The organism is Cellulomonas telluris (genome assembly GCF_004886325.1).
Lineage (GTDB): Bacteria > Actinomycetota > Actinomycetes > Actinomycetales > Cellulomonadaceae > Cellulomonas > Cellulomonas telluris.
In genome coordinates this window covers 1-114,404 of record NZ_QXFN01000004.1, presented here as the reverse complement: position 1 = coordinate 114,404, position 114,404 = coordinate 1, and the positions used below count along the sequence as shown (strand labels likewise).

The 114,404-nt window shown below is 75.6% G+C and carries 104 protein-coding genes, 3 tRNA genes, 1 other RNA gene, 2 pseudogenes and 1 riboswitch (1 of these 111 running past the window's edge); of the genes and pseudogenes, 41 read left to right on the top strand and 69 right to left on the bottom strand.

Going from position 1 to position 114,404, the window contains the following annotated elements:
* Positions 1–1,418 carry the 5' portion of an MMPL family transporter gene (locus FB586_RS12800; protein WP_136519732.1) on the bottom strand. 835 nt of this gene lie to the left of the window's left edge, so only the first 1,418 of its 2,253 coding nucleotides appear in the window; the start codon lies at positions 1,416–1,418; its stop codon lies beyond the left edge, outside the window.
* A 41-nt stretch (positions 1,419–1,459) separates the two neighbouring features.
* On the opposite strand from FB586_RS12800, the gene FB586_RS12795 reads away from it, so the two are divergent.
* Positions 1,460–1,960 (top strand): MarR family winged helix-turn-helix transcriptional regulator, encoded by a 501-nt coding sequence (locus FB586_RS12795; protein ID WP_246036746.1) that lies wholly within the window; start codon positions 1,460–1,462, stop codon positions 1,958–1,960.
* A 10-nt stretch (positions 1,961–1,970) separates the two neighbouring features.
* Complete coding sequence (gene lipB / locus FB586_RS12790; RefSeq protein WP_136519731.1) at positions 1,971–2,660, top strand: lipoyl(octanoyl) transferase LipB; 690 nt, start codon at positions 1,971–1,973, stop codon at positions 2,658–2,660.
* An 18-nt stretch (positions 2,661–2,678) separates the two neighbouring features.
* On the opposite strand, the gene FB586_RS12785 is transcribed toward lipB, so the two are convergent.
* The gene (locus FB586_RS12785; RefSeq protein WP_136519730.1) at positions 2,679–3,182 is read right to left on the bottom strand and encodes a flavodoxin domain-containing protein; all 504 of its coding nucleotides are present in this window, start codon (positions 3,180–3,182) and stop codon (positions 2,679–2,681) included.
* A 184-nt stretch (positions 3,183–3,366) separates the two neighbouring features.
* Between FB586_RS12785 and lipA the strand changes: the two genes are divergently transcribed.
* From lipA to FB586_RS12770, 3 genes are read left to right on the top strand one after another with little or no spacing between them, the layout of a single operon-like run.
* Complete coding sequence (lipA, locus tag FB586_RS12780) at positions 3,367–4,380, top strand: lipoyl synthase (RefSeq protein WP_136519729.1); 1,014 nt, start codon at positions 3,367–3,369, stop codon at positions 4,378–4,380.
* A gap of 52 nt (positions 4,381–4,432) precedes the next feature.
* The gene (locus tag FB586_RS12775; protein WP_136519728.1) at positions 4,433–5,182 is read left to right on the top strand and encodes a DUF4191 domain-containing protein; all 750 of its coding nucleotides are present in this window, start codon (positions 4,433–4,435) and stop codon (positions 5,180–5,182) included.
* A gap of 44 nt (positions 5,183–5,226) precedes the next feature.
* Entirely contained in the window at positions 5,227–5,985 is a 759-nt protein-coding gene (locus FB586_RS12770) for an alpha/beta fold hydrolase (RefSeq protein ID WP_246036745.1), read from the top strand.
* Positions 5,986–6,005: 20 nt separating this feature from the next.
* Here the strand turns inward: FB586_RS12770 and FB586_RS12765 are convergent, their stop codons facing one another.
* Positions 6,006–6,500: an RDD family protein gene (locus FB586_RS12765; RefSeq protein ID WP_136519726.1), complete on the bottom strand. Its 495-nt coding sequence runs from the start codon at positions 6,498–6,500 to the stop codon at positions 6,006–6,008.
* 178 nt (positions 6,501–6,678) lie between these two features.
* On the opposite strand from FB586_RS12765, the gene glnA reads away from it, so the two are divergent.
* Complete coding sequence (gene glnA, locus FB586_RS12760) at positions 6,679–8,103, top strand: type I glutamate--ammonia ligase (protein WP_136519725.1); 1,425 nt, start codon at positions 6,679–6,681, stop codon at positions 8,101–8,103.
* Positions 8,104–8,284: 181 nt separating this feature from the next.
* Positions 8,285–8,650, top strand: a complete 366-nt coding sequence (locus tag FB586_RS12750; protein ID WP_168800557.1) for a hypothetical protein — start codon at positions 8,285–8,287, stop codon at positions 8,648–8,650.
* Between the two features lie 75 nt (positions 8,651–8,725).
* Here the strand turns inward: FB586_RS12750 and FB586_RS12745 are convergent, their stop codons facing one another.
* The 4 genes from FB586_RS12745 to FB586_RS12730 form a co-directional block, all read right to left on the bottom strand.
* Positions 8,726–9,961, bottom strand: a complete 1,236-nt coding sequence (locus FB586_RS12745; protein WP_136519722.1) for a cytochrome P450 — start codon at positions 9,959–9,961, stop codon at positions 8,726–8,728.
* 103 nt (positions 9,962–10,064) lie between these two features.
* A complete protein-coding gene (locus FB586_RS12740) occupies positions 10,065–14,045 on the bottom strand; it encodes a tandem-95 repeat protein (protein WP_136519721.1) in 3,981 nt (1,326 codons plus the stop codon).
* Between the two features lie 141 nt (positions 14,046–14,186).
* Positions 14,187–17,234, bottom strand: coding sequence for a bifunctional [glutamine synthetase] adenylyltransferase/[glutamine synthetase]-adenylyl-L-tyrosine phosphorylase (locus FB586_RS12735; protein WP_136519720.1), 3,048 nt, complete (start codon positions 17,232–17,234; stop codon positions 14,187–14,189).
* A 5-nt stretch (positions 17,235–17,239) separates the two neighbouring features.
* Entirely contained in the window at positions 17,240–18,577 is a 1,338-nt protein-coding gene (locus tag FB586_RS12730) for a glutamine synthetase family protein (protein ID WP_136519719.1), read from the bottom strand.
* Positions 18,578–18,682: 105 nt separating this feature from the next.
* On the opposite strand from FB586_RS12730, the gene panB reads away from it, so the two are divergent.
* Both panB and FB586_RS12720 read left to right on the top strand, forming a co-directional pair.
* The gene (gene panB / locus FB586_RS12725) at positions 18,683–19,552 is read left to right on the top strand and encodes a 3-methyl-2-oxobutanoate hydroxymethyltransferase (protein ID WP_136519718.1); all 870 of its coding nucleotides are present in this window, start codon (positions 18,683–18,685) and stop codon (positions 19,550–19,552) included.
* Positions 19,549–20,538: an endonuclease/exonuclease/phosphatase family protein gene (locus FB586_RS12720; RefSeq protein WP_136519717.1), complete on the top strand. Its 990-nt coding sequence runs from the start codon at positions 19,549–19,551 to the stop codon at positions 20,536–20,538. The genes panB and FB586_RS12720 overlap by 4 nt, the downstream gene beginning before the upstream one ends.
* Before the next feature lie 23 nt (positions 20,539–20,561).
* On the opposite strand, the gene FB586_RS12715 is transcribed toward FB586_RS12720, so the two are convergent.
* Positions 20,562–20,732 (bottom strand): SPOR domain-containing protein, encoded by a 171-nt coding sequence (locus tag FB586_RS12715; protein ID WP_136519716.1) that lies wholly within the window; start codon positions 20,730–20,732, stop codon positions 20,562–20,564.
* 73 nt (positions 20,733–20,805) lie between these two features.
* On the opposite strand from FB586_RS12715, the gene map reads away from it, so the two are divergent.
* The 6 genes and pseudogenes from map to rnpB all read left to right on the top strand — a co-directional run bounded on the left by map (position 20,806) and on the right by rnpB (position 25,900).
* A complete protein-coding gene (gene map, locus FB586_RS12710) occupies positions 20,806–21,678 on the top strand; it encodes a type I methionyl aminopeptidase (protein WP_136519715.1) in 873 nt (290 codons plus the stop codon).
* Complete coding sequence (gene ppgK / locus FB586_RS12705) at positions 21,675–22,457, top strand: polyphosphate--glucose phosphotransferase (RefSeq protein ID WP_136519714.1); 783 nt, start codon at positions 21,675–21,677, stop codon at positions 22,455–22,457. The genes map and ppgK overlap by 4 nt, the downstream gene beginning before the upstream one ends.
* 141 nt (positions 22,458–22,598) lie before the next feature.
* On the top strand, positions 22,599–23,684 hold the full coding sequence (locus FB586_RS12700) for a fatty acid desaturase family protein (RefSeq protein WP_136519713.1): 1,086 nt from the start codon (positions 22,599–22,601) through the stop codon (positions 23,682–23,684).
* Positions 23,685–23,711: 27 nt separating this feature from the next.
* Positions 23,712–24,464 (top strand): VOC family protein, encoded by a 753-nt coding sequence (locus tag FB586_RS20265; protein WP_306419163.1) that lies wholly within the window; start codon positions 23,712–23,714, stop codon positions 24,462–24,464.
* A 292-nt stretch (positions 24,465–24,756) separates the two neighbouring features.
* Positions 24,757–25,353, top strand: a pseudogene (locus FB586_RS12690) (DUF817 family protein); the annotation flags it as partial.
* A 152-nt stretch (positions 25,354–25,505) separates the two neighbouring features.
* Positions 25,506–25,900, top strand: an RNA gene (gene rnpB, locus FB586_RS12685) — RNase P RNA component class A.
* Here rnpB and FB586_RS12680 read toward each other — a convergent pair.
* The 4 genes from FB586_RS12680 to FB586_RS12665 form a co-directional block, all read right to left on the bottom strand.
* Entirely contained in the window at positions 25,894–26,700 is an 807-nt protein-coding gene (locus FB586_RS12680) for an alpha/beta fold hydrolase (protein ID WP_136519712.1), read from the bottom strand. The two genes, rnpB and FB586_RS12680, sit on opposite strands and share 7 nt — an antisense overlap.
* Positions 26,701–26,761: 61 nt before the next feature.
* Complete coding sequence (locus FB586_RS12675; RefSeq protein ID WP_136519711.1) at positions 26,762–27,163, bottom strand: VOC family protein; 402 nt, start codon at positions 27,161–27,163, stop codon at positions 26,762–26,764.
* A complete protein-coding gene (locus FB586_RS12670; RefSeq protein ID WP_187697875.1) occupies positions 27,160–27,444 on the bottom strand; it encodes an ArsR/SmtB family transcription factor in 285 nt (94 codons plus the stop codon). The genes FB586_RS12675 and FB586_RS12670 overlap by 4 nt, the downstream gene beginning before the upstream one ends.
* Positions 27,445–27,491: 47 nt before the next feature.
* Positions 27,492–27,875, bottom strand: a complete 384-nt coding sequence (locus tag FB586_RS12665) for a tautomerase family protein (RefSeq protein ID WP_136519710.1) — start codon at positions 27,873–27,875, stop codon at positions 27,492–27,494.
* Between the two features lie 62 nt (positions 27,876–27,937).
* Here FB586_RS12665 and FB586_RS12660 point away from each other — a divergent pair, with 62 nt between their 5' ends.
* Positions 27,938–28,717, top strand: a complete 780-nt coding sequence (locus FB586_RS12660; protein ID WP_136519709.1) for a YaaA family protein — start codon at positions 27,938–27,940, stop codon at positions 28,715–28,717.
* Positions 28,718–28,731: 14 nt separating this feature from the next.
* On the opposite strand, the gene FB586_RS12655 is transcribed toward FB586_RS12660, so the two are convergent.
* Genes FB586_RS12655 through FB586_RS12640 form a run of 4 tightly spaced genes read right to left on the bottom strand, consistent with a single transcriptional unit; the run spans position 28,732 to position 32,520 of the window.
* Positions 28,732–29,538: a histidine phosphatase family protein gene (locus FB586_RS12655; RefSeq protein WP_136519708.1), complete on the bottom strand. Its 807-nt coding sequence runs from the start codon at positions 29,536–29,538 to the stop codon at positions 28,732–28,734.
* Positions 29,539–29,540: 2 nt separating this feature from the next.
* The gene (locus FB586_RS12650; protein ID WP_136519707.1) at positions 29,541–30,281 is read right to left on the bottom strand and encodes a zinc ribbon domain-containing protein; all 741 of its coding nucleotides are present in this window, start codon (positions 30,279–30,281) and stop codon (positions 29,541–29,543) included.
* Positions 30,278–31,474, bottom strand: a complete 1,197-nt coding sequence (locus FB586_RS12645) for a Nif3-like dinuclear metal center hexameric protein (RefSeq protein WP_136519706.1) — start codon at positions 31,472–31,474, stop codon at positions 30,278–30,280. The genes FB586_RS12650 and FB586_RS12645 overlap by 4 nt, the downstream gene beginning before the upstream one ends.
* Positions 31,471–32,520 (bottom strand): zinc-dependent alcohol dehydrogenase family protein, encoded by a 1,050-nt coding sequence (locus FB586_RS12640; protein ID WP_136519705.1) that lies wholly within the window; start codon positions 32,518–32,520, stop codon positions 31,471–31,473. The genes FB586_RS12645 and FB586_RS12640 overlap by 4 nt, the downstream gene beginning before the upstream one ends.
* 41 nt (positions 32,521–32,561) lie before the next feature.
* Here FB586_RS12640 and FB586_RS12635 point away from each other — a divergent pair.
* Positions 32,562–32,635, top strand: a tRNA-Val gene (locus FB586_RS12635).
* A gap of 111 nt (positions 32,636–32,746) precedes the next feature.
* Here FB586_RS12635 and FB586_RS12630 read toward each other — a convergent pair.
* The 4 genes from FB586_RS12630 to FB586_RS12615 form a co-directional block, all read right to left on the bottom strand.
* The gene (locus FB586_RS12630; RefSeq protein WP_136519704.1) at positions 32,747–33,508 is read right to left on the bottom strand and encodes a hypothetical protein; all 762 of its coding nucleotides are present in this window, start codon (positions 33,506–33,508) and stop codon (positions 32,747–32,749) included.
* Positions 33,505–34,125, bottom strand: coding sequence for a hypothetical protein (locus tag FB586_RS12625; protein ID WP_136519703.1), 621 nt, complete (start codon positions 34,123–34,125; stop codon positions 33,505–33,507). The genes FB586_RS12630 and FB586_RS12625 overlap by 4 nt, the downstream gene beginning before the upstream one ends.
* Positions 34,126–34,419: 294 nt before the next feature.
* Positions 34,420–34,884 (bottom strand): peroxiredoxin, encoded by a 465-nt coding sequence (locus FB586_RS12620; protein WP_136519702.1) that lies wholly within the window; start codon positions 34,882–34,884, stop codon positions 34,420–34,422.
* A 7-nt stretch (positions 34,885–34,891) separates the two neighbouring features.
* Positions 34,892–35,314, bottom strand: a complete 423-nt coding sequence (locus FB586_RS12615) for a DUF3052 domain-containing protein (RefSeq protein WP_136519701.1) — start codon at positions 35,312–35,314, stop codon at positions 34,892–34,894.
* Between the two features lie 330 nt (positions 35,315–35,644).
* On the opposite strand from FB586_RS12615, the gene aceE reads away from it, so the two are divergent.
* Positions 35,645–38,392: a pyruvate dehydrogenase (acetyl-transferring), homodimeric type gene (gene aceE / locus FB586_RS12610; protein WP_136519700.1), complete on the top strand. Its 2,748-nt coding sequence runs from the start codon at positions 35,645–35,647 to the stop codon at positions 38,390–38,392.
* 106 nt (positions 38,393–38,498) lie between these two features.
* On the opposite strand, the gene FB586_RS12605 is transcribed toward aceE, so the two are convergent.
* On the bottom strand, positions 38,499–39,185 hold the full coding sequence (locus FB586_RS12605; RefSeq protein WP_168800556.1) for a hypothetical protein: 687 nt from the start codon (positions 39,183–39,185) through the stop codon (positions 38,499–38,501).
* A 116-nt stretch (positions 39,186–39,301) separates the two neighbouring features.
* On the opposite strand from FB586_RS12605, the gene FB586_RS12600 reads away from it, so the two are divergent.
* The 5 genes from FB586_RS12600 (at position 39,302) to fabF (ending at position 44,375) form a co-directional block, all read left to right on the top strand.
* Entirely contained in the window at positions 39,302–40,624 is a 1,323-nt protein-coding gene (locus FB586_RS12600) for a PucR family transcriptional regulator (protein WP_246036744.1), read from the top strand.
* 107 nt (positions 40,625–40,731) lie between these two features.
* The gene (locus tag FB586_RS12595; protein WP_136519699.1) at positions 40,732–41,721 is read left to right on the top strand and encodes an ACP S-malonyltransferase; all 990 of its coding nucleotides are present in this window, start codon (positions 40,732–40,734) and stop codon (positions 41,719–41,721) included.
* Positions 41,718–42,722 carry a beta-ketoacyl-ACP synthase III gene (locus FB586_RS12590; protein ID WP_136519698.1) on the top strand — a complete coding sequence of 335 codons (1,005 nt, stop codon included), beginning with the start codon at positions 41,718–41,720 and terminating at the stop codon, positions 42,720–42,722. The genes FB586_RS12595 and FB586_RS12590 overlap by 4 nt, the downstream gene beginning before the upstream one ends.
* An 86-nt stretch (positions 42,723–42,808) precedes the next feature.
* On the top strand, positions 42,809–43,060 hold the full coding sequence (locus FB586_RS12585) for an acyl carrier protein (RefSeq protein WP_136519697.1): 252 nt from the start codon (positions 42,809–42,811) through the stop codon (positions 43,058–43,060).
* 70 nt (positions 43,061–43,130) lie between these two features.
* Entirely contained in the window at positions 43,131–44,375 is a 1,245-nt protein-coding gene (fabF, locus tag FB586_RS12580; protein ID WP_136519696.1) for a beta-ketoacyl-ACP synthase II, read from the top strand.
* A gap of 12 nt (positions 44,376–44,387) precedes the next feature.
* On the opposite strand, the gene FB586_RS20200 is transcribed toward fabF, so the two are convergent.
* From FB586_RS20200 to FB586_RS12540, 9 genes and pseudogenes are all read right to left on the bottom strand, one after another.
* Positions 44,388–44,930 carry an FAD:protein FMN transferase gene (locus FB586_RS20200; protein ID WP_281276675.1) on the bottom strand — a complete coding sequence of 181 codons (543 nt, stop codon included), beginning with the start codon at positions 44,928–44,930 and terminating at the stop codon, positions 44,388–44,390.
* Between the two features lie 52 nt (positions 44,931–44,982).
* Positions 44,983–45,258 (bottom strand): annotated as a pseudogene (locus FB586_RS20195) (FAD:protein FMN transferase); the annotation flags it as partial.
* Positions 45,248–46,891 (bottom strand): FAD-dependent oxidoreductase, encoded by a 1,644-nt coding sequence (locus tag FB586_RS12570; RefSeq protein ID WP_136519695.1) that lies wholly within the window; start codon positions 46,889–46,891, stop codon positions 45,248–45,250. The pseudogene FB586_RS20195 and the gene FB586_RS12570, both read right to left, overlap by 11 nt.
* A 7-nt stretch (positions 46,892–46,898) precedes the next feature.
* The gene (locus FB586_RS12565; RefSeq protein ID WP_136519694.1) at positions 46,899–47,267 is read right to left on the bottom strand and encodes a hypothetical protein; all 369 of its coding nucleotides are present in this window, start codon (positions 47,265–47,267) and stop codon (positions 46,899–46,901) included.
* Positions 47,268–47,555: 288 nt separating this feature from the next.
* Positions 47,556–48,056, bottom strand: a complete 501-nt coding sequence (locus FB586_RS12560; RefSeq protein ID WP_136519693.1) for a DUF3145 domain-containing protein — start codon at positions 48,054–48,056, stop codon at positions 47,556–47,558.
* 185 nt (positions 48,057–48,241) lie between these two features.
* Positions 48,242–48,730, bottom strand: coding sequence for a peptide deformylase (gene def, locus FB586_RS12555; RefSeq protein WP_136519692.1), 489 nt, complete (start codon positions 48,728–48,730; stop codon positions 48,242–48,244).
* A gap of 158 nt (positions 48,731–48,888) precedes the next feature.
* The gene (locus FB586_RS12550) at positions 48,889–49,113 is read right to left on the bottom strand and encodes a BldC family transcriptional regulator (RefSeq protein ID WP_136519691.1); all 225 of its coding nucleotides are present in this window, start codon (positions 49,111–49,113) and stop codon (positions 48,889–48,891) included.
* Between the two features lie 17 nt (positions 49,114–49,130).
* Positions 49,131–49,205, bottom strand: a riboswitch (cyclic di-GMP riboswitch).
* A gap of 80 nt (positions 49,206–49,285) precedes the next feature.
* Positions 49,286–50,068 carry a DUF1206 domain-containing protein gene (locus tag FB586_RS12545; protein ID WP_136519690.1) on the bottom strand — a complete coding sequence of 261 codons (783 nt, stop codon included), beginning with the start codon at positions 50,066–50,068 and terminating at the stop codon, positions 49,286–49,288.
* A gap of 116 nt (positions 50,069–50,184) precedes the next feature.
* On the bottom strand, positions 50,185–50,985 hold the full coding sequence (locus FB586_RS12540; RefSeq protein WP_136519689.1) for a CPBP family glutamic-type intramembrane protease: 801 nt from the start codon (positions 50,983–50,985) through the stop codon (positions 50,185–50,187).
* 58 nt (positions 50,986–51,043) lie between these two features.
* Here FB586_RS12540 and FB586_RS12535 point away from each other — a divergent pair.
* The 4 genes from FB586_RS12535 (at position 51,044) to FB586_RS12520 (ending at position 54,190) form a co-directional block, all read left to right on the top strand.
* Positions 51,044–51,117 (top strand) — tRNA-Ile (locus tag FB586_RS12535).
* Between the two features lie 61 nt (positions 51,118–51,178).
* Positions 51,179–51,700: a hypothetical protein gene (locus tag FB586_RS12530; RefSeq protein ID WP_136519688.1), complete on the top strand. Its 522-nt coding sequence runs from the start codon at positions 51,179–51,181 to the stop codon at positions 51,698–51,700.
* 93 nt (positions 51,701–51,793) lie between these two features.
* A tRNA-Asn gene (locus FB586_RS12525) sits at positions 51,794–51,866 on the top strand.
* A gap of 182 nt (positions 51,867–52,048) precedes the next feature.
* Entirely contained in the window at positions 52,049–54,190 is a 2,142-nt protein-coding gene (locus FB586_RS12520; protein WP_136519687.1) for an alpha-galactosidase, read from the top strand.
* 93 nt (positions 54,191–54,283) lie between these two features.
* On the opposite strand, the gene FB586_RS19440 is transcribed toward FB586_RS12520, so the two are convergent.
* From FB586_RS19440 to FB586_RS12495, 5 genes are all read right to left on the bottom strand, one after another.
* The gene (locus tag FB586_RS19440) at positions 54,284–55,726 is read right to left on the bottom strand and encodes an MFS transporter (RefSeq protein ID WP_168800555.1); all 1,443 of its coding nucleotides are present in this window, start codon (positions 55,724–55,726) and stop codon (positions 54,284–54,286) included.
* Positions 55,723–56,241 carry a GNAT family N-acetyltransferase gene (locus FB586_RS12510; protein ID WP_222928362.1) on the bottom strand — a complete coding sequence of 173 codons (519 nt, stop codon included), beginning with the start codon at positions 56,239–56,241 and terminating at the stop codon, positions 55,723–55,725. Before FB586_RS12510 ends, FB586_RS19440 begins: the two co-directional genes overlap by 4 nt.
* Before the next feature lie 124 nt (positions 56,242–56,365).
* Positions 56,366–58,906, bottom strand: coding sequence for an ABC transporter permease (locus FB586_RS12505; RefSeq protein WP_136519686.1), 2,541 nt, complete (start codon positions 58,904–58,906; stop codon positions 56,366–56,368).
* 5 nt (positions 58,907–58,911) lie between these two features.
* Positions 58,912–59,706: an ABC transporter ATP-binding protein gene (locus FB586_RS12500; RefSeq protein ID WP_136519685.1), complete on the bottom strand. Its 795-nt coding sequence runs from the start codon at positions 59,704–59,706 to the stop codon at positions 58,912–58,914.
* Between the two features lie 19 nt (positions 59,707–59,725).
* Entirely contained in the window at positions 59,726–59,965 is a 240-nt protein-coding gene (locus FB586_RS12495) for a heavy-metal-associated domain-containing protein (RefSeq protein ID WP_136519684.1), read from the bottom strand.
* A 135-nt stretch (positions 59,966–60,100) separates the two neighbouring features.
* Between FB586_RS12495 and FB586_RS12490 the strand changes: the two genes are divergently transcribed.
* Positions 60,101–62,812, top strand: coding sequence for a helix-turn-helix transcriptional regulator (locus FB586_RS12490; RefSeq protein ID WP_136519683.1), 2,712 nt, complete (start codon positions 60,101–60,103; stop codon positions 62,810–62,812).
* An 82-nt stretch (positions 62,813–62,894) separates the two neighbouring features.
* On the opposite strand, the gene FB586_RS12485 is transcribed toward FB586_RS12490, so the two are convergent.
* From FB586_RS12485 to FB586_RS12475, 3 genes are read right to left on the bottom strand one after another with little or no spacing between them, the layout of a single operon-like run.
* Complete coding sequence (locus tag FB586_RS12485; RefSeq protein ID WP_136519682.1) at positions 62,895–64,598, bottom strand: DUF885 domain-containing protein; 1,704 nt, start codon at positions 64,596–64,598, stop codon at positions 62,895–62,897.
* A 9-nt stretch (positions 64,599–64,607) separates the two neighbouring features.
* The gene (locus tag FB586_RS12480; RefSeq protein ID WP_136519681.1) at positions 64,608–66,152 is read right to left on the bottom strand and encodes a SpoIIE family protein phosphatase; all 1,545 of its coding nucleotides are present in this window, start codon (positions 66,150–66,152) and stop codon (positions 64,608–64,610) included.
* Positions 66,153–66,156: 4 nt separating this feature from the next.
* Positions 66,157–66,972 carry an alpha/beta fold hydrolase gene (locus FB586_RS12475; protein ID WP_136519680.1) on the bottom strand — a complete coding sequence of 272 codons (816 nt, stop codon included), beginning with the start codon at positions 66,970–66,972 and terminating at the stop codon, positions 66,157–66,159.
* A gap of 89 nt (positions 66,973–67,061) precedes the next feature.
* Between FB586_RS12475 and yidD the strand changes: the two genes are divergently transcribed.
* Positions 67,062–67,340: a membrane protein insertion efficiency factor YidD gene (yidD, locus tag FB586_RS12470; protein ID WP_136519679.1), complete on the top strand. Its 279-nt coding sequence runs from the start codon at positions 67,062–67,064 to the stop codon at positions 67,338–67,340.
* Positions 67,341–67,352: 12 nt separating this feature from the next.
* Here the strand turns inward: yidD and FB586_RS12465 are convergent, their stop codons facing one another.
* From FB586_RS12465 to FB586_RS12455, 3 genes are all read right to left on the bottom strand, one after another.
* Positions 67,353–67,853: a metallophosphoesterase family protein gene (locus FB586_RS12465; protein ID WP_222928377.1), complete on the bottom strand. Its 501-nt coding sequence runs from the start codon at positions 67,851–67,853 to the stop codon at positions 67,353–67,355.
* A 44-nt stretch (positions 67,854–67,897) separates the two neighbouring features.
* A complete protein-coding gene (locus tag FB586_RS12460) occupies positions 67,898–68,194 on the bottom strand; it encodes a hypothetical protein (protein WP_136519678.1) in 297 nt (98 codons plus the stop codon).
* A 108-nt stretch (positions 68,195–68,302) separates the two neighbouring features.
* Entirely contained in the window at positions 68,303–69,316 is a 1,014-nt protein-coding gene (locus FB586_RS12455; protein WP_136519677.1) for a pirin family protein, read from the bottom strand.
* Between the two features lie 322 nt (positions 69,317–69,638).
* Here FB586_RS12455 and FB586_RS12450 point away from each other — a divergent pair, with 322 nt between their 5' ends.
* Positions 69,639–70,433, top strand: a complete 795-nt coding sequence (locus FB586_RS12450; protein WP_187697874.1) for a transglutaminase-like domain-containing protein — start codon at positions 69,639–69,641, stop codon at positions 70,431–70,433.
* Positions 70,434–70,491: 58 nt separating this feature from the next.
* On the opposite strand, the gene dnaG is transcribed toward FB586_RS12450, so the two are convergent.
* Positions 70,492–72,480, bottom strand: coding sequence for a DNA primase (gene dnaG, locus FB586_RS12445; RefSeq protein WP_136519676.1), 1,989 nt, complete (start codon positions 72,478–72,480; stop codon positions 70,492–70,494).
* An 86-nt stretch (positions 72,481–72,566) separates the two neighbouring features.
* Between dnaG and FB586_RS12440 the strand changes: the two genes are divergently transcribed.
* Both FB586_RS12440 and FB586_RS12435 read left to right on the top strand, forming a co-directional pair.
* Positions 72,567–72,980 (top strand): hypothetical protein, encoded by a 414-nt coding sequence (locus FB586_RS12440; RefSeq protein WP_136519675.1) that lies wholly within the window; start codon positions 72,567–72,569, stop codon positions 72,978–72,980.
* A 94-nt stretch (positions 72,981–73,074) separates the two neighbouring features.
* Entirely contained in the window at positions 73,075–73,416 is a 342-nt protein-coding gene (locus FB586_RS12435) for a YciI family protein (RefSeq protein WP_136519674.1), read from the top strand.
* 28 nt (positions 73,417–73,444) lie between these two features.
* On the opposite strand, the gene FB586_RS12430 is transcribed toward FB586_RS12435, so the two are convergent.
* The 5 genes from FB586_RS12430 to FB586_RS12410 all read right to left on the bottom strand — a co-directional run bounded on the left by FB586_RS12430 (position 73,445) and on the right by FB586_RS12410 (position 80,601).
* Positions 73,445–74,743, bottom strand: a complete 1,299-nt coding sequence (locus tag FB586_RS12430; RefSeq protein WP_136519673.1) for a deoxyguanosinetriphosphate triphosphohydrolase — start codon at positions 74,741–74,743, stop codon at positions 73,445–73,447.
* A gap of 61 nt (positions 74,744–74,804) precedes the next feature.
* Positions 74,805–76,679 carry a glycoside hydrolase family 13 protein gene (locus tag FB586_RS12425; protein ID WP_136519672.1) on the bottom strand — a complete coding sequence of 625 codons (1,875 nt, stop codon included), beginning with the start codon at positions 76,677–76,679 and terminating at the stop codon, positions 74,805–74,807.
* A complete protein-coding gene (locus FB586_RS12420) occupies positions 76,676–77,587 on the bottom strand; it encodes a sugar ABC transporter permease (RefSeq protein ID WP_136519671.1) in 912 nt (303 codons plus the stop codon). Before FB586_RS12420 ends, FB586_RS12425 begins: the two co-directional genes overlap by 4 nt.
* A complete protein-coding gene (locus FB586_RS12415; protein ID WP_136519670.1) occupies positions 77,587–79,227 on the bottom strand; it encodes an ABC transporter permease subunit in 1,641 nt (546 codons plus the stop codon). The genes FB586_RS12420 and FB586_RS12415 overlap by 1 nt, the downstream gene beginning before the upstream one ends.
* 138 nt (positions 79,228–79,365) lie before the next feature.
* Entirely contained in the window at positions 79,366–80,601 is a 1,236-nt protein-coding gene (locus tag FB586_RS12410) for a sugar ABC transporter substrate-binding protein (protein ID WP_136519669.1), read from the bottom strand.
* Positions 80,602–80,799: 198 nt separating this feature from the next.
* Between FB586_RS12410 and FB586_RS12405 the strand changes: the two genes are divergently transcribed.
* Together FB586_RS12405 and FB586_RS12400 are read left to right on the top strand one after the other, a co-directional pair.
* Positions 80,800–81,852: a LacI family DNA-binding transcriptional regulator gene (locus tag FB586_RS12405; protein WP_246036743.1), complete on the top strand. Its 1,053-nt coding sequence runs from the start codon at positions 80,800–80,802 to the stop codon at positions 81,850–81,852.
* Between the two features lie 151 nt (positions 81,853–82,003).
* Complete coding sequence (locus FB586_RS12400) at positions 82,004–83,722, top strand: glycoside hydrolase family 13 protein (protein ID WP_136519667.1); 1,719 nt, start codon at positions 82,004–82,006, stop codon at positions 83,720–83,722.
* A 37-nt stretch (positions 83,723–83,759) separates the two neighbouring features.
* On the opposite strand, the gene FB586_RS12395 is transcribed toward FB586_RS12400, so the two are convergent.
* Positions 83,760–84,863, bottom strand: a complete 1,104-nt coding sequence (locus FB586_RS12395; RefSeq protein ID WP_136519666.1) for a carboxylate-amine ligase — start codon at positions 84,861–84,863, stop codon at positions 83,760–83,762.
* 79 nt (positions 84,864–84,942) lie between these two features.
* Here FB586_RS12395 and FB586_RS12390 point away from each other — a divergent pair, with 79 nt between their 5' ends.
* Positions 84,943–85,866 (top strand): carbohydrate kinase family protein, encoded by a 924-nt coding sequence (locus FB586_RS12390; protein WP_246036742.1) that lies wholly within the window; start codon positions 84,943–84,945, stop codon positions 85,864–85,866.
* Positions 85,867–85,884: 18 nt separating this feature from the next.
* On the opposite strand, the gene dusB is transcribed toward FB586_RS12390, so the two are convergent.
* The 3 genes from dusB to FB586_RS12375 are packed head-to-tail and all read right to left on the bottom strand — an operon-like array spanning position 85,885 to position 89,343.
* A complete protein-coding gene (dusB, locus tag FB586_RS12385) occupies positions 85,885–87,078 on the bottom strand; it encodes a tRNA dihydrouridine synthase DusB (RefSeq protein ID WP_281276674.1) in 1,194 nt (397 codons plus the stop codon).
* A gap of 38 nt (positions 87,079–87,116) precedes the next feature.
* Complete coding sequence (locus FB586_RS12380) at positions 87,117–87,950, bottom strand: nucleotidyltransferase domain-containing protein (RefSeq protein ID WP_246036741.1); 834 nt, start codon at positions 87,948–87,950, stop codon at positions 87,117–87,119.
* A 4-nt stretch (positions 87,951–87,954) separates the two neighbouring features.
* The gene (locus FB586_RS12375; protein WP_136519664.1) at positions 87,955–89,343 is read right to left on the bottom strand and encodes a glycine--tRNA ligase; all 1,389 of its coding nucleotides are present in this window, start codon (positions 89,341–89,343) and stop codon (positions 87,955–87,957) included.
* 132 nt (positions 89,344–89,475) lie between these two features.
* On the opposite strand from FB586_RS12375, the gene FB586_RS12370 reads away from it, so the two are divergent.
* From FB586_RS12370 to FB586_RS12355, 4 genes are all read left to right on the top strand, one after another.
* Complete coding sequence (locus tag FB586_RS12370; RefSeq protein ID WP_136519663.1) at positions 89,476–90,444, top strand: metal ABC transporter substrate-binding protein; 969 nt, start codon at positions 89,476–89,478, stop codon at positions 90,442–90,444.
* Positions 90,441–91,268, top strand: a complete 828-nt coding sequence (locus FB586_RS12365; RefSeq protein ID WP_136519662.1) for a metal ABC transporter ATP-binding protein — start codon at positions 90,441–90,443, stop codon at positions 91,266–91,268. Before FB586_RS12370 ends, FB586_RS12365 begins: the two co-directional genes overlap by 4 nt.
* Positions 91,265–92,218: a metal ABC transporter permease gene (locus tag FB586_RS12360; RefSeq protein ID WP_136519661.1), complete on the top strand. Its 954-nt coding sequence runs from the start codon at positions 91,265–91,267 to the stop codon at positions 92,216–92,218. Before FB586_RS12365 ends, FB586_RS12360 begins: the two co-directional genes overlap by 4 nt.
* A 73-nt stretch (positions 92,219–92,291) precedes the next feature.
* The gene (locus FB586_RS12355) at positions 92,292–92,855 is read left to right on the top strand and encodes a DedA family protein (protein ID WP_136519660.1); all 564 of its coding nucleotides are present in this window, start codon (positions 92,292–92,294) and stop codon (positions 92,853–92,855) included.
* 7 nt (positions 92,856–92,862) lie between these two features.
* On the opposite strand, the gene FB586_RS12350 is transcribed toward FB586_RS12355, so the two are convergent.
* The 17 genes from FB586_RS12350 to hrcA all read right to left on the bottom strand — a co-directional run bounded on the left by FB586_RS12350 (position 92,863) and on the right by hrcA (position 111,149).
* The gene (locus FB586_RS12350) at positions 92,863–93,120 is read right to left on the bottom strand and encodes a DUF3072 domain-containing protein (protein WP_136519659.1); all 258 of its coding nucleotides are present in this window, start codon (positions 93,118–93,120) and stop codon (positions 92,863–92,865) included.
* 55 nt (positions 93,121–93,175) lie between these two features.
* Entirely contained in the window at positions 93,176–93,619 is a 444-nt protein-coding gene (locus tag FB586_RS12345) for a VOC family protein (RefSeq protein ID WP_168800554.1), read from the bottom strand.
* A gap of 56 nt (positions 93,620–93,675) precedes the next feature.
* Entirely contained in the window at positions 93,676–94,473 is a 798-nt protein-coding gene (locus tag FB586_RS12340) for an isoprenyl transferase (protein WP_136519658.1), read from the bottom strand.
* Positions 94,473–95,204, bottom strand: coding sequence for a DNA repair protein RecO (recO, locus tag FB586_RS12335; protein ID WP_136519657.1), 732 nt, complete (start codon positions 95,202–95,204; stop codon positions 94,473–94,475). Before recO ends, FB586_RS12340 begins: the two co-directional genes overlap by 1 nt.
* Before the next feature lie 163 nt (positions 95,205–95,367).
* Positions 95,368–97,134, bottom strand: coding sequence for a 2-isopropylmalate synthase (gene leuA, locus FB586_RS12330; RefSeq protein WP_136519656.1), 1,767 nt, complete (start codon positions 97,132–97,134; stop codon positions 95,368–95,370).
* A 216-nt stretch (positions 97,135–97,350) separates the two neighbouring features.
* On the bottom strand, positions 97,351–98,811 hold the full coding sequence (locus FB586_RS12325) for an outer membrane protein assembly factor BamB family protein (protein WP_136519655.1): 1,461 nt from the start codon (positions 98,809–98,811) through the stop codon (positions 97,351–97,353).
* A 9-nt stretch (positions 98,812–98,820) separates the two neighbouring features.
* Positions 98,821–100,161, bottom strand: coding sequence for an RDD family protein (locus tag FB586_RS12320; RefSeq protein WP_168800553.1), 1,341 nt, complete (start codon positions 100,159–100,161; stop codon positions 98,821–98,823).
* A gap of 49 nt (positions 100,162–100,210) precedes the next feature.
* Complete coding sequence (locus FB586_RS12315; protein ID WP_136519653.1) at positions 100,211–101,707, bottom strand: FHA domain-containing protein; 1,497 nt, start codon at positions 101,705–101,707, stop codon at positions 100,211–100,213.
* Positions 101,704–102,603: a PP2C family protein-serine/threonine phosphatase gene (locus FB586_RS12310; protein WP_136519652.1), complete on the bottom strand. Its 900-nt coding sequence runs from the start codon at positions 102,601–102,603 to the stop codon at positions 101,704–101,706. The genes FB586_RS12315 and FB586_RS12310 overlap by 4 nt, the downstream gene beginning before the upstream one ends.
* 85 nt (positions 102,604–102,688) lie before the next feature.
* Complete coding sequence (locus FB586_RS12305; RefSeq protein WP_168800552.1) at positions 102,689–104,356, bottom strand: alpha/beta hydrolase family protein; 1,668 nt, start codon at positions 104,354–104,356, stop codon at positions 102,689–102,691.
* Position 104,357: 1 nt separating this feature from the next.
* The gene (era, locus tag FB586_RS12300) at positions 104,358–105,275 is read right to left on the bottom strand and encodes a GTPase Era (protein ID WP_136519651.1); all 918 of its coding nucleotides are present in this window, start codon (positions 105,273–105,275) and stop codon (positions 104,358–104,360) included.
* Positions 105,272–106,609: a hemolysin family protein gene (locus FB586_RS12295; RefSeq protein WP_136519650.1), complete on the bottom strand. Its 1,338-nt coding sequence runs from the start codon at positions 106,607–106,609 to the stop codon at positions 105,272–105,274. Before FB586_RS12295 ends, era begins: the two co-directional genes overlap by 4 nt.
* Positions 106,606–107,058 carry an rRNA maturation RNase YbeY gene (gene ybeY, locus FB586_RS12290; protein ID WP_136519649.1) on the bottom strand — a complete coding sequence of 151 codons (453 nt, stop codon included), beginning with the start codon at positions 107,056–107,058 and terminating at the stop codon, positions 106,606–106,608. The genes FB586_RS12295 and ybeY overlap by 4 nt, the downstream gene beginning before the upstream one ends.
* Positions 107,055–108,056, bottom strand: a complete 1,002-nt coding sequence (locus tag FB586_RS12285; protein WP_136519648.1) for a PhoH family protein — start codon at positions 108,054–108,056, stop codon at positions 107,055–107,057. Before FB586_RS12285 ends, ybeY begins: the two co-directional genes overlap by 4 nt.
* Positions 108,057–108,197: 141 nt before the next feature.
* The gene (locus FB586_RS12280; RefSeq protein ID WP_136519647.1) at positions 108,198–108,956 is read right to left on the bottom strand and encodes a 16S rRNA (uracil(1498)-N(3))-methyltransferase; all 759 of its coding nucleotides are present in this window, start codon (positions 108,954–108,956) and stop codon (positions 108,198–108,200) included.
* Positions 108,953–110,080, bottom strand: a complete 1,128-nt coding sequence (dnaJ, locus tag FB586_RS12275; RefSeq protein ID WP_136519646.1) for a molecular chaperone DnaJ — start codon at positions 110,078–110,080, stop codon at positions 108,953–108,955. The genes FB586_RS12280 and dnaJ overlap by 4 nt, the downstream gene beginning before the upstream one ends.
* Before the next feature lie 49 nt (positions 110,081–110,129).
* Complete coding sequence (gene hrcA / locus FB586_RS12270) at positions 110,130–111,149, bottom strand: heat-inducible transcriptional repressor HrcA (protein ID WP_136519645.1); 1,020 nt, start codon at positions 111,147–111,149, stop codon at positions 110,130–110,132.
* Positions 111,150–111,358: 209 nt separating this feature from the next.
* Between hrcA and FB586_RS12265 the strand changes: the two genes are divergently transcribed.
* The gene (locus tag FB586_RS12265; protein WP_136519644.1) at positions 111,359–112,216 is read left to right on the top strand and encodes a DUF3097 domain-containing protein; all 858 of its coding nucleotides are present in this window, start codon (positions 111,359–111,361) and stop codon (positions 112,214–112,216) included.
* Positions 112,217–112,269: 53 nt separating this feature from the next.
* On the opposite strand, the gene FB586_RS12260 is transcribed toward FB586_RS12265, so the two are convergent.
* The gene (locus FB586_RS12260; protein ID WP_136519643.1) at positions 112,270–113,394 is read right to left on the bottom strand and encodes a hypothetical protein; all 1,125 of its coding nucleotides are present in this window, start codon (positions 113,392–113,394) and stop codon (positions 112,270–112,272) included.
* Positions 113,395–113,615: 221 nt separating this feature from the next.
* On the opposite strand from FB586_RS12260, the gene FB586_RS12255 reads away from it, so the two are divergent.
* Positions 113,616–113,993, top strand: coding sequence for a DUF4870 domain-containing protein (locus FB586_RS12255; protein ID WP_136519642.1), 378 nt, complete (start codon positions 113,616–113,618; stop codon positions 113,991–113,993).
* Positions 113,994–114,404 lie beyond the last annotated feature (411 nt).

Sequence of the window (114,404 nt, the reverse complement as noted above, 5' to 3'; positions counted from 1 at the left end):
TCGTCGACGACCACGGTGGCGGGCTGCACCGCCCCCGCGGGGAAGTGCTCCGCGAGCACCTCCTCGCCGGCGACGGAGTCCACGGGCGTGAGGAACACGTCGGTCTGGCTGGTCCCGGTCGCGCGCAGCGTCGGCACGAAGGCCGCGAGCCCGAGCAGCAGCACGGCGGTGCCGACCCACACCGGCCGGGCGTGCCGGGCGACCCACCGCGCCCAGCGGGCCCACAGCCGGGAGGCGTCCGCCAGGTCGTCCCCCGGGGCGGCGTGCGCCCCGTGGGTCGTCGGCGCGACGGCCTGCTCGGGACGCGGCACGCGCGGCCAGAACAGGACGCGGGACCGGCGGCCCGCGACCAGCAGCAGCGCGGGCAGCAGCGTGAGGGCGGACAGGACGGCCGCGCCGATGCCGATGGCGGCGACCGGGCCGAGGCTGCGGTTGGAGGCCAGCTGCGACAGCAGCAGGCAGAGCAGCCCGGCGACGACCGTCCCCGCGCTCGCCAGGATCGGCTCGAGGGACCGCCGCCAGGCGCGCCGCAGCGCGTCCGCCGGGTGGTCGTGGCGGCGCAGCTCCTCCCGGTGCCGCGCGACGAGCAGCAGCGCGTAGTCGACGCTCGCGCCCACGACGAGGATCGAGAGGATGCCCTGCGACTGCCCGTTGAGCACGAGGACGCCCGCGTCGGCGAGGTGGTAGACGACGAGGCCCGCGAGCGCGAGCGCGAAGACGGCGGTGACGATGACGACGAGCGGCAGGAACGGCGAGCGGTAGACCACGACGAGGATGAGCAGGACCGCGCCGAGAGCGACGAGCAGCAGGATGCCGTCGATGCCGGCGAAGGCACCGCTGAGGTCGGTGACGAAGCCCGCGGGCCCGGTCACCCAGGCGTTCAGCCCGAGGTCGCCGGCCTCGTCGGCGGTGGCGCCGAGGTCCTGGGCGAGCAGCTCGCGGAGGTCCTCGACGAGCAGCGCGGACACGCGCTCCTCGCCGATGCGCTCCTCGCCGCGGTCGGCGTCGAGGGGCACGGCCAGCAGGACGGCCTCCCCGTCCTCGGCGGGCACGGGCACGACGTCGCCGGTGAGCAGGTCGCCCCAGGTCCCGTCGCCGCCGGGGACCGGCCGGTCCGGGACGGCCGCGGCGACCTCCTGCGCGGCCGCGAGCTGCGCACGGGTGACGCTGCCGCCCTCGGCGGGGGCCAGCACGACGAGCGCGGGTAGGGTCTGGCTGTCGACCAGCTCGCGCGACGCCTCGGCGGCCCGCGTGGACTCGGCCGACGACGGCAGGAACGCCGCCGCGTCGTTCGTCTGCACCTGCGCCAGCCGGCCCTGGGCCATGCCTCCCACGCCGCCGACGGCGAGCCAGACGAGCAGCGCGACGGTCACCGCCAGGGCGCGCGCCCACGATTTCCTCAGCATGCTGAGAATCATGGGTCGTCCCCCGCGCCCGGGCAAACGGAAGGCGGAACACGGTGAGCGACACCACGCAGGGCCCGATCGACCACTGGCCCGTGGGCCGGCTCCTCTCCGCCGCGGCCCGCCGCATGGAGCGCGAGTGGAACGCCCACCTCGCGGCGTGGGACCTCAACCACGCCAGCCACCCGGTGCTCGTGCACCTCACGGCCCGCGACATGTCCCAGCGGGAGCTCGCCGAGGCGTGCGGCGTCACCGAGCAGACGATGAGCCGCGTCCTCGCCCGCCTGGAGCGCACGGGCTACGTGAGCCGCCGGCCCGACCCCGACGACCGGCGCCGGCACGTCATCGCGATCACCGCGGCCGGGACAGCGGCCTTCCTCGCGTCCGCGGACCCCGAGCCGGCGCAGGAGCGCGTCCTGGAGCCCCTGGACGACCGGCAGCGCGCGCAGCTGCGCGACCTGCTGCTGCTCGTCGTCCGGCCGGACCGGTCCGTCCCCGCGCCGGGCGGCCGGCCCGGCGCGGGAGAGGACGGCGACGACGCCTCCGCGAGGGCTTAGCCTGGCGGGCATGCGCGTCGAACCGCTCGACCTCAGCACCCGGCTGCAGCCGTACGAGCCGACGTGGGCGCTGCAGCGCGAGGTCCACGCCGCCGTCGAGGCCGGCACGCGCGAGGACGTCGTGCTGCTCCTCGAGCACGAGCCGGTGTACACCGCGGGCAAGCGCACGGCGCGCAGCGACCGACCGACCGACGGCACCCCGGTCGTCGACGTCGACCGCGGCGGCCGCATCACGTGGCACGGTCCCGGCCAGCTCGTCGGCTACCCGATCGTGCGCCTGGCCGAGCCCGTGGACGTCGTCCGCTACGTGCGCGCGCTGGAGGAGGCGCTCATCCGCACGTGCGCCGACCTCGGCGTGGCCACCGAGCGCGTCGAGGGACGCAGCGGCGTCTGGCTCCCGGCCGACGACCCCGAGGCCACGCCGGCACCGCGCCGGGCGCGCAAGGTGGCCGCCATCGGGGCCCGCGTGGCCCGCGGGGTCACCATGCACGGCTTCGCCCTCAACTGCTCCCCGGACCTCACGTGGTACGAGCGCATCGTGCCGTGCGGCATCGACGACGCCGACGTGACGTCGCTGTCCGCCGAGGCGGGCCGTCCCGTCACCGTCACCGAGGTGGCGCCCGTCGTCGAGCGGCACCTGCGCGAGGTGCTCACGCCCCTGCTGGCCGCGAGCACCCCCACGCACGCCGCGGCGGTCTGAGCCGCCGGTGGGGCGCCGTCAGGAACGGGCGCGCGCGGGCCCGAGCGCCTCCGCCACCTCGCGTCCCCACGCCTGGACCGCGTCGAGGTCCCGGAAGTCGCCCGCCTCGGCGCGCGTGAGCGCGACGAGGGCACGCTCGGACAGGTCGAGGCCCGTCCGCTCCAGACGGCCGGGGAACATGGCGACGCCGCGCGCCTCCACCGCCCGGGCCAGGGCCGTGACGTCGTCCGGCACGGTCATCGGCACCGGCGGGTCGCCGATGGGGCCGGACCAGAACAGCCACGTGGGCCGCGCCCGCAGCTGCCCGCCCTGCCGGTCCACGAGGGCCCGCAGACCCAGCGCGAGCCGGCCGACGTACACCGCGGACCCGAGCACGACGGCGTCGTACCCGTCGACGCGCTCGACGTCCTCCGGCTCCACCTCGGCCACCTCGTGGCCGGCGGCACGCAGCTCCTGCGCCACCAGCGCGCCCATCTCCCGCGTCGCCCCGTGCCGCGACGCCACACTCACGAGCACCTGCATCTCGCACCTCGTCCCCTGGGTCCACCGGTGCGGGCGCGTCCTCGGGCCGACCGGCTCCTCCCAGCGTGCGCCGCGGCGAGGGCGACCTCCCGGGACGGAGGTCCTCGTCGCCGGGCTCGCGAGGGAGGCGGCCGTCACACCGCCGCCCCCGCTGCCGCCGCGCGGGCCGGGTTAGTCTGACCACGTGACGATCGCCCCCGAGGGACGCCGGATGCTCCGGGTGGAGGCGCGCAACGCCGCCACCCCGATCGAGAAGAAGCCCGAGTGGATCCGCACGCGCGCCACGACGGGCCCCGAGTACAGCGAGCTCAAGGGCCTGGTGCGCCGCGAGGGGCTGCACACGGTCTGCGAGGAGGCGGGCTGCCCCAACATCTTCGAGTGCTGGGAGGACCGCGAGGCGACGTTCCTCATCGGCGGCGACCAGTGCACGCGGCGCTGCGACTTCTGCCAGATCGACACGGGCAAGCCGGCGGACTTCGACGCGGACGAGCCGCGCCGCGTCGCGGAGTCGGTGCAGGCGATGGGCCTGAAGTACTCGACGGTCACCGGCGTCGCGCGCGACGACCTCCCCGACGGCGGGGCGTGGCTGTACGCGGAGACGGTCCGCCAGATCCACGCGCTCAACCCGGGCACGGGCGTCGAGCTGCTCATCCCGGACTTCAACGCCGTCCCCGAGCTGCTGGACGTCGTCAACGAGTCCCGCCCCGAGGTCCTCGCGCACAACCTCGAGACGGTGCCGCGCATCTTCAAGCAGATCCGTCCCGGCTTCCGCTACGAGCGGTCGCTGTCGGTGATCACGCGAGCACGCGAGGCCGGCCTGGTCACGAAGTCGAACCTCATCCTCGGCATGGGCGAGACGACCCAGGAGGCCGCGGACGCGCTGCGGGACCTGCACGAGGCCGGCTGCGACCTCGTGACGATCACGCAGTACCTGCGCCCGTCGGTGCGGCACCACCCGGTCGACCGCTGGGTGCGCCCCGAGGAGTTCGTCGAGCTCTCCGCCGAGGCGGAGCGCCTCGGCTTCCTCGGCGTCATGTCCGGCCCGCTGGTCCGCTCGTCGTACCGGGCGGGACGCCTGTGGGGCCAGGCGATGCGCCGTCGCGGCCTGCCGATCCCGGACGCCCTCGCGCACCTCGGCGAGCCGACGACCTCGCGCCAGGAGGCCTCGGCGCTGCTGGCGCGCACGCCCGCCCGCTGAGGCCGGCTCCGGCGGGCCGGGTGCGGCCCGGCCGCCGGTAGACTCACGGCCCATGGCACGCGAGCGCTCCACCTCCCCGCAGGGCTCCCCCGCCGGCGCCGGCGCGGGGACGGGCAAGACGGGCAAGGTCAAGAAGACCCGCTGGTACCACCAGGTCTGGCAGGCCTACCAGATGACCCGCACGGTCGACCCGGCGGTCACCTGGATCGTGCTCGCGGTGTTCGTCGGCGTCGTCGCCCTCGGCCTCGTCATCGGCCTGCTGACCGACAGCGTCGTCTACGTGCTGCTGCTCAGCATCCCGTTCGCCGTGCTCGGCGCGCTGTTCGTGCTGGCCCGCCGCGCGGAGACCGCCGCCTACTCGCGCATCGAGGGGCAGCCCGGCGCGGCCCTGGCGGCGCTCGGCACGCTGCGCCGTGGCTGGACGTTCGGCGACGAGCCCGTCGCGGTCGACCCTCGCACGCAGGACATGGTGTTCCGCGGCGTCGGCCGGCCCGGTGTCGTGCTCGTCGGCGAGGGCCCCGCGCACCGCATCGGCAAGCTCCTCGAGTCCGAGCGCAAGCGGACCGCGCGCGTCGTCTCCGGAGCCCCCGTGCACGTCATCCAGGCGGGCAGCGGCGAGGGCCAGGTGCCGCTGCGCAAGCTGCCGCGCACGGTGCAGAAGCTCAAGCCGCAGCTGACCAAGCAGGAGGTGGCCGAGGTCCTGCGCCGGCTCACGGCGCTCGGCGCGGTCCGCCTGCCGGTTCCCAAGGGCATCGACCCGACGCGCGCGCGTCCCGACCGCAAGGGCATGCGCGGCCGCTGACCGTCGTCCGCGGAGGGCGCACGTGCCTCGGTAGCCTGCTCGTCGTGCAGCCCCTGACGGTCCACCGGTACGGCAGTCCCGCTGCTCCCCCGCTCGTGCTCGTGCACGGGCTGACCGACGCCGGGACGGCCTGGCCGGACCTCGTGCAGCACTGGGGCGACCGCTGGGACGTGCACGCCCCGGACCTGCGCGGGAACGGCCGGTCGCCGCGGTTCACGACGGAGGAGCTGGCCGCGCCGCCGGACGTCCTGCTCGACGACGTCGTCGGGCTCGTGGAGGCGCTGCCCGCGCCGGCCGTGCTCGTCGGTCACTCGCTCGGCGGGCTGCTCGCGCTTCGCGCGGCGCTCGCGCGCCCCGACCGGGTCACGGCGCTCGTGCTGGAGGACCCGGCCCGGCCGTCCGGCGACGTCCCGGACCCGGCGTTCGTCGCGGCGCAGGAGCGGTTCCTCGACTCCCTGACCGACCTCCCCGCCTCGGTCCGGCGGATGGTGGCCGAGTCCGGCTGGAGCCGTGCCGAGGCTGAGGCGTGGGCCGCGTGCAAGCCGCTCGTCGACCGCGCGTACGTGCGGCAGGGGCTGTGGCTCGGCGACCCCGCGTGGGAGGAGCTGTTCGACGCCCTCCGGGTGCCGACCCTGCTGGTCGTGCCGCCGGACGCACCGATGGCGCCGGCCGTCGTCGGCAACGACCGGGTACGCCGCGTCGTCGTCCCGAGGGCCGGTCACTGCGTGCGGCGCGACCAGCCAGACCTGTTCCACGAGGCCGTCGACGCGTTCCTCGCGGAGGTCGCGCCCGCTGCCGCGTGAGCTGACCGGGCAGCGCCTCGTCAGCGACGGACGATCGCCGTCCCGGCCGCACGGTCGTGCAGCCCGCGCCCGTCGGCGTCCCAGACCACCGCGGGGATGACGACGCAGAGCAGCACCGTGCGCGCGAGCGCCCGCACGAGCCCCGGGGCGCCCGGCAGCGCACCGCTCCCCCGCGCCGGCGCGAGGGGCACGACGCGCAGGCCGAGCAGCCGGTGCCCCAGGGTGTTGCCGAGGGTGCCGACGAGCACGAGGTTCTCGACGGCGAACACGGCGAGCGTGGCCAGCGGGTCGCCGCGCAGCAGCGCGACGCCGTCCGCCACGGAGGGGAACAGCACCGCCGACACGGCGAGGCACGCGACCCAGTCGACCGCCAGCGCCGCGAGCCGGCGGGGCAGGCGCGCGAGCGACCCGGGGCCCTCGGCCGGCAGGCCCAGCCCCGACCCGCGCTCGCCGCGCCCCTGGTGACCGCCGCTCCCACCGTCCAGCCAGGAGCCCATGGAGTCGCGCGTCGCCATGCCCTCAGCCTAGGTCGCGTCCACGGGTCGGACGCCCGACCAGGAGTTCGACCGATCGTTACACGGCGGCGGCCTGCGTAACCTGGCGGAAACAAGCGCGGCACGGCCGGGAAACCCTGCGCTCCTAGCCTCGGGGACGCCCGGGGCGACCGGGCACCCCCCACCCGAGGAGCAGCGGATGTTCACCAAGCCGGAGGAAGTCCTGGCGTTCATCAAGAACGAGGACGTCAAGTTCGTCGACGTGCGGTTCTGCGACCTGCCCGGCGTGATGCAGCACTTCAACGTGCCGGCCGCCTCGCTCGACGCCGACTTCTTCACCGACGGCCAGATGTTCGACGGCTCGTCGATCCGCGGCTTCCAGGCCATCCACGAGTCGGACATGAAGCTCGTGCCCGACGTGACGACGGCCTACGTCGACCCGTTCCGCACGGAGAAGACGCTCAACATCAACTTCCACATCGTGGACCCGTACACCGACGAGCCCTACAGCCGCGACCCCCGCCAGGTCGCCGCGAAGGCCGAGGCGTACCTGAAGTCGACCGGCATCGCGGACACCGCGTTCTTCGCGCCCGAGGCCGAGTTCTACATCTTCGACGACGTCCGCTTCGAGACGAAGCAGAACGCGTCGTACTACTACATCGACTCCATCGAGGCCGCCTGGAACACGGGCCGCGTCGAGGAGGGTGGCAACCTCGGCCACAAGACGCCCTACAAGGGCGGCTACTTCCCGGTCCCGCCGGTCGACCACTTCGCCGACCTGCGCGACCAGATCTCGCTGCAGCTCGACGCCCTCGGCCTGCAGGTCGAGCGCGCGCACCACGAGGTCGGCACGGCCGGCCAGGCGGAGATCAACTACCGCTTCGACACGCTCGCCAAGTCGGCCGACAAGGTCCAGCTGTTCAAGTACGTCGTGAAGAACGTCGCGCACGAGAACGGCCGCACGGCGACCTTCATGCCGAAGCCGCTCTTCGGGGACAACGGCTCGGGCATGCACGTGCACCAGTCGCTGTGGAAGGACGGCGAGCCGCTGTTCTTCGACGAGAAGGGCTACGGCGGCCTGTCCGACCTCGCCCGCTGGTACATCGGCGGCCTGCTCAAGCACGCGCCCGCGCTGCTCGCGTTCACGAACCCGACGGTGAACTCCTACCACCGCCTGGTCCCGGGCTTCGAGGCGCCGGTCAACCTCGTGTACTCGGCCCGCAACCGCTCCGCGTGCATCCGCATCCCCGTCACGGGCTCGAACCCGAAGGCCAAGCGCATCGAGTTCCGCGTGCCGGACCCGTCGAGCAACCCGTACCTCGCCTTCGCGGCGATGCTCATGGCCGGCCTCGACGGCATCCAGAACCGCATCGAGCCGCCGGAGCCGGTCGACAAGGACCTGTACGAGCTGCCCCCCGAGGAGCACGCGCTCATCCAGCAGGTCCCCGGCACCCTCGCCGAGGTGCTGGACAACCTCGAGGCCGACCACGACTGGCTGACGGCGGGCAACGTGTTCACGCCCGACCTGATCCAGACGTGGATCGACTACAAGCGCTCCGCCGAGGTGGACCCGATCCGTCTGCGGCCGCACCCGCACGAGTTCGAGCTCTACTTCGACGTGTGATCGTCCGCGGCCCCTGGCTGCTCCCAGGGGCCGTGGGCCCGCAGTACCGGCACCCCCGTCGCCCGCGTGGCGGCGGGGGTGCCGTGCTGCGCGCGCGGGGCGACCGGCGTCGTGGCTGCCCCCGGCGCGTACGCTCGGCGCGGCCGGCTCCCCCCGGCCGCCCGGCGGACCGAGGAGTGACGTGGAGCAGATCGAGACCATCGTGCGCGAGCAGTGCGTCGACCTCCTCGCCTCCGGCCGTCTGCGCGTGGTCGGGGTGCACCGCGGCACCGCCGACGTCCCGGTGTGCACCGTGGCGAGCGACCGACTCACGCTGACGACCTGGATCTACCACGGCGAGCTCGACGGCAGCCTCCGGCCCGTGCGCGAAGGCGCGGACTCCCTCGACCTGCGTCGCGCGCTGCGCCACCTCGGCGCCGAGTGGGCGTCGACCTGGGACCGCGAGGCGATCATGGCGGCCTTCGCGACCCATGCGGCACGGCTGGACGAGGAGGCGGCCGACCCCGAGCGGTGGGACGCGCTCTGCACGGCGCCGCGGCGCGCCTGACGGCCGCGCGGTGACGGGTCGGATGCGTCGGGGGCACGACCGGTCGAGCAGCCCGGGTGCCGGGACCGGCGAAGGTCAGGCCCGGGCCCGGTCCGGGAGCCGGCGCACCCGCAGCGCCGACAGGTCGTAGCCCTGCGTCACCTCGTTCCAGCGCACCCGCGGCGGCCCGGCCGAGGCGACCTCGTGGCGCAGCAGGGCCGAGACGAAGATCTCGGCCTCCATCAGCGCGATCGGCGCGCCCGGGCACTTGTGGTGGCCGTCGCCGAAGGCCAGCAGCGCCGGGGGCACCGCGCGCGGGAGCGGGCGCGCCGGGCACAGCGCGAGCGGGTCGGCGCCCGTGACGCGGGCGTCCGCGTTGACGGCGCGGACGTCGATGTCGACCAGGGAGCCCGCCGGCACGTCCACCGGGCCGTCGGGACCGTCCAGGGTCAGGTCGGCGGTCGTGCGCCGCAGCAGGTGACCGACGACCGGCTCGAGCCGCAGGACCTCGTCGAGCACCGCCACGCGCTCGTCCCGGTCGCCCGCGCGGTACCGGGCGAGCAGGGCGTCGTCCTCGAGCAGGTGCCACACCGCGACGGTGATGAGCTCCCGCGTCGTCACCATGCCGGCAGCCGCGTAGGTCACGCACTCCGTGAGGATCTCGACGTCGCTGAAGCCGTCGTCCAGCAGGCGGCTGATCAGGTCGTCACGGCGCCGGCGGCGGCGGGCGCGGATCGCGGGCGTGACGTCGAGGAGGAAGAACCGCGTCAGCGCCGAGCCGCGCTCCACCGCCCGCCAGCGCGCCCGCGGCGAGCGGCCGGGTCGCTCCGGCTCGAAGAACTGGTCGAGACGCCGGTGCATCGCGCGGGACGAGCCGTGGTCCAGGCCGATCACGCGGGACGCGACCTGCACCGCCATCTGCATCGACAGCCTGGTCAGGTCCGTCCACCCGTCCGTGCGCACCGTCGCGACGAGCCCGTCCGCCGTCTCCTCCATCCAGCCGCGGTACCCCTCGACGGTCCGCGGCGCGAAGAACCGGGCCGCGGCGCGGCGCTGCGCGTGGTGGGCCTCGCCCTCGAGGTAGAGGACGGGCGGTCGCATGGACGGGCCCGCGCCGCCGGCCTCCTCCGCGCCGAAACCTGCCTGCCGGGTGCCGTCGGCGTGGCGCAGCAGCGCCCGGGCCACCTCGAAGGAGCGGATGCGCCACCGGGGCTCGGGCCCGTCGAGTACCTCGACGTCCGGCGCGAGCGCGTCGTCCGGCTGCGTCAGCCTGCGCACGGGGCAGCCCCCGGCAGCCGTGCCGTGCGTCTGCCCGTCCGCCGTGGCCGTCACCCGATCGAGCGTAGGTCGGGGCTCTCGCCGGCACCACCCGACGCCGCCCGGGCAGCACGACGGCGGGCGACCACCGCGAGGTCGCCCGCCGTCGTCCGGCCGGTCAGGCCCGGCGCCTCCGGACGGAGAGCACCGCGACCGTGCCGCCCGCGAGCAGGAGCAGGGCCAGGCCCACCGGTGCGAGCAGGCCCGCACCGGTCACCGCGAGGGCCGCACGGACCTCGATGCCCGCCGACAGCACCTCGCTGCGCACGCCGTCGGCGTCCGTCACGGTGTACGTGAACCGCACCGTCCCGGTGTACCCGCGTGCCGCCACGAACGTCAGGCGGCCGGTCGCCGGGTCGAGCGTCACGCTGCCCTGGTCCGGGCTCGGCCCGTCGACGAGCGTCCACGTGAACGGGCCGCGTCCCACCGGGGTGGGCAGCGTGACCGTTGTGCTCTCCCCCGGCGCGACCGTCCCGGTCGCCGGAGCCGAGGCCACCGCGGGGGCCACGTCGATCCGCACGGTCTGCGGCGCGCTGGCCAGGCCCTGCGCGTCGACCACCCGGTACCGCACCGTCACCTTCCCGCTGAACCCGCGCGCCGGGACGAACGCCAGCTCACCCGTGCGCGGGTCGAGCGTCACGGTGCCCTGGCCGGGCGCCGGGCCGTCGACGAGCTCGTAGGTGAACGGCGCCGTACCCACCGGCGCCGGCAGCCGCACGGTCGTGGGCACGCCGGCCCGCGTCGTCGCCGGACGGCCGGGCGAGCCCGGCGAGGTGTCCCCCTTCGGCGCGGCCAGCGGGGAGATGCGGAACGTGACGGTCGCCGGGTCCGACGTCACCCCGTTCGCGTCCGTCGCGGCGTACACGACGTCGGCCTCACCGCTGAAGCCCGGTGCCGGCACGAACGTCACGACACCCGTGTCGGGGTCGATCGTCGCGGTGCCCTGCTCGGGCGCCGGCGGCGTGACGATGGTGAACCGGAACGGACCCGTGCCCGACGGGTGCGGCGTCGGCCCGGCGACCGGGCTGCCCGCCGTGCCCGGCTGCTGCGCCGTGCCCGGCGCGCCCTCGTCGGGTGCGGTCGGGTCCACCGTCACGGCGAGGACCGCCTCCGCGCTGACGAGCCCGGAACCGTCGGTCACCGTGTACCGCACCTCGCACGGGCCGGAGTAGGCCGCGGAGGCGCGGATGATGGCCACGCCGTCGACGACCTCCACCGTCCCGGCCTCGGTGGGGCCGGCCGACGTGACGGTCCACGTGAACGGCCCCGTGCCCGTCGGCGCGGGCAGCGGCACCTCGGTCCGCGCGCCCGACGGGACGCGCGCGCTCGCGCCGTCCACGACGGGTCGCACCCGCAGCTCCACGCGCACGGGCTCGCTGGTCAGGCCGGAAGCGTCGGTGACGACGTAGGTGGCCGACAGCGTCCCCGAGACGCCCGGGGCGGGCGTGACCTCCAGGCCGGTGCCGGCCGCGTCCACCGCGACCGTCCCCAGCGCGGCCGGCAGACCCGCGGCGACGGACAGCGTGAACGGGCCGGTGCCCGTCGGGGCCGCCGGCGTGAGGACGGTCGCCGTCGGGGTCGCGGAGGCCGTCGCCTCGCCGTCGACCGCCACCGCGACGGGGTCGACGACGAACCGGACGACCTGCGTCGCGCTCGGCTGCCCGTCCGCGTCCCGGGCGAGCAGCGCGACGTCGAACGTGCCGCTGCGGCCCCGCGGGTCGAGCGTGACGGCGCCGTCCGCCGCCACGGTGACCGCCGTCCCCGCGGGCCCGGTGCTCTCCCACGTGACGGGGCCGGTGCCGTGCAGCGTCGGGGCGTCGGCGGTGAGCGGTGCGTCTGTGGTGCCCGCGACGGGCGCGACCGGGCCGAGGTACGGACGGACCGTGACGACCACGGACGCCTCGTCGCTCGTGCTGGTGCCGTCGCCGACCGTGTAGCGCACCGTGCGGGAGCCGCTGACGCCGTGGTCCGCGACGACCGTGAGCTCCCCGGACGGCGTCACGGTGGCGTGCGCCCCGCCGAGGTCGCCGTCCCCGACGAGCGCGTAGGTGAAGGGGCCCGTGCCCGTACCGGCGGGCAGGGTCGTCGTGACCGTCGCCCGGCCGTCGGCGTCGAGGAAGCCCTCCGCCGTCGTGTCACCCGCGACGGGGCGCACGACCACCGTGACCGTCGCCGGCGCGCTGGGGACGCCCGTGCGGTCGAGCACGCGGTACGTCACCGTCTCGGTGCCGCTCCACCCCGCGGCGGGGGTCGCGACGACGACGGGACGGCCGGCGTCGTCGACGGACACCGACGCGGCGGACAGGTGCGCGCCCCGCGCGACGACCTCGGCGGTGAACGGACCGGAGCCGGCCGGCGCGTCGAGCGCGACCGAGGCCGTCCGTCCGGCCGTCGTCGTGGCCGTGCCCGCGGCGGCGACGGGCGACACCCGCATCGACACGGTGGCGGTGTTGCTGACGCCGCCCGCGGCGTCCGTCACGCGGTAGGTCGAGCGCAGGTCACCGCTGGCACCCGCGACGGGCTGCAGCACGAGCCGGCCGTCGACGACGGCGACGGTCCCGACCGTCGGGGTCTGGTCCTGCACGACCTCGACCGTGAACGGCGCCGTGCCGACGACGACCGGGTCGACCATGGCCGGGGCCGGCGTCGCGGACGCGACGGTGGCGGGCGCCTCGACGGCGGACACCACCGGGTTCCACCGGACCTCGGCCGACGCCGTGTTGTCGGCGGCGAGCGTGGTGTCGTCGGAGGCGGCGGTGACGGTCGCGGTCACGGTCGAGCGGCCGCTCGACCCGACGCTGGTCCGCGTCAGCGGCACCGTCACCGTCGGCAGCGTGGTGCCCGGGTCGACCGCGGTCGTCGACGTGCGCGCGCAGCTGACGCGCGTCGGCGTGCTCGCGGAGCAGTCCCAGCCCGTCCCGCTCGGCGTCCCGTAGGCGGTGCCGGCGGGCGCGTCGGACGTCAGGACGACCGGCTCGCCGGCCGGCACGGGCCCGGAGGCGGCGTCGGTGCGCGCGGTGAGCGCGACCGTGGCGGTGTCGCCGCTCGCGACCGCCGTGGTCGACGCGGTCAGAGCGAGGTCGGAGCGGATCGGGTCGACGGACTCGACCTGCAGGAAGTTGATCTCGTGGAAGTCGTTCTGGCCACCCGTCGACGCGCCCCACCCGAACTTGAACGTGGGCGTCGCGGCGAGCTCGGCCGGCTGGTCGACCGACGTGATCAGGTCGCCGTCGAGGTACACGGCGACCTTCGGGTCCGGCGTCGTGGTCGGCGGGTCGACGACGATCCGGACCTGCACGGGCGCGGGACGTGTGCGCCCGTCACCCCGCTGGTTCAGCTTCGACGTCGGCACGGCGGGACCGAGGAGGCAGTACCCGGACTTGCCGTTGCCCGGGCCGCGCACGGCGACGGAGTTCTTGACCAGCGTGCGCGACACGTGCGCGCTGGTGCACCGGGCGGTGTCGTTCGTCTCGACGGTGTAGTTGCCGTACACGTCGAGACCGATGCCGAGCAGCGCGTGCGCCACGCCGTCCGCCCCGGTCGCCTGGTGGTGGTAGCCCAGCGACCCGCCGAACGCCCCCGCGCGGCTCAGCGTGTAGCGGCCGTCGGTGAGGAAGAACGTGATGCCGTCGGCGAGCGTCCCGCCCCACTGGTACTGGTTGAACGTGATGTCGAGGCCGGCCTTGGTGGGCAGCGCCTTGTCGTACAGCAGGAAGCCGGCCTGGTTGTTCAGGTTGGCGGTCAGCCGCAGCGCGCCCTGCCCGTTCGGGTCGGGGGTCCCGGCGCAGCCCGGCACCGGCGTGCTGGTGACGCTGGTCCCCGCCGTGAGGCAGGGCGTGAAGTTCGTGCCCCCGACGACGTAGCTCGACGCGACGGTGGTCGCGGAACGGAAGTCGTCGGTCAGCAGGACCGTGCCGGTGCCGGCCGCCGCGGCCGCGTCCGGACGGGTCACGCCCACCGCCGCCACGGCGACGGTGAGCACGGCGGTCACGGCAGCGAGCGCCTGCCAGCGGCGGTCGGGGGCGCCGCGGTGGCGCGCGCCGGCATCGCCTGCCGGGCGGGTCCGTGCACGCAGCGCCTGCGGGAGGAGGGAGCGCATGGGAGTCCTTGCCTCGGGGGTCAGGCGGAGGGCGGCATGGCCCTCCTCGTCCTGCCCATCGCCCACCGACCCCCGGACCTGAACGTTCGTCCGGGTGATCCACGTCGCACACCGGGTGAAGTCCCGGTACGCGCGACGCGCTCAGCCGTAGAAGACGCGCTCGACGACGGCGCGGGCGCGCCGGGCCGTCCGCAGGTAGTCCTCCTCCAGCGCGCTGCCGGACCCCGACGGGTAGCCGACGACCTGCGCCACGCCCGCGAGTGCCTGCCGGTCGTGCGGCAGGACGTCGGCGTGCGCGCCCTCCGCCCGTCCGGTCCACAGCACGTTCGCGTCCCGCAGCCGGGACGCGAGCTCCCACGCCTCGCGCAGCACCCGCGCGTCGTCCTCGTCGAGCAGCCCCGCCTCGGCGGCCGCCGCGAGCGCGTCGAGCGTCGACGTGGTGCGCAGCGCCGGTACGGCGTGCGCGTGCTGCAGCTGGAGCAGCTGCGCCGTCCACTCGACGTCGGCGATGCCGCCGCGCCCGAGCTTCAGGTGCCGGGTCGGGTCGACGCCCCGCGGCAGCCGCTCCGCCTCGACGCGGGCCTTGATGCGCCGCACCTCGCGCACGACCGCCGGGTCGAGGCCGCCGTCGGGGTAGCGCAGCGGGTCGACGAGCGCGACGAACCGCTCCCCCAGCGCCGGGTCGCCGGCGACCGGCCGCGCGCGCAGGAGCGCCTGGCTCTCCCACGGCGAGGACCAGCGGGCGTAGTACTCGACGTGTGCGTCGAACGAGCGGGTGAGCGGGCCGTTGCGGCCCTCGGGCCGTAGGTCGGCGTCGACCGCGAGCGTCGGCTCGGGACCGACCGCCCCGAGGAGCTGGCGCACACGCGTCGCCGTGGAGACCGCGAACTCCTGCGCCAGGCGACCGTCCGCACCCGGGCAGGGGTCGTGCACGAAGAGCACGTCCGCGTCGGAGGAGTAGCCCATCTCCCGCCCTCCGAGGCGGCCCATCGCGACGACCAGCATGCGCGTCGGCGCGGTGCCGAGCCCGCGCTCGGCGCGGGCCTCCGCCTCCGCGACCCGCAGCGCACCGGCGAGCACCGTGTCCGCGGCGTCGGTCAGGCTCTGCGACGCCCGGATCCCGGTGACGACGCCCAGCACGTCCGCGGCGGCCGTGCGCGCGAGCTCCCGCCGGCGCAGCGCGCGCAGCGCCGTCACCGCGGGGACCGGCTCGTCGGCCCGCCGCAGGACGGCGTCGGCCTCGGCGGCCAGCCGCTCCCCCGTGCGCGGCTCGAGCTCCGCGTCGTCGGCCAGCCAGACGACCGACTCCGGGGACCGGCTCAGCGCGTTCGCGACGTACCGCGACGTCGACAGCACCCGCGCGAGCCGCTGCGCCGCGGTACCGGAGTCCCGCAGCAGCTTGAGGTACCAGTGGGTCGTGCCGAGCTGGTCGGACAGGCGCCGGAACGCGAGCAGGCCCCCGTCGGGGTCCGGCCCGTCGGCGAACCACCCGAGCATGACCGGCAGCAGCTGCCGCTGGATCGCCGCGCGCCGGGACACGCCCTCGGTCAGCGCGCCGATGTGCCGCACCGCGCCGGCGGGGTCGCGGTACCCGATCGCGGCCAGCCGCGCACGCGCCGCGTCGGGTGCCAGCGCCGCCTCCTCGGTCGACAGCCGCGCCGTCGCCGGCAGCAGGGGCCGGTAGAACAGCTCCTCGTGCAGGCGGCGCACCTCGCGGCGCGTCTGCCGCCAGCGCTCGAGGAGGCCGTCGGGCCCGTCGGCGCGCAGGCCCATGGTGCGGGCCAGCCGGCGCAGGTCCGCGTCCGCGGTCGGCACCAGGTGCGTGCGCTGGAGGCGGTGGAGCTGGATCCGGTGCTCCATCGCCCGCATCCACCGGTAGCAGACGGCGAGCTGGGCGGCGTGCTCGCGGCCCACGTACCCGCCGGCGGCCAGGGCCGCGAGCGCGGTGAGCGTGTTGCCGCTGCGGATCGACTCGTCCGCGCGGCCGTGCACGAGCTGCAGCAGCTGCACGGTGAACTCGACGTCGCGCAGGCCGCCGACGCCGAGCTTGAGCTGACGGTCCGCCTCCGCACGGGGCACGTGCTGCTCGACGCGCCGGCGCATGGCCTGCGAGTCCTCGACGAAGTTGGCGCGCGTGACCGCCTGCCACACCATCGGGTTCGTCGTCTCGACGTACGCCTGCCCGAGCGCCGCGTCGCCCGCGAGCGGACGCGCCTTGAGCAGCGCCTGGAACTCCCAGGTCTTGGCCCACCGCTCGTAGTAGGCGCGGTGGCTCGCGAGCGTGCGGACGAGCGGACCGTCCTTGCCCTCGGGACGCAGCGCGGCGTCGACGGGCCACAGCGCCGGCTCGGTGCCGCTCGGGCTCGCGAGCGCCCGCGCGAGCCCTGCCGCCAGCCGCGCACCGGTCGCGAGGGCGGCGTCCTCGTCGGCCCCCTCGACCGGCTCCGCGACGTACACGACGTCCACGTCGGAGACGTAGTTGAGCTCCCGGCCGCCGGCCTTGCCCATGCCGATGACCGCCAGCCGCACCTCGCGGCCGTGGTCCTCCAGGTCGGCCCGCGCCACCGCGAGCGCGGCCTCGAGCGCGGCACCGGCGAGGTCCGCGAGCGCGGCCGCCACGCCGGGCAGCCGGTTCAGGGGGTCCTCGGCGGTGAGGTCGGTGGCGGCGATGCGCAGCAGGCGCGCGCGGTAGGCGCGACGCAGGGCGTCCGTCGCCTCCCCGCCCGTGAGGCCCGCGACGGGCACGGCCGCGTCGGGGTCGGCGGCGACGGACTGCAGCAGCTCGGCGCGCACCTGCGCGACCGGGACGCCGGTGCCGGGCGCGACGTCCGCGACGACCCGCAGCGTGCCCGGGTGCGCGGCGAGCGTGTTGCCGAGGGCGGAGGACGCCCCGGCGACCGCCAGGAGCCGCGAGCGCGCCGGCCCCTCCTCGGCCAGGACGTCGCGCAGCAGCGCACGCAGCGCGTCGTCCCGCTGCACGGCACCGGCGACCTTGGCCAGCGCGAGCAGCGCCTCGTCCGGGTCCCCCACCTCCCGCAGCGCGCCGACGAGCGTGCCGGCCGCGTCGGGGGCGACGTCGACCAGCGCGGCGTCGGCGAGGAGGCGCTCGGCCCGCGGGACGTCGGCGACGCCCGCACGGGTCAGCCGTCCGGCCAGGGAGGACCCGCGGCCGGTCGACGCGCTGCTCATCACGCTCAGATCAGCGGCAGGAACCGCTGCAGCTCGTACGGCGTCACCTGGGCGCGGTACTCCGCCCACTCCTGCCGCTTGTTGCGCAGGAAGTAGTCGAAGACGTGCTCCCCGAGCGTCTCGGCGACGAGCTCGGAGCGCTCCATGACCTGGATCGCCGCCTCCAGCGACGTCGGCAGCGGCTCGATGCCCAAGGCCCGACGCTCGGCGTCGGTCAGCTCCCACACGTCGTCGTCGGCCCCCTCGGGGAGCTCGTAGCCCTCCTCGATGCCCTTGAGCCCGGCGGCGAGCATGACGGCGAACGCGAGGTACGGGTTCACGGCGGAGTCGATCGCGCGGTACTCGACGCGGCTGGAGTTGCCCTTGCCCGGCTTGTACATCGGGACCCGCACGAGCGCCGAGCGGTTGTTGTGGCCCCAGCAGACGAAGCTCGGCGCCTCGGCACCGCCCCACAGGCGCTTGTAGGAGTTGACGAACTGGTTGGTGACGGCGGTGATCTCCGCGGCGTGCGTGAGCAGGCCGGCGATGAACTGCCGCGCCACCTTGGACAGCTGGAACTCCGCGCCCGGCTCGTGGAACGCGTTGCGGTCGCCCTCGAAGAGCGACACGTGCGTGTGCATGCCGGAGCCGGGCTGCTCCGCGAGCGGCTTGGGCATGAAGGACGCGAACACGCCCTGCTCGAGGGCGACCTCCTTGACGACCGTGCGGAACGTCATGATGTTGTCCGCGGTCGTCAGCGCGTCGGCGTAGCGCAGGTCGATCTCGTTCTGGCCCGGGCCGGCCTCGTGGTGCGAGAACTCGACCGAGATGCCCATGGACTCGAGCATCGTGATCGCTGCACGCCGGAAGTCGTGGGCGGTGCCGCGCGGCACGTGGTCGAAGTAGCCGCCCTGGTCGACCGGCACGAGCGGCTGGCCCGGGTCGGCCGGCGCGTCGAACAGGTAGAACTCGACCTCGGGGTGCGTGTAGAAGGTGAAGCCCCGGTCGCTGGCGCGGTTGAGCGCGCGCTTGAGCACGTGCCGCGAGTCCGCGAGCGACGGCTCCCCGTCGGGCGTCAGCAGGTCGCAGAACATGCGCGCGGTGCCGTGCCGCTCCCCCCGCCACGGCAGGATCTGGAACGTCGTGGGGTCCGGCTTGGCGATCATGTCGGCCTCGAACACCCGCGTGAGGCCCTCGATCGAGCTGCCGTCGAAGCCGATGCCCTCGGCGAACGCCGACTCGAGCTCGGCGGGCGCCACCGCTACCGACTTCAGGATCCCGAGCACGTCGGTGAACCACAGACGGATGAAGCGGATGTCCCGCTCCTCGACGGTCCGGAGCACGAACTCCTGCTGCCTGTCCATGGTGCACATCCTGCCTGATGGCGGGCCCGCCGCGGGCGCACGCGACGGGTGTGGCGAGACGCACCTCACCGGAGCGGCGCCGGTGCCCCGCACTAGGCTCCACGCATGGCCACGAGCGAGCTGCCCGGCGCCGGCACCACCGGCGCACCCACGACCGCCGCGGGTGCCCCGGCCCGCCCCGCGCGGGTGCGGGTCCACCACCTGCAGGCCGCCAAGCAGCGCGGCGAGCGCCTGACGATGCTCACCGCGTACGACGCGGTCACCGCCCGGCTCTTCGACGACGCCGGCATCGACATGCTGCTCGTGGGCGACTCGATCGGGAACACCATGCACGGGTACGCCACGACGCTGCCCGTGACCCTCGACGAGCTCGTCGTCGCCGCACGGGCGGTCGCGGGTGCGGCCCGCCGGGCGTTCGTCGTCGCGGACCTGCCCTTCGGCTCCTACGAGGGCGGACCGGAGCAGGCGCTCGCGAGCGGGGTCCGGATGATGAAGGAGTCCGGCGTCGCGGCGGTGAAGATCGAGGGCGGCCAGCGGTCGGTGCCGCAGATCCGTGCCCTGACCGCCGCCGGCATCCCGGTCGTCGCGCACCTGGGCTACACCCCCCAGTCGGAGAACCTCCTGGGCGGACCCCGCGTGCAGGGCCGCGGCGACGCCGCGCAGCGCATCAGCGACGACGCCGTCGCGGTGGTGGAGGCCGGTGCCGTCGCGGTGGTGCTGGAGATGGTGCCCGCCGAGGTCGCGGCACGCGTCACGGAGGTCGTTGCGGTGCCCACGATCGGCATCGGTGCCGGCCCGCACTGCGACGGGCAGGTGCTCGTCTGGGTGGACATGGCGGGGATGACCGACTGGTCGCCGCGGTTCGCGAAGCGCTTCGGGGAGGTCGGCGCGGCGCTGACCTCCGCCGCCCGTGCCTACGCCGACGAGGTCCGGTCGGGCGCCTTCCCCGGACCGCCGCACTCGTTCGAGGCGTGAGCGCGGGCCGGCTCGTCGCGGGGGTCGCCACCGCGGGGGTCCTGGCCGCCGGCCTGGCCACCGTCGTCCCCCTCGGCGCCGGGGCCTGGCCGCTCGCGCAGGTGGTCGCGCTGCGCGGTCTCGTCGCACTGCTCGCGGCTCTCGCGGCCGCCGCGCTGCTGGTCGTCCTCGCGCTGGTCCGGCGCGCCCGTCGGGCGCTGCTCCCCCTGGCGGTCGCCTGCGCCGCCGTCGCGGTCGCGCAGGTCGCCGTGCTGGCCGTCCGGTCCGTGCCGACGACGGGGACCGGTCCGACGGCGGCGAGCGCCGCGTCCGGGCCCGGCGCGGACCTCGTCGTGCTCACGTTCAACACGCTCGACGCGGTGCCCGCGGCGACGCTGGCCACGCTCGTCACCGACGTGGACGCGGACGTCGTCGCGCTGCCGGAGACGTCGGCGTCCACGGCCGAGGCGCTCGCCGACCTGCTGCCCGCCGACGGGTGGCAGGTGCACCACGCGGCGAGCACCGTGCCGGGGATCGCGGGGACGTCGCTCCTCGTCGCGCACCACGTGGGCACCTATCCGCAGGCGCAGAGCCTGGACAACCGGCTCGGCACGCTCCTGGCCCGGCCGGACGGTGACGGCCCGGTGCTCGTGGCCGCGCACCCGCTCGCGCCGACGGTCCGCGGGGCGATGCCTGCGTGGCGGGCCGAGGGCCGGGTGGTCGCGGACGCGTGCCGGTCGACGCCCGACGTCGTCGTGGCGGGCGACCTGAACGCCACCCTCGACCACCCGGCCCTGCGCGACACGGCGCCGTGCGTCGACGCCGCGCGCGCGGCCGGCGAGGCGGCGCAGGGGACGTGGCCGGCGGCGGCGCCGACGCTCCTGTCCGCACCCATCGACCACGTGCTCGTCGACGACCGCGCCTGGCGGGTCGTGGACGCCGAGGTCCTGCCGGCGGTCGGGGCGAGCGACCACCGCCCGCTCGTCGCCGTGCTCGCTCGGCGCTGACGGGGCGGCCGCCTCCTGCGCGGTCAGCGGTCCTCGGCGTCCTCCGCGTCCCACGCCTCGTTGCGGCGCCGGGCCCGGTCGAGAGCCTGCTCGGCCTCCTCGCGGGTCTTGTACGGACCCATGCGCTGGGACCACGCGCTGCGCGGGCCCTCCTCCACCTGGCCGGTGCTGATGTTGTACCAGTAGTCCGCCACGGTCCCTCCGTCCTGCCGGTGGCCCGCCGCTCCCCGGCGGGTGGCCGGCCGTACCTTCCGTAGACTGCCAGGCATGCCGCCGGTCCACGCGTCGCGCGCCGCACTCGTCCCCGGGCGCGTCAGCCCGCGGCGACCGGTGCCCGCGAGCATCCCCCGCCCCGAGTACGTCGACCGTCCCGCCCCTGCCCCCTGGCGCGGGCCCGACGTGTTCGACCCCGACACGGTCGCCCGCATCCGCGTCGCCGCCCGGCTCGCCGCGCAGGCGCTGCAGGAGGTCGGCCGCCACGTGCGGCCCGGGGTGACGACCGACGAGCTCGACGCGATCGGTCACCAGTTCCTCGTCGACCGGGGCGCCTACCCCTCGACGCTCGGCTACCGCGGGTTCCCGAAGTCGATCTGCACGTCCGTCAACGAGGTCATCTGCCACGGCATCCCGGACTCGACCGTCGTGCAGGACGGCGACATCGTCAACGTCGACATCACCGCGTTCGTCGACGGCGTCCACGGCGACACGAACGCGACGTTCCTCGCGGGGGACGTCGACGAGGAGTCGCGGCTGCTCGTCGAGCGGACGCGCGAGGCGCTCGAGCGCGGCATCCGGGCGGTGCGGCCCGGCCGCGAGATCAACGTCGTCGGCCGGGTGATCGAGAAGTACGCGCACCGCTTCGGGTACGGCGTCGTGCGGGACTTCACGGGGCACGGCGTCGGGCCGGCGTTCCACACCGGGCTGGTCGTCCCGCACTACGACGCCGCCCCCGCCTACGACACCGTCATCCAGCCCGGCATGGTGTTCACGATCGAGCCGATGCTCGACCTCGGGACGGCCGACTGGGAGATGTGGGACGACGGCTGGACGGTCGTCACCGCCGACCGCAGCCGGTCGGCGCAGTTCGAGCACACCCTGCTGGTCACCGACGACGGGGCGGAGGTCCTGACGCTGCCATGAGCAACGACGCCAAGCACAAGAAGCACAAGGTCTCGACCGCGTTCGGCATCGACATCGGCGGGTCCGGCATCAAGGGCGCACCCGTCGACCTCGAGACCGGCGAGTTCGCGGCCGAGCGCGTGCGCATCCCGACGCCGCAGCCGGCGACGCCCGCCGCCGTCGCGCAGACCGTCGCCGAGGTGGTCGACTCGTTCGACCTCGCCAAGGACGTCCCGATCGGCGTGACGTTCCCGGCCGTGATCCTGCACGGCGTCGCGCAGTCCGCGGCGAACGTCGACAAGTCGTGGATCGGCACGGACGTCGAGAAGACGATCGGGGCGGCGACGGGCCGCCGGGTCCTCGCCGTCAACGACGCCGACGCCGCGGGGTACGCCGAGGTCCAGTACGGCGCCGCGAAGGGCGTGCCGGGCGTGGTGCTGGTCGTGACCCTCGGCACCGGCATCGGGTCCTGCCTGGTGGTGGACGGCGTCCTGGTGCCGAACACCGAGCTCGGGCACCTCGAGGTCGACGGCCACGACGCCGAGACGCGCGCCTCCGACGCCGCCCGCGACCGCGAGGGACTGACGTTCCCGCAGTGGGCGGAGCGCCTGCAGCGCTACTTCACCGTCGTCGAGAACCTGTTCTGGCCGGACCTCATCGTGGTCGGCGGCGGGGTCAGCAAGAAGCACCAGGAGTTCCTCCCGCTGCTCGACCTGCGCACGCCCGTCGTGCCCGCGGGCCTGCGCAACGCGGCGGGGATCGTCGGTGCGGCGCGCCTCGCCGCCCAGGGCGCGCACTGACGCCGTCCCTCCTCCGCCGGCCGGGTTGGTGGGTTAGCCACCGCGCGTTCCCTGCGCGGCCCACGTACTGTCGATCGCATCCGCACGACGAGCATCCGCTCCCCCAACGGCTGGGAAGTCGAACCGCGCCCTGGAGGTCATGTGGCTCCTGCACCCGTCAGCACCGCGTCCGCACCCCGCACGACCTCACCCCGTGAGGCGGCGGCCGGCACCTACCACGAGCTGTCGGCGGAGGTGAAGGCGGAGGGGCTGCTGGGCAGGACCGTCGGCTTCTACGTCGCGCTGCTCTCCGGCCTCACCGCGGCGCTCGTCGCGCTGGCCGTCGCGTTCGTGCTGCTCGGCCACTCGTGGTGGCAGCTGCTCGTCGCAGGCCTGCTCGGCCTCCTGCTCACGCAGTTCGCGTTCGTCGCGCACGAGGCCTCGCACCGGCAGGTGCTGCGCTCGGGGCCGGCGAACGACCGCCTGGGACGGGTGCTCGCCAACGGGGTCGTCGGGATCAGCCACCAGTGGTGGATGAGCAAGCACACGCGCCACCACGCCAACCCCAACCGGGTCGGCAAGGACCCGGACATCGCGCCGGACACGATCGTGTTCCTCGAGGAGCACGCCCGCGAGACCCGCGGCTTCGTCCGCCACATCGTCAAGCGGCAGGGTTGGCTCTTCTTCCCGCTGCTCACGCTCGAGGGCCTGAACCTGCACGTCGTCGCGATCAAGAGCCTCGCGGCCGCCCCTCCCAGCCGGACGCGCACGCTGGAGCTGGTCGTCATCGGCCTGCGCCTGTCGCTGTACGTGGCGCTGATCCTGTGGGCGCTGCCGCTCGGCATGGCCGCCGCGTTCCTCGCGGTGCAGCTCGCCGTGTTCGGCGTGTACATGGGTGCGTCGTTCGCGCCCAACCACAAGGGGATGCTGATGGTCCCCGAGAACAGCCGCCTGGACTTCCTCTCGAAGCAGGTGCTCACGTCGCGCAACATCGGCGGCGGGCGCTTCGTGACCATGCTCATGGGCGGCCTGGACGCGCAGATCGAGCACCACCTCTTCCCGAGCATGCCGCGGCCGCACCTGGCCCGGGCCCGGCAGATCGTCCGGGCGCACTGCGAGCGCACCGGCGTCCCCTACACCGAGACGTCGCTGGTGCAGTCGTACGCGATCGTCGTGCGCTACCTGAACCAGGTCGGGCTCGGGGCTCGTGACCCCTTCGACTGCCCGGTGCGCGCGCAGTACCGCTGACGCCCCGCCCCTGGTATCCAGGGGTGCATGGCTGCGCTCGGCTGGGTGCTCGTGGTCGCCGGTGCGGCGGTCGTCCTCGTCCTGCTCGACCGGGCCGTCGCCCGCGGGTGGTTCGACCGGTTCCGCCTGTCCGTGCGGTCCGGCTCCGGGGTCACGGGCGGGGGCGGGCTGCTGCCGGACTTCGTCGAGGTCTTCCAGCCGGCGCACAAGCACCTCGTCGAGGAGCAGGAGCGTCAGCGCCTCGACGTCGTCCGCGAGGGTGACGCCGCACCGCCGTTCGACCTCGACGCCGGGCCGGTCGTGCTGCGGCACGAGGAGGACGCGCGACGAGGCGCGCCCTCCCCTAGCGTGAGGCGCATGCCCGTGGTCGTGTCCCAGATCTGCATCGACGCCGCCGACCCCGCCGCGCTCGCCCGCTGGTGGTCGCAGGTGCTCGGCTGGCCGGTGACGGAGGAGGACGACGAGGAGGTCGAGATCGCGCCTCCGGACGGGTCCGCGACGCCGTGGCTCTTCCTGCGCGTGCCCGACGAGCGGCGCGTGAAGAACCGCCTCCACCCCGACATCCGGCCCGCCGACGGCTCGGACCAGGAGACGGAGCTGGCCCGCCTGCTGGAGCTCGGCGCGACCCGCGTCGACGTCGGGCAGGGCGACGTCGCCTGGCAGGTGCTCGCCGACCCGGAGGGCAACGAGTTCTGCCTGCTGCGCAGCACCCCGGCACAGCTCGCCGCCGCGGAGGCGTCCGCCTCGGAGCCGGACACCCCCGCCGGCGCGAGCTTCTGAGCAGGCGCGAGCTTCTGAGCACAGGACGTCCACCCAACCCGCCCGGGGCTCTCGCGCGGTCTGCGAGCGCCCCGCCCGGCGCTGGTGCTGAGGTGGGAGCGTGCTGCGCCGCCGCTCCCCCGCCCCCGTGGTCCCGCCCGCCGAGCGTGGCTTCACGGGCGTCGAGGAGCGCATCGACCGGTGGGCGCACCGCCGCCTGCGCGCCCTGGGCGAGCGGGGCTGGCGCACCGGGGCGCTCGAGCTCGTGGTGTTCGTCCTCAAGCAGGCCTGGGCGTGCCTGTTCGGCGCGCTCATGCTCGCGCTGCTGCTCGCCGCGCGGTTCTGGTACCCCGACGGCGCCGCTCTCGCGCGTGACGACGCGCTGACGCTCGCCGCCGTCGCGCTGCAGGTGCTCATGCTCGTCACGCGCCTGGAGACGGCGCGGGAGATGCGCGTCGTGGGTCTGTTCCACGTCGTCGGGACCGTGATGGAGGTCTTCAAGACCCACGTCGGGTCGTGGGCCTACGCCGCCGACGGCGTCCTGCGGATCGGTGACGTGCCGCTCTACTCGGGGTTCATGTACGCGGCCGTCGGCTCCTACCTGGTGCGCACGTTCCGCATCTTCGACCTGCGGTTCGACCGGTGGCCGCGCCGGTGGCTCACCGCCCTGGTCGCCGCCGCGGTGTACGCGAACTTCTTCACCCACCACTGGGTGGCGGACGCGCGCTGGCTGCTCGTGGCGGCGGTCCTGCTGGTGTTCGGCCGGACCGTCATGCACTACCGCGTCCACGCGAGCACCTGGCGCATGCCGGTGGTCGTCGCGTTCCTGCTGGTCGCGACCGCGATCTGGGTCGCCGAGAACGTCGCCACGTACGCCGACGCCTGGCTCTACCCGTCGCAGGCCGACGGCTGGCACCTGGTGTCGCTGAGCAAGCTCGGCTCCTGGTTCCTGCTCATGCTCATCTCGGTCGTGCTCGTCGCGTGGGTGTACCCGCCGCAGCCGCCCGGCACGCCGGCGGCGTCCGGGGAACCCGCCCCGGCCGGTAGGCTGTCCGGTGCGGATGAGTCAGCCAGGCGGCCGCGTCGGCCCCTCCCCGGAGGGACCGCCGAGGAACGTCCGGGCTCCGCAGGGCAGGGTGGTGGGTAACACCCACCCGGGGTGACCCGCGGGACAGTGCCACAGAGAACAGACCGCCACGCACGACCGGTCCGCCGGACGTGCGGGGTAAGGGTGAAACGGTGGTGCAAGAGACCACCAGCGTGCCGGGTGACCGGTGCGGCTAGGTAAACCCCACCCGGAGCAAGGCCAGACAGGGAGCGTCCGAGGGCTGCCCGCCCGAGCTCCCGGGTAGGCCGCTGGAGGCGTGCGGCAACGTACGTCGTAGATGGATGGCCGCCACCCGCGCGCGGGCGACCGCGCACGGGGACAGAACCCGGCGTACCGGCTGACTCATCCGCCCTGCGGGCCGCCGCCGGGCACCGCTCGCTGCGTGGCATCGACACGCTCGAGCCACTCCCCGAGGAGCGCGCCCAGGACCTCCGGCCGCTCGTGCGGCAGGGCGTGACCTGCACCGTCGACCACCGCGAGCGAGGCGCGCGGGTGGACGCCGAGGAGGTCGACCGCGGCGGCGTACCCGACCGTCGAGTCGAGCCGTCCGGCGACGACCAGCGTCGGACCCGGGTACGCGGGCCCCTCGGTGAGCAGCCACCGCTCGCCGATCCGGGCCTCCGCCGCTGCGTCCTGGAGGGCCGCGCCGGGGGCGACGTACCGCTCGTACCGGTCGAGCATCGCGCGCGTGTGCACGACGAAGTAGTCGCGGAAGCCGTCGTCCCCGATCGGCTCCGGCGCCGGCACGAGCACCCGGTGCGCCGGCACGTCCCGGACGTCTGCCAGCAGCGGGCAGACGAGCGCCAGACCGGCCACGCGCTCCGGGCGGCGCGACGCCATGCCGCGGGCGAGGTAGGCGCCGGCGGAGTGCCCGACCAGCAGGTAGCGCTGCCTGTCGACGACAGCGTCGGCCCACGAGAGCAGCGCGTCCACGACGTCGTCGGCGCTGCGCAGCCCGTCCGGCGCCGGCGTGCGACCCGACCCCGGCAGGTCCGGGTAGAGCCGCCGCAGCCCGGCGCGGTCCAGCGCCGGGTCGAAGCACGCCTCCGCCTCGCGGTGGTCGACGCCCCCGCCGTGCAGCACCAGCACGGGGCGACCCGTGCCGTGCTCGGCGTGGTGGAACCGGGCCGGCTCGGCGGCGTCCCCCATCCCCGCGACGCTAGACCCGCGTGGACGCGCCGGACAACGGCCCCGCAGGGCCGCGCGCGGGCTACTGCGCGGCGGCCGGCTTCATCGCGACGATCTGCACGAGGTTGCCGCACGTGTCGTCGAAGACGGCGACGTGCGCGGTGCCGATGTCGGTGGGCGGCTGCGTGAACACGACGCCCCGGGCGGTGAGCCGCTGGTGCTCGGCGTGCACGTCGTCGACCGCGAGCTGGATCAGCGGGATGCCGTCCTCGACGAGCGCGTCGCGGTACGGCTTCACGGCCGGGTGGCCGGCGGGCTCGAGCAGCAGCTCCGGGCCGTCGGGCCGCTCGGGCGACACGACCGTGAGCCAGGCGGCGTCGCCGAGCGGCACGTCGTGCCGCTTCACGAAGCCCAGGACGTCGGTGTAGAAGGCCAGCGCCTTGCGCTGGTCGTCCACGAACACGCTGGTCAGCTCGATCCTCATGGTGCACTCCTGGCGTCGGGGGGCCACCGCCGCGTGATCTCGGCGAGCGGCTCGGGGTGGAAGTGGTGGAACTTGGACCGGCCGCGGCGCTCCGTCGACACCAGACCGGCCGACTCGAGCACCGCGAGGTGCTGGGAGACGGCCTGACGGCTCATGCTCACGCCGTGGCGCGTCACGAGGGCGGTGCAGATGTCGAACAGCGTCAGCCCGTCCCGCGCGGCGAGCTCGTCGAGCACCAGCCTGCGGGTCTCGTCGTCCAGCGCGTGGAAGATGTCGGCCACGGACCCACCATAGGCAAGTGCCCGCTTGCCTATCAACCCCCCGGGAGTCAGACGTCGACGCGGTAGTCCAGCGTCAGCTCGTCACCGGCGCGGCCACGGATCCCCCAGTGCGTGGGCGGGGCCTCGACGACGATCACCTCGAGGTCGTCGGGCCCGAGCCCGAGCGCCGGTGCGACGTCGTCGAAGAACGCGGCGATCAGCGCGCGGACGGCCGCCGGGCTGCGGCCGGTGAAGCACAGCACCTCGACGACCAGGTAGGCGTGACCGCGCGGCGCGACCAGGTCCTCGTCGTCGAGCCAGAGGAAGCGGTGGAACCGCTTCTCCTCCGGCAGTCCCCAGACGGACGTCACGGCGCGGTGGATCGCATCGGAGACCTCGCCCCGACGCGCGGCCCAGACCGATCGACGCCCGTGCACCTTCACGTGAGCCATCGCACGCCCCTCCTCGCCCTGCGCGCCGCAGCCGCCGCGCCCCGGCACCGTACAGTCGGCCGGTGCTCGTGATGCTCCCGCCCTCGGAGGGCAAGACGGCGGCCACGACCGGCGCGCCCGTCGACCTGGACGCCCTCTCCCACGCCGACCTGACGCCGCTGCGCGCGAAGGTCCTCGACGCGCTGGCCGAGGTGAGCGCCCGCGCCGACGCCACGGCCGTGCTGGGCGTCTCCGCGGGCCTGGCGGGCGAGGTCGCCCGCAACACCTCCCTGCGCGAGGCTCCGGCGGCCCCGGCGGCGCGTGTCTACACGGGAGTCCTGTACGCCGCCGCCGGGCTCGCCGGCCTGACACCGGCCGCCCGCGCCCGTGCGGCCGAGCACGTGCGGATCGTCTCCGCGCTGTGGGGCGTCGTGACGCCCGCCGACCGCATCCCGGCGTACCGCCTGTCCATGGGCACGGACCTGCCGGGGGTCGGCCCTCTCGCACCCGCGTGGCGCGATCCCCTCGGCGCCGCGCTGGACGGCGAGGCCGCCGGCGCGCTCGTCGTCGACTGCCGCTCCGCGGCCTACCTGGCGGCCTGGACGCCGCCGGCCGGTGCCGACTGGGTCACCGTGCGGGTCCTGCGCGAGGTCGACGGACGCCGGTCCGTCGTCTCGCACCACGCCAAGCACACGCGCGGCGTCCTCACCCGGCACCTGCTCACGCGGCGAGGCCGTGCCCCCCGCGACGCGGACGAGCTCGCGCACGCAGCATCCGCGCTGGTCGGGGACGCGCTGCTCGCCGTCGAGCTCGACGCTCCCCCGCGGCGAGGCGCCCGCACGCTGTCCCTCGTGGTGGCCTGAGGCCGACCGGGCCGTCAGGCCCGGCCCCACCCCTCGCTCGGCGCACCGGCGACGGCGATCTCGTCGCGCTTGTCCTCGTAGAGCCGGATGATGCTCACGGATGCGGGTGCGACGCGCAGCTGGCTCCACGTGCCGGGGTCGGCACCCATGGTGACGCCCAGGGCCGCGCGGATCGCGACGGCGTGCGACACCACGACCACCGTGCGCGGGCCGCCGGTCTGCAGCGAGTCCAGCCCCGCACGCAGCCGCACGCCGACGTCCTCGATCGACTCGCCGCCGCCCGGCGGGCGCAGCCGGCCGGACGTGTGCCACGGCTCGAGCTGCCCGGGCCAGCGCTCCTCGATCTCCTCGGCCGTCAGGCCCTGCCAGTCGCCGAAGTCCGCCTCCTGGAACGCCGCGTCCGTGCGCACGGGCAGGCCCAGCACGTCCGCGATCACGGCGGCCGTCTCCTGCGTGCGGACCATCGGCGACGCCACGAGCTCGGAGGGGTAGGCGATGTCGCCCCACAGGTCCCGCCCGACGCGGTGCACCAGGGCTCCGGCGGCGGCCGCCTGCGCGCGCCCCGTCTCGTCGAGCGGCGGCCCGGGCTCGGACGACCCGGAGTACCCCCGCGACACGGTCATGGTCGTCTGCCCGTGGCGGACGAGCACGACCGTGACGGGCTCCGCCGCGTCGAACCGGACCGGCGCGCCGTGCGCGCGCGGCGCGGCGGGCGCGCGGCGGGCGTCCTCCGCCGCCGCGGTGCCGGTGCCTGCCGGGTCGGTGGCGGTGGCGTGGTCGAGCGCGTCCGCGCCGTCCCCGCCGTGCGGCCGCTCGCTCATGGTCAGCCCCCCTCGGTCCCGCGGACGAGGATCCGTCCGCACTCCTCGCAGCGCACCACGGCGTCCGCGGGCTTCGCGCGGATCCCCTCGAGGTCCAGCGGGTTGAGCTCCAGGCGGCAGCCCTCGCACCGGTTGCCGCGCAGCGGCGCCGCGCCGCGGCCCTGGTGCTGGCCGCGCAGGCGCTCGTACAGCGCGAGGAGACCGGCGTCGATCCCGTCGGCCGCCGTCACGCGCACGGAGCGCAGGCGCTCGACCTCGGCGTCGATCTCGGCGTACCCGGCGTCGCGCTCGGCGGCGACCTTCTCGTGCTCGGTGACCAGCGCGCCGTGCGCCTGCTCGAGCTCCGCGAGGGTGCTCTCGTGCGCCTCGAGCCGCTCCATGACCTCGAGCTCGACCTCCTCGAGGTCGGACTGGCGGCGGGCGAGGCTCTCGAGCTCGCTCGACAGCGCCTGCATGTCCTTCGCGGAGCCCTGCCCCGCGTCGAGCCGCTGCCGGTTGCGCGCGGCGCGCGAGCGCACCTGCTCGACGTCCGCCTCCGCCTTCGCGAGCTCGCTGCGCAGGTCCGAGGCCGCCGTGCGGGAGGTCACCAACGCGGTGTCGAGGTCGGCGAGCTGCGCGTCGAGCTCGATCAGGCGGGCCAGCGCCGGCAGCGTGCGCCGCTTGTGCGCGAGCTGGTCGAGGCGGGTGTCGAGCTCCTGGACGTCCAGGAGGCGGCGCTGGTCGACTGCGGGTGCGCTCGTCACGGGGTTCCTTCCGGCTGGGTGCTGGCCGTCTGCGCCACGTGACCCGTCCACGGGTCGGTGGGCAGCGTGCTCACGCGGGTCTCCACCGTAGTGCCCTGCGCCTGCAGGTCCGCGACCAGGTCGGCCGCTGCGCGCGCGAGCCACGGCCACTCGGAGGCCGAGTGCGCGAGGTCGACGAGCGCCGGGCGGGGCGCGCCTCCCGCGGCCTCGAACGCCGCCCGCTCCTGCTGCTCGGACGCGGGGTGGTGGCGCAGGTCGGCGGTGACGTAGACGTCGACGTCCGCGGCGCGCACGGCGTCGAAGAGCGAGTCGCCCGACCCGCCGAGCACCGCGACGCGCCGCACGGGCATCTGCGGGTCGCCGGCCCAGCGGACCCCCTGCACCGTGGCCGGCACCGCCCGGGCGACGCCCGCCGCGAACGCGACGAGGCTCACCGGCTCGGGCAGCGTGCCCACCCGGCCGAGGCCGGTGGAGCCCGGCTCGGCCGCGAGCTCGAGCACGTCGAAGGCGGGCTCCTCGTAGGGGTGCGCGGCGCGCAGCGCGGCGAGGACCCGCGAGCGGGCGGACCGCGGCGCGACCATCTCGACCCGCGTCTCGCGCACGTGCTCCCGCCTGCCGACCGTGCCGATCGCCGGCTGCGCGCCGTCCTGCGGGGTGAAGGTCCCCTCCCCGGTCGTCGTCCACGCGCACCGCTCGTAGTCCCCGAGGGCGCCGGCGCCGGCGTCGGCGAGCGCGTCGACGAGCGCCTCGGCCTGCTCCTCCGGGACGAACACCACGACCTTGTCGAGCGCCGGCGACGGCACGGGCACGAGCGGCACGGTGTCGACGAGCCCCACGGCCTCCGCCAGCGCCTCCGCGACGCCACCGCGCGCGGCGTCCGCGTTCGTGTGCGCGGCGTACAGCGCGCAGCCGCCGCGCACGAGCCGGTGCACGAGCGCACCCTTGTAGGTGGTCGCCGCGACCGAGTGCACGCCGCGCAGGAACAGCGGGTGGTGCGTCAGGAGCAGGTCGGCGCCCCACTCCAGCGCCTCGTCCACGACGGCCGTCACCGGGTCGACCGCGAGCAGCACCCGCCGCACCGGCTCGGCGGGGTCGCCCGCGACGAGGCCGACCGCGTCCCACGACTCGGCCGTCCCGGGCGGGTACCGCTTCTCGAGCGCCGCGACGACGTCGCGCAGCGTCGGCGCGGTCACGGCAGCACCAGGGACTTCGTCACCGTCCGCTCGTCCATCGCGCGGTACGCGTCGGCCATGTCGTCCAGCGCGAACGTCCCGTCGAACACCAGGCCCGGCTCGATCGTGCCCGCCCACACGTCGGGCAGCAGGCCCTCGACGTACGCGCGCACCGGCGCGACACCGCCGAGCACGCCGATGTTCGCGCCGAACATCTGGCCGATCGGCAGCTCCGGGCCGCCCGCCGGCACGCCGACGTAGCCGACCCGGCCGCCGGGACGCACGGTGTCGAGCGACTGCTGCATCGACTCCTTCGTCCCCACGCACTCCAGCACCGCGTCCGGTCCGACGCCCCCGAGCAGGTCGCGCACGGCGGCGGCCCCCTCGTCGCCGCGCTCCGCGACCACGTCCGTGGCACCGAAGTGCACCGCGAGCGCCGCGCGCGCCTCGTGCCGCGACATCGCGACCACGCGTTCGGCGCCCAGCCGGCGCGCCGCGATGACGGCGCACAGGCCGACCGCCCCGTCGCCGACGACCGCCACCGTGGAGCCCGCCCGCACGCCGCCCGCCAGCGCGGCGTGATGGCCCGTCCCCATGACGTCGGTGAGGGTCAGCACGTGCGGCAGCAGCGCCTCGTCCGGGTGCTCGGGCGTGACCACGAGCGTGCCGTCCGCGAACGGCACGCGCACGTACTCGCCCTGGCCGCCGTCGACCATGTCGCCGTGGCGGTCCGGGCCGCCCCAGCCCGCGCCGTTGACGCAGGACGTGTGCACGCCGTTGCGGCAGTGCACGCACGTGTCGTCGCTGACGACGAACGGCGCGACGACGAAGTCGCCGACCTTCACGCGAGCGACGTCGGCCCCGACCTCCTCGACGACGCCGACGAACTCGTGCCCCATCCGGCGCGGCTCGCGCACCTCGCGCACGCCGCGGTACGGCCACAGGTCGGAGCCGCACACGCAGCTCGCGACGACGCGCAACACGGCATCGGTGGGACGGCGGACCTCGGGGTCGGGCACCTGCTCGACGCGGACGTCGCGGGGCCCGTGCAGGACGGTGGCTCGCACGGGCCGAGCCTACGTCGCCGGTAGGCTGTGCGACGCTTCAGGGGCCTGTAGCTCAGTTGGTCAGAGCGCCGCGCTTACACCGCGGAGGTCGTCGGTTCGAGACCGGCCGGGCCCACCTCGTCGCAGTCCTCCACCCCAGTAGTACACGCGTCTCCCACACGTTCACGACGCCCTTCACCACCTCCTGTGGCGCGTCGTGTCCCACATGCCGCGCCGTGGGACGATCTTAGGCGTCGAAAACGATCGTCAGGACATCTTCAACGAAGGCGCTGGCACGCTTCGAACCGGGTGCGAATCGCGTCGGATGCCCACACTGGTTCCGTAAGTCCAGATCCTGCTGAAGGACTGTCCATTCACTCTTGTCGAGCAGGGCCAACTCCCGAGCCGCGAGCAAGAATGTAGCGTCCTTAACGGCAGCAAAGTCCTCAATCTTCGTTAGGACCTTCGCTCGCGGATCATGCTTTTGCACTGCTGCTGTCACCTGCTGCCACCCCATGGCGCCAGCTCTGGACCAGAGCTCTCGGACGGCTCCCGACCAGAGGAACACAATCGCCGCCCGCAGCGCCGAGACCTCTAGACAACGAATAGCCTCTTCTACGAAACCGCGGACGATGTCGTCTTTAATACCTGCCGCGTGCTTGCGAAGTTGCGACACGTCATGCGCGATCTCAGGAACCTCGACTGGCAGGTTGAGGCGGTCTCGCACCGCTGCGATCCCGGTCATCGTGAGGTGCCACCGCCGACGTCCCTTTTGATCGAGGTCGCTCGCATCGACAAGAGCACCTGCATCTGCCATGACTTGCGCCACGTTCATTGACTTCGCGTTAGGGAGGCGGGCCGAGACGAGGGCGTTCCTGATATCGCCAACCGTCATGGCGTCGACCGACTTGTATGCGTGGTAGTAGTACAGGACCGCGAGGCACTTGTCCCGCTGCTGACCAGCCTTGAGCGGTTGAAGAAACTCGACGAGAGTCGGGGCGGGCGTCAACCCTTACCACCGACGTCGGATCGCTTCAACATCTCGTGGATGACTCGGTCTTCACCACCAACCGAGAGCGACACTCTTTCGCGGGTGGTCTCCTTGAGCCAACCCTTCGAGCCCGTCTGCGAGACCTTGGCCGCGAAAGACCCAGGCACCTTCAACTCGGCGAGTCGAAAACCGGTAAAGACAGTGTCAAGCGTGATGGTGTCTACTTCTGCGATGTTGTCCAGCCAATAGACGATTGCCAGCACTTGCTCGTTCTGGTTCGCGGGCTTCGCCCGATCCAGAAAGTCCCTCAGTGATTCCTTACCCTCAGGGCGGCCGGAAATAGACTTGTCGAAGACAAGATCACCCCCCGAACGGCGACCACCGGCGCGTCGCGCGGCCCGCTTACGCCCTCCGTTCGAAGGCGGCGTGACGTCGTTATCGCCTGCGTCGGCGGCCAGGTCAACGATGGCGTCATCGGCGTTGACGCCTGTGGCCACTGCTACGGGGCGCACCCCGAACGCGGACAGGAGGGAGTCGAGCGCGCGCTCCCGCAGGGCATCGGATTCGAACGCGTTGACGGCGGCCGCGATACGCGGCATCGCGTCGATCAGGCGCTCGAACTGGTCGTTGCTCATGTCCGCTCCCCGCATCGCTCCGTGTCGCAGCAGCATGCTCGATGCTCGATGGGAATTCCAGGACGGCATGAGCGGAGCGGCTGAAGTTCACCCACACGGCGTCTGTACTCTGAGTTGGCGAACCGGGATCTGTGTGTGCAGGTTGCTCCGACGGTGAAGGAGCGGCGGACGAACCAGTAGGTCCCATCAAGGGGGGCACGGCGGCGAAAGGGCGATTCGGGTGACTCGCCAGTCCAGTGCGCGGCGGCCCCTCAGAGCGGAAGTACCCGTCGGCCTCGCCTTGGCTAGCGCCACTCAGGCGGTGAGCGCCTCGAGCGCCTCGCGGTAGGCCGCGATCGGGCGCGCCTCGCCGCGGGGGTTGACCACCGACCAGCGCACCACGCCCTCGGCGTCGAGCAGGAAGCTGCCCCGCAGCGCGAGTCCGTGCTCCTCGTCGAACACGCCGTAGGCGCGGGCGGCGGCGCCGTGCGGCCAGAAGTCGGACAGCAGCTCGAACCCGTGCCGCTCCTGCTCCGACCACGCCCGCAGGGCGAACATCGGGTCGCAGGAGACCCCGAGGAGCGTCACGCCGGCCGCGTCGAACGCGGCGAGGTTGTCCCGCAGCTCGCACAGTTCGCCGGAGCAGATGCGCGAGAACGCGAACGGGAAGAAGACGAGCGCCACGGGCCCCCCGCGCAGCTTGCGCAGCGTGACGGGGCTGCCGTGGGTGTCCGGCAGGGTGAGGTCCGGTGCGACGTCCCCGACGGCGGGGACGCTCACCGTCGCGTCACTTGCCGCGGCCGCGGGTGGCCAGGCGCGTCGCCGACCAGTCGGGGCCGATGGAGAACGTCGTCATCGCGTGCAGGCCCGACGTCGTCGCGGCCTCCTCGATGTCGCTGTGCTTCACGTGCCCGGGGCGACCGGACTTCGGCGTGAAGACCCAGATCGGGCCGTTGTCCTCCAGGACCGTCATGGCGTCGACGAGGAAGTCGGTCAGGTCGCCGTCGTCGTCGCGGAACCAGATGACCGCGCCGTCCGTGACGTCGTCGTACTCCTCGTCCACGAGCTCGTTGCCCGTGATCGCCTCGAGCCCGGTGCGGAGGTTCTCGTCGACGTCGTCGTCGTAACCCAGCTCCTGCACGACCTGCCCGGCCACGAAGCCGAGACGAGCGGCCGCCTGCGTCGCGGCGTCGTCCGCGGTGGAAGACACGTCCGGCCCGTTCCCTTCTGCCTGACGGCTGAGACGGGGGCCGAGGCCCCCACCAGCAGACCCTCCTGACGGGTCCGCCTGCCGATGTCGGCACACGTTAGCCCACCTGAGCGCTCCCGTCCCCGGCAAGCGCCCGCACCCGCCGGACCGCGCCCGTGTCGCCGACGTCACGGTCACCGGTGTGACTTTCGACCCCGCCAGGTCCGAGAATGGTCGGACCACCCGCAGCCGCGACCGCTCGCCACCCGTGCGAGACGCCCGACCGCGGGACTTCCAGGGCGCACCGGGGCGGACCGCACCGGGTGCGCACGAGACGCGAAGGAGCACCCGGTGGCTTCCATCGACGAGACGGGCCCGCTCATCGGCGGCCTGCTCAGCCAGGTCCCCGACATCGACCCGGAGGAGACCGGTGAGTGGGTCGAGTCGCTCGACGGCCTGATCGACGAGAAGGGCGGACCGCGCGCGCGGTACGTCCTCATGAGCATGCTGCGCCACGCGCGGCAGCGGAACGTGGCGATCCCGGCGTCGCTCAACACCCCGTACGTGAACACCATCGCGGTGCACAACGAGCCGTACTTCCCCGGTGACGAGGTCATGGAGCGGCGCTACCGCTCGTGGATCCGCTGGAACGCCGCCGTCATGGTGACGCGCGCGCAGCGTCCGGGCGTCGCCGTCGGCGGCCACATCTCGTCGTACGCGTCGGTCGCGACGCTGACCGAGGTCGGCCTCAACCACTTCTTCCGCGGCAAGGACCACCCGGGCGGCGGCGACCAGGTCTTCTTCCAGGGTCACGCCTCCCCCGGCGTCTACGCCCGCGCCCTGCTCGAGGGCCGGCTGACCGAGCAGCAGCTCGACGGCTTCCGCCAGGAGGTCTCGCACCCGGGCGGCGGCCTGCCGTCGTACCCGCACCCGCGCCTCGCGCCGCAGCTGTGGGAGTTCCCGACCGTGTCCATGGGCCTGGGCCCTGCCGGCGCCATCTACCAGGCGTGGACGAACAAGTACCTGCACAACCGCGGCATCAAGGACACGAGCCAGCAGGACGTGTGGGCGTTCCTCGGCGACGGCGAGATGGACGAGCCCGAGTCGCGCGGCATGCTCCAGCACGCGGCGCAGCAGGGCCTGGACAACCTCACGTTCGTCGTGAACTGCAACCTGCAGCGCCTCGACGGGCCGGTCCGCGGCAACGGCAAGATCATCCAGGAGCTCGAGGCGCAGTTCCGCGGCGCCGGCTGGAACGTCATCAAGGTCATCTGGGGCCGCGAGTGGGACGCCCTGCTCAACGCGGACAAGGACCGCGCCCTCGTGCACCTGATGAACTCGACGCCGGACGGCGACTTCCAGACGTTCCGCGCCGAGAACGGCGCGTTCATCCGTGAGCACTTCTTCGGCCGCGACCCGCGCACCAAGGCGCTCGTCGAGAAGATGACGGACGACGAGATCTGGGCGCTCAAGCGCGGCGGCCACGACTACCGCAAGCTCTACGCCGCCTACAAGGCCGCACGCGAGCACACGGGCCAGCCGACGGTGATCCTCGCCCACACGATCAAGGGCTACGGGCTCGGCTCCGGCTTCGCGGGACGCAACGCGACGCACCAGATGAAGAAGCTCAAGATCGACGAGCTCAAGACCCTGCGCGACTCGCTGCACATCCCGATCAGCGACGAGCAGCTCGAGGCCGACCCGTACCTGCCGCCGTACTACAACCCCGGTCCCGAGGACCCGGCGATCCAGTACATGCTCGAGCGCCGCCGCCAGCTCGGCGGCTTCGTGCCGGAGCGCCGGACCGCGCACACGCCGGTCAAGCTCCCCGAGCCGAAGCTGTACGAGGGTCTGGCCAAGGGCTCGGGCACGCAGGAGGTCGCCTCGACGATGGCGCTCGTGCGCCTGTTCAAGGACCTGCTGAAGGACAAGGAGTTCGGCCACCGCCTGGTGCCGATCATCCCGGACGAGGCGCGCACCTTCGGGCTCGACTCGATCTTCCCGAGCGCGAAGATCTTCAACACCAACGGCCAGAACTACATGGCCGTCGACCGCGCGCTGATGCTCTCCTACAAGGAGAGCGAGGCCGGGCAGATCATGCACACCGGCATCAACGAGGCCGGGTCGGCCGCCGCGTTCCAGGCCGTCGGAACGTCGTACGCGACGCACGGCGAGCCGCTGATCCCGTTCTACTTCTACTACTCGATGTTCGGGTTCCAGCGGACGGGCGACCAGTTCTGGGCCGCCGGCGACCAGATGGCGCGCGGGTTCCTCATCGGCGCCACCGCCGGCCGCACCACCCTGACCGGCGAGGGCCTGCAGCACGCCGACGGGCACTCGCCGCTCCTCGCGGGCACCATGCCGCACGTCGTGCACTACGACCCGGCCTACGGGTACGAGATCCGGCACATCGTCCGCGACGGCATCGAGCGCATGTACGGCGACGGGTCCGACGGCCGCGACCAGAACGTCATCTACTACCTGACGGTCTACAACGAGCCGATGGTCCAGCCGGCGGAGCCGGAGGACGTGGACGTCGAGGGCATCCTCAAGGGCATCCACCTCATCGCCCCCGCCGAGGGCGACGGGCCGCGGGCCCAGATCCTCGCGTCCGGCGTCGGGGTGCCGTGGGCGCTCGAGGCGCAGAAGCTCCTCGCCGAGGACTGGGGCGTGCGCGCCGCGGTGTGGTCGGTCACCAGCTGGAACGAGCTGCGCCGCGACGCCCTGGCCGCCGAGCAGCACGCGTTCCTGCACCCGGGCGAGGAGCCGCGCGCGCCGTACCTCACGGCGAAGCTCCAGGGCGCCGAGGGGCCGTTCGTCGCCACGACGGACTACGACCACCTCGTCGCCGACCAGGTGCGCGCGTGGGTCCCGGGCCGCTACGCCACGCTCGGCGCGGACGGCTTCGGCTTCTCCGACACCCGCGCGGCGGCCCGCCGGCACTTCAAGATCGACGGCCCGTCGACCGCGGTGCGCGTGCTCCAGCAGCTCGTGCTCGAGGGCAAGGTCGACGCGTCCCTGCCGGCGCAGGCGATCGAGCGCTACCGGCTGCACGACGTCACGGCCGGCACGTCCGGCAACACGGGCGGCGACTCCTGACGGGTCGCGGCCAGCGCTGAACGCGACGAGCGGGCGGCCCCGGGAGACCGGGGACCGCCCGCTCGTGGCGTCCGGGGTGAGCGCGCCGGGACCGCCGCGCCGTACGTCAGGTGCCGGGGATCGACTGCTCCGCCTGGGCGACCTGCCGCGCCAGCTCGGCGCGCAGGTCCGCGATCGCCCGCTGGTCGGGGTACAGGTCGAGAGAGGCCAGGTGCTGCTTCGCGTCGAGCGGGCGGTCGGCCTCGATCGCGGCGCGCACGAGCTGGCGGGCGACCTCGGGGTCGTGCTCGCGGGGGCGCCAGTGGCCGACGCCCAGGTTGAGGGCGTCCACCGGCAGGCCCGCGTCGCACAGCAGCGCGAGCGCCTCGACCAGCGCTCGCCCGGAGGTGTCACGCTCGGCGGCCGTGGTGAGCCGGCGGATGGTGCCCTCGTGGTCGTCGCGGACCGAGAGCCGGCCGAGCTCGATGAGCGGGTACCAGGCGCGTGGGTTGCCCGAGAGCTCCTCACCGAGCGACCACACGGCGAGGTCGGCGGCCTGCTGCCGCTCGCTCTCGACGTTCGGCGCGGTCAGCGGGTCCTCCTCCGGGACCTGCTCCGCGGCGCGACGGCGGACGATCTCGGCGAGGGCCTGGAACGCCCGCTCGTTGTTCGGGTCGTCGCTCAGCATCGAGCGCAGGGCGTCCTCGTGGAGGGTGTCCCCACGGCGCGACGCCGTCGTCGGACGACGCGCCCCGACCCGTGAGGCCGAGGTCGGTCGCCGCATGAGCTGGCGCAGTCGAGGCAGGAGAGCCATGCCGAGACCCTATCCGTTCCGTCCCGTCCGCACCTGTCCTGAGCGTCCGCGCAGCCGCCGCGCGCCCCGACGGGCTTTGTCGACTTCCCACAAGCCGCGCCCCTATGCTCGCTCGCATGACGTCCCCTTCCCCGGCTGGTCGCACGGGTTCGCCGACGCCGGACGCGGTGCCCGACGACGTCGCCGACGGGGCGCACCCCGTGGTCGCCCGGCCGCGGCCCGCCTCGCCACGGACGCGTCCCGTCCGCCCGGGCCAGGGGGCCGGCAGGAACGGTGAGAGCACGGAGGCCGGCGGCACCGAGACCCAGCGCCGCGTGCGCGAGGGCGCGGGGCAGCTCGCCGTCGCGGCCATGCGGCGGCTGGACGCCGACCTCGAGTGGTACCGCGCGCTGCCGGCGGAGGACCGGTCCTGGGTCAACCTCGTCGCGCAGGCCGGCATCACCGCGTTCGTCACGTGGTTCGCCGACCCGACGCGACCGCCGCACGGCGTGGGCGAGATCTTCGCCGCGGCGCCGCCGGAGCTGACGCGGTCGATCTCGCTGCAGCACACGCTGCAGCTCGTGCGGGTCGTCGTCGACGTCGTCGAGACGCACAGCGACCGGCTCGCCGCACCCGGGGCGGAGCGTGAGCTGCGCGAGGCGGTGCTGCGCTACTCGCGCGAGGTGGCCTTCTCCGCGGCCGAGGTGTACGCGCGGGCGGCGGAGGTGCGGGGCGGCTGGGACGCGCGGCTCGAGGCGCTGGTGGTCGACGCGCTCGTGCGCGGCGACGCCGACGACGCGCTGCGCTCGCGCGTCGCCGCGATCGGCTGGAGCGGGCGCGGGGCGACGATGGTGGTCGTCGGCACGACGGCCGCCCACCTCGACGAGGTGCGCGTCGCCGACCTGCGCCGGGCGACGCGCCGCGCCGCGGACGACGCGCTGGTCGGCATCCTCGGGGACCGCCTCGTCGTGTTCCTCGGCGGCGAGGGCGACCTGCGCGCCGCGGCGATGGGGCTGCTGCCGCGGTTCGGGCCCGGCCCCGTCGTCATCGGCCCGCCGGCCGCCGGGCTGGTGGAGAGCACGGCGTCGGCGCGCGCGGCGCTCGCGGGGTTGCAGGCGGCGGCGGGCTGGGACCAGGTGCCGCGGCCCGTGCTCGCGGACGACTTGCTGCCCGAGCGCGTCCTGGTCGGCGACGCCGAGGCGCGCCGCGCACTGGTCGAGCGCGCCTTCGTGCCGCTCGCCGCCAGCCAGGGGTCGCTGCTCGAGACGCTCTCGGCGTACCTGGGTGCGGGGCGGTCGCTGGAGGCCGCGGCGCGCACCCTGTACGTCCACCCGAACACGGTCCGCTACCGGCTGCGCCGCGTCGCCGACGTGACGGGGTGGGACCCCCTCGACGCCCGCGAGTCGTACGTCCTGCAGACCGCGCTCGCCGTCGGACGCCTCGACACCGCGCGCGACTGACCGTCCCGGCCGGCCCGACCCTTTGTACAGGTGCAACAAGGCTGGCACACGAGGTTGGTACGAGCCGTGACCGGGTGCCCGCCCGGCGGGACGGCACAGTGGTGCCCGTGCTCGTCGTCGCCTGCCCTGGTCAGGGCGCTCAGTCCCCCGGCATGCTCGCCGCCTGGCTCGAGGTCGACGGGTTCGCGGACGTCCTCGCGCACGCCGGCGAGGTCACGGGCGCGGACCTGACCGCCCACGGCACCACGTCGGACGCGGACACCATCCGCGACACCGCGGTCGCGCAGCCGCTCCTGGTCGCCACGGCGCTCGCGAGCCTGCGCGCGGTGCTCGACGCCCCGCTCGGCACCGACCTGGCGCAGGTCGTCCCGGGCCGCGTCGACGTGGCCGCCGGGCACTCGGTCGGCGAGCTCGCGGCCGCGGCGGTCGCGGGCGTGCTGAGCGACGACGACGCGCTCGCCCTCGTCGCCGTGCGCGGTGCCGCCATGGCCCGGGCCGCCGCGGCGACGCCCACGGGCATGAGCGCCGTGCTCGGCGGGGACCCGGACGAGGTCCTGGCACGGCTGTCCGCGCTGGGGCTCGTGCCCGCGAACGTCAACGGGGGCGGCCAGGTGGTCGCGGCGGGCACGCTGGACGCCCTGGCGGCGCTCGCCGCGGAGCCGCCGACCCGGGCGCGCGTGGTGCCGCTGCAGGTCGCCGGCGCGTTCCACACCGAGCACATGGCGCCCGCGGTCGACGAGCTGGCGGCCGCCGCCGCGCGCGTCGCACCGCGTGACCCCGCCGTGACGCTGCTCGGCAACGCGGACGGTGCCGCGGTCGCCGACGGCGCGGACGCGCTCGCGCGCGTCGTCGCGCAGGTCGCCCGCCCCGTCCGCTGGGACCTGTGCCAGAGCACGCTGCTCGACCTCGGCGTGACCGCCCTGCTCGAGGTCGCCCCCGGCGGGGTCCTCACCGGTCTCGCCCGGCGTACGCTGCCAGGGGTCGAGACCGTGGCGCTGAAGTCGCCCGCCGACCTCGACGCGGCGCGCGATCTCGTGCGCCGCCACGCCGGCGGCGCGCAGCCGTCCCCCTCGACCACGCAGGAGAGCACGTCGTGACCCGTCCGACCCTGACGCAGTCCACCGGCCCCGCCCACACCCGCATCCTCGGGATCGGCGGTGTCCGTGGCGAGCGCGTCGTGCCCAACGACGACCTGGTCGGGCCCATCGACTCCTCGGACGAGTGGATCCGCCAGCGCACCGGCATCGTCACCCGCCGCCGCGCCGGCGCCGAGACGGACGTCCTCGACCTCGCCGAGGGAGCCGCGCGGGCGGCGCTCGAGAACGCCGGCCTGACGGGTGCCGACATCGACGCGGTGATCCTGTCGACCGTCACGTACTTCCACCAGACGCCGGCCGGCGCCGCGATCGTCGCCGACCGCATCGGCGCGACCCCCGCCGCGGCGTTCGACATCTCGGCCGCCTGCGCCGGCTACTGCTACGGCATCGGCCAGGCGGACGCGCTCGTGCGCGCGGGCACGGCCCGCCACGTGCTCGTCATCGGCGCCGAGAAGATGAGCGACTTCGTCGACCCGACCGACCGCACCATCTCCTTCCTGCTCGGCGACGGCGCGGGCGCCGTCGTGGTCGGCCCCAGCGACACGCCGGGCATCGGCCCGACCGTGTGGGGCTCCGACGGCGGCCAGGCGCAGGCGATCCGGCAGACGCACTCGTGGCTCGCCACGCGCGACGAGGGCCTGGGGTGGCCCACGCTGCGCCAGGAGGGGCAGAGCGTCTTCAAGTGGGCCGTGTGGCAGATGGCGCCGGTCGCGCAGAAGGCGATGGACGCGGCGGGCGTGACCGCCGACGACATCGAGGCGTTCATCCCCCACCAGGCGAACATGCGGATCATCGACCAGATGATCAAGCAGCTGAAGCTGCCCGAGTCGGTCGTGGTCGGCCGTGACATCGCGGACACCGGCAACACGTCGGCGGCGTCGATCCCGCTGGCCACCGAGCGGCTCCTGCGCGAGGGGCAGGTGCCCTCGGGTGCGCTCGCGCTGCAGATCGGCTTCGGCGCCGGCCTCGTCTACGCCGCGCAGGTCGTCGTCCTGCCCTGAGCCCGTGCCGCGGAGCGGGGGCGCAGGACGCCCCGGGTACCGTCAGCACGTTTCGTCCGAGCACCACCCGACACGAGGAGACATCGATGGCGTACAGCGAGCAGGAGATCCTGGCCGGCCTGGCCGAGATCGTCAGCGAGGAGACGGGCCTGCCGGCCGACTCCGTCCTGCCCGAGAAGTCCTTCACCGACGACCTGGACATCGACTCGCTGTCGATGATGACGATCGTCACCCTCGCCGAGGAGAAGTTCGACGTCCGCATCCCCGACGACGAGGTCAAGAACCTCACGACGGTCGGCGACGCGGTGAGCTTCATCAACGGCGCCCAGGCGGCCTGACGGCCCCACGCACGCGCGGCGGGGCGACGCACGTCGCCCCGCCGCACCGCACACCACCCGAGGAGCACCCATGAGCACCGTCCCCGAGGTCGTCGTCACCGGCCTGGGCGCGACCACGCCGCTCGGCGGCGACGTCCCGTCCACGTGGCAGGCAGCCCTGGCGGGCGAGTCGGGTGCGCGCACCCTCGAGAACGACTGGGCCGAGCGCTACGACATCCCGGTCACCTTCGCCGCCCAGCTGCGCGTCGCACCCGACCAGGTGCTGCCGCGCCCCGAGCTCAAGCGCATGGACCCCTCCGCGCAGTACGCGGTCATCGCGACCCGCGAGGCGTGGAAGGACGCGGGCTCCCCCGAGGTCGACGGCGACCGCCTCGGCGCGGTCGTGTCGTCCGGCATCGGCGGCATCTGGACCACCCTCGACGCGTGGGACACGCTGCGTGAGAAGGGTGGCCGGCGCGTCCTGCCGATGACCGTGCCCATGCTCATGCCGAACTCCCCCGTGGCGTACGTGTCCCTCGAGCTCGGTGCCCGCGCCGGTGCGCACGCGCTCGTCTCGGCCTGCGCCTCCGGCGCCGAGGCCATCGGCTACGCGGTCGACATGATCCGCTCGGGCCGGGCCGACGTCGTCGTCGCCGGCGGCACCGAGGCGGCGATCCACCCGATGCCGGTCGCGGCCTTCGCGGCGTCCCGCACGCTCTCGACCCGCAACGACGACCCGACGGCCGCCTCGCGGCCCTACGACACGGCCCGCGACGGCTTCGTCCTCGGTGAGGGCGCCGGCATCGTCGTGCTCGAGAGCGCCGAGCACGCCCGCGCCCGCGGCGCCCGCGTGTACGCGCGCATCGCCGGCGTCGGCCTGTCCGCCGACGGCTACCACATCACGTCGCCGGAGCCGTCGGGCGACGGCCAGATCCGCGCCATGCAGGCCGCGCTGGCCGACTCGGGCGTGGCCGCGGCCGACGTGCACCACGTCAACGCGCACGCGACGTCGACCGTGGTGGGCGACCTCATCGAGGCGCGCAGCATCCGCGGCGTCCTCGGCTCCGACGCCGACCACGTCGCGCTGTCGGCGACCAAGTCGATGACCGGGCACCTGCTCGGCGGCGCCGGCGCGCTCGAGACGATCTTCGCCGTCCTGGCGCTCCACGAGCGGCAGGCCCCGCCGACGATCAACGTCGAGGACCCCGACCCCGAGCTCGTGCTCGACCTCGTGCGCGACAAGCCGCGCACGCTGCCCGACGGGCAGGTCGCGGCCATCAACAACTCGTTCGGCTTCGGCGGCCACAACGTCGCGCTGCTCGTCACGTCGGTCTGACGCCGGGCGGCCCTAGCCGCCGGTCCGGACGAACAGCTCCCCCGGCAGGTCGGGCGACCACGTCGCCCGACCGTCGGCGTGCACACGCACGAGGGGGTACGGGTACGCGGCCCGCAGCCGACCCGGGTCGGCGAAGAACAGGGCGGTGGCGAGGCCGTCGGCCAGCATCGCGTCCGGTGCCAGCGCCCAGGTCGCGACGACGTCGCGCGTCGGCAGGCCGGTGCGCGCGTCGAGGACGTGGTGCAGCCCGTCCCCCCAGGCGCGCCGGTCCACGGCGGACGCGCAGAGCGCGCCGTCGCGCAGCTCGACCACGCCCAGGACGCGCCCGGGGTCCCCCGGCACCTGCAGCCCGACGCGCAGCGGGTCGACGCCGCGGTGCACCATGTCGCCGCCGGCGCCGACGACGTACTCGTCGACGCCGGCGCGGCCGAGCTCCGCGGCGACCAGGTCCACGAGCTGCCCCTTGCCCGCGGCCCCGACGTCCAGCAGCACCGGCGTCCGCGCGGTGACGACGCAGCCCGTGAGTCCGAGCACGTCCCCGGGCGGGGCGGGCACCGGCGCGCCGCGGGTGGCGCAGGCTCAGCGCCGCGTCGTAGCCCAGCCGCTCGAGCGAGCGCCCGACGAGGGGGCTGACCGCCCCGTCCGTGAGCACGCCGAGCGCGTCGTACAGGTCCAGCAGGTCCGCCGCGTGCGGCGGGAGCACGTGGGTGCCGCCGGCACGTGCGACGCGGCTGACCACGGAGTCCGGCCGGAACCGGGACCAGACCGCCTCGTACGCCTCGACCACCTCGCGCACGCGCAGCAGCAGCCGGTCGGGCAGGGGTCGCGGCGTGAGCAGCGTCCACCGCGTCCCGGTGGCCTCGAACGTGACCTCAGCGCGCATCGGTCACGGCGGTCGCCGGGGGGCCGTCCACACGCCACCGGGCGACCGCGCCCCGCAGGGCGCGGGCGGGCCGCCGCGGCACCCGCCCGGCGTGGCGCGTACGGCTGCGACGCAGCGCGTGCGCCGGCCGCCGGTCGTAGCCGGTGAAGGCGTCGGTCCGCACGCGGCGCACCCCGGCGGCGGCGAGGAGCCGGCGCGCCCGGTGCACGAGGTCGGGCGCCCCGGAGACGTAGGCGTGGCGGCGGGGCAGGTCCGAGGTCGCCGCCGCGAGCGCCGCGGCGGTCAGTCGCGAGCCGGCGTACCACCGCCACCCGTCCGGCAGGCCGACGACCGGCACGGGCGACACGACGAGGACGCGCGCCCCGGTCGCGGCGATCCGGGTCGCGTAGGGCGGCAGGACACCGCGTCCCGCGACGACGACCAGCACGACGTCCCGGTCGCCGGCGTCGTCCAGGTGCGCGACGAAGGGCGTGATGCCGACGCCACCGGCGACCAGCAGCAACGGCACCCGTCGGTCGCGCGGCAGCAGGAAGTCCCCGCCGACGGCCGTGGCCCGCACGGTCGCCCCGACCGGCGCCGCCGCGAGCGCCGCCTTGAACGCGCTCGGCCGCGCCGGCAGCGCGAACGCGACCGCCAGCAGACCGTCGCCCGCCGGGACGATCGACAGGGTGCGGCGGCGCCCGCGGCCGTCGGGCCGCAGCTGCCCGACGTCCAGCTCGACCCACTGGCCGGGCCGCCACGGCAGCGGCCGCGCCGGGCGCAGGACCACCTCGTGCGTCCCCGGTGCGGGGGCGCCGTGCCGCACCACCTCCAGGCGCACCGCCCGCGGACGCGTGACGACGGCGGTGACGACGTTGCCGAGGACGATCGCGAGCTCGGGCGACGTCGAGAGCGGGCCCGCGGCGAAGGGCACGCCGGCGGCCGCGCCGACGCGGACGGCGACTGCGACCCGCTGGTGGCGCCGCGGCGCCTGCGTCAGCGGCTCGACGACCATGAAGCACGCGGCGAGCACCACCGGGTGCGACAGCAGCACGGTCGCCAGGGCGTCCCCGGGAGCGACGCCGGACGCCACCAGCCGCGGGACGACGAGGACGACGTACGTGCCGACGGCAGCCAGCGCGACGGCCTCCGCCCGGCACCGGCGCACGACGGCCAGTCCGGCCGGCACGACCACCGGCGCCATGAGCGGCGTCGCGGCCCACCACACCGGTCCGGGCCCGCCGAGCGCCGCGGAGGCGAGGCCGAGGACGAGCGCACCCGCCGCCGCGGGGTTCGCCACGTGCCGTCCGCCGTACCGGACGAGCACCTTGGTCAGACCGGCGGCCGCACCGGCGAGCCCCGCCGAGGCGAGCCCGGCCGGGGACGCGTCGGGCCACAGCAGCAGCCCGAGCAGGAGCGCGGTGAGGACGGACGACTCCACGTGCGGTCGGACGCCGCCCAGCGCGTGCCCGAGCAGGCTCGTGAGGAGCACGGCCCCGAGGCACACGGCCACGGTCGCGACGAGGGCCACCGGGTCGACGTCGAGGACGCCCAGCGCACCCAGCCCGGCCGCCCACGCGTGCACCGCCAGCAGCGCGACCGTGGTCACGCGGTACATCGAGGCGGCGCCGAGCAGCCGGTCCACCGGTCCCACGGGGACCTCAGCGACCGGCGGCGGCCAGCGCCGCCTGCGCGACCGCCTGCATGAAGCCGGCTCCGGTGCCGGAGGAGCCGGCCAGACGGTCCACGTGCACCTCGTCGACCGGGAGGCCCACGACCTCGCCGGCGACGGCGTCGGCGAACCGCTCCTGGAAGCGCCGGGACGTCGCGTTGGTCGCCGCGGGCAGGACGTCGAGACGGACGACGGTGCCCTGCCGGAACGTCGCGCGGACGTCGAGCTCCTGCGGACCACCCGGGGACTCGTACGTCCCGGTGCCGGTCCAGGTGCCGTCCCGCACGTCCGACGCCGGCACGGGCGGCGGCCCGGCGGCGGGCGGGGCGCAGGCGGCGACCGCCAGCACCGCGCCCACGCCGCAGACCGCCCGGCGCAGACGGTCGGGCAGCGGGTGCGCGGGGGCCGGGTGTGCAGGGGCCGGGTGTGCAGGGGCCGGGTGTGCGGGAGCCGGAGGGCGCTCACCGCGCGCTGCCGTCATCGCCCGCCTCCCACGTCCAACTGGGCGACCGTCCGACCGGCCTCCGGCTCCGGAACGTAGCGGGCGCGGCGGCAGGCACGGGACGGTCCGCGGATCGCCCTAAACGGTTAGCAGGCGTGGCGACGGGCAGGTGCACCCGAACGGGTCACCCGCCGCGCCGGGGGGTCAGCCGACGCGGTGCAGCCACCGCACCGGCGCGCCCGCCCCCGCGTACCGGAACGGCTCGAGCTCGTCGTCCCAGGCCTGGCCGAGCGCCAGGTCGAGCTCCGCGCGCATGCGGGCCGGGTCGCCCGCGTGCTCCAGCGCCGCACGGACGCGGTCCTCGGGCACGACGATGTTGCCGTGCACGTCCGTGGCGGCGTGGAAGATCCCGAGCTCGGGCGTGTGGCTCCACCGGGAGCCGTCGACGCCGTGGCTGGGCTCCTCCGTCACCTCGTAGCGCAGGTGGGCCCACCCGCGCAGCGCGGACGCCAGGCGCGCACCGGTGCCGGGCGTGCCCTGCCACGAGTGCTCGGCACGGTAGAACCCGGGCCCCGCGGGCTGCGGGGTCCAGTCGAAGCTGACACGACCGCCCAGCGCGTTGCCGACCGCCCACTCGACGTGGGGGCACAGCGCGCGCGGTGCGGAGTGCACGAAAAGGACACCGCGGGTGATGGCACCGGCCATGTGGTCCTCCTGATGGGCTCGAGGGTCGCCTTCCCCAACGACCTCGTCCCCGTACCGGCAGGACTCATGACGCACGCGGCGTGCTGTGCACAGGATGCCTCACGACACGCCCGCGGTCCAGGCGGAACCCCCGGACGCCACACGGCGCGACCGGCGGCGCCCCGCCCGGGTCGGCGGGCGGACGCTCAGAGCTGCTCGCGGATCGCGCGCATCGCCTTCTTGCGGACGGAGCGCTCGAGGCGGTCCAGGTAGAGCATGCCGTCGAGGTGGTCGACCTCGTGCTGCAGGCAGCGCGCCATCAGCTCGGTGCCCTCGACGACGACCTCCTTGCCGTCCAGGTCCGTGCCCACGACCCGCGCGTACCAGGCGCGGTGGGTCGGGAACCACAGACCCGGCACCGAGAGGCAGCCCTCGTCGCCGTCCTGGTACTCGTCCTCGGACAGCTCGACGATCCGCGGGTTCAGCACGTAGCCGATCTCGTCGTCGATGTTCCACGAGAACGCGCGCAGCGAGACGCCGATCTGGTTGGCGGCGAGGCCCGCGCGCCCGTCCATGTCCACGGTCTCGAGCAGGTCGTCGACCAGCGAGCGCACGCGGTCGTCGATGGTCGTGATGGGCTCGCACGGGGTGCGCAGCACGGGGTCGCCGACGGTGCGGATCTCACGCAGGGCCATGGTCCGATCCTTTCACGTCGACGCCGGTGCGGGCGCCGTGCCGGCCCTCGACGGCCCGCGCGACGACGCTCCCCCGTACGCACGACGACGCCGGTGGTGACCGTGTCACCACCGGCGTCGTCGGTGTCGTGCGGCGCCGCCCCCCGGACGGCGCGGGCTCACTCGCCTGCGCGCTGCTGCGGGACGCCCGTCAGGAGCTGACGGACCTCGGCCTCGTGGAAGCGACGGTGGCCGCCGAGCGTGCGGACCGCCGAGAGCTTGCCGGCCTGGGCCCAGCGGGTGACGGTCTTGGGGTCGACGCGGAAGAGGACCGCGACCTCACCCGGGGTGAGGAGGGTGCCCTGCGAGAGGGGGGCGTCGGTCGTGTGCGTCTGGACGGCCATGACAGGCTCCTTCGTCGTTCGGTAGCTCGGCTGGCCCCGTGGGCCCCGTGGCTTTGCGTCCCCGCCTTGCGGCGGGTTTGCCGTTGTCGCTGACGTGGAAGAGCATGCCGGAAACTGGACATCCGTGCAAGAACCACCGGCGGTCGGACATCTGCCCGGTGCGGGTGAAATGTCACAGGCGGCCGAAGCGGGCCCTGACCAGGCTGTACGCCCCGTAGGCGACGAACCCGAGGGCCACGAGGGCCAGCAGGAGCGGCCCCGCGGGAGCGTCGCGCAGGGCCCGCAGGGCACCGTCGAGACCCGTCGCCTCGGCGGGGTCGGCGCGGACCGCGGCGACGACGAACAGCACCCCGACGACCGCGAGGGCCACGCCCTTGCCCGTGTAGCCGACGACGCCCGCCGCCCGCACCGCGCGGCCGGCGCGACCGCCGGGCAGGCTCCGCAGGTCCTCGAGGAAGCGCTGCCGCACGCCCTTGTGGACGTGGTAGGCCGCGACGGCCAGGACGCCCACCCCGACCGCCCCGACGAGCAGCCGGCCAGCCGGCGCCTGCATGAGCCGCGCCGTGACGTCCGACGTCTGCCCGCCGGACCCGCCCGCACCGCCGCCCCGCGCGAACGTGAGCGCCGTCGCCGCGAGCACGAGGTAGACGACAGCCTTGCCGGCCGCCTTCGCGCGGTCGCCGGCGTCGCCGACCGCGCCGCTGAGCGCGGCGGCCCCCTGCCAGGCGCCGAGGGCGGCGAGCGCGACGACGGCGCACCACAGCGCCGCGGCGCCGAACGGGCTCGAGGCGACCTGCGCGAACGCGCCGGACTGGTCGGCGCTGCCCCCGCCCCCGCCGACGGCGAGCTGCGCGGCGAGCACCCCGATCAGGACGTGCAGGACGCCGCTCACGGCGTACCCGGCGCGCGCACCGGCCTCCCAGACGCTCCCGGACCTCGCGGCGACCGTGCTCATGACACCTCCTCGACGCGGGCTCCCCCGACCTCCGGCGGCTGCGCCGGTGCCCGTGCGCATCGTGGCAGCGGGCGCGCTGCGCGGCGACCGGAGGACGACGGGCCGCCGCCGGCGCGTCAGCCGCGCGACGGCCCGGACGGGCGCCGACGACGCAGGCCGCTGGGCGGACGCGGCAGGCCGCCGTACCGCGACACGGCCACGACCGCGAGCGCCAGCGCGGCGAGGCCGAGCACCTGGACGCCCGTCCCCGGCACCTGCTCCGCGGACTCCCCCACCGCCTGCGACCACAGCGCGAGGTCGACCGCGGCGTGCAGCACCACGGGCAGCGCGAGGCCCCCGCCGACCCGGCGAGCGGCGTAGAGCAGGACGCCCGTCGCCGCGCCCACCACCGCACGCGTCGCGGGCGTCCCCGGGCCGGTCAGCACCTCGACCGCCCCGGAGAGGAGCACCGTGCCGAGCGCCGCCGCCGGCTCCGGCCAGCGTTCGCGCAGGGCCACGAGGGCGACGCCGCGCAGCACGACCTCCGTGTCGAGCGCCGCGAGCGCGCACGCGACGACGAGCGCCGCGGCCACACCGGCCGGGGCGCTCGCGAGGGCCGGCACGTCGGTCGTCGCCGCCGCGCCCGCCAGCACGAGCACCGGCACCGCCCACCACGCCGGGTGCACGTCCCGCGGCTCGCGCCACACGTCCCGCCACCGCCCCCACAGGGCGGTGGCGACCAGGACCGCCACCAGGCCGGCGAGGTGCGGGGCGATGAGGTCGGCCCGCACCGTCGGCACGTCGCGCAGCCCCGGCGTGGTCCGGATGACGCCCATGTAGATCCCGACGAGCCCCGAGACCAGGAGCCAGCCGGCGAGCACCACGCCCAGCACCGCCCAGGGCAGCGGTCGCCGTCCGCCCCGGTCCGCACCCGCCATGGTGCGAGTCTCGCCGCAGCACCGGCCCGGCGCGCGGCGTCGCTACGCTGCTCGTACCGGGCCAGTAGCTCAGCCGGTCAGAGCAGCGGACTCATAATCCGTCGGTCGTGGGTTCAAGCCCCACCTGGCCCACCGTCCCGCCGCACCCCGAACGTCCCGCCGACCCGCCCGTCGTGCTGGGTACGGTGGTCGTGTGGCCCTGTTCTCCCGTCGACGTCGCCTGCCCGATCCCGTGCGCAGGCGCCTGGACCTGACCTCGGGCGACGCGGTGCTCGCCGCCGCACCGCTCGAGGGTGACCGGTGGGCGGTCGTCAGCCGGCGCGCCCTGCACCTCGTCGACCCGGACGACGACGCCCCGGTCGCGCGCACCCCCTGGTCGGCGGTGGACCGCGGCACGCTGGACGCCGAGGCGCGGGCGCTCACCGTGCACTGGATCAGCGGGGCCGCCACCACCCTGACGCTCGCGGACGACGCCGCCGGGCGCGACCTCGCGCAGACGTTCCGCGAGCGCGTCCAGCAGTCGGTCGTGCACGTCGAGCACGTCGCGCTGCCGGGCGGCGGTCACGTGCGCGTCGCGCTGCGGCGCGACGAGGCGGGCGAGCTGTTCACGCAGACCATCGGCGACGGTCGCGTGGACCTCTCCGACCCCGCTGCGGCACGGGCCGTGGCGGACGCCGAGGCCCGGGTCCGGTCGGAGGTCGGCCTCGCTCCCTGACCGGGCCCGCGACGGCGGCGCACGTCACGTCCCGGTCGTCGCCGGCGTGGCACGCGAGGGCTCCGACGGCTGCTAGAGTCTCTTCCCGCACGATCCCTCGTAGCTCAATTGGCAGAGCATCCGACTGTTAATCGGACGGTTACTGGTTCGAGTCCAGTCGAGGGAGCAGGGACGAAGGCCCCCGCCCGCGTCAGCCGGTCGGGGGCCTTCGCTGTTCGTGCGGCTGCCGCCGCCTAGGGTGGCCCCGACCGGTCGGCGAGGACGCCCCGCGGGTGCTCGCGCCGACGCCGTCACCGACGGCGCACCACCCGAGGCGGACCCGTCCGCCCCGATCGCGGAAGAGGCCCCGTGCACGAGACACCCGACCGCTTCACCCTGCTGCGACGCGACGGCGTCGCGCTGGTCGTCCAGCACCTGCCGACCGGTCTGCCGACGGTCCTGCACTGGGGTCCCGACCCGGGAGCCGTCGGCCCCGAGGACCTGGGGGCGCTGGCCCTGGCCGCGTCGCGGCAGACCCCGCCGGGCACCCTCGACGCGGCGTGGCAGCTCAGCCTGCTGCCCGTGGAGTCCGACGGCTGGGCGGGTCGTCCGGGCCTGCTGCTGCGGCGCGGCACCGTCCCGGTGCTCCCGCGGTGGACCGTGACGGGGGTCGACGAGGCGGAGCACGCCGTGCGCGTCACGGCCGAGGACCCGGTGGCGGGCCTGCGGCTGGAGAGCGCCCTCGCGCTGACCGCCGGCGGCGTGGCGACCGTCGACCACACGGTCACGGCCACGGGCGACGCGGAGGTCGAGGTCGTCCAGGTGGAGGCGACCCTGCCCGTGCCGCGCACCGCCGACCACCTGACGACGTTCTCCGGCCGCTGGACGCGCGAGAAGGCGCCGCTGACCGTGCCGATGCCGCGCGGTGCGACGACCCGGCAGACCCGCCGCGGCCGGTCCGGCCACGACTCGCCGCACGTGACGATCGCGTCGACGGGCGTGCCACGGGACCGGGCGGGCGAGGTCTGGGCGGTGCACCTCGGCTGGAGCGCCGACGTCACGCACCGGGTCGACCGGATGACGGACGAGGTGACGCTCCTGGGCGCGGGCGAGCTCCTGCGCGCCGGCGAGGTGCGCCTGGCACCGGGCGAGTCCTACGCGGCGCCCACCACGTACTTCGCGTGGAGCGACGCCGGGCTGGACGGGCTCTCCGCGCGGTTCCACACGATGCTGCGCGCCCGGCCGCAGCACCCGGCGGGGCCCCGCCCGCTCGTGCTCAACACGTGGGAGGCGGTCTACTTCGACCACGACCCGCAGACCCTGCTCCGGCTCGCGGAGCGCGCCGCCGAGGTGGGGGTCGAGCGGTTCGTCCTCGACGACGGCTGGTTCCTCGGACGCCGCGACGACCGGCGCGGCCTGGGCGACTGGTTCGTCGACCGGACGGTCTGGCCGGACGGGCTCGAGCCGCTGGCCCGGCGGGTGCACGAGCTGGGCATGCAGTTCGGCCTGTGGTTCGAGCCGGAGATGGTCAACCTCGACTCCGACCTGGCGCGCGCGCACCCCGAGTGGCTGCTGCACGCACCCGACCGCGTCGAGGAGCCCGCCGGGATCTCCTGGCGCCAGCAGCACGTCCTCGACCTGGCCGAGCCCGCCGCGTACGAGTACGTCCACCGGTGCATCGGCACGCTCGTCACCGAGCTGGGGATCGACTTCATCAAGTGGGACCACAACCGGGACCTCGTCGACGCCACGCACCGCGGCCGCCCCGGCACACACGAGCAGACCCGCGCCGCCTACCGGCTCATCGCCCAGCTCAAGCGTGAGCACCCCGGCCTGGAGATCGAGTCCTGCTCCAGCGGCGGCGCCCGCACCGACCTCGGCATCCTGGCCGTCACCGACCGCGTGTGGGCGTCGGACTCCAACGACGCCGTCGAGCGCCAGGACATCCAGCGGTGGACCCAGCTGCTGCTGCCGCCCGAGCTCGTCGGCGGGCACGTCGGCCCGACCGAGTCCCACAGCTCCGGCCGGACGCTCGACCTGTCCTTCCGGGCCGCGACCAGCCTCATGGGCTCCGCCGGCTTCGAGTGGGACCTGCTGTCCTGCACCGACGAGGAGCTCCAGGTCGTGCGCGCGTTCGCCGCGCTGTACAAGGAGCTCCGGCACGTCCTGCACACCGGCACGGCCGTCCACGCCGACGTCGTCGACCCCGCGCTGCGCGTCGTCGGCGCCGTCCTGCCGGACCGGTCCGAGGGCGTCTGGACGGTCGCCACGGTCGCCAGCCTGGAGGAGGCGCTCCCCGAGCGCGTCCGGCTCCACGGGCTCGACCCCGACCGCCGCTACCGGGTGCGGGTCCGCAGCGAGCTGGGCCTCCCCCGCCACGGCTGGATCACCCCGGGCTGGGTCAGCGCCGGCGAGGTGACGCTGCCCGGCGCCCTGCTGGCGTCCGCCGGCCTCCAGATCCCCACCCTGTGGCCCGCGCAGGCGCTCGTGCTGCACGCGACGGCCGTGTAGGAGCGGAGCCCCGTGGCCTGCGTCCCCCAGGGGCGCGGGCCGCAGGGTGCGGTGCCCGGCCCCGGGGCGCAGGGCTCGCGGCGTGCCGGCACGTCAGGGGACCCGCGGCGACCGACCCGCGACGACGACGGCGCACCCGACGAGCGCGGTCGCCGTCGCCGTGAGCGCCGCGGCGACGAAGGCAGCGGCGAACCCGTCGGCCGTCGCGACCGCGGCCTCGTCTCCCGCGGACGCCGCCGCGACGGCGGCGAAGGCGGCGACACCGAGGGACGCCCCGACCTGGGTCGCCGCGCTCGCCAGACCGGACGCGACGCCCGCCCGCCCCGCCGGCACCGCGTGGGCGATCACCATGGTCGTCGGCGTGAAGCTCAGCGCGACGCCCGTGGCCACGAGGAGGAGCCCGGGCAGGACGTCGGACCCGTACGCGGCGGGCGACGGGGCGGCGGCGATCCAGACCTGCCCGCCGGCGAGGACGACGAGCCCGAGCACCATCGTCCGCTCCGGCCCGATCCGGCGCAGCACCCGTGGCAGCACGAGGACCGAGACCACGAACCCGGTCAGGGACGTCGGGACCATCGCCAGGCCGGCGGCCCCCGGCGCCAGGAGGAGCGCCTGCTGCAGGTAGAGGGCGACGAGGACGAACGTCGACGCGCGTGCCGCCCCGCCGAGGACGGCCAGCACGGTGCCCGCCCGCAGCCGCCACGAGGCGACGAGGTCCGGCGGCACGAGCGGGTCCGCCGCTGCCCGCTCGACGGCGGCGAACACCGCCAGGAGCAGGCCGGCGGCGCCGGCACCCGTGGCCGTCCGCCACGACAGCCAGCCGTGCTCGGGGACGGCGAGCGCCGTGTGGACGAGCGCGACGACGGCGCCGGTGACGGTGGCCGCACCCAGCACGTCGAACCGTCGCCCGCCCACGCCGGCGCCGGCGTCCAGCACCCGGGGCGCGAGCAGCAGGGCCGAAGCCGAGACCGGCACGGTGACGAGGAAGACCCACGGCCAGCCGAGCGCACCGGTGAGGGCGCCTCCGAGGAGCACCCCGGAGGCGCCGCCCAGCGTGGACGCGGCACCCCAGGCGCTCATCGCCCGCGCCCGGCTCACCCCGGGGAACATCACGAGCAGCAACGACATCGCCGCCGGGCTGAGCAGGGCCGCCCCCACGCCCTGGACGGCCCGGGCGGCGACGAGGAGCCCCGCCGTGCTCGCCGCTGCCGCCGCGAGCGTGCCGGTCAGGAAGACGGCCGAGCCGAGGACGAACGCCCGTCGCCGTCCGACGACGTCCGCGGCCCGCCCCCCGACGAGCAGCAGGCCGCCGAACGCGAGCAGGTAGGCGTTGACCACCCACGAGGCGCCCGCCGGTCCCAGCGCCAGGTCCCGCTGGACGGACGGCAGCGCGACGTTGACGACGGACGTGTCGAGCATGACGACGAACTGCGCGGACACCAGGAGCGCCAGCGCGAGACGCCCGCGCGGGACGGCGGCGGCGAGCTCGTCCGCGGCCCCGCCGGTGCCGGCCCGCCCGGGCGCGGTGGTCGTCATCGTCCCGCCTCCGCGTCGGCGATCACCCGGCGGTAGGCGGTCGGCGTCCACGCCGCCACGACCTTGTCGCGCAGCGTCGCGCCGAGGCGGCGGTAGAAGCGCTGCGCGCCGTGGTTGCCCGGCTCGACGCCCCAGACGACGGTGAGGCCCGCGACGTCGGCCACGCGGGCCGTCGCGGCGAGCAGGCGGCGCCCCACGCCCTGGTCGCGCGCACCGGGGCGCACGTACACGTCGTCCACCGCGAGCACGTCGCCGCCGCTCCACAGGTGCAGCCGGCGGACGGCGGACGCGTAGCCGAGCACCTGCCCGTCGGCCTCGGCCAGCGTGACGAGGACGTCGCCGCGCCCGAGCAGGCGCGCCCACACGTCGGGGGTCACCGTCACGTGGGTGGAGTCGCCCTCGTGCGCGGCGATCTCGAGGACCAGGGTGTGGACGGTCCGGGCGTCCGCGGGCGTGGCGCGGCGCACGGTCACGGTGCCCGCGCCCGGGCGGAGCTGCTGCGGTGCTGAGGTCACGGTCGTCTCCTGAGGTGCTGTTCGAGGACATGGAGGGAGTCGGGGTCGACGGTCCCGCGGGCGGGCGGCGTGGGGCACCGGTGGAAGCACCGGGATCGCCCGGAGCGCCCGCCCGCGGTCCCGGTCAGTCGGCGGCCAGCGCCGTGAGCACGTCGGTGCGGGCCGCGCGTCGCGCCGGCGCGAGCCCGGCCACGACCCCCACCACGCCGGCGGCGAGCACGACGGCCGCGAGCCGGCCGACGGGGAGCGACACGGCCAGGGGCGCCTCGCGGCCGAGCACCGCGCTCACGGTGAGCGCACCCAGCGCCACGCCGAGGCCGAGCCCCAGGACGGTCGCGAGGGCGGCGACGAGCAGGGCCTCGGCGCGGAACATCCGACCGACCTGCCCCGAGGTCGTGCCCACCGCGCGCAGCAGCCCGATCTCGCGGACGCGCTCGGCCACGGACAGCGCGAGCGTGCTCGTGACGCCGAGCAGTGCGAGCACGACGACGAGCCCGAGCAGGACGCCGACCAGGCCGAGGACCTCGTCCACCGCCGCTCCCCTCGCCTGCGCGGCGGCGGCCTGGTCGCGCACCGCGGCGGTCGGGTGGTCCGCGAGCGCGGCCCGGACGGACGCGCGCGCCTCGTCGGCGCTCACGCCGCCGGCCGTGCGCACGAGGACGCTCGCGTCCAGGTCCTCGGCGAAGTGCCGCGCGTAGGTGTCGAGCGACACGATCCAGGCGGTCGACAGCGCCTGCGCGTCGAGGGAGTCGACGACGCCGACCACCTCGAGCTCCTGCACGCCCGCGTGCGACAGGGTCAGCCGGACGACGTCACCGACGTGCAGGTCCCGCTCGGTCGACAGGGACTCGGCGACGAGGACCCCGCCCCCGGCGAGCGCCTCGACGGACCCCTCGACCATGTCGAGCTCGGCGACCGCCGGCAGCGTCGCCGGGTCCACCGCCGCCAGGGCCGTCGTCGTCCCGCCGTCGAGGACGTGCCCGTACCGCACGCGGGACGCGACCTCGACCTGCGGCACCGACCGCAGCCGGTCGGCCACGGCGGGCGACAGCCCGCCGAGCATCTCGCCGCGCGCGCTCTCGACCACCAGGTCCGCGGTGATCGTCTCGCGGTAGGCACCCGACAGGCCGTCCCGGAGCGACGTGGCGACGACGGACGTGAAGCCGACGAGCGCGAGCCCGAGGGCGAGCGCGATCGCGGTCGACGTGGTGCGGCGGGGAGCACGCGCCGCCGCCTCCCGCGCGAGCTGTCCGGGCACACCGGCGCGTGCCAGCGGCGCCCCGAGCGCCCGCGTGAGGGCGGGGGTGACGACCGCGGCGTTGAGCACGACGCCGACCACGGTCGCGATCGCCGCCGGCGCGAGGAGCGCGGCCGGTGCCCCGGCTGCGACGGCGGCGAGGCCCACGACCCCGGCGACGAGCGGGACGGCCCGGGCTGTCGCGCGTCCGCGTCGCGGGCCGGGCCCGCCGACGACGTCGACGGAGGCGCGGATCGCCTCGACCGGTGCCACGCGCGCGGCGCTGCGGGCGGCGCCCACCGCCGCGAGGGCGGTGACCCCGACCCCGACGAGCACCGCGAGCAGGACCGCGGCCGGGGTCGTGCCCAACCTGCCCTCGGGCAGGTCGCTGCCGGCCGCCCGCGCGAGCACCCGCAGGCCCTCGGCGGTGACCAGGCCGAGCGCCGTGCCCAGGACGGACCCGACCGCGCCCACGACCACCGCCTCGGCGAGCACGGCGCGGGTGACCTGCCCCGAGGTGGCGCCCGCGGCGCGCAGGAGCGCGATCTCCCGGCGGCGCTGACCGATCACGATGGTGAACGTGTTCGCCACGAGGACGGCGCCGACGAGCAGGACGGCACCCGACAGCGCGGCGAGGACCAGGCGCAGGGACCCGAGCTGCTCGCCGGCAGCGGCGGCGGACGCCTCGGCCGTGTCCTGTCCCGAGGCCACGGCGTAGTCGGCGCCGAGCCGGGTGCGCAGCGCGGCGACGGCGTCGGCGACCGGTGTCCCCGTGGTCGTCCGCACCCGGAGCTCCGTGAACCCCTCGCCGGTCCCGAGCAGCCGCTGGGCGTCCGCCAGCGGCACGAGGACGACGGTGGCGCCCGGCAGGCCGTCGCCGTCGGCGAACCCGACGAGCCCGACGACGCGCACGGTGCTGCGCCCGTCGGTGAGCAGGTCGACCCTGTCCCCCACGGCGACGCCCGCGGCACGGGCGGTCGCCACGTCGACGACGGCCTCGCCGCTGCGGGTCGGGGCGCGCCCCTCGCGCAGCACGAAGGCGCCGAACGGCGCGGGCGCGAACGAGGACAGGACCGAGGCGCCGGTGGGGACGACAGCGCGGCCGTCGACCTCGAGCAGCCCGGAGCCCTCGACGACCGGCAGGACGCGAGCCACGCCGGGCGCCGCGGCGACCTCGTCGACGAGCGCGGCCGGCAGCGGTTCCCGGTCCACCTCGACGCCCATCGCCGAGTCGAACGCCGCGGCAGCGCGGACCGTCACGTCCACGCCGGCGGCGGCCGTGCGGAACTGCGCGTCGAGGAGCCGCTGGGACGCGCCGGTCAGCGCGGTGCCGCCGGCGACGACGGCGACCGCGAGCGCCACGGCCAGCACCGTGAGCCGGAGCCGGCCGGCGTGCGCCCGGACGTTGCGCAGCGTCAGGTGCCACATGGCGATCAGCCCTCCGCCCGCGGCGCGCGCCGCTCGAGGCCGGCCATCGCGGCCACGACCGCGGGGACCGTCGGCTCGGCGAGGTCACCGACGACGCGGCCGTCGACGAGGAGCACCACCCGGTCCGCGTACGTCGCCGCCGCCGGGTCGTGCGTCACCATGACGACCGTCTGTCCGAGCTCGTGCGCGGCACGACGCAGGAACGCCAGGAGCGCCTGCCCGTGGTGGGAGTCGAGGTTGCCGGTCGGCTCGTCGGCGAGGACGAGGTCGGGCCGCGTGACCAGCGCGCGGGCGACGGCGACCCGCTGCTGCTGCCCGCCGGACAGCTCGTGCGGCCGGTGGCCGAGCCGGTCGCGCAGGTCGAGGGTCCCGACGAGCTCGTCCAGCCACGCCGGCTCGGCCTGCCGCCGGGCCAGGCGCAGCGGCAGCGTGATGTTCTCCAGGGCGGTGAGCGACGGCACGAGGTTGAAGCTCTGGAACACGAAGCCGACGCGCTCGCGGCGCAGCACGGTCCGCTGCCGCTCGCTGAGGGTGGTGAGCTCGACGTCGCCGAGCCGCACCGACCCGGCGTCGACCGTGTCGAGGCCTGCGAGCGCGTGCATGAGCGTCGACTTGCCGGAGCCGGACGGCCCCATGACGGCGGTGAGGCGGCCCGCGCCGACCTCCAGGTCGGCGCCCGCGAGCGCGTGCACCGCGGTCGGTCCGGTCCCGTAGGTCTTCACCACCCCGCGGGCGACGGCGGCCGGAGGGGTCGGGCGGGCGGCGTGCGCCGGCGGGCGGGTGACGGTCGTGGTGGACATGGGTGAGCCTCCTGAGGGGTCAGCGGAGCCGGTCGACGGCGTGACCGGTGCGGGCGACGGCGGCGTCGACGTCGGTGCGGTCCACGGGGTGGTCCGCGAGGACGGTGAGGGTGTGGGCCCCGTGGTCGACGGTCACCGAGCGGATGCCGGGGACCTGGCGGACGGACACCTGCACGGCGTCCAGGCAGTGGCCGCAGGCGACGTCGGCGACGCGCACGGTCGCCGCGCCCACGAAGGTGCGGGGGGTGGAGGGCAGCACGGGGGTCTCCTCGGGGGCCGACGTTCCGACACGGCGAGCCTCGCCGCGGCGGCACCGGGGTCGCGCCGGTGAAACCACCGGGATCGCCCGTGCGGCCGCCGAGGACGGGCACGACGACGGCTAGGCTCACCGGCCGTGATCGCCGGACGGGACGCGGAGCGCTCCGCGCTGCGCGCGGTGCTCGACGCCGCCCGAGCGGGTCGTGGGGGCGCCCTGCTGGTCTCCGGCGAACCCGGGGCCGGCAAGTCGGCCCTGCTCGCGGACGCGGTCGACGGGGTCGACGGGGTGCGTGTCCTGCGGGTGCAGGGCGTGGAGTCGGAGGCGCCGCTGGCGTTCGCCGCCCTGCACCGGCTCCTGCGTCCCCTGCACGTGGGGCTCTCCACGCTGCCGCCCCGGCAGGAGCGCGCCCTGCGTGCGGCGCTGGGCGAGGCCGACGCGGACGACGGCGCGCCCGCGGACCGCTTCCTCGTCTACCTCGCGCTGCTCACCCTGCTGTCCGACGCGGCGGCGCACGAGCCCACGGTCGTCGTGGTCGACGACGCCCACTGGCTCGACGAGGCGTCGCGCGAGGCGGTGCTCTTCGTCGCCCGCCGCGTCGAGGGCGAGCACCTCGCCGTGCTGCTCGCCGCCCGGGACGGCACCCTGCCCGGCGCCGGCCTGCCGGTGCTGGAGCTGCCCGCTCTCGACGCCCCGGCCGTGCGCACGCTGCTCGAGGCGTCGTCGGGCCTCGACGTGCCGAGCGTCGTGGCCGAGCGTCTGCGTGCGCGCACCGGGGGGAACGCGCTCGCGCTCGTGGAGCTCGCCGACGCCCTCGACCGGGAGACGCTCGCCGGGCGTGCGCCGCTGCCGACCGAGCTGCCGCTGACGGACGGGGTGCAGAGCACGTTCCTGCGGCGCTACGAGAGGCTGGCACCGGCCGCCCGGTCGGTCGTCCTGCTCGTCGCGAGCGACGACTCCGGCGACGTGGACGTGGTGCGTGCCGCCGCGAGGTCGCTCGGCGCCGACGACAGCGCCTTCGACGCGGCGCGGCAGTCAGGTCTGCTGGCGCTCAGCGGCGCGCACGTGGACCTGCGTCACCCGCTGGTGCGGTCGGCCGTGTACGGGCGGGCCGCGCCGGACGAGCGACGTCGTGCGCACGCCGCGCTCGCCGACGCGCTCGCCCGACCCCAGGACGCGGACCGTCGCGCGTGGCACCGGGCAGCGGCCGCCGAGGGGCCGGACGAGGACGTCGTCGTCGCCCTCGAGGGTGCCGCCCGGCGGTCGGCGGCGGCGGGGGGCCACGAGGCGGCGTCGGCCGCCTGGGAGCGCGCGGCGGAGCTGTCCGTCGACGCCGACGCCCACGCGCGTCGCCTCCAGGCGGCCGCGGCGGCGGCGTGGACCGCCGGGCGGCTCGATCGTGCGGGCGCCCTCGCGGACGCCGCCCTGCTCACCGTCGAGGACCCGCTCGTGCGGGCGGACGCGGCGCTGCTGCGTGCGCGTGTGGAGTGGAACACCGGCTCCGTGCAGGTCGCCCACCGCCGTCTTCTGGAGTCGGCGCGGGCCGTGGCGGGCCACGACGCCGCCCGTGCCCGTGAGGCGGCGATGTTCGCCGCGTCCCTCGAGGCGACGTCCCACCTCGACGCGGAGGTCGACGTCCGCGCGTTCGTGGGCGCGCCCGAGTCGGCGGACGAGCGGTGCGTCGCGGACCTGCTGGCCGCCTACGTGGCGATCGCCCGCCACGACTGGGCGGAGGCGGTCGCGGCGGTCCGGCGCGCGGCCGCTGTCGGCGGCACGGCCCGGCTCGGCCTGGAGGGCCTCCTGCCGAACCTCGCGCTCGTGGCCCTGCACGTGGGTCTCGACGACGTCGCGCTGCAGCTGCACGAACGGCTCCTGGCGGAGGCGCGGGACGCGGGTGCGCTGCCCCTCGTCGTCTACGCCCTGACCCGTCGGGGCGCGGTCGACGTGGCCACCGGGCGCTGGGACGTGCTCGCCGCCGGGGCGCGGGAGGCGCTGCACCTCGCGGAGGCGACGGGTCGACCCGCGCTCACGGCGATGCCGCTGGCCTGGCTCGCGCTCGCCGCGGCGCTGCGGGGCGACGAGGACGCGCCCGCGCGGCTGACCGCGCTCGAGCGCGCGCTGGCGACCGGCCCGCTGGGCACGACGGAGGCCTCCGTCCGGGGTCAGCTCGTCTGGGCCCGAGCCGTGCTGGCCGGGTCGCCCGCGTCCGCGCTGCACCACTACGCGCAGATGAGCCACGGGTTTGCGGAGCGCCTGGTCGTCCTCGACCGCGTGGAGAGCGCGGTGCGGGCCGAGCGCCTCGACCTCGCACAGCGCTGGGTGGCGGAGGTCGCCCTGTTCGCGGAGGGCACCGGGGTGCCGTGGGCGGTCGCCGCCGCGGAGCACGGTCGGGCGCTGCTGGCGCCCGCGGAGCGCGCCGAGGCGCACTTCCGCCGCGCCCTCGACGCCCATGCGTCCTCGGCGCGCCGCGTCGACGCCGCCCGCACCCACCTCGCCTACGGGGAGTGGCTGCGCCGCGCGCGGCGCCGGGTCGACGCCCGGGCGCACCTGCGCACGGCCCTGCAGACATTCGACGACGTCGGCGCGCGACGCTGGTCCGAGCGGGCCGCGCAGGAGCTGCGCGCCTCGGGCGAGCAGCTGCGCGGACGCGCGCCGGGTGCGCCCGAGAGGCCCGCTCTGACACCCACGGAACGGCAGGTCGCGCTGCTCGTCGCACAGGGCCTGCCCACGCGCGAGGTCGCCGGTCGGCTGTTCGTGAGCCCGCGGACCGTCGACTTCCACCTGCGGAACGTCTTCGCCAAGCTCGGCCTCACCTCACGGTCCGAGCTCGCGCACGTCGACCTGTCCTGATCGGCGCGTCCGGCCGAGGCAGCCGGTCGGCGACCGGCAGCCCCGGCGGACACCCTCCCCCGGGCGCCGCTGCGCGTCCCCGTCAGAGCGCGCCCAGCTCCCGCTCCAGGTCGTCGAGCCCGAGCGACCCCAGGCCGAGCGCCGCCGTGTGCCAGGCCCGCAGGTCGAACGTCCCGCCCGCCGCCTCGCGCCGCTCGCGCGCCCGCTGCCGGCCCGACAGCCACGCCCGCTCGCCGAGCTTGTAGCTGATGGCCTGGCCCGGCCAGCCGAGGTAGCGCTCGATCTCGCTGTGCACGAACGCGGCCGGCGAGCCGCTGCGCTGCCCGAAGAACTCCTCGGCGAGGTCGGCGGTCCACCGCTCGCCCGGGTGGAAGGCGTGGGTCGCGGGGATCTCGAGCCCGAGGTGCATGCCGATGTCGATGACGACGCGCACGGCCCGCATCCGCTGCCCGTCGAGGTAGCCCAGCCGGGCACCCGGCGTGTCGAGGTACCCGAGCTCGTCCATGAGGCGCTCGGCGTACAGCGCCCAGCCCTCGGTGGTCGCGGGGATCGACCCGACGGACGTCTGGTAGACCGACAGCTCGCCGGCACGGTACGCCCACTGGCCGAGCTGCAGGTGGTGACCCGGGACGCCCTCGTGGTACCAGGTGCTGATGAGGTCCCAGGTGGGGAACCGGTCGCGCCCGAGCGTCGGCAGCCAGGTGCGGCCCGGCCGGGAGAAGTCGAGCGACGGGCGCGTGTAGTACGGCGCGGCGGCGGCACCGGGCGGGGCGATCATCGCCTCGACGCGCTTGACGGGGTCCGCCACGTCGACGACCGCGCCGTCGAGCTCGGCGATCGCGGTGTCCATCATCCGCTGCAGCCAGACGCGCACCTCCTCCACGCCCTCGACGACCTCGCCGTGCTCGTCGAGGTGGGCGAGCGCCTCCTGCGCGGACGCGCCGGGCAGCAGGCGGTCGGCCTCGGCCGCCATGTCCGCCTCGATGCGGGCCAGCTCCTCCCAGCCCCAGTCGTACGCCTCCTGCGGGTCCAGGTCGGCACCCGTGTGCAGGCGCGCGGCGAGCAGGTAGCGCTCGCGCCCCACCGCGTCGGGGACGTCCCCGACGGCGGGCAGGTACTCCTGCGCGATCCACGTGCGCAGTGCGTCGATCCCGCCGGCGGCCGACTCCGCCGCGGCGTCCAGCCGGCCGCGCAGCGCGGCGGGCACCCCCGCCGCCTCCGACCCCGCGACGAAGCCGGCGTGCCAGCCACGCCCGTCCGACGCGTCGAGCCAGTCGCCGAGCTGGCCGACCACCGCCTCGGCCTGCCGCGGCGCGCTGCGCACGCCGCGCCGCAGACCCTCCTCGAGGGAGGCCCGGAAGCCCTCGGCCGCGGCGGGCACCTGCGCCAGGCGGTCGGCGACGACGTCCCAGTCGTGCTCGGTGGCGGTCGGCATCATGAGGAAGACGGACTGCAGCGCGTGCACCGGCGACGCAAGGGGCCGCAGGGCGGCGAGGTGCTCCCCGGCGTCGTGCACGGCGAGCTGGGCGGTCAGCCGCTCGCGCAGGAGGGTCGCGCACCGCCGGTCGTCGTCGTCGAGCACCTGGGCGGCGTCGACGTCGACGAGGACCCGCCGGGAGGCGTCGGCCTTCTCGTCGGCGCCCGCCGGGGACAGGTCGGGCATGCGCCGGTCGTCCGGCCGGGTCCCGAGGGCGGTCCCGACGACGGGGTCGAGGTCGGCGAGGGTGTCGACCCAGCGGTCGGCGACCTGGCGTGCGGTGGGCGTGGCGGGCTGCTCGGGGACCATCGCAGCACGCTAACCCGCGCCGTCGGCACCTCTCCACGTGAGCAGGAGCGCGCACACGTCGTCGCGCGGCCCCCGGTTCCCCTCCGCGGCGGCGTCGACCAGCGCGTCCAGCGGCGCGTCCCCGGCGAGGAGGCCGGCGGCCCGGTCGCGCAGGTCGGCGAGGCTGTCGCGCAGCGCCCGGTCCCGGCGCTCCACGAGCCCGTCGGTGCACAGCAGGACCCGGTCGCCCGGCCGCAGCCGCACGCAGGCCCCCGGCCGCGGGCGCCCACCGGTCAGCCCGAGCGGGGCCGACCGGCCGTCCCAGAGGTACCTCGGCTCCCCGGTGGCCGGCAGGTGGAGCGGCGGCAGGTGACCGGCCACGGCGTAGTGCAGGGTCCCCGTCGCGGGTGCGAGCTCCGCGTAGACGAGCGACGCCGCCAGCCCCGAGCCGGTGCGTGCGACGACGCCGTCGAGCCGGTCGAGGACCCGGGCCGCCCCCGCGCCCGGCTCGGCCGCCGCCCGCAGCGCGCTGCGCAGCTCCGCCATCGTGGTCGCCGCCGCCAGGCCGTGCCCCACCACGTCGCCGACGACGACCGCGAGGGTGCCCTCGTCGTCGAGCGTCACGACGTCGTACCAGTCGCCGCCGACCTCCAGCCCGTCCGCGGCCGGACGGTAGGCGGTCGCGACGCTCACGCGCGGGTCGCGCAGCTGCGGCGTGGTGAGCAGCGCACGCTGGAGGGTGTACGCCACCGACGAGCGCTGGTCGAACAGGCGCGCCCGCTCGAGCGCGACGCCCGCCAGCCGCCCCACGGCCGCCAGCACGTCCGGCTCCCAGGGGTCGGCGCCGGGCGCCTGCGAGGGCCGCAGCGACCACACGCCCTGCAGCTCCGCCCGCCCGGGCAGCGCGACCAGCACCTCGCCGGCGGGCGTCCGGTGCACCGGACCGGCGCCCAGCTGCTCGACGGACGGGTCGGGCGGGTCGGTCCCGTCCGGCTCCGTGCCACCGTGCCGCACCAGCCGGCCGCGGTCCTCGGCGGTCCAGACGGCGACGCCGGAGGCCCCCAGCCCTCGCAGCGCCGTGCGACGCAGGACCTGCACCACGTCGTCGACGCCCGCGGCGGACGACAGCCCCGCCGTCGTCTCCGCCAGCACCCGCACCTGCTCGGCGGCCCGTTCCGCGGCGCGGCGCGCCGCCAGCAGCTCGCCCTCGTACCGGGCGCGGTCGCGCGCGCTGCTCAGCGCGACCTCGACGACCGGTGCCCCGTCCCCGTCCGCGTCGAGCACACGCGCCGACATCAGCACCGGCAGGCGCTCCTCGGCCCCGAGGAGCTCGAGGGCGAGCTCGTCGACCCGCCGCTGCATCCGCAGCAGGGGGCCGACGTGTGTCTCCCAGTAGATGCGGCCGCCCACGCTGAGCAGGTCGGCCAGCCGCACGCGGCCCACCACCTCGTCCGCGCCCCGCCCGAGCCACCCGAGGAACGTGGCGTTCGCGTCGAGCACCCAGCCGTCCGCGTCGAGGCGCAGCAGCGCGACCGGTGCGCGCGACCACGCCTGCGAGCGGACGACGTCGGGCACGGCCTCAGCGGTCCAGGTAGCGGCGCATCGCCACGACCAGCTCCTCCGGCGCGCTGAGGTTCGGGCAGTGGCCCACCGTGTCGAGGACGACCAGCTCGCTGCCGGGCAGGTGCTCGTGCACCCACCGACCGACCTCGGGCGGTGCGATGACGTCCTCCCGCGACTGCACGACCAGCGCGGGCGTCCGCACGCGCTGCAGGTCCGCCCGGTTGTCCGACAGGAAGGTCGTGCGGGCGAACCGGCGGGCGATCGCCGGGTCGGTGCGGCAGAAGGAGTTCGCGAGCTCCTGCCCGAGTTCGGGCCGGTCGGGACGGCCGACGATGACGGGAGCGAGGAACTGGGCCCACCCGAGGTAGTTGGCGTCCATCGTGTCGAGGAGCTCCTCGATCTCCGCCGCCGCGAAGCCCCCGCGGTACCCGTCGTCGTCGACGTAGCGCGGGCTCGGCCCGACCAGCACGAGCCGCTCGAACAGGTCGGGGCGACCGGCGGCCGCCAGCACGCCGATCATCGCGCTCACGGAGTGCCCGACGAACGTCACCGGCCCGAGGCCGAGCGCCTCGACCAGCTCCACCATGTCGTCGGCGTAGCCGTCCAGGCGTGCGTGGCGCTGCGGGTCGTACGCGGTGAGGTCCGACTCCCCGGCGCCGACGTGGTCGAGGACCACGACCCGGTGGGTGTCCTCGAACGCGGGGGCGACGAACCGCCACATGCTCTGGTCGCAGCCGAAGCCGTGCGCGAAGACCAGCGGGTGCCCGGTCGTCGGGCCGCTGATCCGGACGGCGTGCCGGGCGAGGACCTGGTCGGGGGCGAGGACAGCCATGGCCGTGACCTTAGCCCCCCGGGGACGCGCCCCGGTCGACCCTCGCCGTTCGTCGGGCACGTCCCCGGCGCCGCGCCTACGTTGTGGCGATGACCATCGCCGCCGCCCTCGTCGACAGCGCCATCCGCGGCTACCAGCGGAACCTCTCCCCCCGCAAGGGCTGGAGCTGCGCCCACCGCGTGGCCCACGGCGGGCCCTCGTGCTCCGCCGCCGTCCGGCACCTCGTGGCCACGCGGGGTGTCGTGCGCGCGGTCGTGCCGACCGTCGCCCGGTTCGTCGCCTGCTACCAGGCCGCCCTGCTGCTCGCCCAGACGGACGTGCGCGGCGTGTGCTGCTGCGGCGGCATCCCCATCCCGTTCCGGTTCTGACGCGCCCGCCGGTCACCGCCCGGCGGCGGCCCGCGGCGGCAGGCGGTGCAGCACGACGTCCTCGACCGCCCCCTCCCGCAGCGTGAGGGTGAGCCACGTGTGGTCGGGCTGGCGGCGCCGGTCGGTCGGCGAGCCCGGGTTGAGCAGCCGCAGCCCCGCGGGCGTGGTCGTGTCCCAGGGGATGTGGCTGTGCCCGAACACGAGCAGGTCGACGTCCGGGAAGGCGGCGTCGCAGCGCCGTTCCCGCCCCTGCGCCGCACCCGTCTCGTGGACGACGGCCAGCCGCACGCCGGCGACGTCGAGCCGCGCCACCTCGGGCAGGCGCGCCCGCAGGTCGGCGCCGTCGTTGTTGCCGTGGCAGGCGAGCAGCCGCGCCGCGCGCGCCTCGAGCCGGTCGAGCAGGTCGACGTGCACCCAGTCCCCGGCGTGGACGACGAGGTCCGCGGCGTCGACGGCGTCCCACAGCGGCACCGGCAGGTCGCGGGCACGCGGCGGCACGTGGGTGTCCGACATGGCGAGCACCCGCACGGCGTCGGACCCGCCGGCCGTCGACGCCGTCACGGCCGACGCGGGACGGACCGCCGGTCCCGCCCCTCGCGCGGGCGCAGGGCCGCGCGGCACCGGGAGCACACGTGCCGTACCTCGTCGGCGTGCGCGCCCGTCTCCGGCTGGGCCTCCTCCCACCGCACGTGCGGGAAGCGCGCGAGCGACGCGCGGCTCAGCGGGACGCCGCACACCGTCTGGTTGGTGCCCTCGAGCCAGCCGTGGACCTCACCGGCGGGCATGCGCACGCCGTCCGGGTCCGTCCACGTGCTCGACGCCGCCACGCGCGCGCCGGTCGGCCGCCGTGCCATCTCCCCACCGCCTCCGGGCCCGGTGCGCGTGCCGGCCACGCGCGGGTCCGGCCAGCCTCACACGCGTCCGCGGGGCGCGCCACGCACGGGCGCACCCGCCGGACGGTGTCAGCGCTGCCGGGGCCGCAGCCGCACGTTCGGCAGCTCGGGCGCCGGCAGGGCGGCGCCGTCGTACCCGCTGACGACGCCGAACCGGTCGATCCCGGCCGGGTCGCCCGCGAGCGCGGCCTGCCACTGCGCGCGCGCCTCGACGACCTCGTCGTGCGTGCGGCCGACGAAGTTCCACCACATGAGCACCTGCTCGTCGAACGGCGTGCCGCCGACGAGCACGGCGCGCAGCGGCCGGTCCCCCACCTCGAGCACGAGGGTGTCCCGCCCGGGCGCCACGTACCCCAGCCAGGCCGGCGGCACGGGCGTGCCGGCGAGGACGACGTCCCCGGCGTCGACGATCAGCGCGTGCTCGAAGCCGGGGTCGACGGGCAGGTGCACCGTCGCGCCGGCGGGGGCGTCGACCTGCGCGGCGACGAGCGGCGAGTACGCCCGCGCCGGGGAGGTCGCGCCCGCGAGCGACCCGAGGAAGACCTGGACGCGGGCCGCGCCGACGTCGACGGCCGGGACCTGCGCGACGTGCTCGAAGTCGCGGGGGCCGTGGCGGTGGGCGTCGGGCAGCACGGTCCAGAGCTGGACGCCGTGCAGGCGCCCCGACGGACCGAGCAGCGCCGGCGTGCCCTCCTCGGAGTGGCAGACCCCCCGGCCGGCCGTCATGAGGTTGAGCTGCCCCGGCACGATCGTCTGCTCGCTGCCGAGCGCGTCGCGGTGCAGCACCTGGCCCTCGAACAGCCACGTGACGGTCTGCAGGCCGGTGTGCGGGTGCGGCGGGACGTCCATGCCGCCGGTGGCGACGACGTCGTCCGGGCCGTAGTGGTCGGCGAAGCAGAACGGGCCGACCAGCGAGCGCGTGCGCGACGGCAGCGTGCGCCGGACCGTCATCGCGCGCGGTCCGCCGAGCGGGACGTCGCGCGGCTCGACCAGCTCGACGTCCGCGTGCCCGCGGGCGGCGCCGTGGACCGTCGGGTCGCTCGTGCAGACCTGCTCGCGCGGTGCCGCCTCGAGGTTCGTCACGCACCCAGCGTACGACCGCGGCGAGCCGGCCCTCCGGGGCGCCGCGAGAGGGCTCTGACCTGCAGTGATGCTGCCTCCGTAGCAGGGGCTGGACGGCGGCGTCCCGGAGCCCCACACTTGCCTCACCGCCGCCCGTCGACGGGTCCCCCCGCACCACCCCCGGTCCTCCCCTGCCCTCCCTCCGGACGTCTCCCGCGCACCGCTGCCGGGTCCGCGTCCGGGCCTGCTCGACCCCGCGCTCCGCCCCGCCGTACCCCTGCCGTCCCCCCTCGCTGCCCCCTCGTGTCGTCCGGCCCGTGCGCCGGGGAAGGATGCGTCGACCGTGCTGCGCTCCGTGGCCGCTCACCTCTCGCTCGACGTGCACCAGCCGCTCGAGATGCTCCTCGCGGTGGCCGTGGCGGAGGGGCCCTTCGACCGCAGCGAACGGCTGCTCGTCCGCACCGACGACGCGGTGCTCGACGTCGAGGAGATCAAGCTGCCGCACGGCGGGCGGATGCACCGCGTGCTGGCCCCCGCGGGCCGCGTCGTCGTCGACTACCAGGCGGACGTCACGGGCTGGGCCGAGCCCGCACCGGTCGAGGACGTCGACCTCGTCGAGTACCGCCGCCCGAGCCGGTACGCCGAGTCGGACCGCCTCCTCGCGTTCTCGCGCGACCAGTTCGCCGGGCTGGCGGGTGCGGCGCTGCTCGACGCGGTCGTCGCGTGGGTGAGCCAGCACGTCCGCTACCTGTCCGGATCGAGCCTGCCGACCGACGGCGCCACGGACACGCTGCTCAAGCGGCGGGGCGTGTGCCGCGACTTCGCGCACCTGGTCGTCGCGCTGCTGCGCGCGTGCGACGTGCCCGCGCGCCTCGCCGCGGTGTACGCCCCCGGCCTGCGCCCGATGGACTTCCACGCCGTGGCCGAGGCGTACGTCGAGGGCGCCTGGCACGTCGTCGACGCGACCCGCCTCGCGCCGCGCCCCACGATGCTGCGCATCGCCACCGGCCGCGACGCCACCGACACGGCGTTCCTGTCGTACTACGGCGGCAGCCTGCGGCTGCGGTCGATGACGGTGACCGCGGTGACCGACGAGCCGGCCGAGGACGACGGCACCGGGCTGGTCGCGCTGCGCTGACGCGGCCCAGCGGGAGCCGGGCCGCCGACGGACGACGCGGCGGCGGGCCGGGCTGCCGTCAGGCGCTCTCGCGCAGCGCCCGCCGCCGGCCCTCGAGCTCGAGCAGCTCGGCGAGCAGCGCGCGCGACGCGGCCGGGTCGGCGTCGGCACCCATGCGCTGCAGCCGTCCGCGCACGTCCGCGATCTGCCGCGTGAAGCCGATGTCCACCAGCCGCGTGACGACGCCCCGCACGTAGGCCGGCAGCGCCTCCTCGCGGTCCTCCGGCAGCGGCGCCACGGACAGCTCGGTCACCAGCGCGCGGACGGGCTCGGCGGCCTCCTCGAGGACGGCGCCCACCCAGAGGGTCGACGCGCCCCCGGCTCGCTCGACGTGCCCCCGCGCGGCCTCGACACCACCCGCCGCGCGGACCGCCTCGTGCACCGCGCGGTAGGCCGGGGCGGCGAACGTGTCGGCGGCCAGGGCGTCGAAGTCGGCGGGCACGAGCAGCGGCGCCTGCAGGACGACCTCCAGCGCGGTGCGCTCCACCTGCGCGACGGGGTCGCGCCGGTCCGGGACGGGCATCCGCGCGACGCGCACCGGCTCGGGCGCGGCGTCCCGGCGCTCCCCCGGCCGTCCGTGGTCGGGGCGGCCGCGGTCCGCGCGCCCGTCCCCGCCGCGGCCGTCCGCACCGCGTCCGGCGCCGCGGCGCACCGCGTCCTGCACGGCCCGCCGCACGGTCTCCTGGTCGTCCATCCCCAGCCACCCTGCGAGCAGGCGGACGTACTCGGGGCGCAGGGCGGTGTCCCGGATCCCCGCGACCACGGGTGCGGTCGCGCGCAGGGCGTGCACGCGCCCCTCGGCCGTCGACAGGTCGTGCGCCGCGAGCGTGGAGCGGATGACGAACTCGAACAGCGGCTGCCGCGCCTGCACGAGCGCGCGCACCGCGTCCGGGCCCTTCGCCTGGCGCAGGTCGCACGGGTCCATGCCGGAGGGCTCGACCGCGACGAACGTCTGCGCGGTGAACGACTGGTCCTCGCCGAAGGCGCGCAGCGCCGCCTTCTGCCCGGCCGCGTCGCCGTCGAACGTGAACACCACGGCCCCGCCGACCGACGCGCCCCCGACCAGCTGCACGCCGCCCGCGCCGCCGGCGTCGCCGAGCAGCCGGCGCACGATCCGCGCGTGGTCCCCGCCGAACGCGGTGCCGCACGTCGCCACCGCGGTGCGCACCCCGGACAGGTGCATGGCCATGACGTCCGTGTAGCCCTCGACGACGACCACCTGCTTCTCGCGCGCGATCTCGCGCTTGGCCAGGTCGATGCCGTAGAGCACGTGCGACTTGCGGTAGAGCGCCGTCTCCGGGGTGTTGAGGTACTTGGGCCCCTGGTCCTCGTCGAGGAGGCGGCGCGCGCCGAAGCCGACGGTCTCGCCCGTGACCTCGCGGATGGGCCACACGAGCCGCCCGCGGAAGCGGTCGTAGATCCCGCGCTGCCCCTGGCTCACGAGTCCCGACGCCGTCAGCTCGGCCTCCGTGAACCCGCGTCCGCGCAGGTGGCGCAGCAGCCCGTCCCACCCCTGCGGGGCGAACCCGACGCCGAACTCCTCCGCCGCCGCCCGGTCGAACCCGCGCTCGGCGAGGAACGCCCGTCCCGGGGCCGCACCCGGCGTCAGCAGCTGCTCGCGGTAGAACTCCTCGGCCACGCGGTGCGCGTCCAGCAGCCGGCGGCGGCGCCCCGGCTCCTCGCCCGGGCGCGTCGGGCCGCCGTCCTCGTACCGGACCTGCATCCCGACGCGCGAGGCGAGGTGCTCGACCGCGTCGGTGAACCCCAGCCCGTCGACCTTCTGCACGAACGCGATGACGTCGCCGCCCTCGCCGCAGCCGAAGCAGTGGTAGCGCCCCACCTGGGGCCGCACGTGGAACGACGGCGTGCGCTCGTCGTGGAACGGGCACAGCCCCTTGAGCGAGCCGACCCCGGCGGGCCGCAGCGCGACGTGCGCCCCGACGACGTCCTCGATCCGGACGCGCTCGCGGACCGCCTCCACGTCCTCCCGCCGGATGCGTCCCGCCACGGGCGTGAGTCTAGGCGTCGGCGGCAGGGGCACCGGCCGCCGGTGCGACGCGTGCGAGGGCCGGCGCCGTTGCTAGCGTCGCCGCCGTGACAGGGACCACGCTCGCGCGGCTCGCCCGGTACCAGGCCCGTCTCGGCGTCGCCCTCGTCCTCGTGTGCGCGGTGCTCGTGCTCGCACCCACCTCCATCCAGGCGAAGCAGTCCGGGGACCCCGCCCTCGCGTGCCTCGACCTCGCGCTGCAGCGGGGCGAGACGCCCGTGTTCCTCGAGCAGCCGCAGGGCCGGTTCGACCGGCTGAACGGCACGGTGACGTGCACGTGGCACCGCGCGAGCGGGACGTACCGCACGAAGATGGTGCTGGGCGCCGACTCCCAGCGCCTCCTCTCCCGCGCGGGCACGGGTCTCGGGCTCCGGCTCCTGCTGTCCGGGCTCGTGCTGCGGGTCGTCGTCCGCCGCGGCCACGTCACGCACGCGCCGGCGGTGCCCGCGCGCGACGCCTGAGCCGGGACCGCTGTCCGTGTCGAAACACCCGCCGCCCGTGCGTCAGGGTGTCGTCCGGGTCACGAGGGCCCGGCGTGGGACGAGGAGGACTGCCGTGGAGTACCTGCTGCTCATCTGCACCGACCCGGAGGGCGAGGAGCCGCGCCCCGGTGACCTCACCATCGAGGCCTGGGGGGCCGACGTCGACGCGCGCGGCGTCTGGAGGCACGGCAACCGGCTGCGCCCCGTGGAGGCGGCGACGACCGTGCGGCGGCGCGGCGACGACCTGCTGCTCACCGACGGCCCGTTCGCGGAGACGCGCGAGACCATCGGCGGCTACGACGTGATCGAGTGCGCGGACCTCGACGAGGCGATCGCCGTCGCGGCGGCGCACCCGATGGCGCGCGCGGGCCGGGTCGAGGTCCGCCCGGTGTGGCCGCTCGGCGCCGACGACTGAACGGGGGGCAGGTCCGCCCGCCCGGGTGTCAGTGCCGGGGCGGGCGGACGAGCCGCGCGTGCAGCGACGCCGCCGACACGTCCGTCAGCGAGGCGACCTGGTCGATGACGACCCGCAGCCGCTCCGCGTCGCCCGACGCGGCCTCCCAGTCGGCGGCGAACGGCGGCTCGAGGGCGTTCGGGGCGCGGTCCGACAGCACCGCGACGAGGTCCGCGAGCAGCTCCCGCTGCCGCAGGTACAGCGGCTCGAGCTCGCGCGGGGCCATGACGTACGCGACCGCCAGGCCCTTGAGCACGAGGATCTCGGCGACCGTCTCGATCGGCACGACGAGCTCGGCGGCGTACCGCGTCAGCGGGCCCGGGCCGTAGCGCTCGCGGGTGGCGCGCTGCGCGGCCTTCGCGAACCGGCCGATCAGCTGGCTCGTCGCGTCCTTCAGGCCCGCGAGCGCGCCGCGCGACCCGTCGAAGCCGGGCTCCCAGAGCCGGGCGGCGACGAGCCGGTCCATCGCGGCCTCGAGACCGGCGGCGTCGACCTGGTCGCCGTACCAGGTCTCGACGGCCTCGACGATCCGCGCGCGCTCGTCCGGCACGGTGAGCACCGCGAGGTCGAACCGGCCGCCCACGACCGCGTCCTCGACGTCGTGCACGGAGTACGAGATGTCGTCGGCGAGGTCCATCACCTGCGCCTCGAGGCACTTGCGCCGGTCCGGGGCGTCGCGCCGCAGCCACGCGAAGACCGGCAGGTCGTCCGCGTAGACGCCGAACTTGTGCGTCGGCCGGCCGGTCGCCGCGCTGACGGGCCCCTCGCCGTGCCCCCACGGGTACTTCACGGAGGCGTCGAGGCTCGCGCGCGTGAGGTTGAGACCCACGGAGCGCCCGTCGGGTCCCACCACCTTGGGCTCGAGCCGCGTCAGGAGGCGCAGCGTCTGCGCGTTGCCCTCGAAGCCGCCGATGCCGCGCGCGAGGCCCGCGAGCGCGCGCTCCCCGTTGTGCCCGAACGGCGGGTGCCCCAGGTCGTGCGCCAGGCAGGCGGTGTCGACGACGTCGGGGTCGCAGCCCAGCGCCTTCGCGATCTCGCGCCCGACCTGCGCCACCTCGAGCGTGTGGGTCAGGCGCGTGCGGACGAAGTCGTCGGAGGACGGCCCGAGCACCTGCGTCTTGGCGCCGAGCCGGCGCAGCGCCGAGGAGTGCACGAGGCGCGCACGGTCCCGCTCGAACGGCGTCCGCTCGGCGTTCTTCGCGCCCTCCGGCACCCAGCGCTCGCGGTCGGCGTCGACGTAGCCGTCGCCGTCCGCGCGCGGGCGGGCGAGGTCGTCGAGCGTGGTCACGCCGCCCAGCGTAGTTCGGGGTGCCGACGCGGGCGTGAGGCGGCGGTCGTGCCCCGCCGCCTCACGCCAGTCGCCACACGTGCACGCCGGGGCCGTCCCCGGGCACGCGCAGACCGTCGGGGCGCACGTCGAGCGCCGCGCGCCCGTGCAGGACCTCCGGCTGCGCGCCGGGCGCGAGCAGCCGCGCGGGCAGGACGGTGCCGGCCCACGGCGCCCGCGCGGCGACGACGAGCACGCGCTCGTCGTGCGTCTCGCGCAGGTAGCCGACCGCGTCGTCGCCCGCGAACGCCCACCGCAGGCCGCCCTCGCGCAGCGCCCGCGACGATCGGCGCAGCGCGATGAGGCGCCGGTACAGGTCGAACGTCGCCGCGTCCCACCGGGGGCCGCCGCCGGCGTCCACGTCCTGCCACGGCATGGGCACGCGCGCGTGCTCGCCGGTCGTGCCGGTGAGGCCGCCCTCGTCGCCCGCGAAGACCACCGGGGTCCCCGGGTAGGTGAACAGGACCCCCGCCGCGACCTCCTGGAGCTCGGGCGACCCGACGACCGTGCGGATCCGCGCGGTGTCGTGCGACCCGAGCATGTTCCACTGGTGCGCCGTGACGGCCCACGGCACGGCCGCGTCGAACTCGCGCATCGTGGCGACGGTCGCCGCTCCCCCGCGTCGCGGCAGCGGGACCCCCAGACCGAGGGTCGTCAGCCCGGAGGACGGGTCGCCGAGCCAGGTCCACAGCGGGCGGCTGAACGCGGAGTAGTTCATGTTCGCGTGCCAGCCGCCGACCGACATGTCGCCGCCCGCGTCGTGGAAGTGCTCGGAGACGAGCACGGCGTCGGGGTTCTCGGCCCGCATCGTCGTGCGGGCCATCCGCGCGACGTCGTGCGTGTAGTCGTCGGCGGCGTACCGGCCGGTCATGTTCGCGACGTCGATGCGCCACCCGTCCAGCGCGAACGGGGGCCGCAGCCACCGGGCGACGACGGAGTCGGGGCCGTCGACGAGCCGCTGCGCGAGCCCGGGCGCGCCGTAGTTCAGCTTCGGCAGGGACGCGTGCCCGAGCCACCCGACGTACCCCGGCTCCTCGTCGGTCCAGTAGTAGAAGCCGGCCTCCTCGCTCGACCGGTCGGCGCGGGCGCGCGCGAACCACTCGTGGCCGTCCCCCGTGTGGTTCGTCGTCAGGTCGCCGACGATGCGCATGCCGCGCGCGTGCAGCGCCGCGGACAGGGACGCGAGGGCGTCGTCGCCGCCGAGGATCGGGTCCACCCGGTCGAAGGCCGTCGCGTCGTAGCGGTGGTTGGACCGCGCCGGGAAGACCGGCGTCAGGTAGAGCGTGTCGACGCCGAGGCGCTGCAGGTGGTCGAGCCGCTGCTCGATGCCGCGCAGGTCGCCGCCGGCGAGCTGGCGGCCGGTGTCGCCGGTCGCGACGGGCTCGTCGGTCCACGCCATCGGCGTGGCCCAGCCCGGGACGTCCTCGGGCGCGCCGACGCCGCCCGACGAGCGGGCGAACCGGTCCGGGAACACCTGGTAGACGACCGCGTCGTGCATCCACGCGGGGGCCTCGTCGTGCACCGAGAGACGGAAGTCGGCCGCGTCGGTGACGTCACGCCGCCACGTGCCGCGCCCGTTGAGCCAGCGGTACCCGTCCGGCTCGTCGAGGAGCACGCGGTACCCGGTCACCGGGTTGTGCACGCGCACGTCGGCGACGTACCAGCGCTCGCCGTCGACCGTCCGGTCGAGGCGCGCCGGGACCATCGTCGGCTCGCCGTCCCGCACCACGCGCACCCACACGGCGCGCTCCGGGGCGCCCTCGGGCACCCGGACCCGGACCGGCACGTCGTCCCCGAGGGACGGCGTGCCGGCCGGCACGTACAGCTCGGACCCGTCGTGGTGGGCGTCGTCGAGCAGGTGCGGGACCGGCTGCGCCCCGTGGTGCGACGCGCTCATCCCTTGACCGAGCCCGCCGTCAGGCCGCCGACGATGTACTTCTGCAGGAACAGGAAGAGCAGCAGCACCGGCACCGCGGAGATGACCGCACCGGCGGCGAACAGGCCCCAGTTGGCCTCGAGCAGCGACGACACCCAGCCGTACAGGCCCACCGCGACCGTCCAGTTGCGCTCCGACTGCAGCACGAGGCGGGCGATGATGAACTCGCCGAACGTGCTGATGAACGACAGCAGCGCGACGACCGCGAGGATCGGCGTGACGAGGCGCAGGATGATCGTCCAGTAGATCTGCGCGTGCGTGGCGCCGTCGAGCTTCGCGGCCTCGTCGAGCTCACGCGGGACGGTGTTGAAGAACCCGTACATGAGGAACGTGTTCACGCCCAACGCCCCGCCGAGGTACACGGCGATGAGCGCCAGCTTGCTGTTCAGGCCCAGCACCGGCATCACGTTGCCGAGGCCGATGAGCAGCAGGAAGATCGCGACGAACGCGAGCATCTGCGGGAACATCTGGATCACGAGCAGGGCCGTCAGGCCGGCCCGGCGGCCGCGGAAGCGGAACCGCGAGAACGCGTACGCCGCCGCCGCACCCATGAGCACCGTGCCCACGCCCGTGGCGATCGCGATCTGCAGGGTGTTGCCGAGCCAGGTCCAGAACATCGAGTCGCCGAGCGCCGAGAAGTTGGAGCCCGACACCTCGCCGAACAGGCGGTTGGAGCCGGTGAGCGTGCCGCCCTCGGACAGCGCCGCCGAGACGACGTAGACGATCGGGAACATCGCGAACACGACGGCGAGGACGCCCACGAGATGGCGCCAGCCGAGCTCGGAGAACCACCGGCCTGGCGCCATGCGCGGCTGCCCGGTGCGCGCGGCGGACGGCCGGACGCGCGGTGCGGCGGACGTGGTGGCCATCAGCTGATCTCCTCGAACTGCTTCGTGCGCTTGAAGGTGATCGCCGAGATCGTCGCGACGATGGCGAAGATGACGATCGACAGGGCGCTGGCCAGGCCGTAGTTCTTGGCGGCCGTGCCGTCGAGGCCGGACACGGAGTACACCATCGAGATGAGGATGTCCGTGTGGCCGAGCGGCACCGACGCGTCCGCGAAGCGGGGCCCGCCGTTGGTGAGCATGTAGATGAGCGTGAAGTTGTTGAAGTTGAAGGCGAACGACGAGATGAGCAGCGGCGTCGTCGCGACGAGCAGCAGCGGGAGCGTCACCGACCGCCACGTGCGCCAGCGGCCCGCGCCGTCGACCTTCGCCGCCTCCATCACGTCACCCGGCAGCGACTGCAGCGCGCCCGTGCAGATGAGGAACATGTACGGGAAGCCGAGCCACAGGTTCACCAGCAGGACGGACAGCTTGGCCAGCCACGGGTCGGTCAGCCACGGCACGTCCGCGCCGCCGAGCAGGACCTGGTTGACGAAGCCGTAGGACCGGTTGAGCATCCCGGACCACAGCAGCGCCGCGAGGAAGCCGGGGATGGCGTACGGGAAGATCAGCAGCGTCCGGTAGATCCGGCGCCCGCCCAGGCGCGTGTCGTTGAACGTGATCGCCAGGAACAGGCCCAGCAGGAACGTCGTGACGACCGACAGGATCGCGAACGCGAACGTCCAGGCGAGGATCTTGAGGAACGGGCCGGCGTACCGGCTGTCGCCGAACGCCGTCGAGAAGTTGTCGAACCCGACCGCGACCCGCCACCCGACGTTGAGCCGCTCCCCGTCCGGGGAGACGAACCAGCCGTCGTCGCTCGGCGAGTAGACCGTGCCGGTCGTGACGTCGGTCATCGTGTCGGCCTCGGCGTCGTGCTCCAGCGTCGAGGTGGAGACGTAGCCGGTGCGCGCGTCCTGCGTGCGGATCGAGCCGTCCTCCGGGTCGTCCGAGAACGGGACGCGGAGCGTGGTCACCTCGTCCTGGCGCTCGAGCACCTGGCGCCGGTCGAGCAGCTCCGCGCCCGGCACGGCGGTCACGGTGCCGCCGTCGAGCGTCGCGCCGTCGACCGGGGCCAGCGGCTCCTCCGCCGTGCCGACGCGGACGTCGCCGTCCTCGTCGACGACCGCGAACCCGAGCTCGCCGTCACGCTCGAGCACCGTGATCGGGTAGGTCGCGGACCCCTCGACCCGCCGCTCGTTCTGCACGAGCAGCGCCTCGATCGCGTGCTCCTTGGTCGAGTTGTGGCCGTCGCCGTAGTTGGTGAAGGCGACCCAGCCGGTGTACGCGACCACGTACACCTGGAAGACGAGGAGGAAGGCGAGCCCGGGCAGGACGTACTTCAGCGGCAGCGTGCGCCGGGAGAAGTACACCCAGTCGGCCGCGACGAGCAGGGCGACCATCGCCGCGAGGATCCCGTAGGACTCCTCGTTCCAGGCCGCGAGGATCGCGAACACGCCGAAGGCGTTGACCACCGCCATCAGGACGAGCTTGGCGACGAGCCCGCCGACCGTGCCCGACGCGTGCGGGGTGCCCGGGGAGCGGCGGCGGCGCCGCGGCCGACCCGGCGCGTCGCCGTCGCCGGCGGCGGTCGAGGTGTCGTCGAGCGTGGACTGGGTGGACATCAGGCCTCCGTACGCAGTGGCGGGCGCGTCCTCACGCCCCGGGGGACGGGCGGCGCGCTGCCGGGGACCGGTGCGCGCGCCCGCGGCGGGCGCGCCGCACGGTGCAGGGACCGTGCGGCGCGCTGCCGCGGTGCGAGGTCAGGAGCCCATCGCGCCCTGGATGTCGGCGACCATCTTGTCCCAGGCCGCGACCGGCTCGGCCGCACCCGAGAGGATGTTCGCCTCGGTGACGCCCCAGAAGGCCCACACGGAGCCCATCTCGGGGATGGACGGCATCGGCACCGCGTCGGCGCCGACGGCGGCGAAGCCGGCGGTGATCGGGTCCTCCGACGCGGTCTCGGCGGCCGACGTCAGGGCCGGCGGGCGGTTGCCCGCCTCGTACAGCGCGAGCTGCGCCTCGTCCGTGGCGATGAAGTTCACGAGGAAGTCGTTCGCGAGCAGCGCGTTCTCGCTCTGCGCGGAGACGTAGAAGCCCTGGACGCCGACGAACGGCTGCGCGGGCTGGCCACCGGCCGACGGGATCGGGTCGATGGACAGGTCCAGGCCCTCGAACTGCTCGAGCATCCAGGGGCCGCCGATGATGAAGGGCGACTCGCCGTTCTTGAACGCCTCGACGGCGATGTCGTACGTGACGTCGGTCTTGAGGACGCCGGCCTGGCCCTGCGCCTGCAGCCACTGCGCGAACGCGTGGCCCGGCTCGCCGCCCATGGCGAGCTCCGGCGAGTACGACCCGTCCTCGTTCTGCGCGAACACCGGCGCGCCGAAGGAGGTCTGCAGCGGGTAGTACGTGTACGGGTCGCCCTCGGTGCCCGTCTGGATGAGGACCGGGTAGGGCGTGCCGGCGGCCTGGCCGGCGGCGACGGCCTCGTCCCAGGTGGCGGGCGCGGCGGGTGCGAGCGCGGTGTTGCGGATGAGGGCGATGTTCTCGATCGCGTACGGCAGGCCGTAGACCTGCCCGTCCTGCGTGAACGCCTCGACCGCGACCTGCTCGAAGTCGCCGGAGCGGTCGCCCAGCTCGATCGGCGCGACGACGCCGTTCTGCGTGAGCTCGCCCAGCCAGTCGTGCGCACCGACCGTGATGTCCGGGCCCTCGCCCGTCGGCACCTGCGCGAGGAAGTCCGCGCGGATGTCCTCGAAGTTCTTGAGGACGACCTCGACCCTGACGTCGTTCTCCTCCTCGAACGCCGACGCGGCCTCCTCGACGGCCGCCTGGCGCGTCTCGTCGACCCAGACGACGAGGTCGCCGCTGCCGCCGCCACCGCCCGCGGTGGCCGACGTCGTGGCCTCGGGGGTGTCCGCGCCGCCGCCGCTGCACGCGGCGAGGGTGAGCGCGAGGCCGAGCGTCGCCGCCACGGCCGGGATGCTCCGTCGCATCGTTCATCTCCTGGTTGTCATCGGTGCCGTCGCCCGCGTCGGCGACGCCGACGCTGGCCTGGTGGGCAGGAACGTACGACGTTGCAACGGCTCTTGCAAATCGTTACGGTAACTTTCAGGCATCATTTCAACGCGGGCTCCGTACACCCGCCGCACGGAGGACGAGGAGGTCCCGTGTCCCCTACTACGCTGCCGCCTGTGCGTACCCGGCTGACCGACCTCGCCGAGCAGGCGGGCGTGAGTACCGCGACGGTGTCGCGCGTCCTCAACGGCAAGCACGGCGTCTCCGCACAGGCACGTCAGGCGGTGCTCGCCGCCCTCGACGTGCTCGGCTACGAGCGCCCCGAGAAGCTGCGCATGCGGTCCGCCGGCCTCGTCGGCCTGGTCGTCCCGGAGCTCAGCAACCCGGTCTTCCCCGCCTTCGCCCAGGTCATCGAGACCATGCTCACCGACCGCGGGTACACGCCCCTGCTGTGCACCCAGTCGCCCGGCGGCACGACCGAGGACCAGTACGTCGAGCTGCTGCTCGAGCACGGCGTCGACGGCATCCTCTTCGTCTCCGGCCTGCACGCCGACACCACGGCGAGCAAGGACCGGTACCACCGGCTGCGCGGGCGGGGCGTGCCGGTCGTGCTCGTCAACGGCTTCGCCGAGGGGGTCGACGCCCCCGCCGTCTCCACCGACGACACCGCGGCCATGGACCAGGCGTTCCGGCACCTGTGGTCCCTCGGCCACCGGCGCATCGGCCTCGCGATCGGGCCCACCCGGTTCGTGCCGTCCCAGCGCAAGCGGGACGCGTTCGTCGACCTGCTGGCCCGGCACGCGGACGTCACGGACCCGGAGCCGCACGTCGTCTCGACGCTGTTCACGGTCGAGGGCGGCCACGCGGCCGCCACCGAGCTGTTCCGCTCCGGGCACACGGCCGTGGTCTGCGGGTCCGACATGATGGCGCTGGGCGCCGTGCGGGCCGCACGCACGCTCGGCCTGTCCGTCCCCGAGGACGTCTCCGTCGTCGGCTTCGACGACTCCCCGCTCATCGCGTTCACCGACCCGCCCCTGACCACGGTGCGCCAGCCGGTGGCCGCGATGGGCCACGCCGCGGTGTCGGCGCTCGTCGCCGAGATCAAGGGCACGCCGGCCGCCCGCGCCGAGCTGCTCTTCCACCCCGAGCTCGTCGTGCGCGGCTCGACCGGCTCCGCACCCGGCGACCGCGGCGCGGCACCGGCCGACGCGGCCCCCGCCGCCCTCTGACCCGTCGCGGCCCCGCGCCGCGCCACCTCACCACCCGCAGCGGCACCGCCGCGCCCTGACGTCCGGAGCGCACCCGTGCGCCTCCGGCTGCCCCGGGGTGACGAGGCCCGTCCCCCACGCTCCGCCCCCACCACTGGAAGGTCGACCACCTGTGACCATCGACGCCCTCCCCGACGCCGCGCTCGTGCACCGGGCCGAGGACCCCGCCGGACCCTGGTGGCGCCACGCCGTCATCTACCAGGTCTACCCGCGCTCGTTCGCCGACGCCTCGGGCGACGGCGTCGGCGACCTGCCCGGCGTCACCGCGCGCCTCGACCACCTCGCCGAGCTCGGCGTGGACGCGGTCTGGCTGTCGCCGTTCTACCGCTCCCCCCAGGCGGACGCCGGCTACGACGTCGCCGACTACCGCGAGGTCGACCCGCTGTTCGGCACGCTCGCCGACGCGGACGCCCTCATCGCCCGCGCCCACGAGCTGGGCCTGCGCGTGGTCGTGGACCTCGTGCCCAACCACACGAGCGACGAGCACGTCTGGTTCCAGGCGGCGCTGGCCGCCGCCCCCGGCTCCCCCGAGCGCGACCGCTACGTCTTCCGCGACGGCCGCGGCGAGCACGGCGAGCTGCCGCCGAACAACTGGGGCTCGATCTTCGGCGGCCCGGCGTGGACCCGCACCACCGACCCCGACGGCACGCCCGGGCAGTGGTACCTGCACCTGTTCGACAGCAAGCAGCCCGACCTCAACTGGGAGAACCCCGAGGTCCGCGCGGAGTTCGAGCAGATCCTGCGGTTCTGGCTCGACCGCGGCGTGGACGGGTTCCGCGTCGACGTGGCGCACGGCATGGTGAAGCAGGCCGGCCTGCCCGACTGGGACGGCCACGTCACGATGATCGAGGGCACGGACGACGCGGACGCCGTGAGCGGCTCCGGCAACCACGGCCCCATGTTCGACCAGGACGGCGTGCACGAGATCTACCGCGCGTGGCGCACCGTGCTCGACGAGTACGACGGCGACCGCGCCATGGTGGCCGAGGCGTGGGTCGAGCCGCTGTCGCGGCTGGCCCGCTACGTGCGCCCGGACGAGATGCACCAGGCCTTCAACTTCGCGTTCCTGGCCGCCGGGTGGGACGGCCCCGCCCTGCGCCGCGTCGTCGAGGCGTCCTTCGTGGCCAACGACGCCGTCGGCGCGCCGACCACGTGGGTGCTGTCGAACCACGACACGGTGCGGCACGCGTCCCGGATGGGCCTGAGCGACCCGACCCACCGCCCCAACGGCATCGGCCAGGGCGACGAGCAGCCCGACGCGGAGCTCGGCCTGCGCCGCGCCCGCGCCGCGTCCCTGCTCATGCTGGGCCTGCCCGGCTCGGCGTACGTGTACCAGGGCGAGGAGCTCGGCCTGCCGGACCACACGGCGCTCGAGGACCACCTGCGCCAGGACCCGGCCTTCTTCCGCACCGGCGGCGTCGAGCGCGGTCGCGACGGCTGCCGCGTGCCCCTGCCGTGGGAGGGCGACGCCCCGGGTCTCGGCTTCTCGCCGACGGGCGCCACGTGGCTCCCGCAGCCGGCGGAGTGGGCCGAGCTCGCGGCGGACCGTCAGCGCGGCCAGGCCGGCTCGACCTACGAGATGTACCGGGCCGCGCTCGCGCTGCGCCGCTCCGAGCAGCTCGGCGCGGGCGACCTGCGCTGGCTCGACGAGGACCCGCACGTGCTGCGGTTCGCGAACCGCGACGTCGTCGTGGTGGCGAACCTCGGCGAGGACGAGGTCGCCCTGCCCGAGGGCACCGAGGTCCTGCTCGCCTCGGGTCCGCTCGGCGGCACCGCGCAGGCGCCGACCGTGCCGGCGGCGACGACCGTCTGGACCCGCGCGCAGGCGTGACGCCACCGCGGTCGCGGCGGCGGCGGAGGAGCCGCGCTCACTCCGCCGTCGCCGCGACCGCGCCGTCCACCACCGCGCGCAGGCCGCCCGCACGGCACCAGGCGCGCTGCTGCACCGCACCGGTCCCGCGGACCCACAGGGCGTCGAGAAGCTCCTCGACGCGGCCGGTGTCGCCCGCCTCGTCGAGTGCCGGCCGCACGTGGTCCAGCAGCGCCCGGACGACCTCGCGGGCCGGGGCGGGCGTGAACGCGGGCGGCGCGACCAGGTCGCCGGACAGGCCCGACCGACCGGCGCGCCACGTCGCCGCGCGCAGCCGCTCGACGCGGTCGACCGCGGGCGGCACCCCGTCCGCCGCCTCCCGTGCGGCCGTCTCGACGAGCCCGCGGGCGAGCGCCGCGACGAGCACCGCGTCGTCGGCGCGCAGGCACACGTCCGCGACGCGGATCTCCACCGTCGGGTACCGGTGCGAGAGGCGGGCGTCGAAGTAGAGCATCCCGTGGTCGAGCGCGGCCCCGGTCGCCAGCAGCTCCTCGACGACACGGCGGTAGCCGGCGGCGTCGCCGAACGGGGCCGTCGGGCCCGCGGTCGGCCAGCGGTTCCACACCTGCGACCGGAAGCTCGCGTACCCGGAGTCCTCGCCCCGCCAGTACGGGGAGTTGGCGCTCAGCCCGAGCAGCACGGGCAGCCACGGCCCGATCCGGTCCAGGACCGCCACGCCCTCCTCGTCGTCCGCGACGGCGACGTGCACGTGGCACCCGCTCGTGAGCTGCTCGCGCGCCGTCAGCGCGTACTCCTGCGCCATCCGGTGGTAGCGCGCGGAGTGCGACAGGCTGCCGCTCGCCGCGACCGGCGACGTCGCCACGGCGGCCAGCCGCACCCCGACCGCCTCCGCCGCATCCCGCGCCCGGGCGCGGCCGGCGCGCACCTCGTCCGTCAGGGCACCGAGGTCCTCGCACGGGTGCGTCCCCGTCTCGAGCTGCTGCTCCTTCAGCTCGGTCTCCAGGCCGCCGCCAGGCTGCGGCTGCGGGTCCGCCGGTCCCCTGCGCAGCTCGTACGCCTGCACGGCCGCCGCCGCGGCGCCCACCGGGGCGCCGTCGGCCCCCACCAGCAGGTACTCCTCCTCGACGCCCACGGTTCGCATGCGGGGAGTCTGTCGGTACCGGCGGCGTCCCGCCCGTCGACCGGTGCGCCGTCCGGTGGACCCGACGTACGCTCGCACCGTGCCCTCCCCGTCGCCGCGGGTGCTCGTCACCGGCCCCGCCACCTGGAACCTCACCGTCCGTGTGGGCACCCTGCCCGAGCCGCGCCCGCACACCGTCCTCGCCGACGGGTGGTCGGACGGCCTCGGCGGCACGTCGGCCGGCAAGGCGCTCACGCTCTCCGCCCTCGGCGTCGACGTGACCCTGCGGACCGTCCTCGGGGAGGACGACGCCGCCGCGCACGTCCGCGCGGCGCTGGAGCGGCCGGGCCTGGAGGTCCTTGCGCTGCCGGCCGCGGGGCGCGCCAGCGAGCGGCACGTCAACCTCGTCGCGGACGACGGCGCCCGCCTGTCCGTGTACCTGACCCTGCCCGACGCGGTCCAGCCGCCGACCGCACGCCCGCTCGCCGACCTGCTCGCCGGCGCGGACGCCGCGGTCGTCGACCTCGCCGAGCACAGCCGTCCCGTCCTCGCCGCCGCGCGCGCCGCGGGGGTGCCGGTGTGGTGCGACGTGCACGACGACGACGGCGTGGGCGAGTACCCGCGCGCGTTCACCGCGGCAGCGGACGTCGTCGTCGCCAGCGCGGTGCGCCTCGACGACCCGGCGGGCTACCTGCGCGCCCGCGTCGCCGAGGGTGCCCGTCTGGCCGTCTGCACGCGCGGTGCCGCGGGCGCCCTCGCGCTCGCGGCGGACGACCTCGGCGAGCGCTGGTACGACGTCGGCCCCGCCCCCGTGCACGAGGTCCTCCAGGCAGAGGGCGCAGGCGACGCGTTCACCGCCGGCCTGCTGTGGGCCACGCTCGCCGGCGAGCCCGTGCCGCGTGCGCTGGCCGTCGCGTCGGCGACCGGGGGCGTCGCCGTCGCCGGTCCCGGCCTCGCCGCTCCCTACGCCTCGCCGTCCACGGTGCGCGCGCTCGCCGACCGGGTCGCCGTCACGGCCCGGTAGCGGTCGACGCCCCGGGCGTCAGCCGCCCGAGACCGACAGCTCGGCCTCGTGCAGCTCCCGGCGGAACTCGTCCGACAGCTCCCGGGAGTCCAGCCACCCGTAGGGCAGGATCGGCCGCTTCGGCGAGCCCGCGCGGCCGCGCTGCCCCTCCGCGGGCGCCCCGGGGTACGGCTGGTCGTGGTCGAGCCGCGCCAGCCGGTCGTCCAGCTCCGCGAGGGACGACACGAGCCCGAGCTGCGCGCGCAGCTCCCCGCCGACGACATAGCCCTTGAAGTACCAGGCCATGTGCTTGCGCATCTCGCGCAGCGCCTTCGACTCCTCGCCGAAGTGCTCGACCATGAGCTCGGCGTGCCGGCGCACCACGGCCGCGACCTCCTCGAGCCCCGGGCGGATGCGCTCCGGCGACCCCGCGAACGCCGCCGCGAGGTCGGCGAAGAGCCACGGGCGGCCCTGGCAGCCGCGCCCCACCACGACGCCGTCGCAGCGGGTGTGCTCGACCATCGCGAGCGCGTCCTCGGCCGACCAGATGTCGCCGTTGCCGAGCACCGGGATGTCCGTGACGGCCTCCTTGAGCGTCGCGATCGCGTCCCAGTCGGCCGTGCCCGAGTAGTAGTCGGCGGCGGTGCGCCCGTGCAGCGCGACGGCGGCCACGCCCGCGTCCTGCGCGGTCAGGCCCGCCTCGACGTAGGTGAGGTGGTCCTCGTCGATCCCCTTGCGCATCTTGACGGTGACCGGGACGCCGGCCGGACGCGCGGCGTCGACGGCGGCGCGGACGATCGACGCGAACAGGTCCCGCTTCCACGGCAGCACCGCTCCCCCGCCCCGGCGGGTCACCTTGGGCACCGGGCAGCCGAAGTTGAGGTCGACGTGGTCGGCCCGGTCCTCCTCGACGAGCATCCGGACCGCCGCTCCCACCGTCGCCGGGTCGACGCCGTAGACCTGCACGGACCGCGGCACCTCGTCCGGCTCGAACGAGATGATCCGCAGCGACTCCGGGCTGCGCTCGACGAGGGCCCGGCTCGTCGTCATCTCCGCCACGTACAGGCCCGCGCCGGACTCGCGGCACAGCCGTCGGAACGCCGCGTTGGTCACCCCCGCCATGGGCGCGAGGACGACGGGCGTGTCGACGGTGATCGGGCCGATGCGCAGCGGCGGCAGCACGGCGCCGGCGGGGCGCGCGCGCTCGGGCAGCGTGTCGGTGGTGGTCTGCACGCCTCCATTGTCCCCCGCCGGCGGGGGCGCGCCGTGCGTCAGGGCGCCCAGCGGCGCAGCAGCGCGCGGAAGCCGTCGGCCGCCCGCGCACGCCGTCGCTCGTCCGAGCGGGTCGTCGCGGCGGTGACGTCGACCGCGCGGAACCGCTCCTCGACCCAGTCGCGCAGCCGCGCCGGGACCACGCCCGTGCCGAGCTCGCGGGTCCGCGACTTCGCGGCGACGAGCTCGTCCACGTGGACCTGCACGTGCGCCGGCACGGGGGCCTCCGCGAGCAGGCGGGACAGCTCCATGGGGGGCGTCGCGCCCGGGTGCGCGTCGAACCAGTGCAGCACCGCCGCCGGACGCACCGCGTACAGCACCTTCTTCAGCGGCACGGGCGTACCGGTCGCCGCCCCGGAGCGCTGCCAGTGGTCCGTCCCCACGCTCAGGTAGTGACGGACCACCCGGTCGCGGTCCGTCACGTCGTCGACGAGCGCCAGCAGCTCGTCCCGGAAGCGCACGTCACCGGCGTACACGTGCGGCGAGCGCAGCCACTCCCCGACCGTGGCGTTGCCCGCGACGGCCAGCCGCACCGCCTTGACCAGGTCCCACCCGTTGACGTCCAGCACGGCGTCGAGGGGCGTCTCGATGACGTCCCGTGCGGGCCACGGGTCCAGGTACGCGTCGAGCGGCCGCACGAAGAAGAAGCGGCAGTCGTAGTCGCTGTCGGGCGACGGGAAGCCCCACGCCCGGCTGCCGCTCTCGATCGCCCACGGCACGTGCACGCCGTGCTCGGCCGCGACGCCGTGCAGACGGGCGTCGACCGCCGCCACGACCTGCGGGTCGAACCCGACCGGCAGGTCGTGGCGGCGGGACGCGACGCCCGGCGGCACGCCGTCAGGCCCCGACGAGCCGCTGCGCGAGGTAGCCGGTGACCTGGTCGAGCGCGACGCGCTCCTGCGTCATGTCGTCGCGGTGGCGGATCGTCACGGCCTGGTCGTCGAGGGTGTCGAAGTCGACGGTGATGCAGAACGGCGTGCCGATCTCGTCCTGACGGCGGTAGCGGCGGCCGATGGCGCCGGCGTCGTCGAAGTCGACGTTCCAGTTGCGGCGCAGCTCGGCGGCGAGATCGCGCGCCTTGGGGCTGAGCTGCTCGTTGCGCGACAGCGGGAGCACCGCGGCCTTGACCGGCGCCAGGCGCGGGTCGAGCCGGAGCACGACGCGCTCGTCCACGCCGCCCTTCGTGTTCGGCGCCTGGTCGACGGTGTACGACTCGACGAGGAACGCCATGAGCGAGCGCGTCAGGCCGGCGGCCGGCTCGATGACGTACGGCACGTACTTCTCGTTCGTCGCCGGGTCGCGGTAGGACAGGTCCTTGCCGGAGTGCTCGCCGTGCGTCGACAGGTCGAAGTCGGTCCGGTTCGCGATGCCCTCGAGCTCGCCCCACTCCGAGCCGGAGAAGCCGAACCGGTACTCGATGTCGACGGTCCGCTTGGAGTAGTGCGACAGCTTCTCCTGCGGGTGCTCGTAGTGGCGCAGGTTCTCGCGGTCGATGCCCAGGTCGACGTACCAGTCGGTGCGCGTGTCGATCCAGTACTGGTGCCACTGCTCGTCCGTGCCCGGCTCGACGAAGAACTCCATCTCCATCTGCTCGAACTCGCGCGTGCGGAAGATGAAGTTGCCCGGCGTGATCTCGTTGCGGAACGACTTGCCGATCTGGCCGATGCCGAACGGCGGCTTCTTGCGCGCGGCGGTCAGCACGTTCTGGAAGTTCACGAAGATGCCCTGCGCGGTCTCCGGGCGCAGGTAGTGCAGGCCCGACTCGTCCTCGACCGGGCCCAGGTACGTCTTCAGCATCATGTTGAAGTCGCGCGGCTCGGTCCACTCGCCGCGGGTGCCGCAGTTGGGGCAGGCGATCTCGGCCAGGCCGTTCTCGGGCGCGCGGCCCTTCTTCGCCTCGAAGTCCTCGACGAGGTGGTCCTCGCGGAAGCGCTTGTGGCAGGACAGGCACTCCGTCAGCGGGTCCGTGAAGACGCCGACGTGGCCCGAGGCCACCCAGACCTGCCGCGGGAGGATGACCGAGGAGTCCAGGCCGACGATGTCGTCGCGGCTGGTCACCATCGCACGCCACCACTGGCGCTTGATGTTCTCCTTCAGCTCGACGCCGAGCGGCCCGTAGTCCCACGCGGAGCGGGTGCCCCCGTAGATCTCGCCGCTCGGGAAGACGAACCCCCGGCGCTTGGCGAGGGAGACGACGGCGTCGAGGCGGGAGGCGGTGCTGGCCACTGGATTCTCCTGGGTCGAGGAAGCCCGCGGCTGGGTGTCGCGGGGCACAACCGGGACAGCCTAGCCGCGGCGCGCACGCCCGCGGCGCAGCGATTTTGACATCCACACCTGGTGCAGTTGAGAATCGGTCTCATGTCCAGGTCCTCCCGCGCCCTCGCGCTGCTCGCCGTCCCCGTCCTGCTCGTGGCCGGGTGCTCGTCGGGCGGGACGGACGGCGCCGCCGGCGACGACGGCGTCCAGGTCCTCGCGTCCTTCTACCCCCTGCAGTTCGTCGCCGAGCAGGTCGGCGGCGACCGCGTCGAGGTGTCCTCCATGACGCCGCCCAGCGCCGAGCCGCACGACCTCGAGCTGTCCCCCGCGCAGGTCGCGGAGGTGTCCTCCGCCGACCTCGTCGTCTACCAGTCGGGGTTCCAGGCCGCCGTGGACGAGGCGGTCGACCAGTCGCAGCCCGCCCACGTCGTCGACGCGACCGCGGCGGCGGGGCTGGGCGAGGGCGGTGCGCACGCCGACGAGGCGCCCGCCGACGAGCACGGCGAGGACGACCACGCGGAGGAGGAGCACGGCGACGACGGCCACCAGCACTCCAGCGGCGACCCGCACTTCTGGCTCGACCCCACCCTCATGCCGGCGGTCGCCGACGCCGTGGCGGACGCGCTCGCCGAGGTCGACCCCGAGGGCGCCGACACCTACCGGGCGAACGCGGCGGCCCTCGACGAGCGCTTCGCCGCGCTCGACGAGGCCTACGCCACCGGGCTCGCCGCGTGCGAGCGCGACGTCATCGTCACGTCGCACGAGGCGTTCGGCTACCTCGCCGAGCGCTACGGGCTCGAGCAGGTCGGGATCTCCGGCGTCGACCCCGAGGCCGAGCCGTCGCCCGCCCGCCTGCGGGAGGTCGGCGAGGTCGTGCGCTCCAACGGCGTGACGACGATCTTCTTCGAGACGCTCGTCAGCCCCAAGGTGGCCGAGACCCTCGCTACCGACCTCGGCATCGAGACCGCGGTGCTCGACCCGCTCGAGGGTCTGGCGGACGAGGACGAGGACTACGTCACGGTCGCCGAGCAGAACCTCGACGCGCTGCGCGTGGCATTGTCGTGCTCGTGACCTCGTCGTCCCCCGCTCCCGCCGCGGGGTCCCGCACCACCGACGCGCCGGCGGCCCCCGCGATCGACGCGCGCGACGTCCACGTGACGCTCGGCGGGCGGCCCATCGTCCGCGGCGTCGACCTCTCCGTCCCCGCGGGCCAGGTCCTCGCGCTGCTCGGCGCCAACGGCTCCGGCAAGTCGACGCTCGTGCGCTCGCTGCTCGGCGTCGTGCCGGTCGCGTCGGGGTCCGTGCACCTGCTCGGCGCGCCGCTCGGCCCGCGGGTGCCGTGGGACCGGGTCGGGTACGTGCCGCAGCGCATGGCCGCCGGCGGCGGCATCCCCGCCACCGCTCTGGAGGTGGTCGGCTCGGGGCTGCTGCACGGGCGGCGACTCCTGCCGCCGCGGGACCGGCGCGCACGCGCTCGCGCGGCGCTCGAGACGCTCGGCGTGGGGCACCTGCTGCACCGGCGGGTCCAGGAGCTCTCGGGCGGGCAGCAGCAGCGCGTCCTCATCGCCCGCGCCCTCGTGCGCGACCCCCGGCTGCTCGTGCTCGACGAGCCGACCTCGGGCATCGACCTGCCGACGCAGGAGGCGTTCGTGCGCACCGTGGCGTCGCTGCGCGACGCGGGGACGACGGTGCTGGTGATCCTGCACGAGATCGGCCCGTTCGCCCCGCTCATCGACCGGGCGGTGGTGCTGCGGCACGGCCGCGTCGTGCACGACGGCGCGCCGCCGCAGGCCCGCGGCGAGCACGGCTCGGCCGAGCACGACCACACCCACCCGCACGCCGACCCCGTGCCCCCGTCCGAGGGCCCCGACCTCACCCTGGGGGTGACCCCGTGACGTGGTGGGACTCGCTGGCCGAGCTCCTGTCCTCCCCGCTGATGCAGCGGGCGCTCGTCGCCGCCGTGCTCGTGGGCGCGGCCGCACCGGTCGTCGGCACGTTCCTCGTGCAGCGGCGGCTGGCCCTCATGGGCGACGGCATCGGCCACGTCGCGCTCACCGGCGTGGCGGTCGGCTGGCTCGTCGGCTCGTGGGCGGCGGCCTCCCCCGCCGACGCGTTCGCGGTGCCCGGCGCGGTCGTCGCCGCGGTCGTCGGCTCGGTCGTCATCGAGCTCGTGCGCGAGCGCGGGCGCACCAGCGGCGACCTCGCGCTCGCGATCATGTTCTACGGCGGCATCGCCGGCGGGGTCCTGCTCATCAAGGTCGCCGGCGGCACGAACGCGAACCTCATGAGCTACCTGTTCGGCTCGATCGCGACCGTGAGCACCGCCGACCTGTGGTGGACCGTCGCGCTCGCCGCGCTCGTGCTCACCGTCGGCGTCGGGCTGCGCTGGGTGCTGTTCGCCGTCAGCCACGACGAGGAGTTCGCCCGCGCGAGCGGCCTGCCCGTGCGTCTGGTCTCGATGACCGTCGCGACGCTGGCCGCGCTGACCGTCACGATCGCCATGCGGGTGGTCGGGCTGCTGCTCGTCAGCGCGCTGATGATCGTGCCCGTCGCGGTCGCCCAGCTCTACGCCCGCTCGTTCGGTCGCACCATGGCCCTGGCGAGCGGCCTCGGCGTTGTCGTCAGCGTCGTCGGCCTGACCCTGACCTGGTGGAACGACGTCCCGCCGGGCGCGACGATCGTCGTGCTCGCCATCGCGGTGTACGCGGTGGGGGCGCTCGTCCGGCCGCTCGTGCACCGGCACCGCCCGGAGGACGACCCGCACCCGGAGATGTCCGACGACGTGCTCGTCCCCGCGACCGCGGGCGAGGACTGCCCGCCGGCGACCGCGGCGCCCCGACGCTGACCACGGCACGGGCCCTCACGCCAGGGACGGAGGTCCCGGCGGCGACCGCCGGCACGCGACATAGGATCGAGACGTGACGGAGGTCGTGCGTGCCTACGGCCTCGACGGCCTGCCGCTGGGTGCCGTCCTCCTCGTGCTCCTCGTGGTCGTGCTCGCGCGCTCGCACGCCACCTACTGGGCGGGCCGCGCGGTGGCGCGCGGGGCGCGGTACGAGGGCGAGCACCGGCACGGGCCGGTGCCCTGGCAGCGGACCGTGGACCGGCTCGCGCGCTTCGCGACGACACCGCTCGCCCGCACCGGTCTCGCGCTGGTCCACCGCTGGGGCCCGGTCGCCGTCACGTTCGCGTACCTGACCGTCGGCGTGCAGTCGGCCGTGTTCGCGGCCGCCGGGCTGCTGCGCATGCCGTACCTGCGGTTCACGGTGGCGTCCCTGCCCGGGTCGGTCGCGTGGGCGCTGGTCTGGGGCACGGTCGGGCTGAGCGCCGTCTGGGGTGCCGTCGCGCTCGCCGCCGGCTCGCCGTGGGGGCTCGCCGTGCTCGTCGCGGTCGGAGCCGCGCTCGCCGTGGTGGTCGCACGGGCCCGCCGGCGGCGCCGGACCGCCGCGGCGGCCGAGGCCGAGGCCGCAGCGGTCCGCTGACCGCGGATCAGTCCGGCGGCTCCTGCGCGACGCGCGGGCTGCTGCCCTGCAGCTCGTCGATCAGCTTCGACGCGTCCGCCTTGGTCAGGTTCTCCGGCACCTCACGCTCCGACTCCCGGGCCAGCGTGCTCAGGTAGCTGAGCTGCGCACCGGTGGCCGGCTCGTCCCCCGTGGCCCACTCGTCCGGGTCCTTGACGGTCCCCGTCTCGGGCGTGACGGACGTGGGCGTGTCCTGCGCCGGGGTCTGCTCCGAGTCGCTCGTCATGCGGCTCACGCTACGTGCCCGGCCTGCGTGCCGCGCGCCGACGCCCCCGCCCGCCTCAGTCCTCGTGGGCGGGCGAGACGCAGAACTGGTTGCCGTCCGGATCGGCCAGGACCGTCCACGCGAACCCGTCCGGCAGGCTGTGGTCCCCCACGCGCGTCGCCCCGGCCGCCACGCTCGCCTCGACCCACGCCGGCACGTCCTCGACCGTCAGGTCGAGGTGCACCCGGTTCTTCCCCGGCGTCGGGTCGGGAACCTCCTGGAAGCCCAGCGTGACCCCGCCCGGCTCGGACGGGAGCACCATCGCGAAGCCCGGGTGCTGCTGCACACGGCCGCCGGTGCGGTGCGCCCACCACTGGGCGAGCGCGGCCGGGTCGCGCGTGTCGAACGTGATCATCCCGACGCGCACGGCGGGCGCAGTCGTCCCGGGTGCGGTCGTGCGGGGTGCGGTCGTGCCGGGGACGGGCGGGACGAAGGGGGCGGGGACGTCGTCGTCGGTCATGGCCCGCACGCTAGCGGTCCGCACCGACACGAGCCGCGGCCGGCCCGCACCGCGGGTCAGGCCGGCGGACCCGCCTCGCCCACGGGAGCCGGTGCGTCCACCGCGCCGCCGTAGCGGCGGTCGCGCCGCGCGTACGTCTCGACCGCGCGCCACAGGTGCCGACGGTCCACGTCGGGCCACGGCTCGTCGAGGAACACCATCTCCGCGTACGCCGCCTGCCACAGCATGAAGTTGGAGATCCGCTGCTCCCCCGACGAGCGCAGGAACAGGTCGACGTCGGGGAGGTCCGGCTCGTCCAGGTAGCGCGCGAGGACCTTCTCGTTCACCTTCTCCGGCTTCAGGCGGCCCGCGGCGACCTCGCGCGCGACCGCCTGCGCGGCGTCGGCGATCTCCGCCCGCCCGCCGTAGTTCACGCACATCGTCAGCGTGCAGGTCGTGTTGCCCACCGTCTGCCGCTCGGCCGTCTCCAGCTCCGCGATGACCGACCGCCACAGCCGCGGCCGCCGTCCCGCCCACCGCACCCGTACGCCCCAGGAGTCCATGAGGTCGCGCCGGCGCCGCAGCACGTCGCGGTTGAACCCCATGAGGAACCGCACCTCGTCGGGCGAGCGGTTCCAGTTCTCGGTGGAGAACGCGTAGGCGGAGACGTACTCCACGCCGATCTCGATGGCGCCCGCGACGACGTCGAGCAGCGACGCCTCCCCCGCGGCGTGGCCGGCCGTCCGCGGCAGCCCGCGGGCGTTGGCCCAGCGGCCGTTGCCGTCCATGACGACCGCGACGTGGCGCGGGACGAGCTCGCGGGGCACGGCAGGAGGACGCGCACCGCTCGGGTGCGGCGGGGGCGGGACCGGCATCAGACCCTCTCGACCATCGGCAGCGAGCGCAGCCGGCGCTCGAGGTGGAACTGGCAGAACGCGGCCACCAGGCCGTTGCCCTCGGCGCGGTGCCGCTCGGCGCTCGCGTCGGCCACCGCCCAGTCACCAGACAGCAGCGCCGCGAGCAGCGCGAACGTGTCCGGGGCCGGCGCGGCCGCACCGGGCGGACGGCACGCCCCGCAGACGGCGCCGCCGACCGCCACCGCGAACGCGTGGTGCGGGCCGGGTGCCCCGCACCGGGCGCAGTCCGTGAAGCTCGGCGCCCAGCCGGCGATCGCGAGGGCGCGCAGCAGGTAGGAGTCGAGGACGAGCCCGGGCGCGTGCTCACGCGTCGCCAGGGCGCGCACCGCACCGACGAGCAGCCAGTACTGCTGCACCGCGGGCTCGCGCTCGGCCTCCACGAGGCGGTCCGCCGTCTCCAGCATGACCGTCCCCGCCGTGTACAGCGTGTAGTCCTCGCCGATGCGCCGCCCGTACGGGCCGAGCGTCTCGGCCTGCGTGACGACGTCGAGGTTGCGCCCCGTGCTGAGCTGCACGTCGACGTGCATGAACGGCTCGAGCCGCGACCCGAACCGGGACGTCGTGCGCCGCACGCCCTTGCCGACGGCGCGGACCTTGCCGTGCTCACGGCTCAGGAGGGTGACGATGCGGTCGGCCTCCCCCAGCTTGTGGGTGCGCAGCACGATCGCCTCGTCGCGGTAGAGGCTCACCGGGCCATTCTGCCCCGTGCCGCCGACACCCGGGCGTGCGGGTGCCGGCGGCACGGCGTGTCACACCGGGGCACGGAGGTCGTCCGGCCCCGGCACCCGCCGGGCGCGGGCAGGGGTCACCTGCGGTGCGGCGGCGGAGCCGGTGGGACGCGGCGGTGCCGCGTCAGCGCTCGTGCCGGTTGACGGCCGAGACGATGGCCTTGAGCGTCGCCGTCGTGATCGACGGGTCGATGCCGACGCCCCAGAGGATGTCGTCGCCGATCGCGCACTCCACGTACGCGGCAGCCGTCGCGTCGCCGCCCGCGGACAGCGCGTGCTCGGCGTAGTCGAGGACCGCCACGTCCACGCCCTCGGCGTTGAGCGCGGACACGAACGCCGCGACGGGGCCGTTGCCGGTGCCGCGCAGCGTCCGCTCGACACCCCGGTCGACGACGTCGACCTCGAGCGTGTCGTGGCCGCCCTCGGCGCTCGTCGCCCGCGTGCCGCGCAGCGCGAACCGGCCCCAGGGCTCGAGCGGCCCGCCCGGCAGCGCCGGCAGGTACTCGTCGCTGAAGATGGTCCAGAGCTCGTCGGCCGTGACCTCGGTGCCGTGCCGGTCCGTGTGCCGCTGCACGACCTGCGAGAACTCGATCTGCAGCCGGCGCGGCAGGTCCAGGTCCCGCTCGGACTTCAGCAGGTAGGAGATGCCGCCCTTCCCGGACTGGGAGTTGACGCGGATGATCGCCTCGTAGCTGCGCCCGACGTCCTTCGGGTCGATCGGCAGGTACGGCACGGCCCACTCCGCCTCGGCGACGGGCGTGCCGGCGGCCGCGGCGCGCGCCTCCAGGGCGTCCAGGCCCTTCTTGATCGCGTCCTGGTGCGACCCCGAGAACGCGGTGAACACCAGGTCGCCGCCGTACGGGTGCCGCTCGTGCACCGGCATCTGGTTGCAGCGCTCGACGGTGCGGCGGATCCGGTCGATGTCCGAGAAGTCGATCTGCGGGTCGATCCCCTGGCTGAACAGGTTCAGGCCGAGCGTCACCAGGTCGACGTTGCCCGTGCGCTCGCCGTTGCCGAACAGGCAGCCCTCGATGCGGTCGGCGCCCGCCAGGAAGCCGAGCTCGGCGGCCGCGACGGCCGTCCCCCGGTCGTTGTGCGGGTGCAGCGACAGCACGACGCTCTCCCGGTGGTGCAGGTGCCGGCTCATCCACTCGATGGAGTCGGCGTAGACGTTGGGCGTCGCCATCTCCACCGTCGCCGGCAGGTTGACGATCACCGGACGGTCCGGCGTCGGCTCCAGGACGTCCAGCACCGCGTTGCAGATGCGCAGCGCGAACTCCAGCTCGGTGCCCGTGTACGACTCGGGGCTGTACTCGTAGAACACCTCGGTGTCCGGGATCAGCTCCTCGTACTTCTTGCAGAAGCGCGCGCCGGAGACGGCGATGTCGACGATGCCGTCCTCGTCGGAGCGGAACACGACCTCACGCTGGAGCACGGACGTCGAGTTGTACAGGTGGACGATCGCCTGCTTCGCGCCGGCCAGCGACTCGTAGGTGCGCTCGATGAGGTGCTCGCGCGCCTGGGTCAGCACCTGGATGACGACGTCGTCGGGGATGCGGTCCTCCTCGATCAGCATCCGGACGAAGTCGAAGTCGGTCTGCGAGGCGGCGGGGAAGCCGACCTCGATCTCCTTGTAGCCCATGCTGACCAGCAGCTCGAACATCTCGAGCTTGCGTGCGGGGCTCATCGGCTCGATCAGGGCCTGGTTGCCGTCGCGCAGGTCGACGGCGCACCAGCGCGGGGCGTGGGTCATGCGCTTGCCGGGCCACGTGCGGTCCGGCAGGTCGACCCGGATCTGCTCGTGGAACGGCCGGTAGCGGTGGGACGGCATGCCCGAGGGCTGCTGGGGGTTGCGCTCGGGGCTCGGGCTCACGCTGGGTGTGACGGTCATCGGGGTGTCCTTCGACGCGGGTCTCGGCGGGCGATCAGCCGGGCACGACGCACTCCGCGACGAGGAGCCGGCCTAGAGGGCCTCGTCGCGGCGGCGAAGAAGGAGGGTGCGGGACGCCACGGACAGACCATACCCCCGCCGCGGCCGGGCACCGCAACCACGCGGGCGCACGCCGCCGGTCCTCGGCGCCCGCCCCCCAGGGGTCGCGCGCCCCGGTCACGGCGGTCCGAGCACCACCGACTCGCGGTCGCTGCGGGCCACGAGCGCCCCGCCGACGCCCTCCAGCCGCGCGGTCGCCTCGGGCAGGGGCACCGACCACACGCGGACCCCGTCCCGCAGCCCCCGCGCGACGAGCGCCCGGCCGCCCAGCCCGTCCGGCTCGGCGGCCAGCACCAGCCGCCCGTCCGTGACGGGGGCGAAGGGCACGCCCTCCGGCAGCCGCTGCTCCCACAGCAGGCGGCCGTCGGCGCCGTCGGCCACCGACACCCCCTCCTCGCCCCACAGCAGGACGGCGCCGTCGACGACCGCCGCGGGGCTCTGCACCGTTACGAGCCGCCACACGGGCGCGCCGTCGCGGTCCAGGGCCAGCACGCGGCTGCCGGCGTCGCTGAGCAGGACGTCCAGGGACCCGTCGTCGGCGGCGAGGCGGACCGGCACGCCGGGGACGCGCGCGACCGGGCGGCCGTCCGCGGTGTGCAGGAACGCGCCCGTCCCGGTCGCCCACGTCGCGAACCGCCCGCCGGACAACGGCCCGACCACCAGCCGGCGGCCCCGCTCCCCCTGCGACACCACCTCGCCCGAGTCCGCGGCGAGCACCGCCACGACCGGACCGGCCAGCACCACCACCTCCCCCGCCACCGTCAGCGACGGCACCGCACGGCTGCCGCTGCGCAGCGTCAGGGCCTCCGGGGCGCGGTGCGACCAGCGCACGGTGCCGTCCGTGCCCGCGCGCCGCTCCACGCGCACGCGCCCGTCCGCGTCGACGGCGGCCAGCACGACGTCGTCCTCGACGCGGCGCAGGCCGACGACGGCGTCGGTGACGTCCCACGCGCCGAGCCGGGTGCCGTCCCGCGCATCGAGCGCGAGCACCTCGGTGGGAGGCATCGGGCCCTCCCCACGCCCAGCGACGGGGCGGGACGCGGTCCAGCGGCAGAGGACGACGTCGCTGCCCGTGGGCCCGGGCGGACACGTCACCACGACCGGGTCCAGCCCCGGGCCGCGGCTGCGCGCCGTCGCCTCGACGCCCCAGACGACGTCACCGCTGCGCGGCTCGTGGCCCTGCACCCGCCAGGACTCGGCCGTCTCGACGACGGTCACCAGCAGGCCGCCGGCGGACACGACCCCGCCGCGCCCCCCGGCGGGCGCCCGCCAGAGCTCCACGGGCGGGCCGTCCAGCGGCCGGACGAACCCGGGCACCGCGGCGATCGCGTCGGCCCGCGCCTCGGACGTCCTGGCCGCGACGTGCGTCGCGACGGCCGCACCCCCGACGAGCAAGGCCACGGCGACCGCGGCGGGCCACCAGCCCCGCCACCCGGGGCGGGCGCCGGACCACCGGGGGCCCCGCCTCTCGCTCACCGGGCGGGACGCACCGGCCGATCCCGGCGCGTCCTCGTCGTCGGCGTCGGCGTCGATCAGGACGACCGGCTGCATCCGTGCAGCCGGGCGCGGGCCCGTCATGAGCCGACTCTAGGCCGGGGGCGCACCCTCCGCGCGGTGCGCGCCCTCCGCGCGCAGCACGTCCGCCACCGACGACCCGGGGGTCGCCACGACCCGCAGGGAGCGGTCGCCGAACGCCACGACGCAGCCGGGGCGCAACCGGACCGGGTGGTCGACCCGGCAGACGACCTGGGCCCCGTCCGGAAGGGTCACCACCGTGCCGTTCGTCGACCCGCGATCGGTCACCCACGCGCCCCGGGCGTCCGCGGCCAGCTCCAGGTGCGTCTTGGAGACCGAGCGCTCGGGGTCCGTCACGCGCACCACCTGGACGCCCGGGCCGGGCGACGGGTTGCGCCCGAGGAGGGCGACCCGCTCGACGGTCAGGGTCCTGCCGTCGTCCAGCGCGACCCGCAGCCCCCGCGCGCCGCCGCGCCGCGGCTCGGGCACGACGTCGGGCCGGGGCGGCGCGGGGCGCGTCAGCTCGAGCTCGGGGGCCAGGCCCGGGGGCTCCTCGACGGTCTCCGCGGCGCGCGCCGCCGCCGCCGCGCGGACGAGCGGCAGCGCCCGCGTGTCGAGGTCGGGCGCGGCGCGCGGCGGGTCGACGGGAGCGAGGACCAGGCCGCCCGTGGTCGTGGGCACGGTCGGGCGCGGCGCCGACGACGCCCGCTCGGCGGGCGGTCCCGCGGGGCGCGTGGCGGGCACGGCGCCCTGCACGGCCGCGCCGGGTCCCGACGTGGGCGCGTCCGTCGGCGTCGTGCCGGGCTCCGCCAGCGCCGCCCAGCCGGGCGTGCCGGTGAGGCCGGGGACCGGCGCGCCTCCCGGGGTGCCGCCCACGGCGGGCGACCGGGTCCCGGCGCGCGGCCGTCCGGGACCACCGGCACCGGGCTGCGCGCGCAGCACCTCGGCGTCGACGGCCCGGTCGTGCCACCCCCGGTTGCGGCCCGTGCGGTCGAGGACGGGAGAGACGAGCACCGCGACCTGCCCCACGAGGCACGCGAGCGCACCCGCCGCGACGACCAGACCGCGCAGCAGCACGCGCAGCACCCCGATCGGGCGGCGGCTGTGGACGTCGACGGTCCGGACGCCCAGCAGACGACGGCCCAGGGTCCAGCCGTAGCGCCCGTGCAGCACCCACTGGACCACCGAGACCGCGCCTGCGACGGCGAGGCCCACGAGGGCGGCGGCACCGACGGGCGAGACCACCACGGCCGCCGGGTCGTCGGCCCTCGCGGTCGCGAGCGCGCGGCGCAGGACCTCGACCGTGAAGGGTGCGGCGAGCAGGCCGACGAGCAGCTGGTCGACGGCCGCCGCGAGGAACCGGCGTCCGAGGCTCGCGGGCGTGTCGGTGACCTCGAGACCCGTGACCGGCACGGGGGCACGGTGCGTCACGGCAGTGCCCCCCACGCGCTGACCGCGGTGCTCACGCCGACCGCTCCACGGTGAACGTCACGCCGTCGCCGAGGTCGACGACCTCGTCGGTGCCGACCACGCTCGGCTCGCCCGCCTGCAGACGCCGCACGCCCTCGCCCGGACGCGAGACGTGGACGCCGTTCGTCGAGTCGAGGTCCGTCACGACGACGTGGTCGCCCTCCAGACGCACCTCCGCGTGCGTGCGGGAGATGTCCTGGTTCGGGCTCGGCACCGTCACGAGGCGCGGCAGCTCGCGGTTGGTGACCCGCGAGACCTGCGGCGCGCGACCCAGCAGGACCGCCCGGTCGAGGTCGACCACGAGACCGGTCGAGAGCACGATCCGTGCGGGCAGCGGCGCCGGCTCGGGCGCGGGGAAGGGACCGGGCACGGCGTCGTGCGTCCACGCCGGCAGCCGGTCGCGCAGGCGGGCGAGGTCGCTCGACAGGATCGTCATGCCGTCGTGGTCGTCGTCCGAGACCTCGACGGGAGCGCCGGCCGGCGGGGCCGGCGGGCCCCACGGGTGGCCGGTCGTGGTGGCCGTGGCCGCTGCACCCGCGACGGGAGCCGCGCCGGTCGGCGGCGCGCCGATGACCTCCGGTGCGGGGGCGGACTGCCACCAGCCGTCCTGCAGGACCGTGTCCTGCACGTCGTCGTGCTCGTCCGGGGAGCCCGCTAGCGGCGCGCCGAGGGGGTCGGCGAGCCGGTCCGCCGGCGCGTGCTCGCTCGACCCGCCGGCGGGCGCCGGACCGTCCAGGGGCAGCGAGGTCGGCGCCGGGGGCACCGGCGCGGCCGGGACGGCGGGCGCCGCCGTCGTGCGGGACCGCACGCTCGCCTGCTCGTCCGCGGTCGGCTCCTGCCCGCCCGTCCCGTCGGGAGCGGCAGGCGTGGAGCCGGGCCCGGGCCAGAAGGTCACGTCCTCGACCGCCGCCGGGCCCGCCCCGACGACGACGTGCGCAGCGCCGCCGCTCGCCGCCCCGGAGGGCTCCTCGGCGTCGCCCTCGCCCGTCCCGGGCTCACGGGCGGCTCCCGACGCCACGGTCGACCGCTCGGTGCGGCCGGCGCCGGCGGTGCGACGCAGGACCGCGGCACGCACCACCCCGGCGACGAGCGGCCAGGCCGGGGCGTCCGCGACCGCTCCCGCGACACGCAGCTCGAGCTCGAGGACGCCCTCGGCGCGGTGCTCCGTCCACACGGCGTCCTCCCGAGCGGCCAGCACCTGCTCCCCGTCCCCCGTGCGGACGCGCAGCTCGACCGGCCCGCGCAGGACGGCACGGAGCGCGCCGTCGCCGGGCGTCGTCACGATCGCGAACTGCGGCAGCTCGGCGAAGCCGGCGGCGGCGAGCACGCCGAGCGCGGAGAGCACGTCCCCACCGGCGAGGCCGACGTCCCACAGGCCGCCGGCGACCTCGGGCCGGGCCGCGGGTGCGACGAGCGCGAGGAGCCCGTCCGCGGCGACGGCGGTCCACTCCCCCTCGACGTACTCGTGCGCGCGCGTGGCGTCGTTCATGGCCGGTCCTCCTGGACGTGGTGGGCGGTGCTGGGCGGCGCGGCGGGCCGGTCGTCGGGCGTCGCGGCGGGAAGGCGGGGGGCGCGCGGGAGCGTCGCACCGTTGAGCATCTCGTCCCAGAGGAACGGCTCGGCGTCGGGTGCGGGACGGGGCGCGGTGGCCTGGACGTCGTCCGCGGCGGTGACCGTGGCGGCCACGTCGACGACGACGGCGCTGACGTTGTCGCGGCCGCCGTGCGCGAGCGCGTCCTGCACGAGGCGCGCCGCGGCCTCCTGCGGGTCGGCGACAGCGGCCAGCACCGACGCGATCGCCGCGTCGTCGAGCTCGCGGGTGAGACCGTCCGTGCAGATGAGGAGCCGGTCCTGGGGCCCGGCCGGGAGCAGCCAGTAGTCGGGCTCCGGGGGCTCCCCCGTGCCGAGGGCCCGGGTGAGCACGTGGCGCTCGGGGTGGCGCGGCACCTGCGTGGGGTCGATCTCACCCGACTCGAGGAGCTCCTGGACCACCGAGTGGTCCACGCTCACCTGCGCGAGGGCGTCGTCGGCCCACCGGTACACGCGGGAGTCGCCCACGTTGAACACGAGCCAGTACGACCCGCCGTCGTGCTCGGCGACGGCGGCGCCGGCGACGGTCGTGCCGCCCTGCCGGCCACCCGTGAACTCGTCGCGGATCCGGGCGGACGTCCGCGCGAAGCACGCGTGCACGTCGTCGGGGCCGGCGCTGCTGCGTCCCGCGAGCTGGGCGAACTCCTCGACCGCGATCCGGCTCGCGAGGTCGCCCGCGTCGTGCCCGCCCATGCCGTCGGCCACGAGGAAGACGGGCGGGTACGCCAGGAGCGCGTCCTCGTTGACCTCGCGGACGCGGCCGCGGTCCGTGGCCGATCCCCACGCCGTGCGCACAGCACCACCCTCCCCGCCTGTCGTCCTATCGGCGCACATCGTGCCGTACCTGAGGCCCTGCGCCGCACCGACACCGGCGTCGGTGTCAGATCCCGAGCTGGAAGACGCCCCAGTAGGCCAGCACGACCAGCAGCACGAGGCAGCCGGCGAGCACCGTCCAGAGCGCGACCGAGCGCACCACACCGGGTGCGACCGGCACCTGCGCCTCGCGGGCCGCGGTCGCCCGGCGCGCGAGGATCACCGCCGCCACGACGGCCGCGACACCCAGCAGGCGCACCACGAGCCACCCGCCCTGCACGACCCACGCGTTCCGCTCGTAGTCGAGGGCGAGCCGTGCGACGGACAGCAGGTACCAGACCAGCGCCACGACGGTCAGCGTCGTCGCGGCCGCGAGCACCCCCAGCCGCAGCGCGACCCCCGGGGCGTAGCGGTGCCGCGCCTCGGCGACCTCGGCACCGGCCGGCGCGGCGCCCGGGTCGCCCTGCGCGGCGGCCTCGTGGGGACGGGACGTCCTGCCGGTGCCCCGGCGCACGAGCGCGACGACCCCGTGCGCACCGCGCGACGCGGCGACGGCGAGCCCGGCCAGGACGAGCGCGGCCAGCGCGACGACGACGAGCGCGATCATCACCGTGCCGTCGCGCAACCACCCCGGCTCCGGCACCGGCGCCGCCACGTAGGGCTGCGTGGGCTGGGCGCCCGCCGTGCGGGGGGCGGCGTCGGCGGTCGCCGGCAGGCCGAGGATCCAGCCGGAGAGGTCCTCGAGGAACGCCGGGACCACCTCCCCGCCGACACGGATGCCGTGGTTCGCGCCGTCGTAGTAGCGCACCGTGATGCTGTCGTTGCCGGCCACCGCGGCGTCGGCGCGGACCTGCAGCGCCCCCTGCACGATCGGCATCGAGGCGTCGCCCGTGCCGTAGACGACCAGCACGGGCTGCTGCATCCGCTGCTGGTACGGCTGGACGTCGAAGTCGACGTACTCGAACCCGCCGCCGGGCATCGACATGCCGACGGCGCGCGGGATCGCGCGGAAGACGCCGTGCGGGACCTGGGTGTTGCGCAGGTAGGCGTCGGTCGCGAACGCGGCCTGCTCGCGGGGCGGCACGACCGGGGCCGACACGAGCACGAGGAACGCCAGCCGCGGGTCGTCGACCGCCATGACGGGTGCGATCCAGCCGCCCTCGCTCTCGGCGTACACGCCCACCCGCTCGGCGTCCACCTCGGGCCGCTCGCGCAGCGCCGCGACGGACCGCGCGTAGTCCCCCGCCATCGCCACGTAGTCGCGGTGCCGGGTCGTGTAGGTGTCCAGGCGCTTGTCGGGCACGAGCGCCGCGACGCCCGACTCCGCGAGCGCGTGCGCCTGGGCGAGGAACGCCTGCTCGAACCGTCCCGTGCCCGCCCCGTGGACGAACACCACGCCGGGCACGGGCTCCTCCACCCCGACCGGCAGGCTGAGCCGCGCCTGCACGGTGGCCCCGTCGAGGGGCACGTCGAGCACCTCGGTCCGCACCTCGTACCGGCGCGGCTCGGGTGCACCGGTGATCGCGGTGCTGGTGCTCTCGACCCGGATCGCCTCGGTCATGGCCGCGGGCGACCAGCCGGGCCCGAGCGCGGCGCCGACGACCGCCAGCAGGACGCTGACCAGCGCGACGCTGGCCACCAGCCGGTAGGCCGAGGACAGGCGGCTCGTGCGCGCCACGGACGCGGCGAGCCCGCGCGTCACCCGGCGCCAGGCGCCGGTGTCCCCCGCACCCACCTCAGAAGCCCAGCCGACCGAGCTGCTTGGGGTCCCGCTGCCAGTCCTTCGCGACCTTCACGTGCAGGTCGAGGAACACGCGCGCACCGAGCAGCGCCTCGATCTGCCCCCGCGCCCGCGTGCCCACGTCCCGCAGGCGGGCGCCGCCGCGGCCGATGACGATGGCCTTCTGGCTGTCCCGCTCGACGAACAGGTGCACGCGCACGTCCAGCATCGGCGCGCCGTCCGCGGCCGGCCGCTCGCGGGGCACGATCTCCTCGACGACGACGGCGAGCGAGTGCGGCAGCTCGTCGCGCACGCCCTCGAGCGCCGCCTCGCGCACGAGCTCGGCCACCATGACCTGCTCGGGCTCGTCCGTCAGCTCGCCCTCGGGGTAGAGCGCGGGTCCCTCGGGCAGGTGCGAGACGAGCACGTCGGTGAGGACGTCGACCTGGTACCCGCCCTGCGCGGAGACCGGGACGATGTCGGCCCACTCCCCGAGCTGGTCGACGGCGATCAGGTGCTCGGCGAGCCGTGCCCGCGGCACCAGGTCCGTCTTCGTGACGACGGCGACGACTGGTGTGCCCGGACGTCCCTCGGGGGCCAGGTGCGCGAGCTGCTCGGCGATGTAGCGGTCGCCCGGCCCGATCTTCTGGTCCGCCGGGAGGCAGAAGCCCACGACGTCGACCTCCGTGAGCGTGTCGCGCACGAGGTCGTTGAGCCGCTCGCCGAGCAGCGTGCGCGGACGGTGCAGGCCGGGGGTGTCGACGAGCACGAGCTGCGCGTCCTCGCGGTGCACGATCCCGCGCACGACGTGGCGCGTCGTCTGCGGGCGACCCGAGGTGATCGCGACCTTCTGGCCGACGAGCGCGTTGGTGAGCGTGGACTTGCCGGCGTTCGGGCGTCCGACGAGGCACGCGAACCCGGAGCGGTGGCTCATCGGGCTGCCTCCGGCTGGTGCTGGTCGCGGATCGCGGCGGTGCCGCGGGCGGGCGTCGTGGCGGCGTCCGTGTCGTCCTCCGGTTCGTCGGCGCGCCGCACGACCAGGGTCGCGAGGCGCTTGCGTCGTCCCTCGACGCGGTCGGCCCGCAGGTGCAGGCCGTGGATCTCGGCCTCGGAGCCCGGCAGCGGGACCTTGCCGAGCGCCTTGGCCAGAAGGCCGGCGGCGGTGTCGACGTCCTCGTCCTCGACGTCGGTGCCGAACAGCTCGCCGAGCTCGTCGCGCGACATCCGCGCGGGCACACGGTAGCTGCCGTCCCCGAGGTCCTCGACGCCGGGCGCGCTCGCGTCGTGCTCGTCGGTCAGCTCCCCGACGATCTCCTCCAGCGCGTCCTCGATCGTCACCAGACCGGCGATGCCGCCGTACTCGTCCACGACGAGCGCGATGTGGCTGGACCCGTCCCGCAGCTCGCGCAGGAGGTCGTCGACGGGCTTGGACTCGGGCACGAAGACGGCGGGCCGGGCGAGCGACGACGCGGGCGCGTCGAGCGGGTGCTCGCCGCCCTCGCCGGCGTGGGGGCGCAGCCGCCGCACGACGTCCTTGAGGTAGAGCACGCCGACGACCTCGTCGACGGACTCCCCCACCACGGGCACGCGGGAGTACCCGGACCGCAGCAGCAGCGCGAGCACCTTGTCCAGCGGGGTGTCCGCGTGCGTCGTGATCATGTCGGTACGCGGCACCATGACCTCGCGCGTCAGGGTGTCGCCGAGCTCGAGGACGGACCGGAACATCTCCCGCTCCGCGTCCTCGATCGCCTCGGACTCGCTCACACGCTCGACCATGTCGCGCAGCTCCGCGTCGTCCTGCTCGTCGGAGGAGCCGACGGGCGGGCTGCGCCGGCCCACGCCTCCCGCGAGGACCGTCGTGACCAGCAGCAGGCGCGAGAGGGCGGCGAGCACCCCCACGGGGTGGCGGCGCGCCGTGCTGCGCGGGCTGACCCGCACCAGCAGGAACGCGACGACCGCGCAGGCCGCGACGGCCAGGAGCGCCGTGGCCCACCAGGACAGGCTGCCCGCGCTGATCGCCAGCGTGATCGAGACGGTCGCCGTCATCTCGCCGAGCAGGCGCACGAACGACGCGGCCTGCGCGACCCGCGCGGGGTCCTCGACGAGGCGCCGCACGCGTGCCGCGGCCTTGTGGTTCTCGGCCTCGAGCTCGGCCACCCGCCCTCGCGTCACGCGCAGGACGGCGACCTCGCCGGCGGACAGCGCCGCCGCGAGCAGGATCCCCACGACCGCGACGGTGACCAGCAGGGCGACGGGCACGTCGCTCATCGGCCCGCCAGGAACGTCAGCAGCAGCGTGCGCTGCAGGGCGAACATCTCCTTCTCCTCGTCCGGCTCGGCGTGGTCGTAGCCGAGCAGGTGCAGGATGCCGTGGGTGGTGAGCAGGAGCATCTCCTCCACCGTGGAGTGGCCGGCGGCACGGGCCTGCGTCGCCGCGACCTCGGGGCACAGCACCACGTCACCGAGGACACCGGGGCCGGCGGGCTCGCCCTCGCGGCCGGGGCGCAGCTCGTCCATGGGGAACGAGAGCACGTCGGTGGGGCCCGGCTCGTCCATCCACCGCACGTGCAGGTCGCTCATCGTGGCCGTGTCGACGAAGCGCACGAACAGGTCCGCCTGCGGGTGGACGTGCATGGCGTCGAGCACGAAGCGGCCGAGGGCGGCGAACTCCGCCTCGTCGACCTCGTGCCCCGACTCGTTGCTGACCTCGATGCTCATGAGCGGTCCCACCGCGCGTAGGCGTCGATGATCTCCCCGACGAGCCGGTGCCGGACGACGTCGGACGACGACAGCCGGCAGAAGGCCACGTCGTCGACACCGGACAGGATGTTCTCGACCACGCGCAGCCCGGACGTCGTGCCGGACGGCAGGTCGGTCTGCGTCACGTCGCCGGTCACGACGACCTTCGACCCGAAGCCGAGGCGCGTCAGGAACATCTTCATCTGCTCGGTGGAGGTGTTCTGGGCCTCGTCGAGGATGATGAACGCGTCGTTCAGGGTGCGCCCGCGCATGTACGCGAGGGGGGCGACCTCGATCGTGCCCGCCTCCATGAGGCGCGGGATCGACTCCGGGTCGACCATGTCGTGCAGCGCGTCGTACAGCGGCCGCAGGTAGGGGTCGATCTTCTCGGAGAGGGTGCCGGGCAGGAAGCCGAGCCGCTCGCCCGCCTCGACGGCGGGGCGGGTCAGGACGATGCGGTTGACGCGGCGCGCCTGCAGGGACTGCACCGCCTTGGCCATCGCGAGGTACGTCTTGCCGGTACCGGCGGGGCCGATGCCGAAGGTGACGGTGTTGCGCTCGATCGCGTCGACGTACTCCTTCTGCCCCGCGGTCTTCGGCCGGATCGTGCGGCCGCGCGTGGACAGGATGTTGAAGGTGAGGACGTCGGCCGGGCGCGCGTCGGAGCCGGCGGTCAGCATCGCGACCGACCGGGTCACGACCTCGGGGCTCAGGGGGGTGCCCGCGGCGGCCATCTCGACGAGCTCGTCGACGAGGCGCGTGACCAGGGCGACGTCGCCCGCAGGACCCGCGAGGGCGACCTCGTTCCCGCGGACGTGCACGTCGACGGTGCGGAACCCGTCCTCGATGGCGCGCAGCACCTCGTCTCGCAGCCCGAGCAGCTCCACCATCGACACCTCGGCGGGGACGGTGATGCGGTGCTCGATCCGCGCGTGGGGCGGCTCGTGGACGCTGGGGGTGGGGCTGGAGTCGGCCATGTGCTCGGCGGTCGCCGTGCGCTCCTTCGGTCGGTGCGGCGTGCCGGGCGCTCTGCTGCGTCCGGCCGGCCGCGCGGCAGCGCCGTGGGCCTTCCCCCATCCTACCGACGCCTCCGACACGCACCCGGTGGTCGCCGGGTCTCAGCCCCAGCGACCGAGCCGCTGGGCGACCAGCGCGAGGGCGACGGGTCCCGCCGTGGAGGTCCGCAGGACGTGCGGCCCCAGGCGCGCGGCGACGGCCCCGGCGGAGAGCAGGCCGTCGAGCTCCCGCTCGCCGATCCCGCCCTCGGGACCGACCACCAGCAGCACGTCGCCCGCGCCCGGCAGCGCGACGTCCGCGAGCGGCGTCGCCCCCTCCTCGTGCAGCACGACGGCGACGCCGCCCGACTCCCGGGTGGCGGCCACGAGCGCGCGCAGCCCGGCGCCGTCGACGGCCTGCGCGACCTCGGGGGCCCGCGCTCGCCGCGACTGCTTCGTGGCGGCCCGCACCGTGCCGACCCAGCGCGCACGGCTCTTGGCCGCCCGGTCGCCGCGCCACACGACGATCGAGCGCTCGGCCTGCCAGGGCACGACCGCGTCGACACCGACCTCCGTGGCCGCCTCGACCGCCATCTCGTCGCGGTCCCCCTTGGCGAGCGCCTGCACGAGGACGAGCCGCGGCGACGGCTCCGGCTCGACGACGACCTCGACGACCGCGACACGGACGCCCTCCGGCCCGACCGCCGCGACGGTCCCCACCAGGCGCACGCCCGCGCCGTCGACGACGTCCACCCGCTCCCCCGGGGCCCGCCGCTGCACGACACCCGCGTGCCGGCCCTCGGACCCGTCGAGCAGGAACGTGCCGCCGGCCGTGACGCCGGCCAGCGCACCCGGCTCGACGAGGAAGACGGGCGCGCTCACCGGCCCGCGAGCTTGTCGCGCAGCTTGGCGAACACGCCCGGGTTGGCCGCGGACAGCCGCGCCTCGGGACGCTCCTCGCCGCGCAGCGCCGCCAGCCGGCGCAGCAGCTCCGCCTGCTCGTCGTCCAGACCCGTCGGCACGTCGACGTCCACGTGCACGTGCAGGTCGCCCCGCCCGCCCACGTGCAGGTGCCCGACGCCGAGCCCCTTGAGGGTGACGACCTGACCCGGCTGCGTGCCCGGCCGCAGGTCGACCTCGCGCGGGCCGTCCAGCGTCTCCATCATCAGGACAGTGCCGAGCGCGGCGGCCGTCATCGGCACCTGCAGCGTCGCGTGCAGGTCGTCGCCCTTGCGCACGAACGTGTCGTGCCGACGCTCCCGGATCTCCAGGTACACGTCCCCGGCCGGGCCGCCCGCGGGGCCGACCTCGCCCTGCCCCGTCAGCTTGATGCGCGTGCCGGTGTCGACACCCGCCGGGATGTCCACCGACAGCGTCCGGCGCGAGCGGACCCGCCCCTCGCCCGCGCACTCGGTGCACGGCTCGGGGATGACGGTGCCGAAGCCGTGGCACGCCGCGCAGGGCTGCGTGGTCATGACCTGGCCCAGGAACGAGCGGGCGACGCGCTGCACCGAGCCGCGGCCGCCGCAGACCTCGCACGTGCGGGGCGACGTCCCGGGGCGGCAGCACGTGCCGCCGCAGGTCGGGCACAGCACCGCCGTGTCGACCTGCACCTCGCGGTGCGCGCCGAAGGTGGTCTCCGCGAGGTCGACGTCGAGCCGCACCAGCGCGTCCTGACCCCGCCGCGCGCGGGGCGCGGGTCCGCGCGGCGCACCGGCGCCCGCGGCCGCGCCGAAGAACGTCTCGAAGATGTCCTGGAAGCCGAACCCGCCGCCCATGCCGCCGCCGGGCGACGAGGGGTCGGCGCCCATGTCGTACGCACGCCGCTTGTCGGGGTTGCCGAGCACGTCGTAGGCGCGCGAGACGTCCTTGAACCGCTCCTCCGTCGCCGGGTCCGAGCCCGCGACGTCGGGGTGCAGCTCGCGGGCGAGCTTGCGGTACGCCTTCTTGATCTGCTCGGGGGTGGCGTCGCGGGCGACGCCGAGGATCTCGTAGTAGTCCGTCACAGGGGGTGCTGCTCGCTTCCTGCTCGTCGCCGAGCCGTCGGGCTGCCGGTCAGCCGGCGAGGATGCGCGTGAGGTAGCGGGCCACCGCCCGCACCGCCGACATCGTCCCGGGGTAGTCCATCCGCAGCGGCCCGACCGAGCCGAGCACGGCCACGCCGCCCTCCGCGCCGTAGCCGCTGGTCACGATGCTGGTCTCCGCGAGCCCCTCGTGCTGGGTCTCGCGGCCGATGCGCACGGCCACGCCGGCGCTGTCCTCGGCCATCTCCGACAGCAGGCGGAGCAGGACGACCTGCTCCTCCAGCGCCTCGAGCACGGGGCCGATGGTGTGGGGGAAGTCCGCCCCGGCGCTGCGGGCCAGGTGGGCCGCGCCCGCCACGACGACGCGCTCCTCGCGCTCCTGCGCGAGGGTCTCGCCGACGACCGCGACGACCGCCCGTGCGAGCGCGGACCCGTCGCCGGCGAACTCCTCCGCGAGGCCCTCGAGCGCACGGTCGAGCTCCGCGAGCCGCAACCCGGCGGCGGCCACGTTGAGCCGCACGCGCAGGCGCCCGACCGTCACCTCGTCGAGGTCCTCCGGCAGCTCGAGCGTGCGCTGCTCGACCCGGCCCGTCGTGGTGATGATGACGACGAGCAGGTGCCGCGCACCGACCGGCACGAGCTCGACGTGGCGCAGCGCGGAGCGCCGCAGGGACGGGTACTGCACCACGGCGACCTGCTGCGTGAGCTGGGCGAGCAGGCGCACCGCGCGGTCGAGGACGTCGTCCAGGTCGACCGCCTGCTCGAGCAGGGTGCCGATGGCCCGCTTCTCCGCCGCCGAGAGCGGCTTGACCCCCGACAGGCGGTCGACGAACACCCGGTAGCCCAGGTCGGTGGGCACACGCCCCGCCGAGGTGTGCGGCTGCACGATCAGACCGGCGTCTTCGAGGGCGGCCATGTCGTTGCGGATCGTGGCGGGCGAGACCCCGAGCGCGTGGCGCTCGGTCAGGGCGCGAGACCCGACGGGCTCGCGCGTGGCGACGTAGTCCTCGACGATCGCGCGGAGCACGTCCAGCCGACGGTCCTCACTCATGGTCCCTCCTCCCGTGCGTCGCGGGCACCCGCCCGGCCGCGGCCTGCCGACCGGCGGCAGCCCGCCGGCGGTAGCACTCTCGGACAGCGAGTGCCAATTCTACGCCGTGCCGCGCGTGCACGGCGCGGGACGCGACCACCGGGCGCGGTGCGGCGGCACGCCCGCGCGTCCAGGTGCCGTCGTCCGCCCGGCCCGGCTACCGTGCCCGCGTGCACCACGACCGCTACGGCTCCGACGTCCTGTCCGCCGGCCCGACCGGGCACCACCGCCCGCCGCGGACCTCCCGCGAGCAGGCGGCGGAGCCCGGCCTCGTCGTCGAGGACGTCGAGAGCGGCTGGGTCGGCGCGGTCGTGCGCGTCGAGAAGTCCGGCGGCCAGCACGTCGTCGTCCTCGAGGACCGCCGCGGGCGCACGCGCACCTTCACGCTCGGCCCCGGCTTCTGGCTCGACGGCGAGCCCGTCGTGCTCGTCCCGCCGGTGCGCCGCACCGCGCCCGCGCGCCCCACCCGGACCGCCTCGGGCTCGGTCGCCGTCCCCGACGCGCCCGCTCGCGTGGCCCGCGGGAGCCGGATCTGGGTCGAGGGCAAGCACGACGCCGAGCTGGTGGAGAAGGTGTGGGGGGACGACCTGCGCGTGGAGGGCGTCGTCGTCGAGCTGCTCGACGGCATCGACCACCTCGCGGAGGCCGTCCGCGACTTCCGTCCCACCGCCGACCGGCGCGTCGGCGTCCTGGTGGACCACCTGGTCCCGGGCTCGAAGGAGAGCCGGATCGCGGCCGAGGTCGTGCGTGCGGCGCCCGCGGGCACGGTCCTGGTGCTCGGGCACCCCTACGTCGACGTGTGGCAGGCGGTCCGCCCGGAGCGCCTGGGCCTGACCGCGTGGCCCACGATCGAGCGCGGTACGGAGTGGAAGCGCGGGATCCTGCGCGAGCTCGGCTGGCCCGCCGAGGAGCAGGCGGACGTCGCCCACGCGTGGGCGCGGATCCTGCGCTCCGTCCGCAGCTACGCCGACCTCGAGCCGAGCCTGCTCGGGCGCGTCGAGGAGCTCATCGACTTCGTCACGGCCTGACGCGCCGACGCCCCACCGGCGCGGGCCGGCAGGGCGTCGGACCAGACGGTCGGTCAGGCGGCGAGCGGACCGCCCGTCAGGCGCCGGAACGCGTACACCGACAGGAGCACCGCGACGGGCGTGCCGACGAGCGCGCCGACACCGCACACCGCGACGCCGACGGCGGACACGACCCACGCCAGCAGGACGACGAGGATCGACGTGCCGACGTCGCGCACCTGCAGCTGCACGCTGGACCGCAGGGCGTCGATGGCGCCCTGCCCCTTGTCCAGCACGAAGTGCCACGCGAAGTAGACGAAGTACACGACCGCCAGCATGACCAACGGCGCGAAGATCCACGTGAGGTTCGCCACGAGGTAGGCGACGGCGACCAGCAGCCCCACCAGGAAGACCTGCCCGGCCTGCGAGAGGTCGAACATGTCGGCGACGGTGATGGTGCGCCCGTCCGCGATCCGCAGCGCGGCCCGGACGTAGGCCGCGACCCACAGCGCCCCGAGCAGGACGGACAGGGCGCCGATCAGGATGCCGCCGATGCCGAAACCGATCGCGAGGCCAGGGCCCGCGTTGCGGTCCCCGCCTGCGAGCGCCCCGAGGCCGCCGAACACGAGGTACGCCACGAGGACGACGACGAAGATGCCCACGGCCCAGGCGAGGCCGCCGACGACGAGCGCGACCCAGTTCTGCCCGAACTTCGTGAACGCCCACGAGAAGCCGGCGCCGACGTCGATGCCGCTGCCGCCCGCGTACGGCTGGCCGTAGGGCGTCTGGCCGTAGGGCGTCTGGCCGTAGGGCGTCTGGCCGTAGGGCGTCTGGCCGTAGGGCCCCTGGCCGTACGGGGACTGGCCGTACCCGCCCGGCCCCGGCTGGCCGTACTGCCCACCGCCCGCCTGACCGTACGCCCCCGCGCCCGGCGCCCCGTAGCCGCCCGGTGCCCCCTGCCCGTAGGGCTGCGCCGGCGGCGGGTATCCGCCCGCCCCCGGCCCGGACGGCGTCCCCGAGGCGCCCGGGGTCGGCGGCACCGGTGCGCCCTGACCCACGGACGGCGGCGGCGGGTAGGCGCCACCCGCGCCCGGCGGGGTCTGCGGGCTCGGCGGGTAGGAGCCGCCCTCGCCGGCGCCGGGCGCCGCGGCACCGGCGTCGTCGTCGCGCGGCGGAGGTCCGCCGGGGTTCTCGCTCATGAGGCCTCCTGGGTCCATGGGCGCGCACGCGCCCTCGCAGGTCAGCGAAGCGACACGCCGGACGTGGTGTCAAGCCGACGCCGCGGGGACGGACCGCCGCGTCCGGGCGCACCTCCCGGCGCTACCCTGCAGCCGGACATTCCGCCCCTGGCCGTCCTCGCCCCGACCGCCGATGGCCTGGTCGTGGGTGACGACGAGCCGTGCGCCGAGCAGGAGACCCCGTGGACCACCACCAGCACGCCCCGACGCCGGCCCGTGCCGCGTCGCCCCACGCCGCAGCCGTCCTGGCCCACCTGGGCGGCATCCTCGCCTACTTCTTCGTCGGCTGGGTCGCACCGCTGGTCGTCTGGCTGCTGCACCGCCGTACCGGCGGCTCCGTGGCGCACGAGGCGAGGTCCGCCCTGAACTTCCAGCTGGCGGTGCTCGTGGCGCTCGTCGCCGCGCGGATCCTCGCGGAGATCCCGCTCGTCGGTGCCGTCGGTTCGGTCGCGATGGTCGGCATCGGCATCGCGAGCCTCGTCCTGGCGGTCCTGGCCGCTCTCGCCGTGGGCTCCGGCTCCGCCCACCGGTACCCCGTCACCCTCGACCTGGTGCGCTGACGTCTCGGCTTCTGCAGCTGGCACATCGAGGCGCGATCGGGATCGACGCCGACCCGGAGCGCAGTCGGTCGCAAGGCACGCCCGCCCGGAACGGCTCGACGTCGCACCGCTGGGATGTCGACCCGGCCGGCTCACGCCCCCCACGCATGCGCGGCCGGTCCCGTCGCCGCGCCCTGAACCGGGACGCCGTCGTCGCACCGCACGCGTCTCGGCGTGCGCACCTCGCGGCCGACACCGAGCGCAGCACTCGGCGGTGGAGGTACGCGAAGCCGGCCAGCGCAGGCCGGCCATCACGGGAACCCCGGAAAAACTCCCGGAATGCACGAAGGCCCACCCGGTGTCGGGTGGGCCTTCGTGGAATGGTTGTCCGGCGGCGTCCTACTCTCCCACACCCTGGCGGGTGCAGTACCA

Excerpts from the sequence above, each read along its gene's own strand:
- era (WP_136519651.1), bottom strand. The coding sequence starts at position 105,275 with ATGAGCCACCGCTCCGGGTTCGCGTGCCTCGTCGGACGCCCGAACGCC.
- FB586_RS12775 (WP_136519728.1), top strand. The coding sequence starts at position 4,433 with ATGGCACGCGAGCGCTCCACCTCCCCGCAGGGCTCCCCCGCCGGCGCC.
- FB586_RS12345 (WP_168800554.1), bottom strand. The coding sequence starts at position 93,619 with ATGACCGACGACGACGTCCCCGCCCCCTTCGTCCCGCCCGTCCCCGGC.
- map (WP_136519715.1), top strand. The coding sequence starts at position 20,806 with ATGCCGCCGGTCCACGCGTCGCGCGCCGCACTCGTCCCCGGGCGCGTC.
- FB586_RS12540 (WP_136519689.1), bottom strand. The coding sequence starts at position 50,985 with ATGGCGGGTGCGGACCGGGGCGGACGGCGACCGCTGCCCTGGGCGGTG.
- FB586_RS12285 (WP_136519648.1), bottom strand. The coding sequence starts at position 108,056 with ATGGCCGACTCCAGCCCCACCCCCAGCGTCCACGAGCCGCCCCACGCG.
- yidD (WP_136519679.1), top strand. The coding sequence starts at position 67,062 with ATGACCATCGCCGCCGCCCTCGTCGACAGCGCCATCCGCGGCTACCAG.
- FB586_RS12680 (WP_136519712.1), bottom strand. The coding sequence starts at position 26,700 with ATGGGGGACGCCGCCGAGCCGGCCCGGTTCCACCACGCCGAGCACGGC.
- hrcA (WP_136519645.1), bottom strand. The coding sequence starts at position 111,149 with ATGAGTGAGGACCGTCGGCTGGACGTGCTCCGCGCGATCGTCGAGGAC.
- FB586_RS12735 (WP_136519720.1), bottom strand. The coding sequence starts at position 17,234 with ATGAGCAGCGCGTCGACCGGCCGCGGGTCCTCCCTGGCCGGACGGCTG.
- FB586_RS12655 (WP_136519708.1), bottom strand. The coding sequence starts at position 29,538 with ATGAGCGAGCGGCCGCACGGCGGGGACGGCGCGGACGCGCTCGACCAC.
- FB586_RS12410 (WP_136519669.1), bottom strand. The coding sequence starts at position 80,601 with ATGCGACGGAGCATCCCGGCCGTGGCGGCGACGCTCGGCCTCGCGCTC.
- FB586_RS12460 (WP_136519678.1), bottom strand. The coding sequence starts at position 68,194 with ATGGCACGGCGGCCGACCGGCGCGCGCGTGGCGGCGTCGAGCACGTGG.
- FB586_RS12505 (WP_136519686.1), bottom strand. The coding sequence starts at position 58,906 with ATGTGGCACCTGACGCTGCGCAACGTCCGGGCGCACGCCGGCCGGCTC.
- FB586_RS12425 (WP_136519672.1), bottom strand. The coding sequence starts at position 76,679 with ATGAGCGCGTCGCACCACGGGGCGCAGCCGGTCCCGCACCTGCTCGAC.
- FB586_RS12560 (WP_136519693.1), bottom strand. The coding sequence starts at position 48,056 with ATGGCCGGTGCCATCACCCGCGGTGTCCTTTTCGTGCACTCCGCACCG.
- FB586_RS12545 (WP_136519690.1), bottom strand. The coding sequence starts at position 50,068 with ATGAGCACGGTCGCCGCGAGGTCCGGGAGCGTCTGGGAGGCCGGTGCG.
- FB586_RS12260 (WP_136519643.1), bottom strand. The coding sequence starts at position 113,394 with ATGAGCGAGAACCCCGGCGGACCTCCGCCGCGCGACGACGACGCCGGT.
- FB586_RS12600 (WP_246036744.1), top strand. The coding sequence starts at position 39,302 with ATGACGTCCCCTTCCCCGGCTGGTCGCACGGGTTCGCCGACGCCGGAC.
- FB586_RS12485 (WP_136519682.1), bottom strand. The coding sequence starts at position 64,598 with ATGGTCCCCGAGCAGCCCGCCACGCCCACCGCACGCCAGGTCGCCGAC.
- lipB (WP_136519731.1), top strand. The coding sequence starts at position 1,971 with ATGCGCGTCGAACCGCTCGACCTCAGCACCCGGCTGCAGCCGTACGAG.
- ybeY (WP_136519649.1), bottom strand. The coding sequence starts at position 107,058 with ATGAGCATCGAGGTCAGCAACGAGTCGGGGCACGAGGTCGACGAGGCG.
- fabF (WP_136519696.1), top strand. The coding sequence starts at position 43,131 with ATGAGCACCGTCCCCGAGGTCGTCGTCACCGGCCTGGGCGCGACCACG.
- FB586_RS12315 (WP_136519653.1), bottom strand. The coding sequence starts at position 101,707 with ATGAACGACGCCACGCGCGCGCACGAGTACGTCGAGGGGGAGTGGACC.
- glnA (WP_136519725.1), top strand. The coding sequence starts at position 6,679 with ATGTTCACCAAGCCGGAGGAAGTCCTGGCGTTCATCAAGAACGAGGAC.
- FB586_RS12500 (WP_136519685.1), bottom strand. The coding sequence starts at position 59,706 with ATGTCCACCACGACCGTCACCCGCCCGCCGGCGCACGCCGCCCGCCCG.
- ppgK (WP_136519714.1), top strand. The coding sequence starts at position 21,675 with ATGAGCAACGACGCCAAGCACAAGAAGCACAAGGTCTCGACCGCGTTC.
- def (WP_136519692.1), bottom strand. The coding sequence starts at position 48,730 with ATGGCCCTGCGTGAGATCCGCACCGTCGGCGACCCCGTGCTGCGCACC.
- FB586_RS12765 (WP_136519726.1), bottom strand. The coding sequence starts at position 6,500 with ATGGCGACGCGCGACTCCATGGGCTCCTGGCTGGACGGTGGGAGCGGC.
- panB (WP_136519718.1), top strand. The coding sequence starts at position 18,683 with ATGGCCACGAGCGAGCTGCCCGGCGCCGGCACCACCGGCGCACCCACG.
- leuA (WP_136519656.1), bottom strand. The coding sequence starts at position 97,134 with ATGACCGTCACACCCAGCGTGAGCCCGAGCCCCGAGCGCAACCCCCAG.
- FB586_RS12675 (WP_136519711.1), bottom strand. The coding sequence starts at position 27,163 with ATGAGGATCGAGCTGACCAGCGTGTTCGTGGACGACCAGCGCAAGGCG.
- FB586_RS12730 (WP_136519719.1), bottom strand. The coding sequence starts at position 18,577 with ATGGACAGGCAGCAGGAGTTCGTGCTCCGGACCGTCGAGGAGCGGGAC.
- FB586_RS12465 (WP_222928377.1), bottom strand. The coding sequence starts at position 67,853 with ATGTCGGACACCCACGTGCCGCCGCGTGCCCGCGACCTGCCGGTGCCG.
- FB586_RS12550 (WP_136519691.1), bottom strand. The coding sequence starts at position 49,113 with ATGGCCGTCCAGACGCACACGACCGACGCCCCCCTCTCGCAGGGCACC.
- FB586_RS12420 (WP_136519671.1), bottom strand. The coding sequence starts at position 77,587 with ATGGCCACCACGTCCGCCGCACCGCGCGTCCGGCCGTCCGCCGCGCGC.
- FB586_RS12475 (WP_136519680.1), bottom strand. The coding sequence starts at position 66,972 with ATGGCTGTCCTCGCCCCCGACCAGGTCCTCGCCCGGCACGCCGTCCGG.
- FB586_RS12370 (WP_136519663.1), top strand. The coding sequence starts at position 89,476 with ATGTCCAGGTCCTCCCGCGCCCTCGCGCTGCTCGCCGTCCCCGTCCTG.
- FB586_RS12625 (WP_136519703.1), bottom strand. The coding sequence starts at position 34,125 with ATGAGCAACGACCAGTTCGAGCGCCTGATCGACGCGATGCCGCGTATC.
- FB586_RS12350 (WP_136519659.1), bottom strand. The coding sequence starts at position 93,120 with ATGACGAGCGACTCGGAGCAGACCCCGGCGCAGGACACGCCCACGTCC.
- FB586_RS19440 (WP_168800555.1), bottom strand. The coding sequence starts at position 55,726 with ATGACGACCACCGCGCCCGGGCGGGCCGGCACCGGCGGGGCCGCGGAC.
- FB586_RS12605 (WP_168800556.1), bottom strand. The coding sequence starts at position 39,185 with ATGGCTCTCCTGCCTCGACTGCGCCAGCTCATGCGGCGACCGACCTCG.
- FB586_RS12785 (WP_136519730.1), bottom strand. The coding sequence starts at position 3,182 with ATGCAGGTGCTCGTGAGTGTGGCGTCGCGGCACGGGGCGACGCGGGAG.
- FB586_RS12395 (WP_136519666.1), bottom strand. The coding sequence starts at position 84,863 with ATGCGAACCGTGGGCGTCGAGGAGGAGTACCTGCTGGTGGGGGCCGAC.
- FB586_RS12585 (WP_136519697.1), top strand. The coding sequence starts at position 42,809 with ATGGCGTACAGCGAGCAGGAGATCCTGGCCGGCCTGGCCGAGATCGTC.
- FB586_RS20265 (WP_306419163.1), top strand. The coding sequence starts at position 23,712 with ATGGCTGCGCTCGGCTGGGTGCTCGTGGTCGCCGGTGCGGCGGTCGTC.
- FB586_RS12415 (WP_136519670.1), bottom strand. The coding sequence starts at position 79,227 with ATGTCCACCCAGTCCACGCTCGACGACACCTCGACCGCCGCCGGCGAC.
- FB586_RS12665 (WP_136519710.1), bottom strand. The coding sequence starts at position 27,875 with ATGGCTCACGTGAAGGTGCACGGGCGTCGATCGGTCTGGGCCGCGCGT.
- FB586_RS12325 (WP_136519655.1), bottom strand. The coding sequence starts at position 98,811 with ATGACGGGCCCGCGCCCGGCTGCACGGATGCAGCCGGTCGTCCTGATC.
- FB586_RS12740 (WP_136519721.1), bottom strand. The coding sequence starts at position 14,045 with ATGCGCTCCCTCCTCCCGCAGGCGCTGCGTGCACGGACCCGCCCGGCA.
- FB586_RS12295 (WP_136519650.1), bottom strand. The coding sequence starts at position 106,609 with ATGAGCGACGTGCCCGTCGCCCTGCTGGTCACCGTCGCGGTCGTGGGG.
- FB586_RS12340 (WP_136519658.1), bottom strand. The coding sequence starts at position 94,473 with ATGCCGGTCCCGCCCCCGCCGCACCCGAGCGGTGCGCGTCCTCCTGCC.